The 111,047-nt window shown below is 70.9% G+C and carries 110 protein-coding genes, 3 tRNA genes and 1 pseudogene (1 of these 114 running past the window's edge); 59 read left to right on the top strand and 55 right to left on the bottom strand.

Translation table 11 applies throughout. The features are described 5' to 3' along the window. The 9 genes from ABZS37_RS20485 to rdgB all read left to right on the top strand — a co-directional run. Positions 1–990, top strand: the 3' portion of a protein-coding gene (locus tag ABZS37_RS20485; RefSeq protein ID WP_355171108.1) for a hypothetical protein. It extends 561 nt beyond the left edge of the window; 990 of the gene's 1,551 nt are visible here — the last part of the coding sequence; the start codon falls outside the window, past its left edge; the stop codon is at positions 988–990. Between the two features lie 148 nt (positions 991–1,138). Beyond that, positions 1,139–1,429, top strand: coding sequence for an ATP-dependent Clp protease adapter ClpS (gene clpS, locus ABZS37_RS20480; protein WP_179782374.1), 291 nt, complete (start codon positions 1,139–1,141; stop codon positions 1,427–1,429). Next, a complete protein-coding gene (locus ABZS37_RS20475; RefSeq protein WP_355171106.1) occupies positions 1,426–1,926 on the top strand; it encodes a DUF2017 domain-containing protein in 501 nt (166 codons plus the stop codon). The genes clpS and ABZS37_RS20475 overlap by 4 nt, the downstream gene beginning before the upstream one ends. Before the next feature lie 52 nt (positions 1,927–1,978). Then, a complete protein-coding gene (locus ABZS37_RS20470; RefSeq protein ID WP_355171104.1) occupies positions 1,979–2,467 on the top strand; it encodes a M67 family metallopeptidase in 489 nt (162 codons plus the stop codon). A 66-nt stretch (positions 2,468–2,533) separates the two neighbouring features. Further along, positions 2,534–2,920, top strand: a complete 387-nt coding sequence (locus tag ABZS37_RS20465) for a MoaD family protein (protein ID WP_354996343.1) — start codon at positions 2,534–2,536, stop codon at positions 2,918–2,920. An 11-nt stretch (positions 2,921–2,931) separates the two neighbouring features. Next, positions 2,932–3,897: a pyridoxal-phosphate dependent enzyme gene (locus tag ABZS37_RS20460; RefSeq protein WP_355171102.1), complete on the top strand. Its 966-nt coding sequence runs from the start codon at positions 2,932–2,934 to the stop codon at positions 3,895–3,897. 224 nt (positions 3,898–4,121) lie between these two features. Further along, entirely contained in the window at positions 4,122–4,865 is a 744-nt protein-coding gene (locus ABZS37_RS20455) for an MBL fold metallo-hydrolase (protein ID WP_355171100.1), read from the top strand. Positions 4,866–4,945: 80 nt separating this feature from the next. After that, positions 4,946–5,671, top strand: coding sequence for a ribonuclease PH (gene rph, locus ABZS37_RS20450; RefSeq protein WP_355171098.1), 726 nt, complete (start codon positions 4,946–4,948; stop codon positions 5,669–5,671). Positions 5,672–5,723: 52 nt separating this feature from the next. Continuing rightward, the gene (gene rdgB / locus ABZS37_RS20445) at positions 5,724–6,341 is read left to right on the top strand and encodes an RdgB/HAM1 family non-canonical purine NTP pyrophosphatase (RefSeq protein ID WP_355171096.1); all 618 of its coding nucleotides are present in this window, start codon (positions 5,724–5,726) and stop codon (positions 6,339–6,341) included. 31 nt (positions 6,342–6,372) lie between these two features. On the opposite strand, the gene hutH is transcribed toward rdgB, so the two are convergent. From hutH to ABZS37_RS20415, 6 genes are all read right to left on the bottom strand, one after another. Beyond that, on the bottom strand, positions 6,373–7,911 hold the full coding sequence (gene hutH, locus ABZS37_RS20440; protein ID WP_355171094.1) for a histidine ammonia-lyase: 1,539 nt from the start codon (positions 7,909–7,911) through the stop codon (positions 6,373–6,375). Further along, positions 7,908–9,092: an imidazolonepropionase gene (gene hutI, locus ABZS37_RS20435; RefSeq protein ID WP_355171092.1), complete on the bottom strand. Its 1,185-nt coding sequence runs from the start codon at positions 9,090–9,092 to the stop codon at positions 7,908–7,910. Before hutI ends, hutH begins: the two co-directional genes overlap by 4 nt. Then, positions 9,089–10,450, bottom strand: a complete 1,362-nt coding sequence (locus ABZS37_RS20430) for a formimidoylglutamate deiminase (protein WP_355171090.1) — start codon at positions 10,448–10,450, stop codon at positions 9,089–9,091. Before ABZS37_RS20430 ends, hutI begins: the two co-directional genes overlap by 4 nt. A 199-nt stretch (positions 10,451–10,649) precedes the next feature. Further along, complete coding sequence (locus tag ABZS37_RS20425) at positions 10,650–11,852, bottom strand: allantoate amidohydrolase (protein ID WP_355171088.1); 1,203 nt, start codon at positions 11,850–11,852, stop codon at positions 10,650–10,652. Next, positions 11,849–13,507 carry a urocanate hydratase gene (gene hutU / locus ABZS37_RS20420; protein WP_355171086.1) on the bottom strand — a complete coding sequence of 553 codons (1,659 nt, stop codon included), beginning with the start codon at positions 13,505–13,507 and terminating at the stop codon, positions 11,849–11,851. The genes ABZS37_RS20425 and hutU overlap by 4 nt, the downstream gene beginning before the upstream one ends. A 15-nt stretch (positions 13,508–13,522) precedes the next feature. Beyond that, a complete protein-coding gene (locus ABZS37_RS20415; protein ID WP_355171084.1) occupies positions 13,523–14,374 on the bottom strand; it encodes a MurR/RpiR family transcriptional regulator in 852 nt (283 codons plus the stop codon). Between the two features lie 132 nt (positions 14,375–14,506). Here ABZS37_RS20415 and ABZS37_RS20410 point away from each other — a divergent pair, with 132 nt between their 5' ends. After that, positions 14,507–16,120 carry a hypothetical protein gene (locus ABZS37_RS20410; RefSeq protein WP_355171082.1) on the top strand — a complete coding sequence of 538 codons (1,614 nt, stop codon included), beginning with the start codon at positions 14,507–14,509 and terminating at the stop codon, positions 16,118–16,120. 141 nt (positions 16,121–16,261) lie between these two features. After that, a complete protein-coding gene (locus ABZS37_RS20405; RefSeq protein ID WP_355171080.1) occupies positions 16,262–18,163 on the top strand; it encodes a trypsin-like peptidase domain-containing protein in 1,902 nt (633 codons plus the stop codon). Here the strand turns inward: ABZS37_RS20405 and ABZS37_RS20400 are convergent. After that, positions 18,160–19,188, bottom strand: coding sequence for an acyltransferase family protein (locus tag ABZS37_RS20400; protein ID WP_355171078.1), 1,029 nt, complete (start codon positions 19,186–19,188; stop codon positions 18,160–18,162). The two genes, ABZS37_RS20405 and ABZS37_RS20400, sit on opposite strands and share 4 nt — an antisense overlap. A 144-nt stretch (positions 19,189–19,332) precedes the next feature. Between ABZS37_RS20400 and ABZS37_RS20395 the strand changes: the two genes are divergently transcribed. Then, on the top strand, positions 19,333–21,510 hold the full coding sequence (locus ABZS37_RS20395; RefSeq protein ID WP_355171076.1) for a sialate O-acetylesterase: 2,178 nt from the start codon (positions 19,333–19,335) through the stop codon (positions 21,508–21,510). Here ABZS37_RS20395 and ABZS37_RS20390 read toward each other — a convergent pair. The 7 genes from ABZS37_RS20390 to ABZS37_RS20360 all read right to left on the bottom strand — a co-directional run bounded on the left by ABZS37_RS20390 (position 21,507) and on the right by ABZS37_RS20360 (position 29,284). Continuing rightward, positions 21,507–21,647 carry a hypothetical protein gene (locus tag ABZS37_RS20390; RefSeq protein WP_355171074.1) on the bottom strand — a complete coding sequence of 47 codons (141 nt, stop codon included), beginning with the start codon at positions 21,645–21,647 and terminating at the stop codon, positions 21,507–21,509. The two genes, ABZS37_RS20395 and ABZS37_RS20390, sit on opposite strands and share 4 nt — an antisense overlap. A 57-nt stretch (positions 21,648–21,704) precedes the next feature. Next, positions 21,705–23,093 carry an O-antigen ligase family protein gene (locus ABZS37_RS20385; protein WP_355171072.1) on the bottom strand — a complete coding sequence of 463 codons (1,389 nt, stop codon included), beginning with the start codon at positions 23,091–23,093 and terminating at the stop codon, positions 21,705–21,707. A gap of 1 nt (position 23,094) precedes the next feature. Beyond that, on the bottom strand, positions 23,095–24,456 hold the full coding sequence (locus tag ABZS37_RS20380; protein ID WP_355171070.1) for an oligosaccharide flippase family protein: 1,362 nt from the start codon (positions 24,454–24,456) through the stop codon (positions 23,095–23,097). Continuing rightward, positions 24,453–25,520 carry a glycosyltransferase gene (locus ABZS37_RS20375; RefSeq protein ID WP_355171068.1) on the bottom strand — a complete coding sequence of 356 codons (1,068 nt, stop codon included), beginning with the start codon at positions 25,518–25,520 and terminating at the stop codon, positions 24,453–24,455. The genes ABZS37_RS20380 and ABZS37_RS20375 overlap by 4 nt, the downstream gene beginning before the upstream one ends. Then, positions 25,520–26,485: a glycosyltransferase gene (locus ABZS37_RS20370; RefSeq protein WP_355171066.1), complete on the bottom strand. Its 966-nt coding sequence runs from the start codon at positions 26,483–26,485 to the stop codon at positions 25,520–25,522. The genes ABZS37_RS20375 and ABZS37_RS20370 overlap by 1 nt, the downstream gene beginning before the upstream one ends. A gap of 88 nt (positions 26,486–26,573) precedes the next feature. Next, positions 26,574–28,136: a sugar transferase gene (locus ABZS37_RS20365; RefSeq protein ID WP_355171064.1), complete on the bottom strand. Its 1,563-nt coding sequence runs from the start codon at positions 28,134–28,136 to the stop codon at positions 26,574–26,576. 89 nt (positions 28,137–28,225) lie between these two features. Further along, a complete protein-coding gene (locus ABZS37_RS20360; protein ID WP_355171062.1) occupies positions 28,226–29,284 on the bottom strand; it encodes an LCP family protein in 1,059 nt (352 codons plus the stop codon). Positions 29,285–29,522: 238 nt separating this feature from the next. Here ABZS37_RS20360 and ABZS37_RS20355 point away from each other — a divergent pair, with 238 nt between their 5' ends. From ABZS37_RS20355 to ABZS37_RS20345, 3 genes are all read left to right on the top strand, one after another. Next, positions 29,523–30,356: a class I SAM-dependent methyltransferase gene (locus ABZS37_RS20355; RefSeq protein WP_355171060.1), complete on the top strand. Its 834-nt coding sequence runs from the start codon at positions 29,523–29,525 to the stop codon at positions 30,354–30,356. Between the two features lie 4 nt (positions 30,357–30,360). Then, positions 30,361–31,179 (top strand): MOSC N-terminal beta barrel domain-containing protein, encoded by an 819-nt coding sequence (locus ABZS37_RS20350; protein ID WP_355171058.1) that lies wholly within the window; start codon positions 30,361–30,363, stop codon positions 31,177–31,179. 118 nt (positions 31,180–31,297) lie between these two features. Next, positions 31,298–32,287, top strand: a complete 990-nt coding sequence (locus ABZS37_RS20345; RefSeq protein ID WP_355171056.1) for an expansin EXLX1 family cellulose-binding protein — start codon at positions 31,298–31,300, stop codon at positions 32,285–32,287. Between the two features lie 4 nt (positions 32,288–32,291). Here the strand turns inward: ABZS37_RS20345 and ABZS37_RS20340 are convergent, their stop codons facing one another. From ABZS37_RS20340 to bcp, 4 genes are all read right to left on the bottom strand, one after another. Then, on the bottom strand, positions 32,292–32,819 hold the full coding sequence (locus tag ABZS37_RS20340; RefSeq protein WP_355171054.1) for a GNAT family N-acetyltransferase: 528 nt from the start codon (positions 32,817–32,819) through the stop codon (positions 32,292–32,294). A 91-nt stretch (positions 32,820–32,910) separates the two neighbouring features. After that, a tRNA-Leu gene (locus tag ABZS37_RS20335) sits at positions 32,911–32,993 on the bottom strand. Continuing rightward, entirely contained in the window at positions 32,979–33,905 is a 927-nt protein-coding gene (locus ABZS37_RS20330; RefSeq protein WP_355171052.1) for a hypothetical protein, read from the bottom strand. Before ABZS37_RS20330 ends, ABZS37_RS20335 begins: the two co-directional genes overlap by 15 nt. Positions 33,906–33,935: 30 nt before the next feature. Continuing rightward, on the bottom strand, positions 33,936–34,412 hold the full coding sequence (gene bcp / locus ABZS37_RS20325) for a thioredoxin-dependent thiol peroxidase (protein ID WP_354996370.1): 477 nt from the start codon (positions 34,410–34,412) through the stop codon (positions 33,936–33,938). A 182-nt stretch (positions 34,413–34,594) separates the two neighbouring features. Here bcp and ABZS37_RS20320 point away from each other — a divergent pair, with 182 nt between their 5' ends. The 4 genes from ABZS37_RS20320 to ABZS37_RS20305 are packed head-to-tail and all read left to right on the top strand — an operon-like array spanning position 34,595 to position 37,281. Next, positions 34,595–35,311, top strand: coding sequence for an energy-coupling factor ABC transporter permease (locus tag ABZS37_RS20320; RefSeq protein WP_355171050.1), 717 nt, complete (start codon positions 34,595–34,597; stop codon positions 35,309–35,311). Further along, complete coding sequence (locus ABZS37_RS20315) at positions 35,308–35,733, top strand: PDGLE domain-containing protein (RefSeq protein WP_355171048.1); 426 nt, start codon at positions 35,308–35,310, stop codon at positions 35,731–35,733. Before ABZS37_RS20320 ends, ABZS37_RS20315 begins: the two co-directional genes overlap by 4 nt. Positions 35,734–35,749: 16 nt before the next feature. Then, positions 35,750–36,520 carry a cobalt ECF transporter T component CbiQ gene (cbiQ, locus tag ABZS37_RS20310; RefSeq protein ID WP_355171046.1) on the top strand — a complete coding sequence of 257 codons (771 nt, stop codon included), beginning with the start codon at positions 35,750–35,752 and terminating at the stop codon, positions 36,518–36,520. Continuing rightward, positions 36,517–37,281, top strand: coding sequence for an ABC transporter ATP-binding protein (locus ABZS37_RS20305; RefSeq protein ID WP_355171044.1), 765 nt, complete (start codon positions 36,517–36,519; stop codon positions 37,279–37,281). The genes cbiQ and ABZS37_RS20305 overlap by 4 nt, the downstream gene beginning before the upstream one ends. Positions 37,282–37,404: 123 nt before the next feature. Here ABZS37_RS20305 and ABZS37_RS20300 read toward each other — a convergent pair whose 3' ends face one another. The 4 genes from ABZS37_RS20300 to ABZS37_RS20285 are packed head-to-tail and all read right to left on the bottom strand — an operon-like array spanning position 37,405 to position 40,334. Further along, positions 37,405–38,481, bottom strand: coding sequence for a hypothetical protein (locus tag ABZS37_RS20300; RefSeq protein ID WP_355171042.1), 1,077 nt, complete (start codon positions 38,479–38,481; stop codon positions 37,405–37,407). Beyond that, positions 38,478–39,194: a thioredoxin domain-containing protein gene (locus ABZS37_RS20295; RefSeq protein ID WP_355171040.1), complete on the bottom strand. Its 717-nt coding sequence runs from the start codon at positions 39,192–39,194 to the stop codon at positions 38,478–38,480. The genes ABZS37_RS20300 and ABZS37_RS20295 overlap by 4 nt, the downstream gene beginning before the upstream one ends. Continuing rightward, positions 39,187–39,711 (bottom strand): MauE/DoxX family redox-associated membrane protein, encoded by a 525-nt coding sequence (locus ABZS37_RS20290; RefSeq protein WP_355171038.1) that lies wholly within the window; start codon positions 39,709–39,711, stop codon positions 39,187–39,189. Before ABZS37_RS20290 ends, ABZS37_RS20295 begins: the two co-directional genes overlap by 8 nt. A 32-nt stretch (positions 39,712–39,743) precedes the next feature. Further along, on the bottom strand, positions 39,744–40,334 hold the full coding sequence (locus ABZS37_RS20285) for a sigma-70 family RNA polymerase sigma factor (protein WP_355171036.1): 591 nt from the start codon (positions 40,332–40,334) through the stop codon (positions 39,744–39,746). Positions 40,335–40,506: 172 nt separating this feature from the next. Between ABZS37_RS20285 and ABZS37_RS20280 the strand changes: the two genes are divergently transcribed. The 3 genes and pseudogenes from ABZS37_RS20280 to ABZS37_RS20270 form a co-directional block, all read left to right on the top strand. After that, on the top strand, positions 40,507–42,174 hold the full coding sequence (locus tag ABZS37_RS20280; RefSeq protein ID WP_355171034.1) for a copper resistance protein CopC: 1,668 nt from the start codon (positions 40,507–40,509) through the stop codon (positions 42,172–42,174). Between the two features lie 17 nt (positions 42,175–42,191). Beyond that, positions 42,192–42,932 (top strand): YcnI family protein, encoded by a 741-nt coding sequence (locus tag ABZS37_RS20275; RefSeq protein ID WP_355171032.1) that lies wholly within the window; start codon positions 42,192–42,194, stop codon positions 42,930–42,932. Positions 42,933–43,631: 699 nt separating this feature from the next. Next, a pseudogene (locus tag ABZS37_RS20270) lies at positions 43,632–43,934 on the top strand (hypothetical protein); the annotation flags it as partial. A 260-nt stretch (positions 43,935–44,194) separates the two neighbouring features. On the opposite strand, the gene ABZS37_RS20265 reads toward ABZS37_RS20270, so the two are convergent. Further along, complete coding sequence (locus tag ABZS37_RS20265) at positions 44,195–45,484, bottom strand: glycosyltransferase 87 family protein (protein ID WP_355171030.1); 1,290 nt, start codon at positions 45,482–45,484, stop codon at positions 44,195–44,197. Positions 45,485–45,556: 72 nt separating this feature from the next. Here ABZS37_RS20265 and orn point away from each other — a divergent pair, with 72 nt between their 5' ends. Both orn and ABZS37_RS20255 read left to right on the top strand, forming a co-directional pair. Next, positions 45,557–46,147 carry an oligoribonuclease gene (gene orn / locus ABZS37_RS20260; protein ID WP_355171028.1) on the top strand — a complete coding sequence of 197 codons (591 nt, stop codon included), beginning with the start codon at positions 45,557–45,559 and terminating at the stop codon, positions 46,145–46,147. Between the two features lie 111 nt (positions 46,148–46,258). Then, positions 46,259–46,331: transfer RNA gene (locus tag ABZS37_RS20255), tRNA-His, on the top strand. Between the two features lie 104 nt (positions 46,332–46,435). Here the strand turns inward: ABZS37_RS20255 and ABZS37_RS20250 are convergent. Both ABZS37_RS20250 and ABZS37_RS20245 read right to left on the bottom strand, forming a co-directional pair. Then, the gene (locus tag ABZS37_RS20250; RefSeq protein WP_355171026.1) at positions 46,436–47,725 is read right to left on the bottom strand and encodes an Ig-like domain-containing protein; all 1,290 of its coding nucleotides are present in this window, start codon (positions 47,723–47,725) and stop codon (positions 46,436–46,438) included. Positions 47,726–47,973: 248 nt separating this feature from the next. Continuing rightward, positions 47,974–49,236 (bottom strand): Ig-like domain-containing protein, encoded by a 1,263-nt coding sequence (locus ABZS37_RS20245; protein WP_355171024.1) that lies wholly within the window; start codon positions 49,234–49,236, stop codon positions 47,974–47,976. Positions 49,237–49,424: 188 nt separating this feature from the next. Here ABZS37_RS20245 and ABZS37_RS20240 point away from each other — a divergent pair. Next, positions 49,425–49,500: transfer RNA gene (locus ABZS37_RS20240), tRNA-Lys, on the top strand. Positions 49,501–49,672: 172 nt separating this feature from the next. Here ABZS37_RS20240 and ABZS37_RS20235 read toward each other — a convergent pair. Beyond that, a complete protein-coding gene (locus ABZS37_RS20235; RefSeq protein ID WP_355171022.1) occupies positions 49,673–50,170 on the bottom strand; it encodes a topology modulation protein in 498 nt (165 codons plus the stop codon). Positions 50,171–50,401: 231 nt separating this feature from the next. Between ABZS37_RS20235 and ABZS37_RS20230 the strand changes: the two genes are divergently transcribed. The 8 genes from ABZS37_RS20230 to ABZS37_RS20195 all read left to right on the top strand — a co-directional run bounded on the left by ABZS37_RS20230 (position 50,402) and on the right by ABZS37_RS20195 (position 56,462). Next, positions 50,402–51,757, top strand: a complete 1,356-nt coding sequence (locus ABZS37_RS20230; RefSeq protein ID WP_355171021.1) for a hypothetical protein — start codon at positions 50,402–50,404, stop codon at positions 51,755–51,757. Between the two features lie 7 nt (positions 51,758–51,764). Beyond that, positions 51,765–52,649 (top strand): phosphotransferase, encoded by an 885-nt coding sequence (locus tag ABZS37_RS20225; RefSeq protein ID WP_355171019.1) that lies wholly within the window; start codon positions 51,765–51,767, stop codon positions 52,647–52,649. 446 nt (positions 52,650–53,095) lie between these two features. Continuing rightward, on the top strand, positions 53,096–53,260 hold the full coding sequence (gene amcA / locus ABZS37_RS20220) for a multiple cyclophane-containing RiPP AmcA (protein ID WP_167517353.1): 165 nt from the start codon (positions 53,096–53,098) through the stop codon (positions 53,258–53,260). Then, complete coding sequence (locus ABZS37_RS20215; protein ID WP_355171017.1) at positions 53,257–53,589, top strand: hypothetical protein; 333 nt, start codon at positions 53,257–53,259, stop codon at positions 53,587–53,589. Before amcA (ABZS37_RS20220) ends, ABZS37_RS20215 begins: the two co-directional genes overlap by 4 nt. Further along, a complete protein-coding gene (gene amcB / locus ABZS37_RS20210; protein ID WP_355171015.1) occupies positions 53,586–54,728 on the top strand; it encodes a cyclophane-forming radical SAM peptide maturase AmcB in 1,143 nt (380 codons plus the stop codon). Before ABZS37_RS20215 ends, amcB begins: the two co-directional genes overlap by 4 nt. Beyond that, a complete protein-coding gene (amcA, locus tag ABZS37_RS20205) occupies positions 54,725–54,907 on the top strand; it encodes a multiple cyclophane-containing RiPP AmcA (protein WP_355171013.1) in 183 nt (60 codons plus the stop codon). The genes amcB and amcA (ABZS37_RS20205) overlap by 4 nt, the downstream gene beginning before the upstream one ends. A 72-nt stretch (positions 54,908–54,979) precedes the next feature. Continuing rightward, positions 54,980–55,666, top strand: a complete 687-nt coding sequence (locus ABZS37_RS20200) for a pentapeptide repeat-containing protein (RefSeq protein WP_355171011.1) — start codon at positions 54,980–54,982, stop codon at positions 55,664–55,666. 385 nt (positions 55,667–56,051) lie between these two features. After that, entirely contained in the window at positions 56,052–56,462 is a 411-nt protein-coding gene (locus tag ABZS37_RS20195; protein WP_355171009.1) for a DeoR family transcriptional regulator, read from the top strand. Between the two features lie 689 nt (positions 56,463–57,151). Here ABZS37_RS20195 and ABZS37_RS20190 read toward each other — a convergent pair. Continuing rightward, on the bottom strand, positions 57,152–57,664 hold the full coding sequence (locus tag ABZS37_RS20190; RefSeq protein ID WP_355171007.1) for an HAD domain-containing protein: 513 nt from the start codon (positions 57,662–57,664) through the stop codon (positions 57,152–57,154). Positions 57,665–58,607: 943 nt separating this feature from the next. On the opposite strand from ABZS37_RS20190, the gene ABZS37_RS20185 reads away from it, so the two are divergent. The 3 genes from ABZS37_RS20185 (at position 58,608) to ABZS37_RS20175 (ending at position 62,125) form a co-directional block, all read left to right on the top strand. Beyond that, positions 58,608–60,794: an APC family permease gene (locus ABZS37_RS20185; RefSeq protein WP_355171005.1), complete on the top strand. Its 2,187-nt coding sequence runs from the start codon at positions 58,608–58,610 to the stop codon at positions 60,792–60,794. A gap of 124 nt (positions 60,795–60,918) precedes the next feature. Then, positions 60,919–61,116 carry a hypothetical protein gene (locus ABZS37_RS20180; RefSeq protein WP_355171003.1) on the top strand — a complete coding sequence of 66 codons (198 nt, stop codon included), beginning with the start codon at positions 60,919–60,921 and terminating at the stop codon, positions 61,114–61,116. 271 nt (positions 61,117–61,387) lie between these two features. Continuing rightward, a complete protein-coding gene (locus ABZS37_RS20175) occupies positions 61,388–62,125 on the top strand; it encodes an alpha/beta hydrolase (protein ID WP_355171001.1) in 738 nt (245 codons plus the stop codon). A gap of 28 nt (positions 62,126–62,153) precedes the next feature. Here the strand turns inward: ABZS37_RS20175 and ABZS37_RS20170 are convergent, their stop codons facing one another. From ABZS37_RS20170 to ABZS37_RS20155, 4 genes are all read right to left on the bottom strand, one after another. Next, a complete protein-coding gene (locus ABZS37_RS20170) occupies positions 62,154–62,297 on the bottom strand; it encodes a hypothetical protein (RefSeq protein ID WP_355170999.1) in 144 nt (47 codons plus the stop codon). A 213-nt stretch (positions 62,298–62,510) separates the two neighbouring features. Next, positions 62,511–62,639 carry a hypothetical protein gene (locus tag ABZS37_RS20165; RefSeq protein ID WP_355170997.1) on the bottom strand — a complete coding sequence of 43 codons (129 nt, stop codon included), beginning with the start codon at positions 62,637–62,639 and terminating at the stop codon, positions 62,511–62,513. Next, positions 62,640–64,043 (bottom strand): sigma-70 family RNA polymerase sigma factor, encoded by a 1,404-nt coding sequence (locus ABZS37_RS20160; RefSeq protein WP_355170995.1) that lies wholly within the window; start codon positions 64,041–64,043, stop codon positions 62,640–62,642. 229 nt (positions 64,044–64,272) lie between these two features. Continuing rightward, the gene (locus ABZS37_RS20155; RefSeq protein WP_355170993.1) at positions 64,273–64,743 is read right to left on the bottom strand and encodes a TspO/MBR family protein; all 471 of its coding nucleotides are present in this window, start codon (positions 64,741–64,743) and stop codon (positions 64,273–64,275) included. 109 nt (positions 64,744–64,852) lie between these two features. Between ABZS37_RS20155 and ABZS37_RS20150 the strand changes: the two genes are divergently transcribed. The 3 genes from ABZS37_RS20150 to ABZS37_RS20140 all read left to right on the top strand — a co-directional run bounded on the left by ABZS37_RS20150 (position 64,853) and on the right by ABZS37_RS20140 (position 70,678). Beyond that, entirely contained in the window at positions 64,853–65,161 is a 309-nt protein-coding gene (locus ABZS37_RS20150) for a hypothetical protein (RefSeq protein WP_355170991.1), read from the top strand. Next, positions 65,161–67,818, top strand: coding sequence for a DUF4132 domain-containing protein (locus tag ABZS37_RS20145; RefSeq protein ID WP_355170989.1), 2,658 nt, complete (start codon positions 65,161–65,163; stop codon positions 67,816–67,818). The genes ABZS37_RS20150 and ABZS37_RS20145 overlap by 1 nt, the downstream gene beginning before the upstream one ends. Before the next feature lie 379 nt (positions 67,819–68,197). Further along, positions 68,198–70,678, top strand: a complete 2,481-nt coding sequence (locus ABZS37_RS20140) for a M14 family metallopeptidase (protein WP_355170987.1) — start codon at positions 68,198–68,200, stop codon at positions 70,676–70,678. A 106-nt stretch (positions 70,679–70,784) separates the two neighbouring features. On the opposite strand, the gene ABZS37_RS20135 is transcribed toward ABZS37_RS20140, so the two are convergent. After that, positions 70,785–72,449 (bottom strand): Na+/H+ antiporter, encoded by a 1,665-nt coding sequence (locus tag ABZS37_RS20135; RefSeq protein ID WP_355171118.1) that lies wholly within the window; start codon positions 72,447–72,449, stop codon positions 70,785–70,787. Positions 72,450–72,940: 491 nt separating this feature from the next. Here ABZS37_RS20135 and ABZS37_RS20130 point away from each other — a divergent pair, with 491 nt between their 5' ends. Next, the gene (locus ABZS37_RS20130; RefSeq protein ID WP_355170985.1) at positions 72,941–75,925 is read left to right on the top strand and encodes a glycoside hydrolase family 3 C-terminal domain-containing protein; all 2,985 of its coding nucleotides are present in this window, start codon (positions 72,941–72,943) and stop codon (positions 75,923–75,925) included. A gap of 82 nt (positions 75,926–76,007) precedes the next feature. On the opposite strand, the gene ABZS37_RS20125 is transcribed toward ABZS37_RS20130, so the two are convergent. Further along, complete coding sequence (locus ABZS37_RS20125) at positions 76,008–76,757, bottom strand: hypothetical protein (protein ID WP_355170983.1); 750 nt, start codon at positions 76,755–76,757, stop codon at positions 76,008–76,010. 219 nt (positions 76,758–76,976) lie between these two features. Between ABZS37_RS20125 and ABZS37_RS20120 the strand changes: the two genes are divergently transcribed. Continuing rightward, positions 76,977–77,345: a hypothetical protein gene (locus tag ABZS37_RS20120; RefSeq protein WP_355170981.1), complete on the top strand. Its 369-nt coding sequence runs from the start codon at positions 76,977–76,979 to the stop codon at positions 77,343–77,345. A 174-nt stretch (positions 77,346–77,519) separates the two neighbouring features. Here ABZS37_RS20120 and ABZS37_RS20115 read toward each other — a convergent pair whose 3' ends face one another. After that, the gene (locus ABZS37_RS20115; protein WP_355170979.1) at positions 77,520–77,810 is read right to left on the bottom strand and encodes an amphi-Trp domain-containing protein; all 291 of its coding nucleotides are present in this window, start codon (positions 77,808–77,810) and stop codon (positions 77,520–77,522) included. 166 nt (positions 77,811–77,976) lie between these two features. Between ABZS37_RS20115 and ABZS37_RS20110 the strand changes: the two genes are divergently transcribed. Beyond that, positions 77,977–79,191: an FUSC family protein gene (locus ABZS37_RS20110; protein ID WP_355170977.1), complete on the top strand. Its 1,215-nt coding sequence runs from the start codon at positions 77,977–77,979 to the stop codon at positions 79,189–79,191. Here ABZS37_RS20110 and ABZS37_RS20105 read toward each other — a convergent pair. Further along, a complete protein-coding gene (locus ABZS37_RS20105; protein WP_355170975.1) occupies positions 79,182–79,457 on the bottom strand; it encodes a hypothetical protein in 276 nt (91 codons plus the stop codon). The genes ABZS37_RS20110 and ABZS37_RS20105 overlap by 10 nt on opposite strands. A gap of 201 nt (positions 79,458–79,658) precedes the next feature. Continuing rightward, positions 79,659–80,525 carry a sigma-70 family RNA polymerase sigma factor gene (locus tag ABZS37_RS20100; protein ID WP_355170973.1) on the bottom strand — a complete coding sequence of 289 codons (867 nt, stop codon included), beginning with the start codon at positions 80,523–80,525 and terminating at the stop codon, positions 79,659–79,661. 151 nt (positions 80,526–80,676) lie between these two features. Between ABZS37_RS20100 and ABZS37_RS20095 the strand changes: the two genes are divergently transcribed. Then, positions 80,677–81,141, top strand: a complete 465-nt coding sequence (locus ABZS37_RS20095; protein ID WP_355170971.1) for a carboxymuconolactone decarboxylase family protein — start codon at positions 80,677–80,679, stop codon at positions 81,139–81,141. Between the two features lie 174 nt (positions 81,142–81,315). Here the strand turns inward: ABZS37_RS20095 and ABZS37_RS20090 are convergent, their stop codons facing one another. Next, entirely contained in the window at positions 81,316–81,741 is a 426-nt protein-coding gene (locus ABZS37_RS20090; protein ID WP_355170969.1) for a VOC family protein, read from the bottom strand. A 175-nt stretch (positions 81,742–81,916) separates the two neighbouring features. Next, positions 81,917–82,744 (bottom strand): DUF72 domain-containing protein, encoded by an 828-nt coding sequence (locus ABZS37_RS20085; protein ID WP_355170967.1) that lies wholly within the window; start codon positions 82,742–82,744, stop codon positions 81,917–81,919. Positions 82,745–82,896: 152 nt separating this feature from the next. Here ABZS37_RS20085 and ABZS37_RS20080 point away from each other — a divergent pair, with 152 nt between their 5' ends. After that, positions 82,897–83,622, top strand: a complete 726-nt coding sequence (locus ABZS37_RS20080) for a Clp protease N-terminal domain-containing protein (RefSeq protein WP_355170965.1) — start codon at positions 82,897–82,899, stop codon at positions 83,620–83,622. A 10-nt stretch (positions 83,623–83,632) separates the two neighbouring features. Here ABZS37_RS20080 and ABZS37_RS20075 read toward each other — a convergent pair whose 3' ends face one another. After that, positions 83,633–84,148, bottom strand: a complete 516-nt coding sequence (locus ABZS37_RS20075; RefSeq protein WP_355170963.1) for a hypothetical protein — start codon at positions 84,146–84,148, stop codon at positions 83,633–83,635. Between the two features lie 216 nt (positions 84,149–84,364). After that, positions 84,365–84,559: a DNA repair protein gene (locus tag ABZS37_RS20070; RefSeq protein ID WP_355170961.1), complete on the bottom strand. Its 195-nt coding sequence runs from the start codon at positions 84,557–84,559 to the stop codon at positions 84,365–84,367. A 171-nt stretch (positions 84,560–84,730) separates the two neighbouring features. Here ABZS37_RS20070 and ABZS37_RS20065 point away from each other — a divergent pair, with 171 nt between their 5' ends. After that, a complete protein-coding gene (locus ABZS37_RS20065) occupies positions 84,731–85,393 on the top strand; it encodes a GNAT family N-acetyltransferase (protein WP_355170959.1) in 663 nt (220 codons plus the stop codon). A 232-nt stretch (positions 85,394–85,625) separates the two neighbouring features. On the opposite strand, the gene ABZS37_RS20060 is transcribed toward ABZS37_RS20065, so the two are convergent. From ABZS37_RS20060 to ABZS37_RS20045, 4 genes are all read right to left on the bottom strand, one after another. After that, positions 85,626–86,324 (bottom strand): TetR family transcriptional regulator, encoded by a 699-nt coding sequence (locus tag ABZS37_RS20060; RefSeq protein ID WP_355170957.1) that lies wholly within the window; start codon positions 86,322–86,324, stop codon positions 85,626–85,628. Then, positions 86,287–86,781: a DCC1-like thiol-disulfide oxidoreductase family protein gene (locus ABZS37_RS20055; protein ID WP_355170955.1), complete on the bottom strand. Its 495-nt coding sequence runs from the start codon at positions 86,779–86,781 to the stop codon at positions 86,287–86,289. The genes ABZS37_RS20060 and ABZS37_RS20055 overlap by 38 nt, the downstream gene beginning before the upstream one ends. Then, entirely contained in the window at positions 86,778–87,347 is a 570-nt protein-coding gene (locus ABZS37_RS20050; protein WP_355170953.1) for a hypothetical protein, read from the bottom strand. The genes ABZS37_RS20055 and ABZS37_RS20050 overlap by 4 nt, the downstream gene beginning before the upstream one ends. 73 nt (positions 87,348–87,420) lie before the next feature. Further along, positions 87,421–88,875, bottom strand: a complete 1,455-nt coding sequence (locus tag ABZS37_RS20045) for a glycoside hydrolase family 3 N-terminal domain-containing protein (protein ID WP_355170951.1) — start codon at positions 88,873–88,875, stop codon at positions 87,421–87,423. 169 nt (positions 88,876–89,044) lie between these two features. Here ABZS37_RS20045 and ABZS37_RS20040 point away from each other — a divergent pair, with 169 nt between their 5' ends. Further along, complete coding sequence (locus ABZS37_RS20040) at positions 89,045–90,220, top strand: ROK family transcriptional regulator (protein WP_355170949.1); 1,176 nt, start codon at positions 89,045–89,047, stop codon at positions 90,218–90,220. Between the two features lie 125 nt (positions 90,221–90,345). Here the strand turns inward: ABZS37_RS20040 and ABZS37_RS20035 are convergent, their stop codons facing one another. Continuing rightward, complete coding sequence (locus ABZS37_RS20035; protein ID WP_355170947.1) at positions 90,346–91,362, bottom strand: ABC transporter permease subunit; 1,017 nt, start codon at positions 91,360–91,362, stop codon at positions 90,346–90,348. After that, positions 91,359–92,366, bottom strand: a complete 1,008-nt coding sequence (locus ABZS37_RS20030; RefSeq protein ID WP_355170945.1) for an ATP-binding cassette domain-containing protein — start codon at positions 92,364–92,366, stop codon at positions 91,359–91,361. The genes ABZS37_RS20035 and ABZS37_RS20030 overlap by 4 nt, the downstream gene beginning before the upstream one ends. A 131-nt stretch (positions 92,367–92,497) precedes the next feature. On the opposite strand from ABZS37_RS20030, the gene ABZS37_RS20025 reads away from it, so the two are divergent. Together ABZS37_RS20025 and ABZS37_RS20020 are read left to right on the top strand one after the other, a co-directional pair. Further along, positions 92,498–93,340, top strand: coding sequence for an ABC transporter ATP-binding protein (locus ABZS37_RS20025; protein ID WP_355170943.1), 843 nt, complete (start codon positions 92,498–92,500; stop codon positions 93,338–93,340). 24 nt (positions 93,341–93,364) lie between these two features. Continuing rightward, entirely contained in the window at positions 93,365–94,261 is an 897-nt protein-coding gene (locus tag ABZS37_RS20020; RefSeq protein ID WP_355170941.1) for a ribokinase, read from the top strand. A gap of 7 nt (positions 94,262–94,268) precedes the next feature. On the opposite strand, the gene ftrA is transcribed toward ABZS37_RS20020, so the two are convergent. After that, a complete protein-coding gene (ftrA, locus tag ABZS37_RS20015) occupies positions 94,269–95,303 on the bottom strand; it encodes a transcriptional regulator FtrA (protein WP_355170939.1) in 1,035 nt (344 codons plus the stop codon). Between the two features lie 70 nt (positions 95,304–95,373). On the opposite strand from ftrA, the gene ABZS37_RS20010 reads away from it, so the two are divergent. Next, positions 95,374–95,832 (top strand): rhodanese-like domain-containing protein, encoded by a 459-nt coding sequence (locus ABZS37_RS20010; RefSeq protein WP_355170937.1) that lies wholly within the window; start codon positions 95,374–95,376, stop codon positions 95,830–95,832. A 37-nt stretch (positions 95,833–95,869) separates the two neighbouring features. Here ABZS37_RS20010 and ABZS37_RS20005 read toward each other — a convergent pair whose 3' ends face one another. After that, positions 95,870–96,451: a hypothetical protein gene (locus tag ABZS37_RS20005; protein ID WP_355170935.1), complete on the bottom strand. Its 582-nt coding sequence runs from the start codon at positions 96,449–96,451 to the stop codon at positions 95,870–95,872. 102 nt (positions 96,452–96,553) lie between these two features. On the opposite strand from ABZS37_RS20005, the gene ABZS37_RS20000 reads away from it, so the two are divergent. Further along, positions 96,554–98,152 carry an alpha/beta fold hydrolase gene (locus ABZS37_RS20000; RefSeq protein ID WP_355170933.1) on the top strand — a complete coding sequence of 533 codons (1,599 nt, stop codon included), beginning with the start codon at positions 96,554–96,556 and terminating at the stop codon, positions 98,150–98,152. 76 nt (positions 98,153–98,228) lie between these two features. On the opposite strand, the gene ABZS37_RS19995 is transcribed toward ABZS37_RS20000, so the two are convergent. Both ABZS37_RS19995 and ABZS37_RS19990 read right to left on the bottom strand, forming a co-directional pair. Continuing rightward, a complete protein-coding gene (locus ABZS37_RS19995; RefSeq protein ID WP_355170931.1) occupies positions 98,229–98,711 on the bottom strand; it encodes a DUF6232 family protein in 483 nt (160 codons plus the stop codon). Between the two features lie 309 nt (positions 98,712–99,020). Further along, on the bottom strand, positions 99,021–99,500 hold the full coding sequence (locus ABZS37_RS19990; RefSeq protein WP_355170929.1) for a DUF6232 family protein: 480 nt from the start codon (positions 99,498–99,500) through the stop codon (positions 99,021–99,023). Between the two features lie 98 nt (positions 99,501–99,598). Between ABZS37_RS19990 and ABZS37_RS19985 the strand changes: the two genes are divergently transcribed. Next, entirely contained in the window at positions 99,599–100,372 is a 774-nt protein-coding gene (locus ABZS37_RS19985; protein WP_355170927.1) for an enoyl-CoA hydratase-related protein, read from the top strand. Positions 100,373–100,439: 67 nt separating this feature from the next. Next, positions 100,440–102,062, top strand: coding sequence for an acetolactate synthase (locus tag ABZS37_RS19980; RefSeq protein ID WP_354997045.1), 1,623 nt, complete (start codon positions 100,440–100,442; stop codon positions 102,060–102,062). A gap of 49 nt (positions 102,063–102,111) precedes the next feature. Here ABZS37_RS19980 and ABZS37_RS19975 read toward each other — a convergent pair whose 3' ends face one another. The 3 genes from ABZS37_RS19975 to ABZS37_RS19965 are packed head-to-tail and all read right to left on the bottom strand — an operon-like array spanning position 102,112 to position 103,250. Continuing rightward, the gene (locus tag ABZS37_RS19975; RefSeq protein WP_355170925.1) at positions 102,112–102,528 is read right to left on the bottom strand and encodes a PLD nuclease N-terminal domain-containing protein; all 417 of its coding nucleotides are present in this window, start codon (positions 102,526–102,528) and stop codon (positions 102,112–102,114) included. 27 nt (positions 102,529–102,555) lie between these two features. Then, on the bottom strand, positions 102,556–102,861 hold the full coding sequence (locus ABZS37_RS19970; RefSeq protein ID WP_355170923.1) for a DUF202 domain-containing protein: 306 nt from the start codon (positions 102,859–102,861) through the stop codon (positions 102,556–102,558). Beyond that, positions 102,858–103,250 carry a DUF202 domain-containing protein gene (locus ABZS37_RS19965; RefSeq protein ID WP_355170921.1) on the bottom strand — a complete coding sequence of 131 codons (393 nt, stop codon included), beginning with the start codon at positions 103,248–103,250 and terminating at the stop codon, positions 102,858–102,860. The genes ABZS37_RS19970 and ABZS37_RS19965 overlap by 4 nt, the downstream gene beginning before the upstream one ends. Positions 103,251–103,292: 42 nt before the next feature. On the opposite strand from ABZS37_RS19965, the gene ABZS37_RS19960 reads away from it, so the two are divergent. The 4 genes from ABZS37_RS19960 (at position 103,293) to ABZS37_RS19945 (ending at position 106,440) form a co-directional block, all read left to right on the top strand. Continuing rightward, complete coding sequence (locus ABZS37_RS19960) at positions 103,293–104,090, top strand: GNAT family N-acetyltransferase (protein ID WP_355170919.1); 798 nt, start codon at positions 103,293–103,295, stop codon at positions 104,088–104,090. A 2-nt stretch (positions 104,091–104,092) separates the two neighbouring features. Further along, positions 104,093–104,500 (top strand): hypothetical protein, encoded by a 408-nt coding sequence (locus tag ABZS37_RS19955; protein WP_355170917.1) that lies wholly within the window; start codon positions 104,093–104,095, stop codon positions 104,498–104,500. A 186-nt stretch (positions 104,501–104,686) separates the two neighbouring features. Beyond that, positions 104,687–105,466 (top strand): electron transfer flavoprotein subunit beta/FixA family protein, encoded by a 780-nt coding sequence (locus ABZS37_RS19950; protein WP_355170915.1) that lies wholly within the window; start codon positions 104,687–104,689, stop codon positions 105,464–105,466. A gap of 14 nt (positions 105,467–105,480) precedes the next feature. After that, on the top strand, positions 105,481–106,440 hold the full coding sequence (locus ABZS37_RS19945) for an electron transfer flavoprotein subunit alpha/FixB family protein (RefSeq protein ID WP_355170913.1): 960 nt from the start codon (positions 105,481–105,483) through the stop codon (positions 106,438–106,440). A gap of 112 nt (positions 106,441–106,552) precedes the next feature. On the opposite strand, the gene ABZS37_RS19940 is transcribed toward ABZS37_RS19945, so the two are convergent. Continuing rightward, entirely contained in the window at positions 106,553–107,338 is a 786-nt protein-coding gene (locus ABZS37_RS19940) for an anti-sigma factor (protein WP_355170911.1), read from the bottom strand. Continuing rightward, positions 107,292–107,894 carry a sigma-70 family RNA polymerase sigma factor gene (locus tag ABZS37_RS19935; RefSeq protein ID WP_355170909.1) on the bottom strand — a complete coding sequence of 201 codons (603 nt, stop codon included), beginning with the start codon at positions 107,892–107,894 and terminating at the stop codon, positions 107,292–107,294. Before ABZS37_RS19935 ends, ABZS37_RS19940 begins: the two co-directional genes overlap by 47 nt. Positions 107,895–108,124: 230 nt before the next feature. Here ABZS37_RS19935 and ABZS37_RS19930 point away from each other — a divergent pair, with 230 nt between their 5' ends. From ABZS37_RS19930 to ABZS37_RS19920, 3 genes are all read left to right on the top strand, one after another. Further along, on the top strand, positions 108,125–108,955 hold the full coding sequence (locus ABZS37_RS19930; RefSeq protein WP_355170907.1) for a DUF4397 domain-containing protein: 831 nt from the start codon (positions 108,125–108,127) through the stop codon (positions 108,953–108,955). After that, the gene (locus tag ABZS37_RS19925) at positions 108,952–109,614 is read left to right on the top strand and encodes a class F sortase (protein ID WP_355170905.1); all 663 of its coding nucleotides are present in this window, start codon (positions 108,952–108,954) and stop codon (positions 109,612–109,614) included. Before ABZS37_RS19930 ends, ABZS37_RS19925 begins: the two co-directional genes overlap by 4 nt. Positions 109,615–109,748: 134 nt before the next feature. Further along, entirely contained in the window at positions 109,749–110,924 is a 1,176-nt protein-coding gene (locus ABZS37_RS19920) for a cysteine desulfurase family protein (RefSeq protein ID WP_355170903.1), read from the top strand. Positions 110,925–111,047: the final 123 nt, after the last annotated feature.

The raw sequence follows: 111,047 nt of genomic DNA, 5'->3' as shown, positions 1-111,047 counted from the left end.
GTCTTCGCGGTCACCCCCGGCGCGGCGGGGTGGGCCCCGCTGTCCGAAGGCGCGGCGACTACGGAGGCCGCGGGGGCGTCCGTCCCGTCGGTCCGGGGTGGGGCGACAGATGTGGACGCGGTCGCGGTGACCGTGGCGGCACACCGGGCGGCGCTGCTGGCCGCGGTGCCGGCGCTGGCCGGCGCGCTGTGGTTCCCGGTCGACGACGCCGACTCCGCCGCCGACCTACGCAGAGCGCTGGTGGGTTGGTCGTCGCGTGAGGGGTTGCAGCGGGCCAGCGTCGACCCGCCGGTCCTGCCGGGCCAACACGGCCGGGTCGCGGTGGCCGCCGATCCGGGGGACTGGTCCGAGCAGCTCGACCGGCTCACCCGCTCGTGTGCCCAGCGGATCCGCCAGCATCTCGCACTGGAACTGGCGAACATCCACCTGCGGGCGGTTCAGGAGATCGTTTTCGGAGTCGGCTGCGCTGGCCTGCCGGACCTACTGGACCGGGAGATGGCGGCGCTGTCGCTGTTGGCCACCGCGCAGTGCGACCAGGCGGTGCGGGGCATCGTGACCGATGTCGCGGCCCGGGTCCTCGGCGCGCCGCCGGTCGAAGGCGTGCGGCGGCGGATCGCCACCGCCGTGCAGTATGGCCTGGCCGATCACCGGCCCGGCCATGAGCTGGACAAGGTCCTGCTGATCACCAGCACAGCCGGAGTGGCCGGGTTGACCGGCCCGGAGGCGATCGACGCCCTCACCAGCTATCCGACGACGTTCCGCGACGAGGTGCTTCCGCCGATCGCGGTGGCGCTCTCCGGCGGGTGCTGGCAGCAGTGGCGTACGCCCGGCAACGACGACCACAACGCGGCGCGGGCCTGGTCCCAGCGGGCGCTGCGGGAGGTCGAGCTGGGGTTGTCCCGGGAGATCTCCCGACGTTTCGAGGTGATCCGCCTCTCGCTGGGCGTGGTGCTCTCCGATGCAGTCGATCACGGCATCCTGCTCGCCTGACGGCGTGGTCGCCCCTCGGTTCGGGTCCGCACCGCACCGCGCGTCCGATGGCGTTCGGGACGGTTCAGGGGCACCCGGGGTGGGCGATCCACGCCGGGCCGGCGTTCCGGTTCCTCGGTTCCGGGAAACCGGTGGCACGATGGGGGGCATGGCGGCTCCGCAGGTTGCACCGGTCGAGACGCCGGCCACCGACGAGGTGCCGGCGTCCGACCGGCAGTGGGTGACGATCGTGTGGGACGACCCGGTCAATCTGATGACGTACGTGACCTGGGTCTTCCAGAAGCTTTTCGGCTACAGCCGGGAGAGGGCCGAGCAGCTGATGCTGGACGTGCACCACAAGGGCCGTGCCGTGGTCTCCACCGGTGCCCGGGAGCGGATGGAGCACGACGCGTCGCAGTTGCACGCGTACGGGCTGTGGGCGACGGTGGACCGCTCATGAGCATGTTCCGTCGCCAGGCCGGCCGCTACGTCGCCACCTTCGCCGTCGACGAGGTGCGGGTGTTGCGCAAGGTCGCCTCCGAGGTGGTCGGCCTGCTCACGGACGGCTTCGATCACACCGATCCGGTCGTCGGTCGGCTCTTTCCGGCGGTCTATCCGCAGGACGCTCCCGGCACCGCGGAGTTCCGCCGTTACACCGAGGGTGATCTGAAGACCGCGAAGATCGATCAGGCAGGGGCGATCCTGGCCGCGCTGCCCGACGACGCCGGCGGTGAGGTGCGCCTGGATGCCGAGGCGGCCGAGGCGTGGTTGCGGGCGCTCAACGACGCCCGGCTGGCGATGGGCGTCCGACTGGAGATCAAGGACGGCACGGACCTCGGTGAGGAGCTGGACGACGCGGTCGCTGAGGACCCGGCCTCCAGCCGGGTGTTCCAGCTTTCGGTCTACGCGTACCTCGGGTATCTACAGGAGTCGCTGCTCAACGCCTTGATCGACTAGGCGTGACCGGCACCACTTCGACCCGTGCTCTCTACGCGTTAGGCTGGTACTCGTGCTGAGCATCGACCGGTCGATCATCGACGCGATCGTCGCCCACGCGCGCCGGGACCACCCCGACGAGGCGTGCGGCGTGGTCGCCGGTCCCGTCGGCAGCGACACCCCGACCCGGCACATCCCGATGGACAATGCCGCGCGGTCGATGACCTTCTACGAGTTCGACTCGATGGAGCACCTGCGGGTGTGGCGAGAGATGGACGACCGGGACGAGGAGCCCGTGGTCATCTACCACTCGCACACCGCCACCGAGGCGTACCCGTCGCGGACGGATGTCTCCTTCGCCGGCGAGCCGGGCGCGCATTACCTGCTCATCTCGACCCGCGAGCCCGACTCGGAGGAGATCCGGTCGTTCCGGATCGTCGACGGCGTGGTCACCGAGGAGCCGGTCCGGGTCGTGGAGGCAGGCGTCGACCCGCACGCCGTCCAGTCCTACATGTTCGGGCAGAGCCCGGCGACGGTCGACTACGAGTGTTCCGGCCGCTGATCCGTCAGCGTTCGCACCCGTCTCGTCCCGTCACCGTAGGCACACCCGATCGAGGAGCTCGACATCATGGCCATTGAGGTTCGCATCCCCACCATCCTGCGCAGCTACACCGGCGGCGCGAAGGTCGTCGACGGCACCGGCGACACCCTCGCCGACCTGCTCACCGACCTGGACTCCCGGCACGGTGGCCTGCGCGGCCGGCTGATCACCGAGGCTGGCTCGCTGCACCGCTTCGTCAACGTCTACGTCAACGACGAAGACGTCCGTTTCCTCGGTGCGCTGGACGCCAAGCTCTCCGACGGCGACAGCGTCACCATCCTGCCGGCCGTGGCCGGCGGCGCGTTCGGCTTCGCGGCCGCTGCGGCGATCAGCTCACACAGCGCCGCCGCCGCGGCGATCAGCTCGCACAGCGCCGCGACCGCGGTGGCGCGCGGCGCCGTCGCGGCTCGCTGAGGTCGGCCGCCATGGCGCGGTACGACAGCCTGCTCGACTCCAGCGGGGGCACGCCGCTGGTCGGCCTGCCCCGGCTCTCCCCGACGGTGTCCGACGGGGCCCCGCAGGTGCGGCTCTGGGCCAAGCTGGAGGACCGGAATCCCACCGGCAGCATCAAGGACCGCGCGGCGCTGTTCATGGTCCGCGCGGCGGAGGAGGCCGGCCGGCTCCGGACGGGTGACACCATCCTCGAGCCGACCAGTGGCAACACCGGCATCTCGTTGGCGATGGTGGCCAAGATGCGCGGCTACCGGCTGGTCTGCGTCATGCCCGAGAACGTCTCCACCGAGCGGGTCCAACTGCTCCGGATGTACGGGGCCGAGATCATCTTCTCGGCGGCGGCGGGTGGCTCCAACCAGGCGGTCGCCACCGCCAAGCAGATCTCCGCCGAGCACCCCGACTGGGTGATGCTCTACCAGTACGGCAACGAGGCCAACGCGCGGGCGCACTACGAGACGACCGGGCCCGAGCTGTTGCACGACCTGCCCACCATCACGCACTTCGTGGCCGGGCTGGGCACCACCGGCACCCTGATGGGCACCGGGCGCTACCTGCGGGAGAAGGTCGACGGCATTCAGGTCGTGGCCGCCGAGCCGCGCTACGGCGAGCTGGTCTACGGCCTGCGCAACATCGACGAGGGGTACGTGCCGGAGCTCTACGACGCCTCGGTGCTCTCCCGGCGTTTCTCGGTCGGCACCCGGGACGCGGTGCTGCGCACCCGCCAACTCGTGGAGGTGGAGGGCATCTTCGCCGGCTTCTCCACCGGCGCCATCCTGCATGCCGCGCTCGCGGTGGCGCACGAGGCGGTCCGCGACGGTCGTCGAGCCGACGTGGCCTTCGTGGTCTGCGACGGCGGCTGGAAGTACCTGTCCACCGGCGCGTACGGCGGCACGCTGGCCGATGCCGAGGACGCCCTGGAGGGGCAGCTCTGGGCCTGACCGAATCGGTGTTTGGGTGTACGGGCCGTCGATGTGCGTCGACGGCCCGTACGCTGTCCGCCGCACCGTGAGCGGGTGTCACGTTCGTGACAACTTCCCTTGGATGATTCTTGCCGCCGGGTAGCCCGGCGTAGGCTGCGCAGCGTGACGCACGCGTCGGTGGAGATCATGACTGGGGCGATGGCCGGCATGGATGCTACTGACAGTGACAGCGAGACAACTCGATGCGACTGACCGTCCTTGGATGTGCCGGCAGTTTTCCCGGCCCCGAGTCGCCCTGCTCGGCCTACCTGGTCGAGGCCGACGGTTTTCGGCTCCTGGTCGACTTCGGCTCAGGGTCGCTGTCCAGCCTCCAGCGGTACGCGGGGCTGCACGCCCCCGACGCGATCCTGCTGACCCACCTGCATTGCGATCACATCCTCGACGCCGTGTCGTACGTGGTGGTCCGCCGGTACGCCCCGGACGGCCCCTACCCGGCGCTGCCGGTGTACGCGCCCTCCGGTGCACCGGACCGGCTCAGCGCCGCGTACGGCGACGACGGTACGGTGGAGGACGTCTACCAGTTCTACGCGCTGGAGCCGGGCACCTTCCCGATCGGGCCGTTCACGGTCACCGTCGACCGGGTCAACCACCCCGTCGAGACGTACGGTGTGCGGCTGGAGCACAGCGGTCGGTCGCTGTGCTATTCGTCGGACACGGCGCTGTGCGACGCGCTGCTGCGGCTGGCCCAGAACGCCGACGTCTTCCTCTGCGAGGCCAGTTACCTCGACGGTGTGGACAATCCACCGGATCTGCACCTGACCGGCCGGGAGGCCGGCGAGACGGCGACCAAGGCCGTGGTGGGTCGGCTGCTGCTCACCCATCTGGTGGCCGCCTGGGGCAGCGAGGCGCACACGCTGGAGTCGGCCGCCGCCGCGTACACCGGGCCGATCGACGTGGTCCGCCCCGGCGCGAGTTACGACGTCTGACCCAGCACCGCGTGCCCGGCGCGGAGTCTGGTCGGGACACCCCGAGCGAGGTGGACCACCGCACCGCATAGGGTGCAGGCATGGCGCGACCTGACGGGCGAGGGCCCTCTCAACTTCGACCGGTGACCCTGACCCGAGGCTGGAGCACCCATCCGGAGGGCTCGGTGCTCGTCGAGTTCGGCGGCACCCGGGTGCTCTGCACGGCGAGCGTCACCGAGGGGGTGCCCCGCTGGCGTAAGGGCTCCGGGCTCGGCTGGGTGACCGCCGAGTACGCGATGCTGCCCCGGGCCACCAACACCCGCTCCGACCGGGAGAGCGTCAAGGGCCGGGTCGGTGGCCGCACTCACGAGATCTCCCGGCTGATCGGCCGCAGCCTGCGGGCCAGCATCGACCTCAAGGCGCTCGGCGAGAACTCGGTGGTGCTCGACTGCGACGTGCTCCAGGCCGACGGCGGCACGCGGACCGCCGCGATCACCGGCGCGTACGTCGCGTTGCACGACGCGGTGGGCTGGCTGGCCGCCCGCAAGGCGTTGGCCGGCAAGCCGGAGAAGGTGATGCACCGGTCGGTGGCCGCGGTGAGTGTGGGGATCATCGCCGGCGAGGCGCGGCTTGACCTCTGCTACGAGGAGGACGTCGTCGCCGAGGTGGACATGAACGTGGTGTGCACCGGTGCGGGTGACTTCGTCGAGGTGCAGGGCACCGGTGAGGCGGGCGTGTTCGCCCGGGAGCAGCTCGACAGTCTGCTCGACCTGGCCGTCGCCGGGTGCGCGGATCTGGCCGAAGCCCAGCGGAAGGTTCTCTCGTGAGCGCGAGGAGTGAGCTTGCGAGCCCCGCAGTCGCGAACAAAGGTGGTTCAGCATGAACAAGGTCCTGCTCGCCACCCGTAACCGGAAGAAGCTGGTGGAACTCCAGCGGATCCTGGACGGCGCGCTCGGCGCGCAGCGGATCGCCCTGCTCGGCCTGGACGACGTCGAGCAGTACGCGGAGCTGCCGGAGACCGGCCTGACCTTCGGCGAGAACGCGCTGATCAAGGCACGGGAGGGGTGCCGTCAGAGCGGGCTTCTGACCATCGCTGACGACTCCGGGCTCGCGGTCGACGCACTCAACGGGATGCCGGGGGTGTTCAGCGCCCGGTGGTCCGGCCAGCACGGCGATGACCGGGCCAACCTTCAGTTGGTGCTGGACCAGATCGCCGACGTGCCCGACGAGCACCGGGCGGCCTCGTTCGTCTGCACGGTGGCCCTGGTGCTGCCCGGCGGCAAGGAGCACCTCGTCGACGGCCGGCAGTCCGGGCGGGTGCTGCGTGCTCCGCGCGGTGATGGTGGGTTCGGCTACGACCCGATCTTCCTGGGCGACGGGCAGGACCGGACCAATGCGGAGCTGACCCCGACGGAGAAGGACGCGATCAGCCACCGCGGCAAGGCGCTGCGCGAGCTGGCCAAGTTGGTTGCCAAGGTGCTGCCGCCCGCCGCCTGACCCGCGGCGGACGACAGCGACCCCGCGGAGATCAGCCGAGCGGGCCGACCTCCCGCTCGATGGCGGCGCGCAGCTCCGGGCCGGCCAGCACCGCGCGGGCCGCCTCCATCACCGGGGCGAGGAACACGTCCGGGCCTGGCTGTCCGGCCGCCCCGCCCAGTGCGGCGACCGCCGCCCGGCCGGCCGGCGACGGCTCCAGCGGGGCGCGCAGCTGAAGGCCGCGTACGCCGGCCAGCAGCTCCACCGCGAGCAGGCTGGTCAGATTGTCCAGCACCGTGCGCAGCTTCTTGGCGGCGGCCCAGCCCATCGAGACGTGGTCCTCCTGCATGCCGCTGGTGGGCAGCGAGTCCACCGAGGCCGGGGCGGCCAGTCGCCGGTTCTCGGCGACGATCCCCGCCGCCGTGTACTGGGCGATCATCAGCCCGGAGTTCACCCCGGCGTCGGGGGAGAGGAACGCCGGTAGCTCCCGGGAGCGGGTGACGTCGAGCAGCCGGTCCACCCGGCGCTCGGCGATCGCGCCCACCTCGGCGGCGGCGATGGCGAGGAAGTCCGCGGCGAAGCCCAGCGGCGCGCCGTGGAAGTTACCGGTCGACTCGACCCGGCCGTCCGGCAGCACCACCGGGTTGTCCACCACGGACACCAGCTCCCGACCCGCGACCGTGCGGACGAAGTCCAGGGTGTCCCGGGCCGCGCCGGCAACCTGCGGCGCACAGCGCATTGAGTATGCGTCCTGCACGGCGTGCGCCAGGTCGTCGCGGTGTGAGTCCATCACCCGGGAGTCCTGCAGCAGCCGGTGGATGTTCGCCGCCGATGCCGCCTGGCCGGGGTGCGGCCGGATGGCGTGCAGCTCGGGCAGGAACGGCCGCTCCGAGCCGAGCATCGCCTCGATGGCCAGCGCGGCGGTCACGTCGGCCATGGCGAACAGGTGCGCCGCGTCGTGGATGGCCAGCAGCAGCATGCCGAGCATGCCGTCGGTGCCGTTGATCAGCGCCAGCCCCTCCTTGGCGGCCAGCTCGATCGGCTTGATCCCGGCGGCGGTCAGCGCGTCGGCCGCGTCCTGCCGCTCGCCGGCCGGGCCGAGGACCCAGCCCTCACCGAGCAGCACCAGCGCGCAGTGCGCCAGCGGTGCCAGGTCGCCGGAGGCACCCAGTGAACCGTGCTCCGGCACCCAGGGGGTGATGTCGTGGTTGAGCAGGTCGATCAGGGCCTCGGCGACCAGCGGGCGGACCCCGGAGCGGCCCAGGGCGAGAGACCGTACGCGCAGCACCATCATCGCCCGGACCACCTCACGCGGCATGGGGGCACCCACCCCGGCGGCATGCGAGCGGATCAGCGCGTGTTGCAGCTCGGCCCGTCGCTCCGGGGCGATGAAGGTGTTGGCCAGCGCCCCGAAGCCCGTGGAGACCCCGTAGACGGGGCGGCCGGACGACTCGATGCTGTCGACGATGGCCCGGCTGGTCGCCATGGCGTCGATGGTGGCCGGGTCGAGGACGACCTTGGCGGTGCCGCGGGCGACCGCGAGCACGTCGTCGGCGGAGATTCCGGTGGGCTGGATGGTCACGGTCGTCATTGCGGCACTCCGTTGAGCAGGACCTGGCGGATCAGTGGGACACCGGGCCGGTAGGCCAGGTGCAGGTACGACGGCGCGTCCAGCACGATCAGGTCGGCCCGAGCGCCGGGGGTGAGCACGCCGATGTCGTCGCGGCGTAGCGCCCGCGCGCCGCCCAGCGTCGCGGCCCGGACCGCCTCCGCCGGTGTCATCCGCATCTCGCGGACCGCCAGGGCCACACAGAACGGCATGGACGAGGTGTACGACGAGCCGGGGTTGCAGTCGGTGGCCAGCGCCACGGTGACACCGGCGTCGAGCAGCCGGCGGGCGTCCGGGTAGGGCGAGCGGGTGGAGAACTCGGCACCGGGCAGCAGGGTCGCCACCGTGCGGGTCCCCGACCCGTCGCTGTGGGCCGTGCCGACCAGCGCGGCCACGTCGGCGTCGCTGAGGTGGGTGCAGTGGTCGACGCTGGCCGCGTCCAGCTCCACGCCGAGCTGCACCCCCGGGCCGGGGCCGAGCTGGTTGGCGTGGATGCGTACGCCCAGCCCGGCGGCCTGACCGGCGGCCAGGATGGCCCGGGTGTGGTCGACGTCGAAGGCGCCCTGCTCGCAGAACACGTCGACCCACTTCGCGTGCGGCGCGGCGGCGGCCAGCATCGGCCCGCAGACCAGCTCGACGTAGTCGTCGGGGCGGTCGGCGTACTCGGCGGGCACCACGTGCGCGCCGAGGAAGGTTGTCTCGGTGCTGGCCTCGGCGGCGATCCGCAGCGAGCGGGCCTCGTCGGCGACGGTCAGCCCGTACCCACTCTTGATCTCCATGGTCGTGGTGCCCTGGCGCAGTGCCTCCCCGCGCAGCCGGCGCACGGTGGCCCGTAGCTCGTCGTCGGTGGCGGCCCGGGTCGCGCCGACCGTGGTCCGGATGCCACCGCCGGTGTACGGCTGGCCGGCCATCCGGGCGGCGAACTCGGCGGCGCGGTCACCGGCGAAGACCAGGTGCGCGTGGCTGTCCACGAAGCCGGGCAGCACGGCGGCCCCATCGGCATCGACCCGTCGGTCGGCGGACGGCGCGGACGCGGACGGCCCGACCCAGGCCACCTTGCCCTCCTCGACCAGCACGGCCGCGTCGCGGCGGATGCCCAGCGGGCCCTCGCCGGCACCGTTGGTGACGAGCTCCCCGATGTTGTCGACCAGCAGACTGCTCATGCGGGCAGCACCGCCTCGATGGCCGCCGACAACTCGGCCGGCACATCCACGGTCAGGTGCCGGCCCTCGGCCACCACCACCCGGCCGTCCACCACGACCTGCTCGACGTCCGCCGCCGACGCCGCGAAGAACACGCCCAGCGGCGGCACTCCGGCGGTGCGGGCGCTGTCCAGCCGTACCGTCACCAGGTCGGCGCGGGCACCGACCGCGATCCTTCCGGCGTCGGCCCAGCCCAACGCGGCGTGCCCGGCGGCGCTGGCCGCCGTCAACAGGTCGACCGGCGCGAAGTGGCCGCGGCGGCGGGTGCGCAGCCGCTCGTCCAGCTCCACCGCCCTGGCCTCCTCGAACAGGTCGATCACCGCGTGGCTGTCGCTGCCCAGGCTCAACCGGATCCCCGCGTCGGCCATCCGCCGGGCCGGGCCGATCCCGTCGGCGAGGTCCCGCTCGGTGGTCGGGCAGAGGCACACCCCGGTCCGGCTCTCGCCGAGCAGCGTCAGGTCGGCGCTGGTCGGGTGGGTGGCGTGCACGGCGGTGGTGCCCGGCCCGAGCACGCCGTGCTCGGCGAGCAGCGCGGTGGGCGTACGCCCGTGCACGGCCCGGCACTCGTCGTTCTCGGCGGGCTGCTCGGAGAGGTGCACGTGCAGCGGTGCCTGCCGCTCCCGGGCCCAGTCGGCAACCGTGCGGAGCTGATCGGCCGGGACCGCCCGCACCGAGTGCACGGCCGCGCCGACCCGTGCGTGGGAGTCCGTCGGCTGGAACGCCGCCGCCCGCTCGGCCCAGCGGGCCGCGTCGCCGTCGCCGAAGCGGCGCTGCGGTCCGGCGAGGGCCTGTCCGTCCACGCTGGACGTCAGGTAGCAGGCGTCCAGCAGGGTGAGTCGGATCCCGGCATGCGCGGCGGCCTCCACCAGCGCCGCGCCCATCGCGTTCGGGTCGTCGTAGGCGCCGCCGTCGGGCCGGTGGTGCAGGTAGTGGAACTCGCCCACGCAGGTGATGCCGGCCAGCGCCATCTCGGCGTACACGGCCCGGGCCAGGGCGAGGTAGGTGTCCGGGTCCAGCCGGTCCGCGATGGCGTACATCTGGTCGCGCCAGGTCCAGAAGTCGCCCCGACCGCCGTGGGTACGCCCGCGCAGCGCCCGGTGGAAGGCGTGCGAGTGCACGTTGGACAGCCCGGGCAGGGTCAGCCCGGGCAGTGGCACGGCGTCGGCGTACACCTCGACCCCGGCCGGTGGCCGACTCCCGGCGGTCAGCGGCGTCACGCCGGTGATCCGCCCTCCGTCGGTCTCGATCAGCACGTCGGGAGTGGGTTCGGCGTGCTCGGGCAGCCAGGCGTACTCGGCGAGCCAGCGGGAGGTGGTCATGCTCCTCGCCTCCTTTGGAGCTGAATCGTCTGCGTTATCAGCGGCTGCGGCGTTCCGGCTGATTCGTTTGCGACATCAGCTCCAAAGGACGACAGGAGGTACCGACCACCGCCGCTCCGGGGACCCCGCACACCCGGACGCCGTAGATCCGTGCCACCCGGCGACCGGCTCGCCACCACGCAGAGCCGCAGGTCAGCGTTCACCTGCATGTCAGCTCCTCGATCACCCGGGCCAGTGCCCGTACCCCGGCGGCGCAGTCGTCGTCGGTGGCCGCCTCGGCGGGGGAGTGTGACACCCCGGTCGGGTTGCGGACGAAGAGCATCGCGGTGGGCAGGTGCGCGGCGAGCACCCCGGCGTCGTGCCCCGCGCCGGTGGGCAGCACCGGCGCGTCGAGCAGCGTGGCCAGCCGTTTGGCCAGCCCGCCGTCGAAGGAGACCAGCGGGGTGGCCGACTCCTCGGTGACGGTCACCTCCGTACCGTCGCGCCGGGCCCGTTCGGCGAGCTTGCCCCGCACCGCGTCGACCAGCCCGGCCAGGGTCTGCGGGTCGGCGGCCCGGGCGTCCAGCCAGCCGGTCACCTTCGACGGGATCGCGTTGGTGGCGTTGGGTTCGACGGCGACCCGGCCCACGGTGGCGTGCGCGCCGCGCAGCCGGGCCTCCTTGTTGGCCGCCAGCACCGTGAACGCGTACGTGAGCATCGGGTCGCGGCGGTCGGCCATCCGGGTGGTACCCGCGTGGTTGCCCTCGCCGACGACCTCGAAGCGCCATCGACCGTGCGGCCAGATCGCGCTGGCCACCGCGACCGGCGTGTCCATCTCGGCGAGCGCGCGGCCCTGCTCGACGTGCAACTCCACGAAGGCGCCGAACCGGGCCAGCAACTCCGGGCGGGCGCCCGCCGGCCCGTCGCCGAGCGCCTCGGCGAAGCTCACCCCGGCCACGTCGCGCAGGCCGGCCGCGCGCTCGGCGGGCAGCGCCCCGGTGAGCAGCCGCGACCCCAGGCACGGTACGCCGAAGCGCGCACCCTCCTCCTCGACGAACGCGGCCAGCACCAGCGGCCGGATCGGGGTGACGCCAGCGGCGCGAAGCTCATCCACGGCGAGGAACGCGCTGACGATGCCGAGCGGCCCGTCGTACGCCCCGCCGTGCGGCACCGAGTCGAAGTGGCTGCCGGTGAGCACCGCGTCGGAGGCCTCCGGGTCACCCCAGTGGGCGAAGAGGTTGCCGTTGCCATCCTCGGTGACCGGCATGGCGCGCTGCTCGGCCTGCGCGCGGAACCAGGCCCGCAGCTCCAGCTCCGGCTCGGTCAACGCGTACCGCAGGTAGCCACCACTGTCGGCGTCCCGTCCGACCGGCGCGATCTCGTCCCACAACCCCCGGAACCGGCTGGCAAGGTCGTCGCTCACGCGGCACCGCCCTCCGCCATCGGCACCCGGACCCCGGTGCGGTCGGCGACCTCGCGGGCGATCTCGTAGCCGGCGTCGACGTGCCGGATGACGCCCATCGCCGGGTCGTTGGTGAGCACCCGCTCGATCTTCTGCCCGGCCAGCGCGGTGCCGTCGGCCACACAGACCTGTCCAGCGTGGATCGATCGGCCCATGCCCACGCCGCCGCCCTGGTGGATGGACACCCAGGACGCGCCGCTGGCTGTGTTGACCAGGGCGTTGAGCAGCGGCCAGTCCGCGATCGCGTCGGAGCCGTCGGCCATCCCCTCGGTCTCCCGGTACGGGCTGGCGACACTGCCGGTGTCCAGGTGGTCCCGGCCGATCACGACCGGGGCGGAGAGTTCGCCGGAGGCGACCATCTCGTTGAACCGCACACCCGCCTTGTCCCGCTCGCCGTAGCCCAGCCAGCAGATCCGGGCCGGCAGGCCCTGGAAGGCGACCCGCTCGCCGGCCAGCCGCATCCAGCGGGCCAGGGACTCGTTCTCCGGGAACAGCTCCAGGATGGCCCGGTCGGTGGCCGCGATGTCGGCCGGGTCGCCGGAGAGCGCCGCCCACCGGAACGGGCCCTTACCCTCACAGAACAACGGCCGGATGTACGCGGGCACGAAGCCGGGGAAGTCGAAGGCGCGCTCGTAGCCGCCGAGCTGCGCCTCGCCCCGGATCGAGTTGCCGTAGTCGAACACCTCGGCGCCGGCGTCGAGGAAGCCGACCATCGCCTCGACGTGCGTCGCCATCGACGCCCGGGCCCGGTCGGTGAACTCGGCCGGCTTCGCAGCCGCGTAGTCACGGGCGTCGGCCAGCTCCACCCCCACCGGCAGGTACGCCAGTGGGTCGTGCGCGCTGGTCTGATCGGTCACGATGTCGATCTCGACGCCACGGCTCAGCAGCTCCGGGAAGACCTCGGCGGCGTTGCCGACGACGCCGACGCTCAGTGCCCGGCGATCCCGCTTCGCCGCGCTGACCCGCTCGATCGCGTCCTCCAGGGAGTCGGCCACCTCGTCCAGGTAGCGATCGTGCACCCGCCGGTCGAGGCGGGTCCGGTCCACGTCGACGATCAGGCAGACGCCGCCGTTCATGGTGACCGCGAGCGGCTGCGCGCCGCCCATCCCACCGCAGCCGGCCGTCAGCGTCAGCGTGCCCCCGAGGGTGCCCGCGAACCGTTTGGCCGCGACGGCCGCGAACGTCTCGTAGGTGCCCTGGAGGATGCCCTGGGTGCCGATGTAGATCCACGAACCGGCGGTCATCTGCCCGTACATGGTCAGGCCGAGCTGCTCCAACCGTCGGAACTCCGGCCAGGTCGCCCAGTCGCCGACCAGGTTGGAGTTGGCCAGCAGCACCCGGGGCGCCCACTCGTGGGTACGCATGACACCGACCGGACGGCCCGACTGCACCAGCATCGTCTCGTCCTCGCGCAGGTCGGTCAGCGTGCGGACCAACGCGTGGTACGACGGCCAGTCCCGCGCCGCCTTGCCGGTGCCGCCGTAGACCACCAGGTCGTCGGGGCGTTCGGCCACCTCGGGGTCGAGGTTGTTCATCAACATCCGCAGGGCGGCCTCCTGCGGCCACCCGCGGGTGGTGAGCTGGCTGCCCCGAGCGGCACGGACGGGCTGGGTCATCTTGGTCTCCTCCGGTCAACCGAGGAACAACTGTCGGCGGGCCGCGGAGGCTTCGAACGCCTCCAGTCGGCGCTGGGTGTCGGCCGGCGCGGCGTCGCAGATCGCCTGCAACAGCACCATGGCCAGGGTCATCGGGGCGGTGTGCAGGTCGAAGACGAGCTGCGCGCCGACCGCCGCGGGAAGCACCACGTCGGCGTGCTCGGTGGCCGGGCTCACCGGTGAGTCGGTGATCGCCACCACGGTCAGCCCGGCGGCGCGGGCGTCGCGCAGCGCGTCCAGGGTCTCCCGGGGGTAGCGGGGCAGCACGAAGGCGAGCACGGCGGACGCACCGGCCTCGGCAGCCTGCTCCAGGCGGTCGGTGAGCAGGCTGCCGCCGTCGTCGAGCACCCGCACGTCCGGGTGCACCTTGGCCGCGAAATAGGCGAAGTACGCGGCCAGTGGCGCGGCGGCGCGCAGGCCGAGCACCGGCAGTGGGCGGCTCTCCGCGAGCAGGCGCCCAATCTCGGCGATCCGGTCCCGGTCGGCGAGCTGACCGGCCAGCCGGTCCAGGTTGCTCATCTCCGCGCGTACCGCCTGCTGGAGTTCGTTGCCGCCGTCCGCCGACCCGCCGGGAGCGGCGGTGGTCAGGTCACGCAACCGGCGGCGCAGGGCCGGGTAGCCGTCGTGGCCGAGCGCGACGGCGAACCGGGTGACCGACGGCTGGCTGACCCCGGCCAGGTCGGCGACCTCGGCGGCGGACAGGTACGCCACGGCGGGGGCGTGCTGCACGAGGCAGTGCGCGATCCGGCGCTGGGTGGGGGTGAGCCGCACCCCTTGGAACAGGTCGAGCACCCGGTCAGCGGGTGCCGCGTCAGTTCCCTCATTCATGAGCTGACTCTATGCATAGAAACTTTCATAGACAACCGCTCCAGGGTCACCCCCGTGCCTCGTTCAGCCGGCGCAACTCGTAGCATGCGGGCGGCCCAGCGCGAGCAGGAATGCGTAGCGAGAAGGAGCGTCGTGGTCGCAGTCGAGAACCCGCCCGTTCACGCCGCCGACCACTCGGCACCGGGCCGCCGCCGCCTCCGGACGGCGGTAGGTGATGCGGTACCGGTCATCGCCCTGATCGGGGCCTTCTTCGCCGTCAACGACATCCGATCGTGGCTGACCGCCCAGTACTGGGGTGACGAGGCCTGGGTCGCGCTCTCGGTACGCTTCCCCGTCGCCGACCTGCCGGTGACGACCTCCTCGAGCCCGATCGGCTGGACCTTCCTGCTAAGGCTGGTCCCAGACATCGACTACCTCCGGGTCGTACCCCTGGGCTTTCAACTGCTGACCGTTGTCGCGGCCTACTTCTTTGGCCGGTGGCTAGGCCGCGATCGTGCCCAGGGCATCCTCATCGGTGTCGTCACCGGCCTCACCGTCCTGCTCCTGCCGGTCCAGCAGACCCGCCACGACCTGAAGCAGTACACGGCGGACGCCGCCGTGGCGGTGTGCCTGCTGGCCCTGGCCGCGTGGACGGAACGCTCCTGGTCCCGTGCACGGCTCGCGGTGACGGCGGCCGCGGTGGGCCTCGGCATGCTGCTCAGTCACACGACCGTCATCGTCGCGGTCTGCGTACTCGGTGGGCTGCTGCTCTCCGTCGCCCTGCGCCGGCAGTGGGGGAGGGCGGTGGAGGCGACCGTCGCCGGTCTGGTCGCCGGTGGGCTCGCGGCCGCCGTCTACTTTGGTGTGTCCGCCCGGGGCAACAACGACGCGATGCGTGACTACTGGAACGCCTTCCTCCCGAGCATCGCCGAACTACCCGGACACCTCGCGAGGCAGCTCGACATCGTGCGGCCGTTGCTCGGCGTACCGTTGCCAGTCCTCGCCGTGCTGCTCGTGCTCGGCGTGCTCACCCTGTTCGGGCGCGGACACGCCGCCCCGGCCCTCGCCGTTCTCCTGCTGCCGGTGGCGGCCATCGGGCTGGGCGTCGCGGGGATCTACCCACTGCTCGACCCGCGTACGTCCCACTTCCTGATCGTGTCGATGGGAATGGTGGCCGGGATCGGCGTCGTCGGTCTGGCCGACCTGGCCGTCGTACTGGCGCGCCGAGGACTGCCCAGGCTCCCGCCGAGCGTGGTGGTCGCCGCGACCTGCGCCGTCCTGATCGTCAGCTTCGCCGCCGTCAACCACCGCTGGTTCCGCTTCGACGGCGATGAACCCGGCGTCTGGCGCGCGCACCAGGCGGTGACCGACATCGGATCGGCGACCAGGTACGTCGCAGCGCACAAGGGCCCCAACGACCTCGTCGTGGTCAGCGGGCCCGCCTGGTTCGGGTTCACGCTCTACTCCGACCACGATCCCCTCCAGCTGGTCGCACCGGTCTCCGGCACCGTCGGCTGGACCGTCACCATGCCCACCCGCACCGACGTGATTCTCCCGGGCCCCTCTCGCGGTGACGTGCGGTCCGTCCGGGACGCCCTCGACGAGGTCCTGGCGCGGGCCGCGACGCAGCCTCCCGGCACCCGGGTCTGGCTGGTCCGTACCTACACCCACCCGAGTGAACCGACGTGGCAGACCGCGCTCGCCGAGTATCGAGTGCAACAGGTCACAACCGGACCGGAGCCAGTGGTCGTGATCAGCAAGAGGTAACGGCGTCGACGAGCGGAGGGGTCACCGCCGGGCGACTGACTGTGGCATCGGTCGGTACCATGCGCCTGGCGGTCGAGCGGAGGAGTTGGTATGCAGCCGGAAGGCCCCTACAGGTTCACCCACTTGCTGGGCGGTTCACCGGTGGGGAAGGCATGGGCCGCCATCGACGAGCAAGGTCGGTTCGTGAGTGTGGCGGTGCTGGATGCGACCGTTGCGGCCGCTCCCGGTTGGCGGGAGGCCTTCGCCGAGGTCGCGAACGCGCTCGCTCAGTCGCCCGATGGGCCCCCGATCACCTACGCCGACTTCTCGGCCGCCGCACCCTGGGTGGCGTACTCCGCCGAAGCCGGGCCGGGCGCGGAGAAGCTGTTCCGGGCGCTCGGCGTGGAGTACCAACCGGTGCCCGCCGCGCCCCGGCCCGTCTCCGCCCCTCCCCAGCCTGTGTCGGGCATACCGCAGCCGGTGTCGGGCGTGCCGCAGCCGGTGTCAGGTGTCCCGCAGCCCGTCGTCGACATGCCGCACGCCCCATGGGCGGTGCAGGCAGCCGCGATACCGACCCAGCCGCCCGCCTTGGCTCCGCATCCTGTCTCGGCCGTGCCAGCGTCGAGCGCACCTGCCTCGCCCGCCGCCGGCACCGGCGCCTTCCCGATGCCGGCCACCGTGTCCGGCCCGCCGGGCGAGGCACCCACGCACGACCCGTACGCCGCCCCCGTGCGACGGATCAAGCCCTCACCGCCGCCCAAGCGGCGTACCGGCCTCTGGGCCGGCGTCGCCGCGCTGGCCCTGGTGGCCGTCGTGGGTGGCGGTGCCGGCATCTGGGCCCTAACCTCGGACGAACCCGGCAGGCCGGAGTCCTCTCCGACAGCCACGTCCACCGGGTTTCCGGCCTCGACCCCGCTCGCCCCCGGCCTCAAGCCCTGGGCGCAGGCCGCGCTGCGCAGCCCAGAGGAACGCGCACTGGCCGTGGCGGGACCGTCCATGGTCTTCGTGGAGGTCGTGTTCACCGGGTACGTCCGCAACAAGGCGGACGGCGCCCTGCTGGACAAGGCGCCGGTCACCTTCAGCCGCCGCTGCAGCGGCGTGGTCGTCCAACACGAGGGGTACGTCCTCAGCAACACCCAGTGCGTGCAGCCCACCCCGGACGTCCTGGTCGGTGGCGCTCTGAACGCCGTGGCCAACCGACTCGTGACCGCGGGCAGCCTGCAATCCAAGGACATCAGCTCCTACACCCGTGCCCGGGTGAACACGGCGGTCCTCACCGGGCTGAAGGCCGACGATCAGCCGGAGGCCCGGCTGTACGGGCAACTCAACGTAGCCAAGGGTGAGGTGACGGACAGCCCCGCGATTCCCGGCGCCGTCGTCCGGGCCCTCCCGATCGAGGCGGGAAACGTCGCCCTGGTCAAGCTCGAGCAGACGAACCTGCCCGCATCCGAGTTGAACGCCACGGCCACCACCAGCCCGGAGACGTCACTGCTCGTCCTGGGCTACGGCACCACCGACACCAGCTTCCGAGCCGCCACCTACACCGTGTTCTCCAAGACGGTGACCGTGACCGGGGTCGACACCACGACCCCACTCAACCCGTACCGGATCAGCGAGGATCTCGGGCTCTACTCCCGGGGCGGGATCGCCATCGACGCGAGCGGTCGGGTCGTTGGAATGCTCGACAACGACGTTCTGCGGCCCGACAAGGCGAACCGCCTCGTCGTGCCGGTCTCTGCCATGACCGGACTGCTCGAAGCTGCCGGCGTCACCAACTCGCTCGGTGAGGCCGACAACCAGTACCGCGGCGGTCTCGACGCGTACTTCGCCGGAGACGAGTCGACCGCCATCGCCCGATTCGACGAGGTCGCCCGGAGTTCGCCGGCCAACCTGCTGGCCCAGTCGTACCGGCAGGCGGCCATCGACAGCAGAGGGTCCGGCGGCGATTCGAGTGGATCCGGCTGGGCGGTGCCGCTGATCGCCGCGGCCGGTGGCGCGCTCGCCGTCGCTGTCGTCGTGGCGGTGGCGATGCTCCTGGCCCGGCGTCGCGACAGCCGCTTCTAGTACGTCTGCGCGGCGCCCGGCCGAGGCGCCACGGCGCTGGCGGCCCGCGCGGGACCGCCGACACGCGTGCCGGTCAACCACGGCCCCAGCGGCGTGCCGATGACGATCCACGCGAACACCCACGGGACCACGAGAGCCGCGACCAGATCGATCACTCCGCCCGCCCTCGGCGTCTGCAGGACCCACAGGATGCCCGCGTGACTGAGCACGACGGCGATGCCGCAGGCGGACAGCCGACTGATCACCCGCGACGCCCGTACGCCGATGCGCAGGTCGAGTTCCTCCGCGAGCCGGATGAGACCGGCGCTGATCATGATCGCCGTCAGCACCCCCAGCACCGGGGACCCGAAGTTGCCGGATTTGATGTCCAGGTCCCGGTTCAGGCCGAGGAGCACGAAACCCACGCCGATCGAGAGTGACGCCGCACCGGCGCTGGCGGGAAGGCGCGGACGGAGCCGTCGCAGCAGCCGCCCGGCCAGCACGAAGACCAGGCACGCCGGGACCAGGAAAATCCCGAGCGGGCCGGCCGTGACAACGCCGGGGGCGAGGTACGCGGCGACCAGGCCGACCAACGCCACCGTCCAGGCGACCGCAGCCGGCCACCGCTCCAGCCACCGGAACGCGACCGCAGCGATGAAGAGCACCGAGACGAACCAGAAGGCCGAGAACGGTCGGACTGCGGCGGTGCCGCCGTAGAGCGCGTCGCCGAAGGTTCCGGGCGCGACCTGGCCCGTCGCGACGTCCGCAGCGAGCAGTGCCGCGACGAGGATCAGGAACCACGTCACGTATGGCACACCCAGGCTGGTCCACCGCTTGCGCAACTCCCCGCCCAGCGGTCGCCCCGGCGACCAGAAGTAGCCGGTCAGGACGAAGAACACGGGGACGTGCCAGGTATAGATGGACGCGCGGGTCAGGCTGTCGCTCCAGACGTGGCCCACGACCACCGCGGCGATTCCGACGATCCGGAGGAGGTCGACACCGGCGGAGCGGTTACCCGCCGCCGTTGTCGTGCTCGTTGCGGCCATGGCGGGCATCATCGCAGACAGCACTACCGACCTACGCCCCGGATCGGCACCGCCCCGGCGTGAGCCTCGTGCCGGCGTTGCCACGTGTGGCGCATCGCCTAACCTTGGCCATGACACGCTGCCCACACAGTGGAGGTTCTCCGGGTGTCTCGTCCCCACCCTCCGTGGGCGCGCCTCCGGTCGGTGCCCCGGCCGGCCTGGATCGGTCTCGGTGTGGTCGCCCTGCTCCTGGCGGCCATCCCCGTGCTCGGCTGGTCGCCGTCGAAGACCGGGGCGCCGCGGGCCGCCTGGTCGGCACCCGACGAAAACACGCCGCCGCCCGCCGCGCCGGTGGATGGCACCACCTGTGCCGCCAACGCGCACGGTATGGCCGGCTTCACCCCCGTCAGCGCGCTCGACCTGCCCGAGCGGATCGACCCCAAACGGCCCCTGGCCCTCTCGTTCGACCGGACCGCCGCCGTGGCCAGCGGGTTCGACCGGATCGGCTACTGCCTGGAGCTGACCGGTCCCACCGGTACGCAGTGGGTGTGGACCGCCATGTCGCCGTTCACGACCGACGCCCGGCGCCTCGGCCTGCCGACCCGGGCCGGCCAGATCGTCCGGCAACGGATCGCCGATGTGGAAGTCGCCACCAACGCGGCGGGCCTGGCCACCGGCACCGGTCTCACGGGTTATCTGGAGATGTGGCCCAACACCTACGGGCCGGCCAATTCCGGCCAGATTCCCGGCGCCACACCCGACCGCTACGACGCCGACGACGACGTGTACCCGGCGATCGGGTACGGCTCCTTCCAGGTGCACCTGGTCGCCGCCACCCGCCCGGCCACGAACGCTCCGCAGACGGTGCTCGCGGTCAACGGCTTCACCTCGAAGGCCGCGCCGCTGTCAGTTGGCATCGGGAATGCCACCACCGGCCACCCGGACTGGACTACTGCCGACAACGCTGGCTCCTATACCCAACGCAGGCTGACGGTCTACGCCCGCTCGTCGGTGCTCACAGTCAGCCAGCACCCTCGGGACCGGCAGTTGTACCCCCGGGACGCGGCCGGCGGCGCCGTCGTGACGGTGGCGGGGAAGGCGACCGACCCACGGGTGAAGGCCGTACGCCTGAAGGTCGTCAGCGGAGCTGACGGCTGGGACGAGACCGTGCCCGTCGCGGCCGGCGGGGAGTTCGCGTTCCGGCAGCGGATCAGCGCCGCGCTTCGGGAGTACCGGTTCGAGTTGCACGTGCTCGGCGACGGCGTCGCCCGGCGGGCCGCCCTGTGGGAGGGCGTGGTGTCCGGCGACGTGTACGTCATCCAGGGCCAGTCCAACGCGGTAGCGTCCAGTCACCGGGGATCGTCGACCGGCGAGGAGTCCCCGTACGTCCGCAGCTTCGGCTCGACCACCGGGGACCCGGTCATCTCCGGCGCGGACCGTACCTGGAACTACGCCGTCTCGGATGCGATCCGGCAGCCCGGCTCGGTTGGTCAGTGGGGGATCCGCGCGGCCCACCGGCTCATGGACACCTACCAGGTGCCGGTGGCCCTGATCAACGGCGCGGAGAACGGCAGGGTGGTGTCGTTCTTCCAGCGCAACGACGCCAACCCCGGTGATCTGCGCACCAACTACGGCCGGTTGCGGCAACGGCTTACCGCTGCCAACGTGGCCGGCGAGGTACGCGGGGTGTTCTGGTACCAGGGTGAGGCCGACGACAACGACGCCGTCGGGCATGTCACCGGGTTCACCGCACTGCTGCGTGACTGGCGTCGGGAGGTCGGCTTCCGGGTCGACGGGGGCACCCGGTACTACGTCGTCCAGGTGAGCGGCTCACCGTGCGGCGACACCTCCGGCGGCCCTCTGCGCGAGGCGCAGCGACGGATGGCCGACACCCTGGGAGTGACGGTGCTGTCGACCACGGCCCTGACTGGCCGGGAGGGGTGCCACTTCGCCTGGGAACGGGGCTACCGCGAGTTGGGCGATCAGGCGTTCGCCGTGGCGGCCCGCGATATCCACCGTGGCCCCAGCCAGGGCGTGGCTGCCCCGAACCCCCGGTCGGCCGCCTTCACGGATGCGCGGCGCACCGAGGTGATCGTCCAGCTCCGCACCGCTGACCCACTGACCGTCCAGGTCGGCGCCGGCACCGACTTCACGATCGACGGCAGCTCCGCCACCGTTACCAGTGTCGAGTTCCGCGAGGGAGGCCGGCTCGTGCTGAGCCTGTCCGGCCCGGCCGACGGCGCTACCGGGCTGAGTTACCGGGGCGACGCCGGCCCCTGGTGCGTCAACGCCACCGGGGTCGGTCTGCTGGCCTTCCAGGGGCTCCCCATCGCTGGGGTCTAGCCGCCAGGCACGGCGGCGGGGGCAGCCAGCGCCTTGACGAGCGAGGGCTGCAGAGCCGCGGTCAACAGGGGTGCGAGGCTGCTGGCGTACTCGCTGGTGATGTGTGACGCGTCCCGCCGCACGACCACGCCGTTCACGAACGCGGGACAGCGGTCGTCAGGGGCGCAGAACCACTGACGCGAGGGCCAGCACCGTCATGATGCCGCCGATAACCCAGCGTGCCCTCGGCGCGGTCCACCCGAGGCGCTGGGCGCGGCGGCAGCGTCGTGCCGTCCCTTCAACCACCTGAGGCTGGCGAACGGACCAGGCCGGTCCACCAGGTCCACCGGTCCCGGTGCCGGAGCGCGGGTCGGGGACGCGGACACCGACGCGGTGAGGGCCAACAGCAGGACGATCCAGGTCAGCCCGTCCACCGACAGCGGGTTCCAGACGACCTCGGTGAACGAGTAGACGATGAGGAGCACGACCGGCGCCTTGGCGGTGAACGCCTGCCCGTCCTCGACGCTCCGGTGCAGGAGGGTGGCCATCCAGAGACCGAACAGGGTCAGCGCGACCAACCCGCCCGAGAAGATGACCAGGACGTACCCGGAGTGGAAGAAGTGGGTCGGGGCCACCCCGATGTCCTGGAGGTAGTACCACTTCGAGACGCCCACGCCGACGGCCTCTCGACCGCTGATGTACTCGCGGGCCGCGATCCAGATGTTGCCCCGGTTGCTCAGCGTGGTCTTCGACGCGCTCCACATCAGGTACGTGACGGCTGTCAGCGCGCCGACGACGAGCGCCACGCAGAGCGCAAAAGGGATCCGCGGATGCGGACGCAGGCGCTGCACGAGCAGTGCGCCCAGCATCCAGACGCCCACCGCCCCGATAGCCAGGTAGCTGGTGCGGGAGCCGGTGGCGACGATCACCAGCAGGCAGAACGACGCCGTCGCCACCAGCTCGGCGCGGCGCATCGCGCAGAACGCGGCGACCAGAGTGAACGACGCGAGCATCGCCGCGTAGTTCTCAGAGTTGTAAAAGCTCTTGAACAGTGCCCCGGCCACGGAGCACTTCTCCAGGTTCCCGCCCGTGCAAGCCCGCCACGACTGCCCGTACACGGCGGTCGGGATGGTCAGCAGCGCCAGGACCGCCAGCCCGGTGTAGGCCATCGCCCGGACGCTCACGGCGGTGCGTGCGGCCATCAACCAGACGGCGAGCAGCAGGAGCCCGGCCGCTCCGTACGCCGGCAACCGCGACCCGTAGATCCCGGCGCCCGTGACGACGTCGATGCTGGCGCACCAGGCGAGCAACCCGCCAGCCATCGCCAAGGAGATCCGGAGCCACACGTCGGACGGGCCGCGCAGGACGCCACGGCCAGAGAGCACCAGCCAGGCCAGCAAGCCGACCACCAGAACGCCGACCAGTACCGAGCTGCGGTCACCGGCGAGCGCCGGAGCGGCGTTGGTGAGTACCGCGAATCCGACCAGAGCGACCGCTGACGCAGGGTCGCCGAAGGCGGCGGCGACCGTCCGCCGGATCCGGACTAACCACAGAGTCACCGCTATGCCACCGACGGTCAGTAGGACACCGAAGATGGTGGTCACGTCAGACCCTTTCTCGGTCAGGTACCGGTGCCGGCTCGGCGACGGGATCGCGGCGCGCGTCGCGCCGCAGGGCGGTGATGAGGCCCCCCCACAGCAGGATGCCGAGCAGAGCGTCGCACACCAGGCTGGACACGACCGCGCCCTGCCAGCCGTAGGCCGGGATGAGCCAAACGTTGAGCCCCGCGTTGAAGATGCCCACCGCGATCTGGCACACCGTACGACGGCCCTGCAGTCGACTTCCAGAGAGGGCGTCCGCAGCCAGGTAGTGGATCGACTTCAGCACCAGGATCGCGCTGAGGCCCTGTAGTGCCAGGGTTGCCGCCTCGTACTCCGGTCCGAAGATCAGCGGCATGGTCCAGGCCATTGCGACCAGCAGCAGGCTGCTCGGCACGCTGAACATCAGGAAGCGGGGCAGGAGGCGACGGGCGAGCCCGAACGCCGCCCTGGGGCCCTCGCGCCCGACCTCGAAGAAGCGGGGATAGGCCACCGCGGACATCGACCGGGCCGGCGTGTACGCGAAGTCCACCACCCGGTAGGCGGCCGCGTAGATCGCCGCCGCCTCTGTGGTGCCGATCCGGGACAGCATGACCTTGTCGATGTCGTTGTAGACGGTCTGGGCGGAAAGGCCGACGGCGAACAACAGTCCGCTCCGGGCCTGACCGAGCGCTGGCCCCACGGACCAGGACCCCCCGCCGCCACCGCGCAGCCCGTACCAGATCGCCACCAGGCAGACCACGGCGGAGACCGCCAGCGCGGTGAGGGCCCACTGGCGCAGCGAGATCGGCTCGTCCGCCCTGACCAGGGCCACCGCACCGGCCAGCCGGAACACGTGCAGCAGGGCGGGGATGACCGAGGCGACGAAGACCTTGCCCCGGGCCTGCACCGACGCGGCCACCGCCTCGATGAGCCGCCAGGCCACGAGATCGGCGGCAGCGAGGCAGAGCATGTCGACCGCGCTGACCTCGCTGCCCCAGATCGCCACCCCGGCCGCGCTCACCAGCACGGTGGCGCCCACACCGAAGACGACGGTCAGGACCAGGCCTCGTGTGAGGTGGCGGGCCCACTCGCTCGGGGCCTCGGCGTAGCTCTGAAAGATCAGGCTCGGTGCGCCGGCGGACGCGAACGGGGAGACCACGGCGACGAGGGCGGTGACGCCGACGAAAAGTCCGTAGGTGTCGATCGACATCTCGCGGGCCAGCAGGACGAAGAGCACGCCCTGCGCGAGGGTCCGCAGCAACGTACCGGTGAAGAACTTCGCGGACCGCTTCAGGAAGATGTCGCGCCCGCTCGGGGGACGCCGGTGCGACCGTGGCCGGGGCGCGGTCGGCTCGACGGAGCCGACCGCGCCGAGAGGCGCTCTCACCGGTGCAACGCCTCCACCCACTGGCGGCTGACCTCGGCGGGATCAAGTGCGGCACAGCGGGCATGCCAGGACTTCTCGAAGTCGGTCAGGGTGGGGCGCTGGGCATTGGTCAGCCGGGTCACCGCGTCGGCGAGGGCAGCCGGTGAGGTGTCCGCTGCCAACGCACCAGGCACGAAGGTCGGGATCATCTCGTCCAGCGCGGGCACGGGGAGGGCCGCCACCGGCAGTCCCGCCTCGGCGGCCTCCACCAGGCTGAACCCGAAGGTCTCGGCACGGGACGGGTGGACCAGGAGGTCTGCCTCGGCGAGCAACTGGGCGACGCCCGGCACCCGGCCCAGGAACGTCGTCCGGTGCTGCACACCCAACTCCTGGGCCTTCGCGTGCAGCAGTTCCCGCTCCTCGCCGTCGCCGGCGAGCGTGAGGTGGTACGTCTCCGGCAGCAGGGCCAGCGCGGAGATGGCGCAGGAGTGGTTCTTGTACGGGCGGAAGGCGGCAGTGGTGAGGAGGTTGATTCGCCGGTGGTCCACCACCTCGCGGGGGGCGACGAATGGACGGGGCGGCATCGGGTTGGTGATGGTGACCACCGGCTGCCCCGGCGCGAGCTGCTGGACCGTGCGGGCGACACCGTTGGACACGGCGACCACGAGCCGTGGACGCAGCCCCTTGAGCCGCGAGAACCGGGCGAGCGTCCGGACCCGCCGGTCGATCCGTAGCCGTTCCGGCAGCAGGGAGTGTTCCCAGGCGACATAGCTGCGACCGGACCCGGCGAGGGCGGCACCAACGGGCACGCTGCCCCAGAGGCCGCTGGCCACGATCTGCACGTCCGGTGCCAGGTTCTGCAGGCGCCGCCTCAGCGGCGGAACGGCCTCCATCAACCGGGTGATCCGGGAACCGAGGCCGAGAGTGTCGACGGACAGGTCGGCCAGTTCGGCGGGGACCCCGCGGGACACGACGGTGGCCGAGACCTCTACGCCCTGGGCCTGAAGGCCACGTATCAGCAGCGCTGCCGCCAGCTCCATGCCGTAGAGCGGTTCGAGCTGCGGCAGAACGAAGTGCAGACGCATCAGTGTGGCCGTTCGGTCTCAAGCGGTCGAGTAGGGCTGCTGGTGGCCTTCGATTTGCGCATGGCGACCCGTTCGAGGGTCGACCGGGGCACGAGCCCGAGCGCCGCCAGCACCGCGTTGCGGGCGGACGGGGGGGAGTTGCGGCGGATCGCCCGCACCATCTCCCGTACGCCTTCCCGGTCTCGGGCCTGCAGAGCGTAGCGGAGGGTCTGGGCGGCGATGAAGTCCGAGAAGGTTCCCGGCGCCCACACTCCCTCCCAGCGCTGGGCCCAGTGCCACGAGGTGCGCCAGTCCGCGCCCGCGGAGATCGACCCGGGGCTGCCCACCGTGTAGACGGCCGTCGCCTCCTCGACCTGGACGATCTTCACCCCGGGCAGGCGGGCGACCCGGACCAGCCAGTCCCAGTCCTGGTGCCGGGGGAGCGTCTCGTCCCAGCGGCACTCGGTCGCCAACTCGTACGTCGTCAGTAGCGTCGACGTGGGCAGCGACTGCCGGCCGATGCCGAGGTGACGCCGGCGGAACAGGTAGTCCTCCGGCAGCATGCCGTCGGGGATCACCTCGGCGGGGGCAGGTGTCGGCAGCGGCTCCGCGCCGTCCTTGCGCTGCAGGATCCGGGACGACACGACGGGGCGGAACCCGGCCGCTGCCACGCGCTCCAGCGCCGGCAGTTGTGCCGCCAGCTTTGTTGGCAGCCAGGTGTCGTCGTCGTCCAGGAACGCGACGTGGCTGCCCGGGACGGCGTGCGTGACCCCGAGGTTGCGGGCGTACGACCCGCGCCGGCCGCCACCGGTGCAGACCACCTGATCGATGTGCTGCCCCAGGTCCCGTACCGTCTGCGGCACGTCCGGGGTGTCACAGACGACCACGATGTGTACGGATGCGCCCTGCTGGGAGCGTGCGGAGAGCACCGCGTCGGCGACGCTGGGGCGGCCCGTGGTGGGAATCACGACGGATACGTTCGGCATTGCGTTCTCCATGCGTTGGGGGTGTGACCGGCACACCGCCGGACCCGGCCGTTGGCCGGACCCGGCGGTGTGTAGGTGCGTGGGCGGATCAGCGGCCGCCGGCGCGGAACACCTCGGTCACCGTACGGAGCACCACCTTGACGTCGAGCCAGAGGGACCAGTTCTCGATGTAGTAGTTGTCGAAGCGCGCCCGGTCGGAGATCGGGGTGTCGCCGCGCAACCCGCTGACCTGCGCCAGGCCGGTGAGCCCGACCGGGACGCGGTGCCGCATCGCGTACTGGGGGTATTCGGCCGAGAACTTCTCGACGAAGTAGGGGCGCTCGGGCCGGGGGCCGACCACGCTCATGTCGCCGCGGAGGATGTTCCACAGTTGCGGAAGCTCGTCGAGAGACGTCCTGCGCATGATCCGACCGATCGGCCCCACCCGCTGGTCGTGGGCGATGGACCAGTTGGTTTGCGACTCGTGCTCGTCAACGGGGCGCATGGACCGGAACTTGATGATGTTGAAGGGTCGGCCGTGCCGGCCGATCCGCTCCTGGTAGAAGAAGATGCCGGGGCCGCCGTCGATGAGTGTGGCGACCGCGCAGACGATGAGCACCGGGCTCAGCAGGAGCAGCGCCACCGCGGCGAACGTGATGTCCGACGCGCGCTTGAGCGCCGACTGCGGGCCGGAGAGGGTGATGTCGCCGATGCTGACGACCGGGACCGCGCCGATGTGATCACCGTGCGAACGGGACCCCCAGAGGGGGGTCGCCGCCCACAGGTCGCACTCTGCCGTCCGGGGCCGGGAGAGGAGCTCCATGAGCGAGGTCTCGGAGCAGCTCGCGTCCGCGACGATCACCACGTCGCACTCGCGTAGCCGCACGAGGCTGTCGAGATCGTCGAGTGATCCGATCAGCGGCAGCGCGGTCGGATCGGGCGAGGCGGGGGTGTCGACGCAGCCCACGAAGCGTAGGCCGTACTGGGGGTAGCGGCGCAGGAGCCGGGCGAGTTCCACGGCGGTGGGCCCACTGCCGACGATGATCGCGTTGTGCTCGACCCACCGGCGCTTGCGGGCGACGATGGCGAACTCGCGGGTGAGAGCCCGACCGATGATCACCAGACCCGCCGATGCGGCGACACCCCGGGTGAAGCTGAAGACGTACTCGGCGGATTCGTGACGCATGGCCGCGACGATGGCGACCGCAGATCCTGCCGCCAACAGGCGACCGCAGAGGCTCGGCACCTCGTCGAGGAAGCTCACGTGCCGTCGTGCCCGGTAGAGGCCGCCGGCGGCGAAGACGGTCACGGTCAGGGCCGTCATGGCCAGGGTTCCGCGCCAGTACTGCTGGGTGACCAGCAGAGGCGCCAGCAACGCCAGGACGTCGACCGGCGCGGTCATCATCCAGGCCCGCAACCACCGGGTCCGGGTCGAAGCACGCGAGCCGGCGTACGGGAGGACGGCGGTCGTGTCCAGCCCGGGGCGGGCGTAGTGCTCCTCGGGCGGAGGCTGGGTCGAGCGTCGGTCCGCGGGAGACGGGAGAGCGGGAGGGCGACTCCCGCCCTGACTCCCCTCGTCGTCCCCCTCACCGTCACCCTGCGCGCCAGTGGCCGTGCCGTCGCGGTCACCGGCCGGTACCGGACGATGCCACATCGCGGGCTGGCTGGACATGATGGACCTCCCCGTGGAAACCGGCGGACCTGGCCGGTCTGAAGCGCGAGACGAAGGTGCCGGCCGACGAACTCTTACCGGCCGAGGTGTTACTTGGAGATGGCGAGGATCTCGTCGACGGAGTCCCGTCGGACCGCGTCATAGAAGGTCTTCGCCTTCTCGGTGTTCGCGAAGACGACGCTTTCGCTGCCCACCCGCCCGGTGCCCTTGGTTGGACTGGTCACGAAAGTCAGGTTACGGCCGCGAAGGTTCCGCAGGTCCGTCGCCATGCTGACAAGCGACATGTTCTCGTCCACCGACACCGCGCTCGAGGTCGCCTTGACGAAGGAGTTGAGCCGCCCGGGGCTGGTGACGATGCCGCCGGACACGGCCCCGTCGAGGATGGCCTTGATGACCTGCTGCTGGTGGCGGATGCGGGCGAAGTCGCCGTCGGCGAACTGCTTGCGCTGACGGGAGTAGTCCAGGGCGGTCTCGCCGTCCATCCGCTGCATTCCCTGCTCGAACTTTCGGAACGGCGGGTGGATCGACGTGAACGACTTCTCCGCGTTGATGTCGACGCCGCCCAGGGCATCGATGATCTCCTTGAAGCCGGCGAAGTCGATGATCATGACGTGGTCGATTCGGACCGTGGTGAACGACTCGACCGTCTGCACCATCAGCGGGATGCCACCCCAGGCGTACGCTGCGTTGATCTTCGCGTCCCGGCCGCCGTTCCGGCCGTCCTTCGACTTCGGCACGTTCACCCAGGTGTCACGAGGGATCGAGACGAGTTGTGCGCTGGACCGGTTCTTCGGGATGTGCGCGACGATGATCGTGTCCGTGCGCGAGCCGCCCGTGCTCTCCGGGTCGCGGGAATCGCTGCCCAGGATCAGGATGTTCATCGCACCGCCCGCCACCGCCTGCGGGCGCCCCTCCTCGGGAACGTCGGCGAAGGCATCAACCCGGTCGATGTCCTTTTCGACACCACGCAGGTACAGCGCGCCACCAATCATGGTGCCGCCGCCGAGGATCGCCGCGACTACCAGACAGATGACGAGGACGCGACGCCACCGGGGGCCACGACGTCGCCTCTTGCCCCCGGCAGGGGCGATTTCGTGTGGTTCGACGAACTCGGTGTCGGCATCGGTGTACCGCTGAGCACCAGACATGCTGGCGATGCTACTGAGTGACGGTCTCTGTTGTGCACCCTCGTCCTTTCGGGTATCACACGCCTGCCGACCGGCGCGGCGAACCCGACCTTGCGTTCGGACGGACGACCGTTAACGCCGGCTCGGGAGAGCGTCCGAGGCTCTATTGTGTCGCCCCCGACGGTGACGTGGACGGTGCATTCACCGGCTGTCGCGGTGACTCTCCCGCTGGCCCCCGGAGCCTGGTACAACGGCACCCGTGGATCGAATCAAGCTCCGGCGGGCCATCGCGCGTACCCCGCTCGCCCCGGTCGCCGCCTTCCCCAAGAGGCTCCGCACGATCGCGCGGTACGACGCCAAGGTGCTGCGCAGTTCGGCGCGCTGGCTTGTGACGTCCCGTGAGCACCACAACTACACGTACGACCTCACCCCGTTGAGCCGCAACCACCTTGCCTGGTTCGTCAGTGTGGTCTGCGACATCCCGGTCAAACAGGTACGGGCATACCTCGGCGAGATCGAGTCGGACGACACCCTGCGCCAGCACCTCCTGGCAGCGATCGCCGACTCCGACCGGCGCCGCCTCGCCGACAAGGAGATCCGCTACGCCCGGCGGATCGGCTGGTACGCGATCGTCCGCGCCACCCGCCCGAAGCACATCGTCGAGACCGGTGTCGACAAGGGACTCGGCAGTGTCGTCCTCGCGGCCGCACTGCTGCGCAATGCCCAGGAGGGGCACCCGGGTCGGGTCACCTCGCTGGACATCAACCCGGAGGCCGGCTACCTCGCCCGGGTCGCACCCTGGTCGGAGGTCGTCGACCTGGTGATCGGCGACTCGATCGCCTCGATCGGCGCACTGGAGCGCCCGGTCGACCTGTTCCTGCACGACAGCGACCACAGCCGTGCCCACGAGAAGCGCGAGTTCGACGCCGTCGAGCCGAAGCTCGCCCCCGGCGCGGTTCTGCTCACCGACAACGTCACCAGCACCAACGTGCTCGCCGAGCACGCCGAGCGCACCGGCCGACGGTTCCTCGCCTACCGGGAAAGCCCCGCCAACCACTGGTACCCGGGCGACGGCATCGGCGTGGCATGGTAGCCGGGTGCTGCTGACGTCGATCCACACGTACCCCGTCAAGGGTTGTCACCGGCTCGACCACGACGGCGCGTTCGTGCAGCCGTGGGGCCTGGCCGGCGACCGACGCTGGATGGTCGTGGACGCCGACGGTGTCGGCATCACCCAGCGGGAGACCACCCGGATGGTCGGCCTGCGCGCCAGCGTGTGGCCGGGGGGCCTGTCGCTGCGCGCCGACGGGCAGCCTGACCTCGACGTGCCCGAGCCGGCCGGCAGCGACCCGGTCGCGGTGCGGACCTTCCGCAACCGCAAGCTCCCGGTCACCGCTCTACCTGCAGGTCCGGCGGCCGACGACTGGCTCGGCGCGCTGCTCGGCCGACCGGTCCGACTGGTCTGGCTCGCTCGGCCGACCCGTCACCTGGCCGCCGAGGACCGCGAACACGACACCGGCGACCAGGTCAGCTTCGCCGACGCCTACCCGCTGCTGCTGGCGAACGTCGCCTCCCTCGACGCCCTCAACGACTGGCTGGCCGAGGCGGGGGAGGAGCCGGTGCCGATGGCCCGGTTCCGGCCCAACCTGGTCGTCGGCGGGGCCGCGGCCTGGGCCGAGGACGACTGGGCCGGCCGGCAGTTGCGCATCGGCGACCGGCGGTTCCGGGCCGCCGGGCCGTGCGACCGCTGCGTGGTGACCACGACCGACCAGGAGACCGGGGTACGCACGAAGGAGCCACTGCGCACACTCGGGCGGCACCGGAACGTCAAGCAGAAGCTCCTCTTCGGACTGCACCTGGTGCCGCTCGACAGGGGGCCGTTGACCGTTGGGGCAACGGTCGTCATCGAACCCTGACCCGGGGGCCGCCGCTGCTCCTGCTGTGGGCACGCTCCGGTTACCGTCCGTCGATGCTCTCTTAGCTTTGGCTTAGCCGGCTTGTCCGCCCGCGCCCGGGTCCGGCAGCATCGCCGTCGTGACGGACGGAAGCGCTGTCGACATCGACATCGACCTGGACCATGCTCGCGAGGACCGGCCGGCGTCGTCGTCCGGTCCGAGGCCCTGGCTGGTCGCCACCGGCGTCACCGTCCTCGCGGCGGCTCTCGGGCTCACCCTGACCCTGCGGTCCGGCTCCGCCCCGGTCTGCGCCGCCGGCCGGACGCTCGCCGCCGCACCGCCCACCGGCAACACCACGCACAGCGGCAAGGCGACCTTCTACGACTCGAAGGGCGCCGGCGGCAACTGCTCGAACCCGGCGGCCCCGGCCAACCGGCTCTACGTCGCGCTCGGCCCGACGGAATACTCGGCCGGTGCCGCCTGCGGTGGATTCCTCGACGTGACCGGCCCGAAGGGCACCGTCCGAGTGCTGATCATGGACCAGTGCCCGGAGTGTGCGCCGGGGCATCTCGATCTGTCCCGCGAGGCGTTCGCCCGGATCGCCGACCCGGTCCAGGGCCTCGTCGCCGTCACCTACCGCGCGGTGGTCAACCCGCCACTGCCCGGACCACTCACCTTCCGTATCAAGGAGGGCGCGTCGCAGTGGTGGTTCGCCGTCCGCGTCGGCAACCACGGCAATCCACTGCGTTCCGTCGAGGTCCGGCAGGGTGACAGCGGTCCGTGGCGGTCGGCCGCCCGGCAGGACTACAACTACTGGCTGATCGCCTCCGGCGCCGGGCCCGGCCCGTTCAGCGTCCGCATCAGCGACGTGTACGGAAACCGGGCCACCGTCGGCGGCATCCGGATGGCACCTGGCCAGGTGCAGAACAGTGCTGTCCGGATGTACGCGCGCGGGGCCGTGGCGAGCACCCCGCGCCCGTCCGCGTCGGCCCGGCCGCCCGGCAACCGACCCACCGGTACGCCGACGCCGGCCCGCCGTCCGGTCGAGGTGGCGAAAGCGAGCGCGCCAGCCACCGACACGCCGACCACCCGCCCCGCCGGGGCGAACGCCCGTTCCTGCGCGGGCTGACCGCTCAGTCAACCGGCGTCAGGTCGAGCCACATCAGGATCTCGTCCCGGTCGTCACCGGGCGCCACCCGCAACGCGCCCGGCAGTCGGCCGATCTCCCGATACCCGAGGTGGCCGTAGAACTTGTCCAACCCCAGCCCGTCCCGCACCGTGATGTGCAGCGCCTCGTGGCCGAACTCCCTGCCCAACCGGGCGGCCTCACCCATCAGCGCCGAGCCGTAGCCGCTGCCCTGGGTGTCCGGGTGGACCATCACCCGCTTCAACACACACCAGTGCGCCGTGAGCGGGAAACGGTTGTCACTGAAGATCAGCAAAGCCACCAGCCGGTCGCCGGAGTACCCGACCAGCAGCCGGTCCGGTCCGTCGGCGATACCGGCGAAGGTCGGTTGGGCGATGACGTGGACGTCGGCCGCAGTGACCGGCGGTACGAAGCCGACCGCGCCACCCGCGTTGCTGACCTCCACCCAGAGGGCGACGATCTCGGCGCGTAGCTGCGGGGTCAGGTCGGGGTCGAGGACGAAGCGCAGACTCACGCTCGCCATCCTGACCCGACGACCAGGCAAACGACCCGCGACCGTGACGCGCCCGACAACCGCCGTCCGGCAAGTGCTGCTCGTTGACTTGTGCGGGAGAGGGGATTCGAACCCCCACATCCTTCCGGATACAGGTTCCTAAGACCTGCGCGGCTGCCATTACGCCACTCCCGCCAACGTGCTGAGTCTAGAGCGTCTGGCTTTGACGGTGTTGAGCCCGGCCTCCTTGAGGATGGTCGAGATCGTGCCATGACTCACCTTGCATTCCCTGCCAGGCAGGGTGCGGAGGATCCCCGACAGCCGCTTCGGTCCGACATCCGGATTCGCCAGTGCCTGTTCTATTACCACGTCGCGATGAGCCCTCGAACGCCAGCTGCGGTCCGGACGCGGTGTCAACACGCCCTCCTGCTCGAGTCCTCGCCGAACCTTGTACAGGTATGCCGGGTGACAGCCCAGGTGCCGTGCCGCCTCCAAGGCCGTCATCTGCTGCGCGTCGACCCGACCGAGCAGCTCGATGAGTTCCTCCCGTGTTACTGGTCGGCGGTCGGAACCGGCTGGCTCGTGCATACGTTCCTCGCCATTGGCCGCTGTTCCTAAGGGAATGGTGAGATCACGAGGCTGGTTCCGCCGGCCGGCGTATGTCGCGGTCTGGCTGTGACAATTCGGGCAGAGGAGCCGCAGGTTCGGGGGTCGGTTGTCGAGGAAGTCCCCGTTGATGTGGTCAACGTGCAGGATCAGTGGAGCGCCTCGCCAGACGGGCCCTGTCCCGCACCCTTCGCACTCGTCCGGCACGCCGAGTGTGGACAGGGCCCACTTCAGTCGCACGCCTGGCGTTCGCCGGGACCCTTCGGGCAGCTCGACCAGAAGCTGGGATGAGGTGGTGCGTCGTACGCCCCGGCGCCCCTTGTTGTGGGCCTGCCTCGCGAAATGCGACGTGTCAATGCCGAATTTCTTGAGCTGACGACTGATGTGCGCGTGCGAGCCGCCGCTGACGCGTACGCCGAGCAGCCGCATCACCTCGGTGATGTTGCGCGCGGCGGCGGCCGCGGTGGCCAGCGCTTCGGGCGTGTACTTGTATCGAACCACTGACGGACCGTAGCGGCCCGGTGCGACAGGTCAGTCCAGGCCGAGGTCGCGGCGGAGCTTGGCGACGTGCCCGGTGGCCTTGACGTTGTAGAGCGCTCGCTCGATCTTGCCGTCGGCGTCGATCACGAACGTCGAGCGGATCACACCGGTGACGGTCTTGCCGTACAGCTGCTTCTCGCCGTACGCGCCGTAGGCGGTCAACACCGCCTTGTCCAGGTCAGACACCAGCGGGAAGGTGATCGCGTCGCGCTCGCGGAACTTCGCCAGCTTTTCCGGCTTGTCCGGGGAGATGCCAACGACCTCGTAGCCGGCGGCCTGGAGCGAAGCGAGCGAGTCGCGGAAGTCGCAGGCCTGCTTGGTGCAGCCGGGGGTCATCGCGGACGGGTACGCGTACAGGACCACCTTGCGGCCTCGCAGGTCGGCGAGGGAGAGCTGGTCACCGGTGTCGGTGGCGAGGGTGAACTCGGGCGCGGGGTCACCGGGGGAGAGGCGGTCGGGCGCAGTCATGGCCCGACGATACCGCCGGACCCGCCGTTGTCGACGTCGGCGGCGCGCCGCCGACTGAAGCCGTCCGACCTGAGCGGGTGATCAAGAACATGCGTTGTTGCCAGAGTCTGGCAACAACGAGACTTGGGAAATAGGCTGACCCACGCCGGCCCGGTCGGGCCCGCTGACGCGTGGGAGGTCGCGTGGAAACACTGGCGATGCACATCTCGAACGGGATCATCGATGGTCCCGTGGCAGCGATCTTCGCGGCGATCGCTCTCGCCGCGCTGACTTTCTGCGTTCTGCGCGGCCGGCGCGACCTGGATGACCGGCTGGCCCCGATGGCGGGCCTGGTGGCGGCGTTCATCTTCGCCGTCCAGATGCTCAACTTTCCGATCTTCACGGCCGGCGTGAGTGGCCACCTGCTCGGCGGCGCACTCGCCGCCATGCTGGTCGGCCCGTGGGTCGGCGCGCTCTGCGTGTCCGTGGTGCTTGTCGTGCAGGCGCTGATCTTCGGTGACGGCGGCGTGGCGATGCTCGGCCTCAACATCACGAACATGGCGCTGCTCGGCACCGCCGCGGCGTACCTGCTCATCGCAGTGTTGCTGCGGGTGCTGCCCCGCACCCGGGCCGGTCTGGCCGTGACCGCGTTCGTCGCCGCGATGCTCAGCGTGGTGGTCGCGTCGCAGGGCTTCGTCCTGCAGTACTGGCTGGGTGGCACCACCGACCTGGGCGGCAACCTGGCCGGCCTGGCCGGCACGATGGCCGGCGTCCACCTGCTGATCGGCATCGGCGAGGGTCTGATCACCGCGACCACCGTGCTCACCGTCGCGAAGGTGCGACCCGACCTGGTCTACGCGCTGCGCTCCCTGCGTACCCCCGCCACCCCTGCTGTCCCGGTCGCCGGAGGTGTCCGATGAAGAACCGTTCCTGGGCCTTCCTGGCTGGCGGCCTGCTGGTCGCCCTGCTGCTCGCCGGTGTGGTGAGCAACTACGCCTCGTCCCACCCGGACGGGCTGGACTCCTCCCTGCTCAAGGGCTGCACCGTCGACGCCGACGACAACATCGTCGGCGGCAGTTGCCCGGCACAGCAGTCCCGGGACCACGAGCTGGCCGACAGCCCGCTGGCCGACTACGGCGTGCGCGGGGTGCAGAACAGCTTCGTCTCCACCGGCCTCTCGGGCGTTCTCGGGGTGCTGGTCACCTTCGCGATCGGCGCCGGCGGTTTCTGGCTGCTGCGTCGCCGGGGCACCTCGCCGACCGACGGTGACGCGACGACGCCCGCCGAGGGCGACGCCGGGACGTCCACCGACGGCCGGCGCCACGCCGACGCCAACGGCTGAGCAGGGGGTACGCGGAATGGGTGCCGGTCACGGGCATGTGCTGTACCGCGAGTCGGACTCGCCGGTGCACCGGCTCCCGCCCGAGGTCAAGATCGTGGCGATGGTGGTCTTCACCATCGCCGTGGTGGCCACCCCACGTACGGCGTTCTGGGCCTTCGGCGCGTTCGCCCTGCTGGTGGTGGCGGTGGCGGCGCTGGCCCGGGTGGGGCCGCGGTGGTTGCTCAGTCGGGCGCTGATCGAGCTGCCATTCGTGCTGTTCGCCGTCGCGCTGCCGTTCCTGGGCAGCGGCGACCGGGTCGAGGTGCTGGGCCTACGGCTGTCCGAGGACGGGTTGCACGGGGCGTGGAACATCCTGGCCAAGGGCACCCTGGGCGTGCTCGCCTCGTTGCTGCTCGCCGCGACCACCACCACCCGGGACCTGATCGTGGGGCTGGACCGGCTGCACTGCCCACAGGTGCTCACCCAGATCGCCACGTTCATGCTGCGCTACCTCGACGTGCTGATCGGCGAGGCGCGGCGGATGCGGGTGGCCCGGATCTCCCGGGGTGACGACCCGCGTTTCCTGTGGCAGTTGCGCGGCTTCGCCGCCGGGATCGGCGCGCTGTTCCTGCGCGCCTTCGAGCGTGGTGAGCGGGTCTACCTGGCGATGCTGTCGAGGGGTTACACCGGACGGATGCCCGCCGTGTGGCAGGGCGAGGGCGCGGCGACCGCCGGTCAGTGGCTGGTCGCGGCGACCGTGCCGGTGTTGGCGGCCTCCGTCGCCGTCACCGCCGTCGTGCTGTCATGATCGGTGTCGTGCAGACCGCTGTCTCGCTGGACGTTCGTGGTGTTCGGTACGCGTACCCGGATGGGCACGTCGCCCTGCACGGGGTGGACCTGAACGTGCCGCGCGGCGCTCGGGTGGCGCTGCTCGGGCCCAACGGCGCGGGCAAGACCACGCTGGTGCTGCACCTCAACGGCATCCTCACCCCGACCGAGGGCAGCGTGAGCGTCGGCGGGCTGACGGTCACGCCGGATCGGGCCACCCTGGCCGAGGTGCGTCGCCGGGTCGGCATCGTCTTTCAGGACCCGGACGACCAGCTGTTCCTGCCCACGGTCGCGGAGGACGTGGCGTTCGGGCCGGCGAACCTGGGGCTGCGCGGGGCGGAGTTGTCCGCCCGGGTGGACGAGGCGCTCGCCGCGGTGGGAATGGGCGAGCACCGGGACCGGACGCCGCAGCACCTTTCGTTCGGGCAGCGTCGCCGGGTGGCGGTGGCCACCGTGCTCGCCATGCACCCGGAGATCCTGGTGCTGGACGAGCCGTCGTCGAACCTGGACCCGGCGGCCCGCCGTGAGCTGGCCGAGATCCTGCGCGACCTGCCGGTGACCCTGCTGATGGTCACGCACGACCTGCCGTACGCGGCGGAGCTGTGCGAACGCTCGGTGATCCTGGACGCCGGCCGGATAGTCGCCGACGCCCCCACCCGGGACCTGCTGGCGGATTCCACCCTGCTGGCCCGCCACCGCCTGGAACTCCCCCACGGCTTCACCCCCACCCCACACCCCTGACCGCGCACCCCACACCGCGCACCCCACACCCCTGACCGCGGCGATCTTGCACTTACTGTCCCGGCATTAGCCGCTAAAGCCGCGTATCGGCGACACAAAGTGCAAGATCGCGGGGGCGCGGGGTCAGGTTTGGGCGGGCGTGGGGGTTCGGGAGGCTGCGTGTAGGCGGAGGACGCCGACGGTGGTTGCGCCGGCGCCGGTGATCAGCACCAGCGCGATCATGATCCGGGCGTACTCGGCGGGCCAGGGCACCGGGACGATGGACCGGGCGAACACCGCGGCGTTCGTCGCACCGGCGAAGAGCGCCAGGCAGGCTCCGGCCAGCGCCACGGCGAAGTCGGCGGCCGGGCGGCGGGCCAGCGCGTACCAACCGGCGGCGATCGCACCGACGCCGGTGAGCAGAGACCAGATCTGCCCGGACAGCAGCCCGACCACCACCTCGCCCACGCCCTGGGCGCCGGCGTCCAGCTCCCGCCCCACCGGGTACACCACGGCGACCGCGCCGCCGGCGACCAGCAGCGCACCCAGCGCTGACAGCGCGCGGCCGCCGGCCGGTGAGCCTGCGGCGACCAGGCCGAGCGCGCCCACCGCGAGCAGCCCCACGATGGTCACCGCCCACCAGGTGTACGCGTCCGGCGGCGGCACCCAGTCCAGGGTGCCGCCGATCACCACCGGGTCGGCGCCGTCGCGCAGCGGGACCGTCCAGTCCCGGACCCGGTGCTCGCGGTCGGGTGCGGCGCGTACCGCCGCGGGTGGTGCCGACTCCTGCCACAGCGCGCGCTGGTCGTGCCAGCGCACGGTGGTCCCGTCGGCGATCTTCCGCCAGGACGGCGGGGCGGCCGGGTCGGCTTCGGCCGGGAGCGCGGTGTCCCCGGCGATGGTGCGGTTCAGGTACGTGGCGGGGGAGTGGCTGTTCTCGAACACCCCGTCCGGGCCGACGCGCAGGTACGGCTCGCCCGAGTAGCCGATCACCTCGATGGCGCGGCCCGTGCGGTTGGTCAACTCCAGTCGGGCGCCCGCCTCGACGACGCGTACCTCCAGCCCTGGCCGCGCCGGTGCCACCCCGGTGGTCCGGGTGCGGTAGTCGGTGCCGTCGGGTGCGTCCGCGCCGTGCGCGGCGGCGGGTGCCGCCGTGAGCAGGGTGGCCGCGCAGGCCGCGGTGGCGACCAAGCCGGCACGGGCCAGCAGGGTACGGATCACTTGCCGGCCGCCGCCACGGCTGCGGTGAGACCGTCCGGGGTGGGGTTGGCGACCGGCTGACCGTTGACCAGGATCGTCGGCGTGCCGGTGATGTTGCTCCGGCTGGCCTCTTCGGTGACGTGCCCGGTCCACGTCTTGTACGTGTTGTCCTTGACGCAGCCGCCGAACGAGCCCTGATCGAGGCCCACGCCGACGCCGATGTCGATCAGCTCGTCGTCGGTGAGCCCGGCGCTGCCCTCCGGCGGCTGCTTGTCGAAGAGCGCCTTGGCGTACTCGCGGAACTTGCCCCCGGCCGCGGCGCAGCCGGACGCGGCGGAGGAGCGGGTGGAGTATTCGGTGGTGGAGAAGCGGTTGAGGTACGCCACCGGGTGGTAGACCACCTTCGCCTTGTTCTCGGCCACCAACTGCTCCAGAGTCGCCCCGCTGGTCTGCTCGAACTGCTTGCAGGCCGGGCAGAGGAAGTCCTCGTAGACGTCGACGGTGACCGGCCCGCCGCCGGTGACGATGCCGGTGCCGTCCGCGTTGGCGCCGGGCGGGGTGGTGAAGTCGTCCGAGCGCTGGTTGGACCAGACGCCCCAGCCGATCAGGCCGGCGATGACCAGCACGGCGACCGCGGCGGTGGAGACCCAGAGCGTGCGCCGACGCCGCCGCTCGCGGGCGAGCTGCTCGCGGACCACCCGGGCGGCGTCCCGCTGCCCCTTGCGACTACTCATCCTCGTCCTCCACAGCGGGTTCACCGGACAGCCACCCGTCCACCGACACGGGCGTACGCGGCCAGATCAGTAGAAATCCGGCCAGTACCAAGAATCCCAGGTCACGAAGGATCTCCGGGAGGTAACTGGGGGCCTGCCCCTCGGCGAGCTGCCCGCCGCTGCCGAAGCAGCCACAGTCGATGGCCAGCCCGCGTGCCCAGGCCGAGGCGATCCCCGCGATGAAGACCACCAGCAGTGCTGCGGAGACCACCGCGCTGAGACGGGTGGCCAGCCCGAGCAGCAGCAGTACGCCCAGCGCCAGCTCGACGAAGGGCAGGGCTGCGCCGATCACGGTCGCGACGTCGTACGGCATCACCTGGTACGCGTTGACGGCCCGCCCGGAGGCGGCGAGGTCGCCGACCTTCGACGCGCCGGCGACGAGCCAGACGGCGGCGAGGCCGAGTCGGGCCGCGATGCCGAGCCAGGGCCGGACGACAGACCAGCGGCCAGCCCGGCTGGGAGGTGCAGTCACGCTCATTTGTCGTCCCGTCTCCGCCGGAAGTTCCACGCTCAGCCGGTCAGGGCGTCGCCGACCGCCTCGACCAGCTCGTCGCGGGCCCGGGCGACCCGGGAACGGATGGTGCCCACCGGCACCCCTTCGACGGCGGCGGCCTCGGCGTACGACAGGCCGAGCAGTTGGGTGAGCACGAACGCGGCGCGTCGCTCGGCGCTGAGCCGGCGGACCAGATCAGTGGCGCCGAGCTGGCCGGCCGGGTCCGGGTGCGGGTGGTCGGTGTACGCGTTCGCCGCCAGGCGCTCGTCGAGTCGGCGGCGGCGGATCACCGTGCGCAGGTGGTCGGCGCAGGCCCGCCGGGCGATGCCGAGCAGCCAGGTGCGGGCGCTGGAGCGACCCTCGAACGCGGGCAGGGCCCGAAACGCCCGCAGGTACGTCTCCTGGGTCAGGTCGTCGGCGCTGTCCGGGTCGACCAGGGCGGCGGCGAACCGCCAGACCTCGACCTGGGTCAGCCGGACGAACGCCGCCTGGGCGGCCGGGTCACCGTCGCGCGCGGTCAGCGCCCACTCGGTGGCCGGGTCCCGGGCGACATCGCCGGGCGGCTCTGCCGGACCGGCGGCACCGGTGTCACGCGGGACGGGGATCACGACAACCGAGGTTACGCGGCACCAGGCGGAGCGTCAGGGTCCTTCGGCCCTTGGATGGTCTGCGCCACGTCGGGAACTTTTCCCCACCCCGAGCCGACTACCCGGTCATGACGTGCGACCACGGCAGCGATCACCCGCCTCGGGTCGCCGAAAGTGACACTCGTCGGCGACCATGGCCGGCATGACTGTCGCCCTTCGCCGCTGGATCGCCCGGCTGGCTGCCGCCGCCGGCCTTCTGGTCACCGTCGTCGCCCTGTTGATCGCGCCAGCCACCCCGGCCAGCGCCCACGCGGTGCTTCAGAGCAGCAGCCCGGCCGCTTCCGCGGTGGTGCCGAGCGGGCCGTCCGAGGTGGTCCTCACGTTCAGCGAGTCGGTCCGCAAGGTTCCGGGCAAGATCAGGGTCATCGCCCCGGACGGCTCCCGGGCCGACCGGGGCGAGCCGTCGTTCGACGGCGGTGTCGTGACCATCCCGGTGGATCCGGGCGGTGAGCGTGGCACCTACCTGGTCAGCTTCCGAGTGATCTCCGCCGACAGCCACCCGGTCTCCGGGGCGTTCACCTACTCGGTCGGCGCGCCGTCGACGCCACCCGTCGACACCGGCGTGGACAGCCGCGCCAACCCGGTGGTGGGTACGGCGGTGAAGGTGGCCCGTTTCCTCGGCTACGCGGGCCTGGTGCTGCTGGTCGGGCCGGCGCTGGTGCTCGCCGCGCTCTGGCCACGACGGCTCTCCCGGCGGGGGCCGACCCGGCTGGCCTGGACGGGCCTCGGCCTGGTGGCCGTCGCCACCCTCGCCGACCTGTGGTTGCAGGTGCCCTACACCGCCGGCGGTGGTCTCTTCGACGTGACCGGCGAGGGGTTCGGCAGCGTGTTCGGCAGCGCCTTCGGTGCCGCCCACCTGGTCCGGCTCGGCCTGCTGGCGGCCTCCGTCTTCCTGCTCCGGCCGCTGCTGGCCCGGCCGGCCAGCCGCACCGACGCGATCATTCTGGCCGTGCTCGGCGGTGCTGCCCTGCTGACCTGGCCGCTGGCCGGGCACCCGGCGGCCTCCCCGGCACCGGCAGTCTCCGTGGTGGTCGACGCTGTCCACCTGGGCAGCATGGCGGTCTGGCTGGGCGGTCTGCTCATGCTCGCCGGCTTCCTGCTGCGCCAGGCCGACGAGCGGGAGTTGGGCGCGATCCTGCCGATCTGGTCGCGCTGGGCGGCGCTCGCCGTCTCGGCCCTGCTGTTGGCCGGCACCGTCCAGGCGCTGATCGAGGTGGCCACCCCGCAGGCACTGTTCAACACCACGTACGGCCGGTTGCTGCTCGCCAAGATCGGGCTGTTCGCGATCGTGATCGCCGTGGCCGCGTACTCCCGGCAGTTGGTGCGTCGTCGCATCGCGGCGCAGCGCCCGGCGCCGGTACGCCGGGCGGTCTGGGTGGAGCTGGCCGTGACCGTGGTGGTGCTGGGCCTGTCCGCCACGCTCGTGCAGACCACGCCCGCCCGAACCGCGGTGGCCGGGCCGGCCGGCACCGAGGCCGGGCTCTTCTCGACCACCCTGTCCAGCCCGCTCTACTCCCTGCGGGTCGAGCTGAGCCCGGCCGAGCGGGGCAACAACTCGGTGCACCTGTACGCGTACGGCAAGGACAACAACCTGCCGCTGCCGGTGGTGGAGTGGCGGGCGACCGCCGCGCTGCCCTCGGCCGGGATCGAGCCGATCGAGGTCCCGTTGCTGCCACTGACCGACAACCACGCCTACGGCGACATCAGCCTGCCGGCCGCTGGCGACTGGCAGCTGAAGATCACCGCCCGAACGACCGACATCGACCAGGCCACGGTGACCGCCACCGTGCCCATCCGTTAGAGAGGTTCGCGAAACCCATGACCCGACTCCGGCGTACCGCAACCGCCGCTGCCGCCCTGGCGTTCACCGCCGCCGCCACCGCTGTGTTCGGCTTCGCCGGACCGGCGTCCGCCCACGTGACGGTGAACCCGAAGGAGGCGACCCAGGGCGGCTACGCCCGGGTGGCGTTCCGGGTGCCCAACGAGAGCGACAGCGCGTCGACCACCAAGGTGGAGGTGGTGCTGCCGGAGAACGCGCCGGTCGGCTCGGTGTCGACCATGCCGGTGGCCGGCTGGACGGTGGCCGTGGAGAAGCGCAAGGTGGACCCGCCGATCGAGGTGCACGGCAGCCCGATCACCGAGGCGGTGGCCAAGCTGACCTGGACGGCCGCCGGCGATGCGGGGATCAAGCCGGGCGAGTTCCAGGAGTTTCCCGTCTCGATGGGGCCACTACCGCAGGTCGACTCGATGGTCTTCAAGACCCTGCAGACCTACTCGGACGGCAACATCTCGCGCTGGATCGACCCGCCGGCGCCGGGTGCCGAGGAGCCGGAGAACCCGGCTCCGGTGCTCACCCTCGCCGCGGCGGCGGCACCGTCTGCCTCCGCCGGGCCCACCGCCGGGGCCGTGGCGACGAACGACGATGACGACGATGCCGACGAGGGCAATGGGCTCGCGGTCGGCCTCGGCGTGGCCGGTCTCGTCGCCGGTCTGGCCGGCCTGGTGCTGGGCGGGCTGGCGTTCGCGCGGACCCGCCGGGAGCCGGTCGCCAAGTCCTGACCCCGGCCACACACGCTGGCCCGCCGGAGAATCCGGCGGGCCAGCGCGCTTTCCGGAGTCGAAATCGGCCGTGCCGTGGATATCCCCTGATCAGACGGTGTCCGTCGGTAAGGTCGGCCGGGTATCTGGCTACAGAGGGGGACGGTGCGAATGCGTTTCGTGCGGGCGATCGCCGGAGTGCTGCTGTTGGTCGTAGGGATTCCGGCGTTGTTCGCCGGTGGCGCGCTGTGGTTGGTGACCCGACACGCCGACCCCGATGGGGGCTTCGCCGCCCGCTTCGAGACGGTCCGCACGCCCGGTCACGCGGTCGTGGTCTCCGATCTCGACCGGTTGCTGCGGCGGGAGGCGCCCTTCGCGCGTACCGCGCAGACCCAGCTGCGATTGGACGCCCGCACCTCGGACGGCCCGGCCTTCGTCGGGCTGGCGCCCAGCGCAGAGGTACGCCGCTGGCTGGAGCCGGTGCCGCACGCCGCGGTCCGCCGGGTGGCGCTGGCCCAGGGTCCGCTGCCGGTCCGGCTGGACCCGGCCGGTCCTGCTGCCGGCGCCTCGGCTGATCCGGCCGTCGGTAGCCCGGCCGCTGTGCCGGTCAGCCCGCTGGGTCAGCCGTTCTGGGTACGCGAGGGGATCGGCTCGCTGGAGTGGAGTGCGGACGACCTGGCCGGCGAGCCCATGAGCCTGGTGGTGATGCGCCCGGACGGCGGTGCCGACCTGGCCCTGGACCTGCGCGCCGTGCTGCGGGCAGGGTGGGTCGGCCCAGCCACCTGGGGTCTGCTGGCCGTCGGCGTCCTGCTGGTGGTGTGCGCGGTGCTGTTCCTGTTGCGGCCGCTGCGCCCGCGCGAGGTGATCTTCGTGGTCGAGCCGGATCAGGTGCCGGTGCTCGCCGGACGGCTCGGGGTCACCTCGCTGAGTGGCCTGGGTGCCCGGGATCCCGGTCCGACCCCGCCGTTACCGGCTGTACGGCAGCTCACCGCGGTCGGCTCGGCTGCGGGGGAGCGGCCCCGGTCGGCGATCGGCGCCGAACCGGCCCGGCCGGCCACCCTCGCCGACCTCGACGAGCCGGTCCGGTTGCCCCGCCCACCGGAGGTGACGCTGAGTCTCGCGTGGCCGCCCGCCGGTGCGGAGGCTACGGCCCGGCCGGTGGCGGTGGACGAAACGGCGAGCGGCCCTCCGCGCTGCCGACGCGGAGGGCCACCTTCACCGGGGGATCGGTGCTACCCGAGCGACGCTTGAGGTAGATGAGACCAGATTAGCGGCGATAGCGGCTACTGGGGAGGTCTGTCCATTTGGTGCGACTTTTCCTCAGGGTGGCCCGAGTTTTCCTCAGGGCGGCGCGAGCGCACCGGCAGGGCCACCAGCAGCAGCAGGCTGAGCAGCACGTAGCCGTTTTGCTGGACGAAGTCCACCGGGTCGCGGGTGCGGACCGGTTCCGTACCCCAGTCCGGGAACGTCACCATCCCGTAGATGATCACAGCGGCGGTGCCCAGCGCGAGTACGACCAACCACCGACGTCGGCGTACCTCGTCCGGGCTGTCGGCACTCAACGCCGCGTCCGCGAGCAGCACCACCGCCGGCACGAACCAGTAGATGTGGTGGGTCCAGGTGATCGGGCTGGCCAGGGCCCCCACCAACCCGGTCAACGTCAGCCCCGTCAACGCGTCACCGGCCCGAGCCGCGCGGGCGGCTCGCCACAGCCCGTAGACGGCGACCACGGCGACCACCAGCAGCCAGAGCAGTCGGTCCGGCTTTTCCGGCGCGGTGAACCGGCTGAGCAGGCCGAACAGCGACTGGTTGCCGACCAGGTCGGTGCGCCCCACCCGGTCGGTGTCCCACAGTTCCCGGGTCCAGAACCGCCACGAGTCACGTGGGGCGATGGCCGCCGCCAGCAGGGTCGCCGCCGCCGCGGTCGCGCTCGCCACCGCCGCCGCCCGCCACCGCCGGGTGGCCAGCAGGTACACGATGAAGATGCCGGGGAAGATCTTGAGCGCCGTCGCCAGCCCCACGCCCACTCCGGCCCAGCGTCGCGCCTGCGGCACGGCGAACAGCAGATCGGCCAGGATCAGGACGACCAGCAGCATGTTGATCTGGCCGAAGGTGATCGTCTCGCGGGTGCTCTCCACCGCCAGCACCAGCAGCACGGCCGCGGTCAGGGTGAACGTTCGCGGCAGGTGGTGCCGTGCGATCACCGGCGACACCAGCCACCGAGTCGTCAGCACCACGGCCAGCACGGTGAGCGCCGTGAAGATCGTCACGGTGGCGCCCAGCTTCAGCAGACCGAACGGCCACAGCAGCAGCGCGCTGAACGGCGGGTAGGTGAAGTACAACTCGCCCTGCACCCGGTCAGGTTGGACGTAGTCGTAGAGCGGGTGGCCGACGCGCCACCAGTCCACCGCGGACATGTAGATCTTGAGGTCGAGGAAATTGTGGTTCAGGCCGGGCAGGTAGAGCGCTGGCAGCACGGCGATGAGGGCCACCACCGCGACCAGGCGACGGACCGTACGGCCGCCGGGATCGTCGTCCGTGACGGCGGGCGGTGCTACGGGTTCGGCTGGCACCCCGAAACCCTAGCGGTCTGGTCCGCCGAGAGCGCGCAGCCGCGAGGCGTGGGCTGCGCGTAGGCTGTCCCGGTGGCTGATCTCCTTGTCTGGATCGACTGTGAGATGACCGGGTTGGACCTTGGCAGGGACAAACTGATCGAGGTTGCGGCACTGGTCACCGATCCCGACCTCAACGTGCTGGGTGACGGGGTCGACGTGGTGATCCACGCCGACGAGGCGGCACTGGAGGGGATGCCGGAGATCGTCCAGACGATGCACGCCAAGTCCGGCCTCACCGAGGAGGCCCGCCGCTCGGCCGTGACCCTCGCCGAGGCCGAAGACCTGGTCCTGGAGTACATCCGGACCTTCGTCAAGGATCCGCGTACGGCACCCCTGTGCGGCAACTCGATCGCCACCGACCGGGGCTTCATCGCCCGGGACATGCCCCGCCTCGACGCGCACCTGCACTATCGGATGATCGACGTCTCGTCGATCAAGGAACTGTGCCGTCGCTGGTACCCCCGCGTGTACTTCGGTCAGCCGCCGAAGGGGCTCGCACACCGGGCGCTGGCCGACATCCGGGAGAGCATCCGGGAACTGGAGTACTACCGGCGCACCGTCTTCGTCCCGCTGCCCGGCCCGGACGTCGAGACCGCCAAGGCAATCGCCGCCGAACTCTGACCCGGTAGGTGCCACCGGAGAGCAGGCAACCCGCTGGACGCGGTACGCCGCGGTGTGGCTATTATTGGTCCGCACCCCGCCCGGGGCGATCGACCGGGCGACGGCGGCATGGTGGCTGTAGCTCAGTTGGCAGAGCACCGGGTTGTGGTCCCGGTTGTCGTGGGTTCAATTCCCATCAGTCACCCAGTTGGCTTCACGACTCAGGCCCCCTCTCACGAGGGGGCCTGAGTCGTTTTTGGGTGCGGCACGCGAAAGCCCCCTCCGTGGAGGGGGCTTTCGTCGAGTGGCTCAGGCGGTGGGCGTGGGTGACGGTGTGACGGCGCCGTCGGGGGTTGGCGAGGTGTCCGGGTCGGCGGGGGGCTCGAACGGGAGGGCACTGCCCTTGACGTACTCGTCCCAGCTCATGTTCCAGTCGGTCCAGCCGTTGCCGTTCTGCAGCTTGCGCTCGGTGCCCTTGACCGTGATCGGGTCGCCGACCTGAGTGTTCTTGAACAGCCAGTCACCGTTGGCCATCGACACGTTCACGCAGCCGTGCGAGACGTTCACGCTGCCCTGCTGTCCCTCGGACCAGGGCGCCGCGTGGATGAACTCCCCGCCCCAGGTGAGCCGCTGGGCAAAGTCGATCTTGGTGCGGTAGCCCTCCTCCGGGCCCAACTCCTCCATCGTGTCGAAGACCGTCTTGCGGAGCTTCTCGATCACGACCATGGTGCCGCTGGACGACGGGGTGGTCTTCTTGCCCAGGCTCACCGGGATGGTCTTGATCACAGCACCGTTGCGGGTCACGGTCATCCGCTTGGTCTTGTTGTCCACCGTCATGATCACCGATGGACCGATCTTGATGTCCACGCTGAGGTCGGCGCGGCCGTACCAGCCGTTGCCCATCGGCAGGCCACCGGCCTGCACCCGGTAGGAGACCTTGCTGTCGGCCTTCCAGAACTCCTTCGGCCGGTACCGGATCTCGGTGGGGCTGACCCAGTGCCAGATGCCCGCCTGGGCCGGTGTCGAGGTCACCGTCATCCGGCGCTGCACGTCGTCGCGGTAGTCCTCCGGGATGGCCCGGCTGAACTTCACGATCAGCGGCATCCCGACCCCGACGACCTGGTTGTCCCCGAGGAAGCTGGTCACCCGTACCTGATTGCCTGGCTTGGCCATGGTGGTGAAGGTGCTGGTCGCGGTGGCCGGACGGTCGTCGTCGCCGGTGGCGGTCACGGTCGCCGTGTAGCTCGTGCCGTACGCCAGCGCGCCGGCCGGCAGCCACGTCTTGCCATCCGCGGCGAGGGTGCCCTCGACCGCCTTGCCGGCCGCGTCCTTGAGCTCGACGGCGGTCTCCACAGCGTCCTTCGTGGTGAAGGTGATGCCGGTGGACGCCGGCACGTCCTTGGCGTCGGTCGCCGGCTCGCTGATCGTCGCCGCAGCCTTCGGCGCTGGGCTCTCGCCGCCGCCATGCCACGAGGACGGCTTGCCGCCGTCGCCGTCGGTGCAGGCGGAGGTGAAGGCCAGCGCGACGGCGAGGAGCCCCGCCGCGAACACGCGGCGTCGCCCACCGGGCCGGATCAGCTGGTCCTGGCTAGCTCGCATGATTCCCTCACAGTCGTGGTCGCTGCCCCATCGTCTCCTACTGACGCGCCAGAGCCGGCCCCGGTTGCCGAGGGTGAACCGAAACATGCCGACCAGCATGCCGGAATCTTGCTACTATCCGGCGTTTCGTGAGCCTGGCTCGTCTCCGTACCGGGACTGAGGGGTCGCCGCGGCGTCGTCGCATCGCGGGGAGTGCAAGGATACGCGCCGGCCCGGCCATCGGCAGGGCCGGCGCGAGGACGAAAGGCTCAGAGCGTCGGGCCGGCCCCACCACTGGGCACCGGCAGAGCGCTGCCCTTGATGAACGCCGACCAGCTCAGGCTCCACGCCGTCCAACCGTTGCCGGCGGCGAGCTTGCGCTCGGTGCCTTTCACCGTGATCGGGTCACCGATCCGCGTCTTGTCGAACAGCCACCGGGCGTTCGCCGTGGACACGTTCACGCAGCCGTGCGAGACGTTCCGCCGCCCCTGCACGTGCTCCGACCAGGGTGCGGCGTGGATGTACTCACCACCCCAGGTGAGCCGCTGGGCGAATTCGATGTCGGTGACGTAGCGGTTGGCCGGGTTCGGGTCGTCGCGAGTGTCGAAGACCGTGGCCTCCTTCTTCTCCATCACGACCATCGTGCCGCTGGACGACGGCGTGCTCTTCGCGCCGAGGCTCACCGGGATGGTGCGCACCAGCGCGCCGTTCTCGTACACCGCCATCTTCTTGTTGGCGTTGTCGACCTTCATCACGAACGACCGGCCGATCTTTGCGGTGGCCTTGCGGTCGACGTCGCCGTAACGGCCGTTACTCAGCGGCATCCCCGCCAGGGCGATCCGCACGGTGATGGTCGTGCCCGGCTGCCAGTACTCCGGCGCCCGGTAGTAGGCCTGCGTGCCGTTGTCGACCCAGTGCCACGCCCCCGGCTGCGGCGGGTCGGTGCGGACGAACATCCGCTTCTGCACCGCCGCCCGGTCCTTCTTCGGGATGCCCGGGTGGAACTCGGTGACCACCGGCATGGCCACCCCGTAGCTCTTGTCGTCGAAGAGGTACAGGCCCGACCCGATCGTCGACTTCGGCTTGGCCATCGTGGTGAAGCTGCTGGTGCCCTGGTTGCTGGTGCCGTCGGCTGCGTTCGCCGTCACCGTGGCGGTGTAGCGGGTGCCGTACTTCAGCGGGGCGGACGGCACCCAGGCCGAACCGTCGGTGCGCAGCTTGCCCTCCACCGCGCCCCCGCCGTCAGCGGTCAGGGTCACCGCGGACACCTTCCCGCCGGCCGGGAGCTTCGCGCTGATCTCCGTGCTCACCGGCCTGCTCTTCGTGCCGTCGGCCGGGCTCAGAGTGAGCGCCGGCCCACTCGGCGGGCTTGGTGTCGAGGGTGCGGGCGAGTCGGGTCCGGCGCTCACGTCCGACGACGCCCCGCCAACGAATTCCGGCTTCTTCTTCTCATCGCCGCACCCGGTCAGTGCCAGCGACGCCGCCAGGGTCAGAGCGCCCACCACCGCCCCGGCTCGCGTGAACCGTGCCATCCCCACCTCTGTTCTCGCGTACCTGGCGGACATCGTGCCGCATCGCCGCCGCAACCCATGCCCCCTTCTTGAGCACGCTGGTCGGTTTGTAGCTTTTTGCCCGCAAAGCTCGACCGAAGGGGGGAGTCGGGTAACCGGATTGGAGCCCGGCTTCCAGGGGTGCTAATCTTCTCCCCGTTGCCGAACGAGCGCCGCTAGCTCAACTGGCAGAGCAGCGGACTCTTAATCCGCGGGTTCGGGGTTCGAGTCCCTGGCGGCGCACCAACGATCAAGGCTCTGACCTGGTGGTTCACACTGGGTCGGGGCCTTTTTCGTGTCTGCGGGCGGTCGGTGGTCGCTCGACGGGTGCTCGGGAGCTGTTGGACCCGGCCGTCGTTCTCTTGAATGCCTGGCTGTCGTCATGGACCCATGGGTCAGATGCCCGACTGCCTTCCCGTCATACGCGGTCGAGGAACCTGTTGGCGTGGCGTCGGCTGGTGAGAGTGATCAGCTGGACGTGTGGCCCGTGATCACGGAGCAGGCTGCGGACGCGAGGTCGCATGGTGTGCCGGTAGCCGAGGATGTAGCGGACGAAGTTCCAGGTGATCCGGTCGTAGACGCCGTTGGCCTGGTGCTGGCCGCCGCGGTAGCGCCACCGTCGTTGGACGATGCCCCACAGGCATGCGGCGGCGGGTAGGTCGAGGAAGATCACGGTGTCGGCGGAGGCGAGCCGGATGGGCAGGCTGCTGGCGTAGTTGCCCTCGATGATCCACCGCTCGCCGCTGACGAGCTTCTCCTGTTGGGCGGCGAACTCGTCCCTGGGGAGCGGCGTCCAGTGCTCGTCGTAGTAGATCGCGTCGAGGTGGACCAGCGGTACGTCGAGGATCCGAGCGAGTTTTCTGGCAACGGTGGATTTGCCGCTGCCGCCGCAGCCGATGATGGCGATCCGATCCACGTCTTCCACGGTAGGGCCGAGGAGGCGCACTCCGGCGGAAGGAGGGTTAGCGGCGCTCGGATCCTGTGCTTCATCCCATGGGGACATGGTGAGGGCCCATCGTGGTGTTCCGGATGCTGCCGCATGGGTCAACTCTGAGGTGAGCGCCAGCGACTCGACGTGTCGCTGACTTGATGTGACGGCACGCATGCGCTGTGCTTGCAACTGGTCGTCGTTCGATCGGGGTGATTCGTGGCTGCACAGGTGGATCCTGAGTGGTGGAGTTCGGGGCTTTGGAACGGTCGACCGATCAGTGAGTTTCTGCGGCGGCGCGACATCACTGCGGTCTTCCACTTCCTCCACGCCAGGGGCGTGTCATACGGCCGGATTGCGACTCTTGTTGGCGTCTCGCCCCACCGCGCTGCTGAAATTGCCAAAGGCGTCCGCCAGGTCACGGCCTACGAGGTTTTGGAACGGATCGCAGCCGGTCTGAACATTCCGCGTCCGGCTATGGGACTCGGGCGCGACGAGGACATCGTTGTGCCTCGCGACCCCAACCGCCTGGCCGTGGAGGGTGGAGCGGACCGATCGCCGGCCGGTGCCGGCGCCCGCGTCGAGGTCAGCAATCTGGTCAGACTCCGCCTGGGACTGGACGAGGCTCTGGCGGCGGCGAGTGTCGCTCCTCGGCAGCTTGAGCTGATTGAACAAGCTGCGGGCGAGCATATGAGGGTCTACCCTTCGGCTTCGCCGCAAATCATGCTGTCGCTGCTGGCCGCCGACTGCCGAGAGGTCCAGGCGCTTTCGCTTCGGCGGCAGCCGGCGGCAGTCCAGTCCCGGCTGTCCGGGGTGGCGGCGTTGCTGGCGACGATGTGCGCTGATGCGTTGATGAGGCTCGGAGACGTGTCCGAGGCTCGACGGTGGTACGGCACGGCGATCCACGCGGCGGACGACAGCGGGGATACTCGTTTCAGGGTGCTCGCGCGGGCCCAAGCGGCGATGCTGCCGTACTACTTCGGGGATCCAACCCAAACCGTCGCCCTGGCAGATGCGGCTCTGGCGGTGACGTCGAACGCATCGTCGTCGGGTGCCCTGGCAGCGGCGGGCCGGGCGCGTGCTCTGGCCCGGATCGGCGCCATCGAGCAGGCGCGGTCGGCCATCGATCAGGCACGGCGGCTGTTCGATCAGGCTGGCGACGAAGACACCGACGTGGCGTTCAGGTTTCCGGCGAAACGGCTGCTGTTCTACCTCTCCGGGGCATACACCTGGCTCGGTGACACGGTGGAGGCGTACCGGCTCCAGGACGAGGCATTGCGGCTCTACGGCGCGGCTCCGGCCGTACCGATCGACGTGGCGCTCATCGCCCTGGACCGGTCGATGTGCCTCGCGCAGGACCGGCGGGCGACCGAAGCGGCGCTGACCGCGCATGATGCCGTCGCGGACCTGCACGAGACGCAGCCTACGGAGATCATCCTGACCAGGGCCACCGACGTGGCCACGGCGATCCCCGAGAAAAACGGGCGCGGCGAGGTCGCCAGCTTGACGGATTACCTACGGGCGTGCCGCGAGCGCGCCCGTAGTCTTGGGACCACAGCCGCACTCGGTCCCTAGGAGCCCCATGTTCATCGAGGCGCGCACCCGACCGGTGCTCGCCGAGGTGTGTCGTCTCCTCGGCTACCCCGACTCGAACGCGATCCTGTTGCGGCACCACACCAACGCCGTCTACGCGGTCGGTGACGTGGTCGTCAAGATCGCCCCGGGCGATCATGACCTAGAACGGGTGCGCGGGATGGTGGCCGTGGTCGACTGGCTGGTGGCCCGAGGTTTCCCCACGGTGGGCCTTTATCCGGGCGTGTCCCAGCCGATGCGGGTGGGCGGGTACGCCGTCACGGTCTGGCAGCGTCTGGACCCGGCACACGACGACCCCATCACCGTCTCCGAGCTCGGAAGCCTTCTCCGGGACCTGCACGCCTTGCCCGCTCCGCCGGTGCCGCTGCCTTCACTGCGACCGATCCACGGCATCGAGCGGGCCGTCACCCGTTCGGAGATCCTGAACGGCAAGGAACAGGATCTGCTGATGGGACGGCTCGAGGCGCTGGCCGTCGGCTGGGAGGCGGTGCGGTTTCCCCACGGCGCGAGCATGATCCAGTCCGATCCGCAGATCCGCAACGCGCTCCGGCGTTTCGACGGCACGCCCGTACTGGCCGACTGGGACGGCGCCGCCCTCGGGCCCCGGGAGTGGGACATCGCCACGGTCGCTGTCCACTGCCGCCGGTTCGACCCGCCCGGTCCCGGTGCCTTCGCCGGCTTCACCGCCGCCTACGGCTGGGATGCCACCTCGTGGCCGAGGTTCGAGGAGCTGTGCCAGCTCCGTGAGCTGCAGATGATCGCCACCAACGCTCGCAAGTCCCGGCCCGGAACCGAGGCCGCCGACGAGGTGCGCCACCGGATCGCTGGCCTCATCGACGACGCGGCGGAACTCCGCCGCTGGCACATTCTCTGAGCCGAGTCTCCTAAGGCGGCCACTGCCTGTCCTCTCCGCATTGGCCCAGGCGGGACACGGTGACGCCCACCGTGTCCCACCACGCTGGGTCTGTCTCTTGCCAGTGCCGCCAACGATTGTGGACGTCAGGAACACGTCGGCGGAACGGTCCAGGACCATCCTGACCCCCATGGCGCGCCGACGGGCCAGCGGCAATGTCACGCCAGGGAGACCCAGATGGATGTGCCGATCGGCGACAGGTCGGAATGCGACCCGACGCACCGGCAAGTGCTCGCGCCGGGCACTCCGTCGACCGCACGGGTGACTCCCCGTTCGCGTACCGCCAGCAGGGCTGCGTGGGCGGGTGACCGGCGGTCTGCTCCCAGCCGCTGGCCGGCGGCGGTGGGCTTGCCGGTATGCCGGCAAGCCCACCGCACACACGCGCCAGCGCCGACCGGGAGTCGGCTATGACGGTGTACGTGTCGCGTTACGCGGCGACCGGCGAGCTGACGACAGATCGCGCAGCCGCGGCTGCGGCGTCGGCGCGGCGGGGCTCGACCGATCCGCCACTGCTGACACACGTCTGGCGGATCGTGTTCGAGCGGCAGGCGCGGGAAAGCGACCGCCGATGAGCGGCGACGGAGTGTCTGGCGCTGAGGTCGACCCGAAACTGCCGTCGGAGCATGTGCCGCTGCGTCCGCTCTGGCTGTGCCGGGCCTGCGGGCAGCCCTGGCCCTGTGGACGGGCCAAGCTCGCCCTGTTGACCAGCTACCAGGGCAACCGGCTCAACCTGCTGCTCTACCTGTCCGGCTGCCTGCACGAGGCCATCGACGACCTGCACCGACTCAACCCGAGCACCACCGGCGACGTCAGGAACCTGTTCGACCGCTTCCTCGGCTGGCCGGCCCGGCATCGCCGCCGCCCGTCCACCGCCGAACCGCAGAGACCGGAGGAGACATGACCGTCCGGAAGATCGGGATCATCGCCACGACAGGGCAGCCGGCCATCGCCGGGACCTTCCACACCCTGGTCCTGCAGCCCACCAGCTTCTGCAACCTGGACTGCAGCTACTGCTACCTGCCCGAACGGCGCTCGCGCCAGCTCATGTCCGTCTCCGTTGCGACCGCCTGCGCCCGTTCAATCGAGCAGCAGGACAGCGCACATCCGGTGAGCGTCGTGTGGCACGGCGGCGAGCCCACCGCCACCCCGATCGACGTCTTCCATGAGCTGCTCGCTCCCTTCGAGCCTCTGAGGCGGGCTGGGAGGGTGCGCCACGAGATCCAGACCAACGCGACGCTGATGAACGAGCGGTGGTGCGATCTGTTCGCCGCCTACGACTTTGCGATCGGCGTCAGCATCGACGGGCCCGGCATGCTCAACCGGAACCGGCTCGACCGGGCCGGACATGCGACGACGGCCCGGACGATCCGCGGCACGCGTGCACTGGCCGAGGCCGGCTTGCCGTACTCGGTGATCTGCGTCGTCACACCCGAAACCATCGACCACGCCAACGACCTCGTCGAGTTTTTCACCGCACTGCCGGGATGCGAGTCGGTGGGCTTCAACATTGAGGAACAGGAAGGCGCCGCCCGCACGCCGGTGCCGGAGGAAGCCGCGTACCGGTTCTGGAGTCGACTCGTCCGGCACCGACTCGCCGGTAGTCCGCTGCGGATCCGCGACCTGGATCGCTTGGCCGACTACCTCGGCGCCACCCGCGCCGGCCTCACAGACCACGGCCCGTACGAACCGATCCCCACAGTCGCCCACGACGGCCAAGTGGTTCTGCTGTCACCGGAACTGCTGGGTATCAAGAGCCCGCGGTACGGCGACTTCATCGCGGGCAACGTGCTCGGTGGAGCGATCGGCGACATGGTGGCCCGCGCCGGTGAGTTGCGATACGTCGCTGAGTTCGTGACGGCGCTCAACGACTGTGCGGACCGCTGCGCGTTCTATGACTTCTGCCGGGGCGCTCAGGCCGGCAACCGCTACTTCGAACACGGCAACTTTACCGTCCGGGAGACCGGTTACTGCCGCACGACTCGGCAAGCCCTGATCCGCGCCGCCGCGGATGACCTCACCCCTCAAGGAGGACCGTCATGACCAACGCCCTCGCTGCGCTTCTTGACGCACCGCCGGACCGCCTCGCCCTCCTCGGCGTCGACCCGCAGCGCGCGGTAGCGTCGATCGACGCGGCGAAGTTCGACAACCGACCCGCCTGGGACAACAAGGGGAAGTTCGACAGCCGCCCCGGCTGGGACAACTGGAACAAGAAGAGGTAGCCCGCCGACCGGCGGCTCGAGTCGACGCGCGGGGTGGCGTGCCCACCCCGCGTCCGAACAGTTTGGAAAGACATGCGTACGACCACCGTGGGCGACGTGACGATCCTCCTGCCCGACCTCGACCCGGAAGACCTCGACCAAGTCAGCGACCTACCCGACGACGACCTTCACGACGGCCTCGTGCAGGACGCTTCCTGGCGAGGTCGACAGATCGCCGACTGGAGTATCCGAGGCTGCCGGATCACCGGAGCGGATCTCGGTGAAATCACCTTTGAGGGCGGTGCCCTCTATGGCTGCGAGATCGTCCAGTCGGACCTGTCCGGAGCGGCCCTCACCGGCGTCAGCATCGAGCGGTGCTCGGTCACCGGCTCCCGCCTCACTGGAACCCGACTCATCGACGTTCGCCTGAAAGACGTTTTGTTCGACAACTGCCGGTTCGACTACGCCACCCTGAACCGCGTCAGCGCCGCCGGTTCGGTGGCCTTCATCGACTGCACCCTCGTCCACGGCACCTGGTCATCCTGCCGGCTCTCCGGTGTTGTGTTGCGGTCGTGCGACCTCAGCGATCTGGAACTGGACTCCTGCCGTCTCGACGGCGCTGACCTGCGCGGCAGTCGACTGCACGCCTTCACGGCATCACTGGACAATTTGCAGGGTGTCGCCCTCACCGAGGAGCAGCTTCCCGAGCTGACCCGGATGGCCATCGACGCCCTGAGCATCGACGTCCGCGCCGACGCGGCGCGGGGGAACGACCGCTGAGCCGCTACCGGCTTTGGCTTTGGTTGAGGCAACAGCCCCGAGATCGAGCGAGTGGCCAGTTCGTCGCAGGCACCGTCCACGGCTCGTCCGGTCGTCTACCTGGATGAGCCCTTGGCGCATCGCTCGTTACCGAGGGAAGACGCAGGAATGACCCGCTGGCGTTGTTACGTTCGGTAACAGCCGCTTCGGTGCGTGGCGCGTCATCGCCGAGTCGGGACGAGGCTTGTCGCGTGCTTCTGGAAGATCGGCGCCGCGGTATGCCGCCAATCGTGGAGATCAACTATTGGCGGCCCGATTTGACCGTACTGTGTTTTCTGTCCTCCGCTCTTCGGCTGATTCACTGAACAGTGATCTCCAAAATCGACCCCAAAACCACGGTTTGGATATGTGGGTGCTCGCGCGGCCCGCTGATGCGTCGCCCAGTGGCCCGCGGCGAGCGTTGTTTCCGGTCACGGTGGTCCTGAATTTCGGTATCCCGGTTGGCGCATTGAATACTCTCTGTTGCGGTTGTCGGGAACGGGGTGTCGGACTGTCGGCACCCGGAGGGATCATCGGGGGATGGGGTGAGCAGGGTGCCACGCGGCGGTCGTCTCCGCGGCGGTGGCGGATCCTGTCGTACCTGGCGCAGCATGGTTCCGCGTCGACGCTGGACGTGGCGCTTGTCTGTGCGGTGTCGCGGCTGACGGCTCACCGGGACCTGGTGTGGCTGCACGAGGCGGGACTGGTGCGCCGCGAGCGCTCCGGGGAGGACCGGACACATTCCTGGTGGTACGGAGTCACGGCCGAGGGGGACTGAGGTGCTCCGCTCCGCCCTGAGGGCGTCGGGGCGGCCGGTTCCGTTGCTGCTGGGCGAGCGGCCCTACAGTGCGGCGGATGCCCTGCTGTTTCTGCCGTTGGTCGAGGTGTCGCGGCGCAACCCGGGGCGGTGCGAGCTGTTCCAGTGGCTGGCGACGATGGAGACCTTGTCGTGGTTGCGCCAGTACGACCTGGCGCAGTTGCGGGCCGACGGGTACGGCGTATGGCTGCAGGACGGGCGGTGCCTGCGGTTCCTGGTACACGTCGACCGTGGGCCGATCGGCGACGTTGTCGCCGAGCACGAGCGGCCGGTGTCAGGGCTGGGTGGGACTGCTGGCCGGCTACCGGCGTGCGGACCGGCTGGTGCCGGTCGGGGCGATTCTGGTGATCGCTCAGGATGCCGAGCGGGAGGAACGGTTGCGGGCAGACTCGCTCCGTGGGCCGCTGCGGAATCGTTGTCGCCACGACCACGCGGCAGTTGTTGTTTCGCTACTGGCCGGACGAGCAGGTATGGCAGGTGCCGGGGAACATCGGCAGGTGTCGCCTCATCGAGGTCGGATCGTGACCGCACGACGTCACGATTCCCGGGCCGCCGCCAACGCCAGCGGCATGGTGCGGGATCTCACCAGCGGCAGTCCCGAGTGGCAGACAGCCGTCAAGCGCGGCGACCGCGACGGCTTGGAGCTCGCTCTACCGCGCCTGCGTGAGCCAGTTCTCGATGACTGTGAAGTCGTGCTCGGTCAGCCCGCGACGTGGGTCGACCCAATGCAGCAGGGCCGGGGCGTGGTGATGAAGCGATACCCACTGCTGGTCGGCGTGAGAGATCTCGTCGTCGACCCAGACGAAGGGCCGTCCCTGCGCCCACTCGAACAGCCCACGGGTCTTCCAGTGCAGGAGCCCCACCTCGTCGGAGTCGGGCCAGTCCACGACGGGCAGAGGCGGCAGCCCGAGCAGCGGCGCGAGCACGTCGTTCGCGTCGTTCATCCAGGTCGTCGCCCACACGAGATCACATGGCAGGGCCTTGAGCCGGCGGCCGTGTTCTGGATTGACCTTGTGCAGCAGGGGATGGGCGTCGGCCGGTAGGGCCAGTGCCTCGGTGTGGCCATGCAGCATACCCGGCTGAGCCGCCGTGGGTGTTCCGAACGGGATGAGGGTGCCGTCCACGTCAAGGAACAGCAACGGACGCGGCGCAGGGGCGGACATGACCCAAGAGGCTAGCCCCACCCCGCCGCCAACTACCTCCGCGCGCTTGCCCCAAGTTCAATCGTCTCGCCGGTGCTCCCGTTGGCCGGCAGGCGTGCGCCGCTGACGGTGACCACGGCAGGAACGGTGCCGGGATGCCCCTCGGAGCAGCCGCAGGAGCCCCGCGCCGACCAGATAGGCCACAAGCGCGCCAGGTGGCAGCCCGAGCGGCTCGGGCGCGGACTCCGCGCGCTGCTGGTGATCAACAAGCCGGCCACCACAGCGCCGTAGCCGACCGCTGTCAAAACTGTGCGCAGCGTCGGCGTGAGCCGCCCGAGCAGCCGAGCGGGTCGGCGGCCGACGGCGGATCTAGCGGTGCGGGCCTCGACTGGGCCGAAGATCGCGACGAGACCCGCCAGGATGACCGCCAACGCCGCCAGCCAGGGCACCCGCCACGCCCACCACGTTCCGGTGCCCACCGACGACGGAGGCAGCCAGTGCACGAGATTCAAAACCCGCCGACGAGCACCACCACCGCGCTGAGATGCCACAGGAAACGGTGAGAACGACAGCGTTCACCCCGACCGCCGCCCGCCACGGGCGGGAACGGCGAAGCATCCGTTCGGCGGGACGAGGCAACAGCAGGATGAGCCCGAGTTGCACCGCGACCAGAGCGAGTAACGCCAGGCTGGGCGGCGATGAATTGTCCAACCACTCGCCCGGCACCGTGATCATGCTGACCGGGTAGGGGCCGACGACGGTGAGGCAGAAACCTCAGCTTCCCGCCACGGCGCGGTCGCCCTGAACCCGCCACGATCCGATGCCCTCGGCATTGACCAGGCCTCCGCCGCGCGCACCCCGCGACGCCGATGGGGTTGCACCAATGCGTCGGATCACCGCCGCTGGGCCTGCTGTTCCTGAAATCGTCGGTACGGCTGGCGAGTGTTGAGCAGTAGGAGCGGGAGTGGGAGTGGGCAAGGAGCGGGACGGTGCGGGTCGGGAACGGCCGACGACTTTTCTGAGCCCATCAGCGGAGTTTCCGCCCCTGTCGGCGCAGGACATTGAGGCGCTGCGCCGGCTCGGTGACCAGTGGCGGGCCGAGGAACCGGTGCGGGCGCTGCCGGTAGATCCCGAGCTTCGCCCCTCCAGGCCGGGCGCTGCCCACGCCCGAGGGGCGAACGAAGAGTTCCGGCCGGACCAACCCGGTGAGCTCACCGCGACGCCAGCGGCGGAGCAATCCGACACGTTCTTGGGCCGGCTCGCCGTCCGGGCACGTCGGGTGCTGCTCGGGCCGCCCCTGTCCAGCGCGTCCATGCTGCGGGAACGCATGCGCAAACTGATCGCGCTGCCGATCCTCTCGTCCGACCTGTTGTCGTCGGTGGCGTACGGGCCGGAGGCGATGCTGACCATTCTGGTCCTCGCCGGAAGTGCGGCCCTGGGGCTGTCCTTGCCGATCGCCGGCGCTCTGGTGGTGTTGATGATCTCGGTCGGCATTTCGTACCGGCAGACCGTGCGCGCTTACCCGCACGGCGCGGGCTCCTACCTGGTGGCCAGCGACAGCATCGGCCCCCGGGCCGGTCTGACCGCGGCGGCCGGTCTCATCCTCGACTACGTGCTGACCGTGTCCGTGTCGGTGGCGGCCGGAATCGCCGCGATCACCTCGGCTCTGCCGGCGCTGGCCCCACTGTCCGTACCTCTGTCGTTGGCGGCCATCGCCGCCCTGCTGAGCGGAAACCTGCGCGGGATCCGCGCCGCGGGAAACATCTTCGCCGCCCCCACCTACCTGTTCCTGATCGCGATCGGGGGGCTGATACTTGTCGGGCTCGCGCAGGCCGGGGCACGCGGCTTTACCGTGACCCCGACGCCACCGGTGCCCGCGACGGAGGCACTCGGCGTGCTGCTCATCGCGCGCGCATTCGCCTCCGGCGCCACCTCGATGACCGGTATCGAGGCAGTGTCCAACGCCGTACCGGCCCTCCGCCCCACCGAGTGGCGCAACGCCCGCACCGTGCTCACCTGGATGGTCACCCTCCTGGTCCTCCTCTTCGCGGGCCTGATGTTCCTGATCCACCTCAACGGCCTGGTCCCGCGAGCGGACGAGACCCTGCTGTCCCAACTCGCTCACCGCACCTTCCCCCACGGACCGTGGTACGCGATCGTCCAGGCAGCCACCGCGATGGTCCTGCTGCTGGCCGCGAACACCGCGTACAACGATCTGCCCCGGTTGCTGTACTTCATGGCCCGCGACGACTACGTCCCGCGCCGATTCCTGCACGTGGGTGAACGGCTGGCCCTCAGCAACGGCCTGGTTGCCCTCTCGGTCGCCGCCGCGGTGATCCTCACCGCGTTCGGGGGCCGCACGCAGGCCCTGATCCCGCTCTTCGCGGTCGGGGTCTTCCTGGCGTTCACGCTCTCGCAGGTCGGCATGGTGAACCACTGGCGGCGTCACCGTGAACCGGGCTGGCGGCGCAGGGCCGCGATAAACGCGCTCGGGGCGGTGCTCTCGGCGATCGTGCTGGTGACCGCAGCAATCACCAAATTCACCGCGGGCGCCTGGGTGATCGTCATCGCCGTGCCGGTGCTGGTGCTGGTGTGCCTACGGATACGACGGCACTACGACCAGGTACGGCAGGCGGTGTCCCTGCGCCCCGCCCCCGCGCCAACACAGTTGCCCCCCGAAAACAGGAGTGAGCCGGACATGACACAAGAATTCCTACCCCAACACATACGCCACCTACTCGTCGTCCCGGTCGCCCGGTTCGACAAGACAACCCTGCGTGCTCTCGCCTACGTGGTGTCGCTCGGACAACCGTCACTCGCCGTGCACGTCAGCCCCGAAGATCAGGAAGCCGACCGGCTCCGCGACGAGTGGACAGCCTGGGGCGACCATATCCGGCTGGAGACCGTGGCGTCACCGCACCGTGAGATCCTCGAACCCTTGGCCCAGTACATCGCCCAACTGCACGACAGAAGTCCCGACATCACTCTCACGGTGGTCATACCCGAGGTGGTGGTGGACCATCCCTGGCAGAAGATCCTGCACACACAAATCGAGCACCGCCTCCGCAAGGCCCTGCGCCGCCTACCCCGCGTCGTCATCACCAGCATGCCCATACACCTGTCCGAGGCCCCTCCCCAGACCGCTCGCTGACGCGCGCTCGGGCCGACCGCGGGCCCTGACTCGTCCGCAGCGCGCTGCTCAGCACGTACGCCCGGCAGTTGCGCACCGCGCCGGCGACAGAGGGGTGGCTGTTGCGTGCCGTTGCCGGCCCCGGATGTCGGCGCAAGCCGCCGCGCTGTCGGCCGGTGCCGCCGCAACGCGGATGCTGGCCGCGATCGACCCGGCCGCGGCCGTGATCGTCTCGACCTATCCGCTGGCCAGTCAGGTCCTCGGACGACTCCGCCCCTGCGGCCGGATCACCGCGGGTTCGGGGTTCGAGTCCCTGGCGGCGCACCAACGATCAAGGGCCTGACCTGGTGGTTCACACCGGGGCGGAGCTTTCGTGTCGTTGGCCCACGTCGCACCGTAACCGCGATGCGGTCTGTCCGTGGCATCCGGCCACGGAGTCCGCGAAAACCCGTTGGCGGATCACGGCGACCACTGCTACTTTCCCGGAGGCCGTGCAAGAGAACGAGGAGGTGGTACCCGTGAACGTATCGACATGGGTGCTTCCCTCCGGGGTCACGGTCGGGCGATAGGTCGTCCGGGAGCGCCGTCCACGAGCACTCCCGAAAGGCACGACCATGCGATTCACTTCCGAACAGCGCCTCGACGACGGCGTCCTCGAGCGCGAATTCACCCTCGGTGAGATCCCCGGCATCCTGTGGACGCCGGCATCCGCATCCGCATCCGCACCGGCGCCGCTGATCCTGGTCGGCCACCCCGGCGGACTGCACAGGATGTACCCCCGATTGGTGGCCCGGGCCCGGCACTCCGCAGCGGAGGGCTTCGCCGCGGCCACCATCGAGCTCCCCGGAGGCGGTGACCGGCCCCGTTTCGCCGCCGTCGAGCAGGCCCGCGCCGACCTGCGCCGGGCGTTGGAGGCCGGCGAGCCGGTCAACGACGAAATCGTCGATCGGCTCGTCCTCCCGCTGGTCGAAAAAGCGGTCCCGGAATGGCGGGCCGCCCTGGACGCCCTCCTTTCACTGCCCGAGATCGGCGGCCCGGTCGGGTACTCCGGAGGGGTGATCGCCATCGGCATCCGGCTGGCGGTGGTCGAGCCGCGCATCTCGGCCGCCCTTCTGTTCGCCGGGAGCTTCGTGCCCCGCACCATGTTCGAGGAGGCCCGGCAGGTCACCATTCCGCTGCAGGTCCTGCTGCAGTGGGACGACGAAGGAAACGACCGGCAGTTGGCCCTGGACCTGTTCGACGCCTTCGGCTCCAAGGAGAAGACGCTGCACGCCAACATGGGCGGGCACACCGGCGTCCCGCAGTTCGAGGGGGACGAAGGGAACCGGTTCTTCGTCCGGCACCTGAAGTGAGGTCGGGCCGTCAGGCCGGCAGCAGACGCTAGGAGCTGTCGGCCAGGATGCCGTTCATCGAGGACAGGTCCCGGCCCTCCTCGATGACGGTGGCCAGCAGATGCACAACCGCCCCGACCGCGGCGGTACCGGCCATCGGCGGTGCCGGCCGGTCGGGGCGGCGCTCGACCACGGCTCCCGATCTCTTCTGATGGGGAGGGTTCGGCCTGCGGTGTCTGCCGAGCAGGCGTGGCGGCTGTCTGCCTTGATCGCCCTTATCGGCACCCACGGGCGCCCTCCAGGTACACCGTCGCAGCTGGTGGGATAGCGGGCGACCGGCACGGCGCCGATTGGCGTCGGGCCGGTCGCGCCGTCGGCGCTGCGCCACTCTCACGTGCGGAAAGCGTCAGTAGTCGATGTTGATGGCAGCGATCTGGCGGGTGCCGTTGAAGACGATGGCGGGGCCGGCAAAGCGGGAGCTGGAGTAGGTCAGTGCCACCTTGTGCGGGGGACTGTTGAACCAGGTCTCGATCATCTACTCGGGTGAGGAGTTGCCCGAGGATGCGAACAGGACTTCATGGCCGCAGTGCGTCATGGTGCCCGCATCCAGGTTCTGCTTCACGCAGACTTCCGCAGCGCGTTGCTCCGTCGTGCGCATCTTGACCTCGGGCAGCCCGAGCGCGCGACGCCGCTCGTTGAGCAGCACCAGCAGACGTTGTTCCGCGACGGACACTCCGGTCGACGCGCTGGCAGGCTTGGTCGGTGATTTGGTCGGCGTCGGCGACTTGGTCGGCATCGCTGACCTGGTGGGGGCGGAGCTCGCGCGCGAGGTGGTCGGGGACGCGTCGAGTGCCGTCGGGGAAGGCGAAGCGAGCGCGGGTGCGGTGGTCTCGGCGGCGGATTCGGTGATCGCGGTTGAGGGCTCGGCGCCTGTCGCGCTCGCCGGCTGCTGCCTCGGCCCGTCCGTGTAACCGGCGAGGACCATCCCTCCCCCTCCGACCAGGGCGACGGCCGCGAAGGCGCCGACCAGGGTCTTGGGCAGGGACAAGGCCGCGACGCGGGTCTGCTGCAACACCCCGGCGGTCTTGGCGCGCGTGCCTGCCGACGCAGCGCCCTGCGACGCGCTGGAGACGGTGTACGCCTTGTGCGTGACGTCCGAGGCGAGGCCGGCCGGGAGCGGCGTGAGCGCCAGGCCGGCCAGCAGCCGCTCGGCTGGAACCAGATCCCCCGTGGCGTCTGGGCAGTGCGCGCAGGTCCGAATGTGCCGCGCCAACCGCTTGCGCCACACCGGCGCCGGTTGACCGTCCCAGTCGGAGGCCGTGTCGATCAGGCCGGCGCAGCCGGGCCGGGCGGCGAGGGCTCGCACCACCAGCCGGGCGGTGTCCAACTGCGCCTTCATCCGGGCCACGCGGACGGTCACGTGGTGTGGGTCCAGCCGCAGGGCATCGACCAGGTCGGCGCGGGAGAGGTGACCCGCCTCGACCAGCCACCACAGGGACAGCAGGTGGCGGTGGTCGTCGTCCAGCCAGCGCGTGGCCAGGACGACCTCCCGGCGCTGATCGGACAGGCGAAGCTGGGTCAGGGTCAGGTCCTCGAAGTCGGAACCCGGGACGATCAGGTTGTCGATGTCCTCTGGCGGCGCCGGCGTGGTGTGTCGGTGCTGTTTGTGGGCCCGGACCTCGTTCATGGTGACGGCCACCAGCCACGACCGGAAAAGCTGCGGATCGCGTACGCCCGCCAGCCCTCGCACGACGCTCAACATCGTGTCCTGCACCACGTCGTCGACATCCGCCGATCGATTCAGTGCCCGGCCCACGATGTTGTACACCAGTGGCAGATAGTGCGAGACCAACTCGTCCGTCGCCGCCTGGTCGCCGCGGCGTGCCGCGTCCACCACCGTCGACATGTCGGTCCTGTTCGGGTACGCGTGATAGGTCACGCTCACAACCTCGCCTTCACGGGACATCCTCGTACAACGTGGAGAGTGGTTGACACCCGTTCAGGTCACACAAACTGACGTCGTCACCGTCGAAACGCCCCGACAGCACCAGCAGCGGTGGTGGCGAGGTGTGGCGGTAAGCAGGATCGTCCCGGACCTCAAGAGCATGTCGCTGGAGGCTGCCAAGGCCTTCTACACGCAGGTCCTCGGGCTGCAGGTGGTGACGGGCTCACCTGTTGCTGTTGAGGCGGACGATGGCGCCGTTGAGTGCGGTGGCGAAGAGCGTCCATGCGGCGTACGGGGCCAGCGCGACGCCCGCGACGCGATCGGCACGCGAGGCGCGGCGGAGCAGCACGAAGTTCGAGGCGTTGAGCGCGGCGATCTCGACCAGCGCCGCGGTGGGCCTGCGGGCCTTGAAGAACAGCGCGCTCCACCCGAAGTTGAGGGCCAGGTTGAGCGCGTAGGCGCGGGTGAACGCGGCGCGGTCGGCTTCGCTGGTGCGGTCCAGCACGCGGGCGCCGGCCACCGCGATCAGCGCGTACAGCGGCGTCCACGCCAGCGGGAACGCCACTGGCGGGGGCTGCCAGGACGGCTTGCGCAGGCGCTGGTACCAGCGATTGGAGGTGTCGTTCACCGCCGTCCCGGCGGCGGCCGTCACGGTGACAGCCGCTGCGGTCTTGACCAGGGTTGGTAGTCGCATGGGTATTCAGCTACCCGGCCTGCGACGGATCAACCGCGCCCGGTCACCGGCCGCCGGGCGGCAGACCGAGAGGGACAGGCTGTCGGAGTGTTCGGTTAGCCTCTGCGCCATGCCGTTGATCACAGTCGTCGATGAAGCGACCGGAGCGCCGAGCGGGCCCGAGCGGACCATGGAGATCTTCGAGGAGACGGTACGCCTCGACGAGCTGATCCGGCGGCGGACATTCCTGGAGGTCGCCGAGTCTGGCGCCCAGGTCGATCCGGAGGAGCGGACCCGGGTGACGCTCGAGTCCTTCGGCCGCAACGGTTTCGTGGTGCTGGTCGACGATCGTCAGGTGACGGCCCTGGACGAGAAGGTCCGCCTGCACGTGGGGTCCCGGGTCACTTTCCTCAAGCTCGTGCCGCTGGTGGGTGGCTGATGGGCACGTACGACCCGGAGCCGGCACTGCGCGAGGTGGTCGCCACCGTCAAGGAGTGGTGCGATCGACCCGGCAACACCCTGTCCCCGGTTAGTCAGCGGGATTTCATCGACCGGGTGGCCCTGGTGTGTGGCTGGTCGCTGGACGGCAGGGGTCGGGTGCTGCTCGCCGCGCTCAACGACCCGGACGGACCGTATGATCTTGCTCCCACGCAGATCAAACTGCTTCCGGAGGCCACGCGACGGGCCGAGTCGCTTGGCGCCGCCGTGGCGGCACTCGACGGTGCCGAGGCAGACCACGACCGCCGTGTCGCCGCGGCCATGACGGTGATCGAATATCTGCCGCGCCGCCACCGGATCACGGAGGAAACCCCGTGGGGGTCCGCGAGCGGTGAGTCGTGGGCGCGGACGGAGCAACTCCTGGCAGCGCAGCCGGTGGATGTGCGGCAGGCCGTGTTCGACGCGTTGACGGTGCCGGGGCAGGACAGCGACGGGCGGACCGTGCTGATCCGCTCTCTGCGCTCGGCCGGTGGGTTGGGTGGTGCCGCCTGGCTCGATCGGCTGGGCGGTCAAGCGTGGTTGGGATTCGGTGGGTGGAGCTGGTCGTTGCAGCGCTTCACCTGGGAGTCGCTACAAGCCGAGCACCACGCCGGGCGTTCGCACCCGGCGGCGCTGGCAGCCTGGCGCCGGACGCGGATCGAGCGCGTCCTGGCCGACATGGGCGGCGAGACCGACACGATGTGGCCCATCCCCAACGTCGGTGAACAGTGGTCTGATCGCGCCATCGCGGACATTGAGGCGATGCCCGAGGAGCGCCGGTCCGCGTGGCACGCGCTGCTCGCCCACTGCCCACTCGGTGCGGACAAGGCGAAGCCGACGGCAGCTTGGCAGAAGAGCGCTCGGCTCCTGCTCGATGGGGTCGGCGGCGACGAGTTCACCGACCGGCTCGACAACTGGCTCCCGCTGGTGGGCCTGGCGCGCAGCCTGCCGCTGCGCATGACCACGTGTTGTAGCGGCCACTACGCGGATGTCTCGCCTCGGATGCCGGACCGCTACAACGTCGGGCTGTTGTGGGGCCTGATCTGGATGCGAGCGATGTGTCCGCCCTCGGAAGGCAACCTGCGCAGCCTCGGCCAGATCGCGGAACGGGCCGCCCGCAAGATTCCCGGGCACGGACCGGCGAGCCCGAAACTGGCGAACGTCGCGGTCGCGGCACTCATCGACAGCGACCATCCCGCTGCCCTCGCGCAACTGGCTCGGCTGGCGTCGCGGCTGACCTACAAGAGCACGCTGCGCATCGTGGAGAAGGGGCTGACCACGCACGCCGAGGCGCTCGGCATCAGCCGCGAGGACGTCGAGGAGATGTCCCTGCCCGGCTTCGGGCTGCCGCTCGCGGACAAACTGGGTGACTGCTCGTACGAGCTTGAGGTGCGCGGCATCGACCCGGTCGTGGTGTGGCGCAACGCGGACGGCAAGGTGGTCAAGGCTCCTCCCGCGCAGGTGCGCAAGGACTTCGGCGAGGAGCTGAAGGACCTGAAGGCGACCGTCACGGACGTCGGCGCCACGCTGATCGCCACCCGCGATCGTCTGGAAGGGTTGCTGCGACGCAACCGTGTGTGGACGGCCGAGCAGTGGCGCGAGCGATTCCTGGATCACCCGCTGGCCCGGACCCTGGCTCGGCGGCTCATCTGGACCGTCGACGGCGTCGCCTGCTGCTGGGGTGGTGATGCCCTGCGGGCCGTGGACGACACGGTGTTCGAGCCCGCCGACGGCGCCACGGTCCGGCTGTGGCACCCGGTCGAGGACCCGGCTGCGGTTCTTCCCTGGCGGGCCTTCCTGACCCGGCACGCGATCACGCAGCCGTTCAAGCAGGCACACCGGGAGCAGTACCTGCTGACCGACGCGGAGCGGGCCACCGGCACGTACTCCAATCGGTTCGCGGCGCACATCGTGTTCCAGCATCGCCTCAACGCGCTCCTGTCCCGGCGCGGCTGGTCGTACGTGCAACACCGCAACGACGGTGCCAGCTACGACCTGCCCCGGCTGGCCCTGCCGGATTGGGGCCTGCGCGCCGAGCTGACCATCTCCGGGATCGAGGACCGGGGCGACGACCTGGTGTTCGACACGATGGGGACCGATCAGCTGCGGTTCGTCCGGGGAGAGCGCACGCCGGTGCCGCTGGAGCAGGTTCCGCCGGTCGTGCTGAGCGAGGTGATGCGCGACGTCGACCTGTTCGTGGCCGCGGCCGGGGTGGGCAACGACCCGAACTGGTTCGACGGTGGTCCCGCGGGCCGGTACCGCGACTACTGGTCACAGAACAGCTTTGGCGACCTCACCCCGCACGGTCAGACGCGCCGGGAGGTGCTGGCCGAGCTGATCCCCCGGCTGACGATCGCCGACCGCTGCACCTTCACCGACAGGTTCCTCGAGGTGCGCGGCGATCTGCACACGTATCGCATCCACTGCGGCTCGGGCAACATCCTGATCGCCCCGGAGGACCGCTACCTGTGCATCATCCCGGACTCGGCGAAGGCGAAGGAGCCGGAGATGTTCCTGCCCTTCGAAGGCGACAGCCGGCTCGCCGAGATCATCAGCAAGGCGCTGCTGCTGGCGGCCGACAAGAAGATCAAGGACCCGGTGATCCTGCGCCAACTGTGAGGCGCTCGGCCTCGCCCTGCGACGAAGCGGTTCCGCCGTCCTTCACCTGTCCCTCCAGGCGGCGCCGGTAGCGATGGCCTGCCGCCACAAGCGCATGGCCTTGGGTGGCATCGCCGATCATCCGACACGTCCGTGGCGTCGCTCGGTGCCTCAAGGAATGCTCAAATTCGGATCACGCGACCCAGTGCGGCCGCACAACGCACATACGCTCACCGCACTCAGCTCGCTGACGACCCCCGATCCCTTCCGCAACGGCAACCATCGTCGTACCCCCAGGCAGAGCGCACACGAGCTTAGTACGGCTGTCCTCAATGGAGGCACGACCGTGCGGGGTCCGGTCAGCACATCCATCGAACGTCGCAAGTAGAAAGAGGGGAATATGCGACGCAGACAACGGCGCATCGCACTTCTCGCGCTGCCCGCCCTGGTGGCGGGTGTCCTCGTGACGACGGGGCCCGCTGGCGCGGATCCCACGGGGTCGACAGCCGCAGCCGGTTCCGGGCGGTCCCAGCTCGACAATCGGGAGCAGGCACGCCTCGTACCCATCAAGCTGGCCGGCGCCGACTTGCTGGACAAGGTGGTCGCCGCCGGCTTCGACATCGAGCACGGCCTCAAGCGCGTGCCGACCGGTATCGAAGGCGAGGCGGTCGTCACCGCCGAGCAGGTCGCCGAACTGAAGGCGATGGGCGTCGAGGTCCTCGGCGACGACGTGGGCTTCGAGTGGAGCGACGAGGCCGACGGCGGCATCCAGGGCGCTGCCGCGCGGGCGGTCCAGCCCGCGAGCCACGAGGCGACGGTACGGATCGCCCGCGCCGACTGGTTCACCACCAAGGGTCAGGGCTTCCTCTACGTCGAGGCCCGCACCACCGAGGGCCAGCAGGCAGACCCGATCGTCGAGATGCAGCTCGAGAACGACTCGGGCAAGCGCACGTCGTTCGGCTTCGCGCGGACGATGAGCCGGTTCGTGGACTCCGGGCAGTACATGTTCCACCGGAACCTGTTCAAGCTCGACGCGCGTCCGAACCAGATCCGGGTCACGAGCTCGACCGGTGGTGTCACCACCGGCGTCGTCTCCGACTGGCTTGAGGATGCTCCGCCGCCGTTGACGGAGAACCGGGGCTACAAGGCGGACTTCGTGGACGGCTACCGGCACCCGCAGCAGCTCTACAGCCGCGCCAAGGAGATCGCCCGCCAGTACCCGGACATCGCTGAGATCGTCTACCTGCCCAACCAGACGAACGGCTACCAGCGCAAGGCGCAGGCCACGATCGGCGGTACGGGGCAGGCGGCGGTCGTCGTCAGCTCGGCGGCGTGGGGTCACGAGGGTGGCAACGACGTCACGGTCGAGTTCGTGGACCGGCCGGGTGCGGACCTCCCGCTCGCGGCTGAGGTCACGGGCAAGGCGGTCCGCGTCCTCCTCGCGAAGGACGCCTCCGGTGGGCTGGCGAGTACGGCCACCGAGGTGGCGGACGCACTGCGGACCCAGTCCCAGGGCCTCATCGACCGGTCGCACCCGTACCGCACCAACGCGGGCACCGGCATCGTCGCGCCGACGGGCGGCCCGGTCGCGCTGACCGACTCCCTCGACCAGAAGCGCGTCGGCGCACCCGAGGGTGAGGTGCCGCGAGGCCCCGTCACGATCCCCGTCCTGCGGATCGGCAAGCACCGTGACGGCAAGAAGCCCGGTGTGCTGATCCAGGCACAGGACCACGCCCGCGAGTGGGTGCCGGCGACGACCAGTCTGGAGTCGGCCGAGCGGCTGGTGCACAACTACAAGAGCGACAAGGAGACGAAGAAGATCGTCGACAACACCGACGTCTTCTTCATCCTTTCCAACAACCCCGACGGGGCGAACTACAGCTTCTACAACTTCGCCTCGCAGCGTAAGAACATGACGAACCACTGCCCGGACGCGACCGCCGATCCGGCGCAGCGGAACTCCTGGGGCGTCGACCTGAACCGGAACTACCGGGTCGGGTCGGGCCACGACGGCTACGCGGGCGGGTCGAGCAACTGCGTCAGCGGCACCTACCAGGGGCCGGAGGAGCTGTCCGAGCCTGAGTCGAAGAACATCATCTGGCTGGTCGAGAAGTACTCGAACATCAAGTTCATGATGTCGGTGCACTCCAACGGCGGCCAGTTGTTCTGGCAGCCCGGCGCCTACATCGCGGACGGGCGGATCACCACGCCGCGTCCGCCGCTGGGTGACGAGGCGTTCTACTGGCAGTCGGCCGCCAGGATCCTGTCGCAGGTCAAGGCGCACCGGGAAACCGTGGTCACGCCGGAGAACGTCGGCGGCTCGTCCGACGTCCTCTACTCCTCCGCGGGCAACGTGCGGGAGGACCTGTACTACACCTACGGGATCTACGCCTTCGGCTGGGAGGTTGGCGGCTCCGTCTACAACCCGGCCACCGGCAACTGGCAGGGCGGCTCGTTCCAGCCTGCGTGGGAGGGCGACCCCAACCTCGTCAGCGGCCATGCCGAGACGATGGAGTACGCCAACGGGATCATGGAGATGTTCCGGGTCGCGGCGGACTGGGGCAAGGACAAGAAGGACCCGACGTCCAAGCTCGTCCCCGGTAACGGGAAGTACCGCGAGCCCGTCGACGTGCGCTTCGAGACGAACGAACCGGCCACCATCTACTACACGACGGACGGCAGCCGGCCCACGCTCCAGTCGCCGCGCTATGCGGCCACCGAGTTCCGTGAGCCGGGGCAGGTGTTCCACGTGACCGAGACGACGACGTTCAACTGGTTCTCGGTGGACAGCGCCGGCAACATCGAGAAGAACTACGACCCGACGAAGAACGACAAGCGCAACAACTACCGGACCGCGACGATCAAGATCGACAAGAAGTAGCGCTCATCCCATGATCATTGCCTCGTCAGTGGGTCCACCACACTGGCGAGGCAATGATCATGCGGACCCCGCCCTACGGTGAGGTCACGATCCGCGCCGCGACAGGTCAGCTGGTTGCCCGCCTTGGAAGCAGCAGCTCCTCGTGATCGAGTTCGCGTTCCAGGACGCGGAGTTCTTCGTCGGGCAGCCGGCCGGAGTCGCGCCAGCGCACGAGTTCCTCGCGCTGCGCGTCGATGGCAGTCCGCCGGACACGAAGCGCCGTCTCGTACTGCGGTGAGGTGGGCATCTCGGACGACCCGCTCTGCTCCAGCAGGTCGAGCCGGCCGCGGTAGCGCGCCAATCGGGCCAGCAACTGCGTACGGGTGGTGTTGACGGCCACGGTGCTGTCCGGTTCGTCGGCGGCAACTTCGTCGAGGCGGGCCAGGGCGGCCTCGACCGCCGCCGAGCGGGCCTCGTTGCGTACGCGGGCCTGGTCGGTCTCGTCGGCGCGCAGGCCCAGCATCCGCACGAGCGGCGCGAACGTCAGGCCCTGTCCGACGAGCGTCACCAGGACGACCACGAAGGTGCAGAACAGAAGGAGATCACGGTCGGGGAAGGGCGCGCCGCTGTTGGTGGTCAGCGGCAGGGTGAAGATCGCGGCCAGGCTGATGACACCACGCGTACCGGACCAGCTCAACGCCACCACTTCGCGAGGGCTGAGCCGACGGGCGTTGCGGTCCGCGCGTGCGACCTGCCGGGCGCTGCTGGGCTCGTCGGGGTCGTCCTGCTCGGATATGCCACCCAACCGGGTGTGCAGCGACCGGGGGAGGGACTGGGTCAACACCAGCCACGCGGGGCGCAGGAGCAGCACCACGCCGACGGATATCGCGACGGCGATGACGATGGTCGACGTGTCGTACTGGCGCAGGCCCTTGACGACCTCGGGAAGCTGCTGGCCGATCAGCAGGAAGACGAAGCCTTCGAGGAGGAAGTCGACCAGCCGCCACACCGCGCTGGTCTGCAACCGCGCGGCCCCAGAGCCGAGCTGAGGCGTCTGGTGGCCGACGATCAGCCCGGCGATCACCACGGCGAGCACCCCGGAGACGTGCAGCTCCTCGCCCAGCAGATAGGCCACGAACGGTGTCGCGAGCGAGATGGCGTTGGACAACAGCGGGTCTGTGGTGAGCGGTCGGGCCAGACGAACCACCCAGGCGACGGCCGCTCCCACGGCGATCCCGCCGACCGCCGCCAGCAGGAACTTCCCAACCGCCCCGGGGAACGAGAACTCACCACCCACGGCGGCGGCCACCGCGACGCTGAGCATCGTCAGCGCGGTGGCGTCGTTCAGCAGCCCTTCGCCTTGGATGATCGTGACCATCTTCGGCGGCAGGTTGACCCGGCGGCCCACCGCCAGGGCGGCCACCGGGTCGGGCGGCGCGACGGCGGCGCCGACCGCGATTCCGGCAGCCAGTGTCGCCCCGGCAACGAACAGGTGGAACCCGATTCCGACGAGCACCCCGGTGAGAAGCACCAGCACCACGGACAGGCTGACCACGATGCGCAGGTTCCGGCGGATGTCCAGCAGTGAGGAGTCCAGTGCCGCGCTGTAGAGCAACGGCGGCAGCACGATCATGAGCACGAGGTCGGGATCAAGCCCGACGTTGGGGCCGGGGAGCAGCGCGTACGCGATGCCGATGAGCGGCAGAAGCGCCGCCGCCGGCAGGCCGGTGCGGGCCGCCACCCACCGCACGGCGACGATGACCGCAACGGCGGCGAGCACGAACAACAGCATTGAGTGTGTGCTCACCTGGTGGCTTCCCCCTGGAGCGGCGCGAGGCGCGAAATTCTTCGGTCGACTGCCGGCTCGCGGCCGAGGTGCCGGTCGCATTCAATCGGTGGCACCCGTCGACGCCTGGCAGCGCAGTCCGCAGCAGTACGAGCGTACCTTTTGATCAACGCGGTCGCTCGTCGGCGGCCAGCGGGAGCCCTGGCGGCTGCCGGACGGGTGCCGCCGGCGTTCCGGGGCCTGAAGGGCCCGCCGTGATCGCAGCGGCACGAGCCGCCTCTGAGCCCCGCGCGGTCCCGCCGGACGACCACTATTGCCCTCAATAGGCGCGCGTCTATAGTTGCGCGCATCACAACAATCATGGTCGTGGTTACGCGGCCGGGTCGTCGAAGCGCTTCGACGATCCGTCGTCCAGGCCCGTCAGCCGGGTGTCGAGCCTGGCCACGCCGGTCTCGGCGCCCGCTGGGCGTCGGGTCGTACGACATGAGGAGAACCACATGCGCAACAGGCGCTTTCGGCGCGGAATCACCGTGCTCGCGCTCGCCCTGCTGGCCCTACCGGCCGTTCCCGGCACGGCGCTCGCCGAACCCACCTACCCGTTCCGAGATCCGCACCTGCCCGTGAATGCCCGGGTCGACGATCTGCTCGGGCGGCTCACGCAGGACGAGAAGATCTCGTGGCTGCACCAGTACCAGCCGGCCATCCCCCGGCTGGACATCGGCCTGTTCAAGACCGGCACCGAGGCGCTGCACGGGGTGGCCTGGTCGACCGACATCGACAACAACGGCGCGGTGGTGAAGGCCAGCGGTACGTCCTTCCCGCAGCCGGTGGGCATGGCGAGCACCTGGAACACCGACCTGATCCGGCAGGTCGGTTCAGCCGTCGGCGACGAGGCACGCGGCTACCACGCGCAGAACCCCCGAGTCTGGGGTCTCAACCTCTGGGCGCCGGTGGTCAACCTGCTGCGCGACCCCCGCTGGGGCCGCAACGAGGAGGGCTACTCCGAGGACCCGCTGCTGACCGCCGCGATCTCCACCGCGTACGGCTCGGGGATGACCGGCGGGGACCCCGATCACCTGAAGAGCGCCCCGACCCTCAAGCACTACCTGGCCTACAACAATGAGGTCCGCCGCGACGTGACCTCGTCGAACGTGCCCCCTCGGGTGCTCAACGAGTACGACCGGGCCGCGTTCAGGCCGGCCATCGCCGCTGACGCGGCGACCGGCGTGATGGCCTCGTACAACCTGGTCAACGGCCGCCCCGCCACGGTCGACCCGGACCTGGCGACGGTGGTGCGCGGCTGGACCGACCAGCCGCTGATGAACGTCACGGACGCCTGGGCGCCGAACAACCTTGTCGCCTCCCAGGGGTACTACGCCACGCAGGCCGAGGCGAACGCCGCGATCGTCAAGGCCGGCCTCAACAGCTTCATCACCGATGACACCAACGCGCAGCCGACCGTCACCGCCATCAAGCAGGCGCTGGCCGCCGGTCTGCTCACTGAGCGGGACATCGACGCCCGGATCCGGGAGATCCTGAACGTCCGGTTCCGACTGGGTGAGTTCGACCCGGGCGGCGGTCGGCACGGCGGCATCACGCCGGACGTCATCAACAGCCCCGAACACCAGCGGCTGGCCCGGCAGGCCGCCGGCGAGGCGATGGTGCTGCTGAAGAACACCCGGCAGGCCCTGCCGCTGGACCCGGCCCGGACCCGCAAGGTGGCCGTGCTCGGCCCGCTGGCCGACACCCTCTACTCCGACTGGTACGGCGGTGACCTGCCGTATCAGGTGACCGCGCTCGACGGCATCCGCGAGCGGCTGGGCGGCTCCGCCAGCGTCAGTGGGCTCGACGGTGCGGACCGGATCGCCCTGAAGGACCCGGCGACCGGCCGGTACGTCACGGCCACCGGCACCACCGACGCCGACCCGGTCGCCACCACCGGCACCACCGCCTCGCTCGCCGCACAGTTCGATGTCGTGGACTGGGGCCAGGATGTGGTGACGTTGCGCAACGCCGCCAACGGCCGCTACCTCGGCTACAACTGGGGACCGTTCGTCACCCGCGACGACCAGCCGAACGGCTGGTACGTGCAGCAGCAGTTCAAGGTGGAGCCGCAGGCCGACGGAACCGTGGTGCTGCGCTACGTCGGCTACGAGACCAAGGAGAGCTGGTTCGGCGCCGACACGTACGTCACGGTCGGCGACGACGGTGCCCTCAAGCTCGGCGCATCCACCCCGGCTGCCGCGACCCACTTCGAGCGTGAGGTCGTCAGCAGCGGGATCGACCGGGCCGTCGCCGCCGCCAAGGCGGCTGACACCGCCGTGCTGGTCGTCGGCAGCAACCCGTTCATCAACGGACGCGAGGCGCATGACCGGACCTCCACGGCGCTGAGCGCCGGCCAGGAGGCGCTGGTCAAGGCCGTGGTCAAGGCCAACCCGCGCACCGTGCTGGTGCTCCAGAGCAGCTACCCGGTCACCATCGGATGGGAACAGGAGCACGTCCCGGCCATCGTCTGGACCACCCACGCGGGCGCCGAGACCGGGCACGCCGTCGCCGACGTCCTGTTCGGCGACCGCAACCCATCCGGCCGGCTCACCCAGACCTGGTACCGCTCGGACGGGCAACTGCCGCCGGACCTGCTGGAGTACGACATCATCTCGTCCGGGCAGACCTACCTGTACAGCACCGCGAAGCCGCTCTACCCGTTCGGCTACGGGCTGTCGTACACCCGCTTCCGGTATGGCCAGCCCCGCATCGCCGCCCAGTCGGTCGCGGCCGACGACACCATAACGGTCAGCGTCGACGTGACCAACGTCGGCAGCCGGGCCGGGTCCGAGGTGGCCCAGCTCTACACCCACCAGCGCACCTCGCGGGACAAGACGCCGATCCGCCAGCTCAAGGCGTTCCAACGGGTGGAACTGGCACCCGGGCAGACCCGGACCGTGACGCTGCGACTGCCCGCCGCCGACCTGGCGCACTGGGACGTCACCCGTAGCCGGTGGGTGGTCGAGTCGTCCGTCTACGACCTGATGATCGGCGCGTCCGCCGAGGACGTCCGGGCCCGGACCGCGGTCCGGGTGCGCGGTGAGAAGATCCCGGCCCGTGACCTGTCCCGCCCCACCCGGGCGGAGAACTTCGACCGGTACGCGGGGGTCCGGCTGGTCGACGAGACGAAGGCGCGCGGTACGGCCGTCGGTGCCACCGCGACGGGCCAGTGGATCTCCTTTGCCGGTTCCGCGCTGCGCCCCGGCGCCCACACCTTCACCGCGAAGGTCGCCAAGGCCGGCGCGAGCGCCGGCACGATCCAGATCCGGCTGGGCTCGCCCACCGGCCGGCTGCTGGGCACGGCCACCGTGCCCGGCACCGGCGACGACTACCGGTACGTCAGCATCAGTTCCGAGTTGGCCCGGACCGCCGGCACCCACGACGTGTACCTGGTGTTCGATTCCGCGCTGCGGCTGGCCGACTTCTCCATCAGTTGACCGGAGCCCGGGCCGGGTCGATCGTCGACCCGGCCCGGTGGGAACGCGGGCCGGACGGAGGGCTTCTGGCGTTGCCGGCCTCCTACCGCGGTGGCGAGACGTACAGCCCGGTCCTGCACCCCATCTCACCCGGCTCCAGCCAGATGGCGTCGTACCCGGGTGACTCGATGGCTCCGCCGGGGGTCCGGACCAGGAGGAGGCAGTCCCGCTCGGCGGGCACGCCCACCGCGGCGACGAGGGCACCCTCGTGGGTGACCGTGTCGACGATGATGTGCTTCTCGGGAAACGCTGCGCGCACCGCGCCCGCGAGGGTGTCGGGTGTGGCGGTTCGCAGCGCCGTGCTGAGCCGGTCGCGCGCGTCGTCGGGCAGGGCGGGAATCGGCGCGGCGCTGGGCGCCGGAGGACTGGCCACCGACGGGCAGTCGATCTCCTCGTAGGACGTGTAGCGATAGAGTTCCAGCAGGTAGCGGTAGCATCGTGTGGCCTGGCCGGCAGAGTTGCCGAGGTCGCCGAAGGACGTCCCGGAGTCCTCTGCCACCGTCACCGCGAACCGGACGTCGATGGTGGCCCGCTCGCTTCCGGCGGTGCGACCCGACCAGGCCAGCGGCTCACGTCGGACGTTTGAGCTGCTGCCCTCCGCCGCCTCGGAGATCTCGGTCGCGGCGATGTGCTCGGCGTCCCGGACCCGGTTGCGATGACCGAGGTCGTCATCGAGGCGCTCCGCCTCGCTCGCCGCGATGTCCCTCGCCATCGAGTCGCCGTCGCGGTACTCGGCGCACCCGCTCAGCATCAGGCAGGCCACCACCGCCGCACAGGCCACGGGCGTACCCAAGCGTCGCGCCCTGGCCGGCGAATCACGCCGCCAATGTACGGGAGAAACCGCCACCGTCAGCGCGCTGATCCGGCGAAGAAGGTCCATGACGTCGAGCATGCCGGCCGGCGTGAGCAGCAGGATGAGTGCTCGTACTCATCTGCTGCCACCTGTGGCAGCATCGACGGTGCTGGGCGGGCCCGGCCGGGTGCTGGGGCAGATCGTTCTACAGGAGTACGCATGGCACTGGGACCCGTGCTGGTGGTTGGTCTCGATCCCGTGAGGATCCCAGGCTGGGATCCTGAGCCAGTCGTGGCGGCGATAGCACGGGGTCAGGCCCGCTTCGAGGATCATGGCGTTGAGGCCGACCTGTGCCTGGTGGCGCCCGACGACAACGCCGAGGCGGCGATCGTCGAGGCGCTGACCCGGAAGAACTACGCCTGCGTGGTGGTCGGCGGCGGTATCCGCAAGCACGAGCCGTTACTCCAGCTCTTCGAGCGGGTGGTCAACCTTGTCCGGCAGCATGCTCCGGGCGCGGCGATCGCCTTCAACAGCAGCCCGGAGGACACTGCCGACGCCGCACTGCGGTGGCTGCCGCGCAGTGGATAGGAGCACCGAGGTCGCTGATCCGCGCAGGTCCTGGCGGGCCGGATCGCGCAGCAGGTCAGATCACCCAGGCTTCGGGTAGCCGACGCCCCGACCACAGGACTGAGTGCCGGGCCTGGCGCAGGCGGTGGGCGGCCACCGACGACGATGGCCGCCGCGCTAGTCATCGCGGTGGCGTCACGCCTCCGACGGCGCCTCGGCCTGCTCGTCCCCGCTCGTGGGCTTCTCCACCTCGTCCGCCGCCTTCGGGGGCGCCGCGACCGTCCAGGAGAACTCGATCTCGACGGACAGCTCCGTTTCGCTCTCGCGCTCGATCTCCAGCTCACACCGGACGGTGTCGGCGACGGTCACCGCGCCCGCGGCGCCGTAGAAGATCCGCCCATCAGATTCCAACTGGTTCGCCAGTTGGCGCAGCCAGGCTGCCAGGTCGGCGCGTGACACGGTACGGGCGTCCTCGTAGATATCCATGCCGGCCATGCTGTCACTCCACAGAGGATGGTGAGGAAGGCGGGTAGAACGGCGTGTCAGCCGAGCACGTGATATGGATCTTGCGAGCCGAGGCGAGGTGCGGCCTGTCGCCACAAGCCGGTGCTGCCCGCCGGATAGGTTCGTCTCCGGTGGGTAAGCGGCGCGGGTGCCCGCGAAGCAGGAGCCGGCAGCCGACGAGGACCCGGCACCGCACGGGGAGTCTCGGGCTGGCCGAACGTCAGTCGACCTGCACCCGCGGGTGCAGCACGCGATACGCGCCCGCGTCTGGCGGTTACGTCTCTACGGGCTGCTCGCCGTGCAGGCCGGCATCGCGGCGGCGCTCGCCTGGTTCGTGGTCTACCACTTCCTGGGCAATTCGTCCCCGGTTGTCGCACCCACCACCGCGGTCGGCATCGTGGCTGCCTCGATGGGCTCACGACTGCGGCGCACCGTGGAGCTGCTGGCCGGGGTCACCCTCGGGCTCGCCGTGGGTGACACGCTCATGCCGTTCTTCGGCATCGGTGCCTGGCAGACCGGCGTGGTCGTCGTGCTGGCGATCATCGTCGCCGTGCTGCTCAAGGGTGGTGGTTCCCTGCTCACCCAGGCTGGCGGTACCGCGGTGCTCATCGCCACCCTGGAGCCGCCTGTGCGTGACCTGTCCATCCCCCGCTTCGTCGACGCCGCGGTCGGCGGGCTGATCGGGCTGGCGGTCGGTCTGCTGTTGGTGCCCATCCACCCGCGGCGGACGGTGCGGCGGCTGGTCGAACCCGTCCTTGATCCGGCTGTTGCGGCCCTGCACGGCCTGGCCGCGGCTCTGCGCCGTCGAGATCTTGGCGGGGCCGAGCAGAGTCTGGGCCGGTTGCGAGCCCTCGGCCCCCGGGTGACCGCGCTGAACGAAGGGCTCGACGCTTCCCAGGAAGTGGTGCGACTGGCGCCGCTGCGCTGGCGTGAACGCACGTCCCTGGCCTCCTACACCGGGGCGGTCCGACATATGGAGCGCAGCCTGTACAGCTCGCGGGCCCTCGCGAGGCGACTCACGAGAGCGCTCAAGGACGATGAGCCGATACCGGAGGAGTTTCCCGCGGCCGTCGACCTGCTGGCCGCCAGCATGCGGACGCTGAGATGCGCGATCCGCGCCGATGCTGAGCCGCGCGAGGCGCGCCAGCAGATCCTGACGGCCGTCGAGCTGGTCGGAAGGGCGCAGGGGGAGGCCGCGTCGAATCCCACCCGCCCGCACACCCACCGGTTGGGCTACTCGGGCATGATCGCCGCGGGTGAGTTCCGCACGGCCGCCCACGACCTGCTCATCGCCACCGGGTTGGATACGGACAGAGCGGCAGCACTGGTGCGGCAGTCGGTGGATCCGGACCGTCAGGGCTGAGCGGCGAGGTCTGCCCTGAACAGGCCGGTCGGCGGTGCGTGGTGGCCTTCCTTGACGGCCGAGTAGTCCCGGGCCTCGGCCACGAGGCCAGCCTCGTCGGAGCGCAGCAGGGTGCAGCCGGAGATGGTCAGGGGCTGCCCCTTCACATGGATCACCGCCCAGTACTCCACTGCTGCCGCGTCCCCGTTGACCTGCGGCTCGGCGAACCACACCTGAGCGGGGGTCCAGGTCCTGGCCCATCGTCGGGCCGCCTCTCGGGTGTCCACGCACGCCTCCTCTGCCAACCGGCACCTCAGGCCATCTGACCCCTGACATCCCAAGGCAGGGACGCTGTCTACTCCTGAGCCGCCAGCCTCGGCGGTGCGCTGCGACTCGTACGCCGCCTCCCAGCGGCCGTCGGCCTTGGCGGCCGCGACCTGTCGGGCCTGGCCGCGTGGTCGCCCACGGTCCACCTACCGCCGCTCCGCCTACTCGACGGCGAGGTCGAGCATCACGAGGTGCACCGGGTCAGCCACCACCTCGATGCCGATGATCCGATCGGTGACGATGAAGCTGAGCGCGAGGCGACCGCCGTCGCCCAGTTCCACGACCGCGCCCGGCAACCCGTCGACGTACGCCGGCACGGCGCCCTCGGCGCGGCCGTTGAAGAAGCCGGCGATGGCGGCCGAGCCGCGCGTCTCGGCGGCGGAGCCCAGGCCGGCGGCCACCGGGTCGGCGCGCATGACGACGTGCGGGTCGAGCAGGCTGACCAGATCGTCGAACCTGCCCTCGCGGGAGGCAGCGAGGAACGCCTCGACCACCCGTCGCTGACGCGTTGGGTCAACCTCCCGGAAGGTCCCGCCCTGGTGCACCCTCCGTCGGGCCCGGCTGGCGATCTGGCGGACGGCGACGGGGGTACGGTCCACCACGGCGGCGATCTCCTCGAACGAGACCGCGAACATGTCGTGTAACACGTACACGAACCGCTCGGTCGGCGCGAGGGTGTCGAGGACGACCAGGAGCGCTCGACCGATCGACTCGGCCAGCAGGGCCTCCCGTTCCGGGTCCACCGGGGCGGGGTCCGTCGGGTCGGGTTCCGGGCCGGCGTCGTCCCACGGCTGCTCGGGTCGGGCGGTCCGGGTGCGGAGCCGGTCCAGGCAGACCCGGCCAACGGTGGTCGTGAGCCAGCCGGGCAGGTTGTCGATGCCGGCGACGTCCGCCCGGCTGAGCCGCAACCAGGTGTCCTGAACGGCGTCCTCGGCCTCGGCGCCGGAGCCCAGCATCCGCTGGGCCACCGCCCACAGCCGTGGCCGGTTCTCCTCGAAGCGTCGCGCCAGCCGGTCCGCCTCGCTCATGACCTTTCCACCCCCGGACGCACGTGAGCGTTCCTGTGACCGTCGCCACATCTGTCACGCCGTCGGCTCGCCGGCCGACATTCCAGTGACACCAACCGGGGCGTCGCGCCGCGACAGACGCCGGGCAGCCTAACAGGACGGAACGACGAACATGATCATCGAACCGCGCATCCAGAACCCCGCCAACCTGCTGCCGGACGCCGTGAAGGCGATCAACCTGCTCTACAAGGCCGCGCATTCGGCCGGTGTGCCGGGCAGCACGCTGGAGTTGGTGCACCTGCGGGCCAGCCAGATCAACGGGTGCAGCGCCTGCGTCGACTCGGGCGCCCGGAGTGCCCGCAAGGCCGGCGAGACAGAGGAGCGGTTGTTCGCGGTGGCCGTCTGGAGGGAGACCCCGTACTTCACCGAGGCGGAACGTGCCGCGCTCGCGCTCGCGGAGGCCGCCACCAGGCTCGCCGACCGGGCCGACGCCGTGCCCGACGACGTCTGGGCGGAGGCGGCTCGGCACTTCGGCGAGAAGGAACTCGCCGCGATCGTGCTCTGGGTGGCCACCACAAACTTCTTCAATCGGATCAACGCCACCACCCGGCAGCCGGCGCCCCAGACGTGGGGCTGATCCAGTGACCCCCTCTGCCGTCAACTCTGAGTTAACGGCAGAGGGTGTCAGCGGGCGTGCTCACCAATCTCGGCCTGGAGAAGGCGGCGGTCGAGGCCGACCTGTCCGTCGCCCTCGCCGCCGCCGTGCCGATCGTGGATATCGACCACCGCCACGAAGTCGAGCACGTCCAGGTCAGGATCCCGTGCGCGACGCGAGGACATCGAGGTAGTGCGGGTTCGTCATGATGCCCAGCACGTTGCCGAACGGGTCGACCACGGCGGCGGTGACGAACCCCTCGTCTCCGTGTGGGGTGATCGGCTGGTACTCGGTGGCGCCCATCTCCAGCAGCCGTGCCACGGTGGCGTCGAGGTCGTCGACGTGCCAGTGCATGACGGCGCCACCGGGGCCGGTCGCCGCGCCGGGTGGCGCGTACCTGCGGTCGATGATGCCCAGTTCGGCCTGGTAGTCGCCGACGCGGAACTCGGTGTACGCCGGGCGTCCGTCGGGGCCGGACCGCAGGAAGTACGCCTCCTGGCCCAGGAACTGTGCGTACCACTCGGTGGCCGCTGCCACGTCGCTCGCCCAGATGTTGAACGTGGCGAATCCTCGCAGGCTCATTCCTCAATGACACCTCCACCCCGAGGGCCCTCCGTGTACCGCGCCGTTTCCCGGGTAGTCGCCGCCGTCGGCCTGACGAGGGCGGGAGCCGGCATGGAGACGACCTACCCGGCGGTGGATCAGCACGGCGGCCCACCTCGACGATCTGCTCGACGAGCAGCACTGACCGTTTGCGTCAGAACAGCGTCAGAGGCTCGACCGGTATCGGCTCCGGCAGCGCGTCCAGCTCGGGTACGCGTGCCCGTACCTCGTCGTGGAAGCGGCGGGCGAGCACGGGCGCCTCGCCGTTGTCCGGCGTGTGGATGAACATCGTCGGCGAGCGCCCCTCGCGCAGCCAGGTGACGGTGATGTCGATCCAGCGCTGCCACCCCTCGACAGTGCGCGCCGAGTCGTCGCGGCCGAGGTAGCGAACGATCGGCCGGTCGGTCAGCGCGAGCGACCGGAGCGGCACACGCGGTTTCTTGGTCCACGCGTCCCGCTCCGCGTCGCTGGTCGGTGGGCTCGCGAAGAACGCGGTCGTGTCGAAGGGGATCCACTCGGCTGACGCGGCGGCGAGGGTCGCCCCGAGCAGCCGGGTCGCGCGGGCGTCGGTGAAGAACGCGGGATGGCGGACCTCCACCGCGTACCGGTGAGCCTGCGGGAGTTGATCCAGGAAGCGGCTCAGGGCCGGGACGTCGGCGGGCGCGAACGAGCCGGGCAGCTGGATCCAGAGGGCGTGGGCGCGCGGGCCGAGCGGTTCGATCGCATCCAGGAAGGCATGCAGCGGTTCGCCGACGTCGGTGAGTCGGCGTTCATGTGTGATGACCTTGGGAAGCTTGAGGACGAACCGGAAATCGGGATCAGTCTGCGCGGCCCACGATGCCACGGTGTCCCGGGCCGGGGTCGCGTAGAACGTCGTGTTTCCCTCCACGGCGTCGCACCAGCTGGCGTAGTGCCGCAGGCGCTCCGCAGGCGGCAGCGGACGCGCCAACAGGCGACCCTGCCACAACCTGTGGGTCCACATCGCGCATCCCACGTGAAGACGCATGACCGCCCTTCCCGCGCTTGACCGGAGCCCACCGTATACGCGCGAACGGACGCGACCGGACCGACGGTACGACCGACGATCGTCAACTTTGGGTTGACGGAAAGGGTGCGTCAACTTATGGTTGACGCATGACAGAGCCTATCCAGATGAGCAACACCGTGAAGCTCGACGACCTGATCCAGGCGATCAAGAAGGTGCACACCGATGCGCTCGACCAGCTCACCGACGCGGTCATCGCCGCCGATCACCTCGGCGAGGTCGCCGATCACCTGATCGGGCACTTCGTCGACCAGGCCCGGCGCTCGGGCGCCTCCTGGACCGACATCGGTCGCAGCATGGGGGTCACCAAGCAGGCCGCCCAGAAGCGCTTCGTGCCGAAGCCGACCGACGCGGCGCTCGACCCGAACGACGGCTTCGGCCGATTCACCCCCCGGGCCCGCAACGTGGTCATGGCCTCGCAGGAGGAGGCCCGTGCCAGCGGAAACGCCGAGATCGGCCCCGAGCACCTGGTGCTGGGCCTGCTGGCCGAGCCGGAAGGGTTGGCCGCCAAGGTGATGGCTGGTCGGGGCGCCACTCCCGAGGCGGTGCGGGAGACGGTCGGCGCCGCCCTCCCGCCGTCGGCCGACCAGGTCCCGGACCTCATTCCGTACGACGCGCGCGGCAAGAAGGCGTTGGAGCTGACCTTCCGGGAGGCGCTGCGCCTCGGGCACAACTACATCGGCACCGAGCACATCCTGCTCGCCCTGCTGGAGCAGGAGGACGGTGCGGGCGTGCTCACTAACCTCGGCCTGGAGAAGGCGGCGGTCGAGGCCGACCTGTCTGCCGCCCTCGCCGCCGCGGTCGCGCCGAAGTGACCTTTCACGGTCAAAGGGTCGGGAAGCCGTAACGCAGGGCGTGCTCCGGATCGGCCGGGTCGATCTGGCGCACGCCCGCGTCGGCGAGGTGCTTGTTGACCTCGTCGAGCTGCTCGCGCACCAGTCGGGCCTCCTCCTCGGTGACCCGACCCCGGTGCGGCTTGCCGGCGTGCTCCAGCGTGCCGTAGTCAATTTTCTCGGTGCTCTTGCGGGCCTTGGGCGGGCGGACCCGCTCGGCCGTCCTCAACAGCCGTGCCATCGGCACGTCGGTGGCCATCGCGTCGAACTCACTGGCGGTCAGCACCACCCGGCGGGGCTCGCCGCCGCCGTGCCGATCGTGGATCTCCACCACCGCCACGTCCAGGGCGGCGTCGTCGATGTTCTCCACCTCGCCCGGGGTCGCGTCCAACTGCACGGGCCCGGCAACCAGGTCCGGGTGCTCCAGCACGACGATGCGGACCACCTCGTCGTCCTGCTGCAGAACCGTGCCGGTGAAGTCGGAGACGTGGATCGTCTTCTTGCCCATGCGCGGAGCTTCTCCTGTCGTAGGCCGGGATGCCGGACCACAAGAAATTACCCGACAGGTGTGCGAAAGCCGCCGCTGGACCTCCTCCGGTGTGTCGCTGCCCGGATGAACTCAGAGACTGCCCTTCGGGGCCACCCACTCGGTGGGTTGGCCGGTGACGGCGGTGATCCGGTCCTCCGTCAGCAGCGTCTCGAAATTTGACGACGGAATGGTGCGTCAGTGGGTGTTCATCTGGTGTCGACCGGAGCTGGCGGGAGGCAGCTTGTTCAGCCCGGCCCACGGCAGGACGTCGGGGCCGGCCCCGCGCGGGATCCGGTAGCGGGGTTGGGGAGGGATGCCCTCGGCGGTCTCCCCAGCCCGCCAGAGTCGCGCGGGGTCCTGGTGGTAGCGGTCGTTCGGCTGAATCGGCATGGCCCTACCGTCCCAAACAAAGGTGTCCAGGTATGGAAATAGATATGACGGTCGATCAGTGCACCTGGTTCCTGGAGCCCTGGCCCGCTCCGGGCCCTGCGGGATCGTCCGCCCGGTCGGGCCACCCGGCGTACGGTGATCAACGACGGCGGGGTGACGGGGGAGGTGCGCATGCTCGACCGGCGACTCCAACTGCACCTGGCCACCTGGCTCGGCCAGTGGCCGGCGGGGCCGGGGTTGCACGTGGTCGCCTCGCACCGGCGGGTCAAACCGGCCTGGGACGGCAGGCTACGCCCCGCGCTCGCCGTGGACACCGGGCAGAGCACCGTGCTCTCCGTGGCGCCGGACCGGGTGGCGGCCATCCGCGCGCTGGCCCGGCGCTCGCCGGATCGGCTGCTCGCCGCGCTTCCGGAGGCCGTCGGCCAGCCCGACTGGTGCGTCCACGACGGCCCCTTCCGGTGGAGCGTGGCACCCGCGCCGCTGCCCGAGGTGGGGGAGTGGACCGAACCGACGGCTCCCGGGCTGCCGCCCTGGCTACGGCTCTTCGACCGGCCCGTGTTGGTGGTCCGTGACCCGGGCGGCACCTACCTGGCCGGTGTGGGGATCAAACGGCATGACGCGTACGGGCAGGAGTTGGCCGTTGGCACCGCGCCGACCGCCGAGGGGCGCGGCCTCGCCCGCCGACTGGTGGCGCAGGCGGCGCGGCGGGTGCTCGACGAGGGTGCGGTGCCCACCTACCTGCACGAGCGGGACAACCACGCCTCGGCCCGGGTCGCCGACGCGGCCGGTTTCCCGGACCGGGGCTGGCGTGCCTACGGGGTCTACCCGCGCTGAGTCGGTCACCGAACCGGTAATGGGCGCGGACCGTGGATCCCGGGCCGGATCCACGGTCCGCAACCTCCCCCCAGGCCCCGGTTTCGGGTGTACCGGCCGCGCTCTGTGCGGGCCGGTACGTGTCGATCACGCTACGTATCGAAGAGGTTCGGGGCAAGGTTCCAGCTGTCGGTTCGGAGTGTCGAAAAGTGGACTTGACCTGCTGCTTCGCTGGTTGAGCGTGCCGGCCCGGTCAGTGACGTAGCGTGCGAATCAGGTCGAGCACCTGTTGGGTCACGGGGCGGAGGACCCGGAGCCGGGACAGCGCCACGAGCCGGTCGATCAGTGGCACGACCCCGTCGATCAACTGGCGGGTCTTGGTCTGGCCCGGCGATCGGTCGTGCACCCAGTAGAGGACCACGCCCATGTAGGCGAGCCAGAGCAGCTCGGGTAGCTGTGGGCGCAGCTCGGCGTCGACCTTCGCGGTCGAGCCCGTCAGCACCTCGGCGAAGAGCTCGATGGCCGCCTGTCGGGGGCCGGAGGACTCCGCGGAGAAGGGGCTCAGCGGGGAGGTGGGCTCGGCCGCCGTCTTGAAGAAGGTCGCCGCGAATCCGTGCGACGGCGTCAACACGTCGATCCCCGCGTGCAGCACTCCGGCCAACCGGGGACCGAACGCCTCCTCCCGATCGAGCACGGGCTGCGCGGCGGCCCGGTGCTCGACCTGGGACTGGGCGTAGAACTCCTGGATCAGGTGGTCCTTGGAACCGAAGTAGTAGTAGGCGTTGCCGACCGCCACGCCGGCCTCCTGCGCGATAGCCCGCATGGTGGTCTGGGCGTAACCGCGCTCACGGAACAGCCGCATCGCGGTGTCCCGGATCAGCTGCCGGGTCTGCTCACCTCGGGCGGTGGCAGGGTCACCCGCAGCGGTCGTCGGCGCAGGCTGCTCGGTCATCGGGGCCACCGTATCCCGCCAGTTCGTCTGTCGGCTCGGCGCGCGGGTCGCGGACCCGCTCCCGTATCGCCGCAGCGGCGGCCACCGTCTGCCGGGCGAGCGGCAGCAGGTGCGGTCGGGCCAGCCGCTCGGCCATGGACCGATGGTCGGCCAGCGCCCAGAGGCAGGCGAACCAGGCGCCGTCGCCCGCGTACACCTCGCCGGTGTCGGCGATCACGGTGAGGTCGCGCAGCGTCGCGTCGTGGTCCAGGGCGGGGAAGCGCCGCCGGGCCTCGGCGGACCCGGCCGGCACGAACTCCAGGGGTACGAGCTGGGCGCGGGACGCCAACCATCGGCGGGCGGCGCGGCAGAGCGGGCAGGCCGCGTCGAACAGGACGGTGAACTCCCGGATCCCACCGCCGGACTGAGCGGTGGGATCCGGGAGTCGGCCGATGCCATCGGACGGTGGCACGGTCATCGGGTCGGTGGGTTGATCGGCGGGCCGGCGCTCGGCTGCGGGCCGGCCGGGTTCGGGCCGGTCGGCTGTGGTCCGACCGGGTAGGCGCCGACCGGCTGTGCTCCGGCCGGGTACGCGCCGACCAGCTGCGATCCGTGTGGGGTGGACGGCATGGGGAGCCGGCCGATCGGGGCGATGGGCGGGTGGGTGGCGAGCTGGCGGAGTCGGTTTCGGCGGTAGCGGCCCAGTGCGAAGACGTTGAAGAAGTGCAGTGCACCGAGCACCAGGAGCACAAAGCCGATCTTGAGGGACAGCTCCTCCATTGCCTGGCTGGTGGAACGCACCGGGTCGGGGTGCTTCATCGCCACCGTGACGTAGCCGAAATTGAGCAGGTAGAAGCCGACCACCAGGAGGCTGTTGACCGCTCGGGCGAGCCGTTCCTCGGCGAACACCTCCTCGAGAAAGACCTGCCCGTTGCGCGACAGTGCCCGAGCCACCCAGATGGTCAGGCCGATGCTGACCGCGAGGTAGATCACGTACATCCAGACCTTGAGGTCCATGCGGATGCCCTTCTTGAACGTGTTCAACTACCGACGGCGTCAGCGTAGAACAGGTTTTGAACATGTTCAAGAGTTGGCCACGGGTGACCGTGGACGCGGCTCAGCCGGCCAGACCGAGCGCCTCGGCAGCCGCCCGACCGTTGGCGTGGCTCGCGCCGTACGTGGTGACGAAGGCGCGTACGCCCGCCGGGCGCCACTGTGCCGGCCAGCCCATCTCCACCACGGTCACCGGATGCTGGGCTGCCAGGCCGGCGATCAGCTCCGGGCCGCCCGGCAGCCGGTGCAGGTGCCGCCCGACCAGCACGATGGGACGGTCACCGGCCAACCCGCGCAGCGTCGCCGGGTCGGTCTCGGCGGCGATCACGCGGACCTCCTGCACCCCGTCCAGGTGTGGACCGAGGCCCCACGGCACCCGACCCTCGGCGATCGTCGACTCGGTGTGCAGCTGCACCACCAGTGGTCGGTCCAGGCCGGTGAGCACCCCGTCCACTCGGACCGCTCGGCGCGCTGCCGCGTACCCCAGCTCGGTGTCTCCGGTGGCTGGCGACCCGCCACCGGCCCGGGTCCAGGCGGCGAGCTCGGCGGCGCGGCCGGCTGCCTCCTCGACCCGCGCGGTCGTCAACCGGCCGTCGGTGAGGGCGTCGACGATCTCGGCGGCCACCCGCTCGACCAGCTCGGCGTCGACCTTCGCGCCGATGCAGAGCAGGTCGGCGCCGGCGGCCAGGGCGCGGACCGCGGCTGGCCCGACCCCTCCGGCAGCCACGGCGGCGCCCTTCATCTCCAGCGCGTCGGTGATGACGGCGCCGGTGAAGCCGTACTCGGTGCGGAGCAGGTCGACCAGGACGGCCCGGCTGAAGGTGGCCGGGTCGGCGCCGGTCAGCGCCGGCACCCGGATGTGTGCGGTCATCACGGCGCGTGCCCCGGCGGCGACGACCGCCGCGAACGGCGGTAGGTCCCGCTGGCGCAGCAGGCCCAGTGGAGCGTCCACGGTGGGCAGCTCGTGGTGGGAGTCGGTGACAGTGGCGCCGTGCCCGGGGAAGTGCTTGGCGCAGGCGGCCACACCGGCGGCCTGCAACCCGGAAACGGCGGCGGCCGCGTGGGCGGCCACCCGCACCGGGTCCGCGCCGAACGACCTCGTGCCGATCACCGGGTTGTCGTCGGCGGTGTTCACGTCCACGGTCGGGGCGAGGTTGACGGTGATGCCGAGCGCGGCCAGCTCGGCGCCGATCGACTGATAGACCCGCCGGGTGAGTGCCACGTCGCCGATCGCGCCGAGGGCGGCATTGCCGGGGTACGGGCTGCCGGTGGCGTGCGCCAGCCGGGTCACGTCGCCACCCTCCTCGTCGATGGCAATCAGCACATCGGGCCGGCCGGCGCGCAGTGCGGCGGTGCTCGCCGCCACCTGGGCGGGGTCATGCACGTTGGTGCCGAACAGGGTGTGCCCGGCCAGCCCGTCGGCCAGCAGGTCGACCGCCCAGCCCGGCGGGACCGGTCCCGGGTATGCGGCGAGCAGCGTGCCCAGCGCCAGCCGGCGCAGTTCTGGATCCAGCCCCACGTGATCTTCCCCCTTCGGTGCCCCGCGGGTACGAAACGTCGTACCGGTGGTGGTCTTCGCCCTGCCGAGTCGGCCGAGCGCCCCACCTCAGGGTGGCCGTTACGCTACGGCTACCCGTTCGCAGGTCGGTTTACAGTTAGCAAAGTTTACTAAAACTAGAGGACGTGTCATGAGTGCGACCCGGCTGCCCGGCACCCCCCGCCTGTTGCGGGCGCTCAACGACCGTGCCGCGCTGGAGCTGCTCCTCGAACGCGGCCCCCTGACCCGGGCCCGGCTCGGCGAGCTGACCGGGCTGTCCAAGGTCACCGCCTCGCAACTGGTCGAGCGGTTGGAGGAGCGCGGCCTGGTCACTCGGGTCGGCGAGCAGGCCGGCGGGCGGGGGCCGAACGCCCAGCTCTACGCCGTCCGCCCGAGCAGCGCACACGTGGTCGGCGTGAACGTCGGGCCGGACCGGGTGGTGGCCGTGTGTGCCGACATCACCGGCGCGATCATCGGCCGCGTGGAGCAGTCGACCCGGGACACCGACGACCCGGTGGGCGTGGTGCACAACGCCGTGGTGCAGGCCGCGAGCAGCGCCCAGGCGCAGCTGAGCAGCGTACGACGGATCGTGCTCGGCACGCCGGGCCTGGTCGATCCCCAGACCGGCGACATCACGTTCGCCTTCAACCTGCCGCGCTGGCACAGCGGCCTGCTCGCCGCGTTGCGGGACGACCTGCACACCCCGGTGGTCTTCGAGAACGACGTCAACCTGGCCGCGGTGGCCGAGGCGCAGTCCGGCGCCGCACAGGGGCTGGCCGATTTCGTGCTGGTCTGGGTGGGTGCCGGCCTCGGCCTGGCGATCATGCTGGGTGGGCGACTGCATCGCGGCAGCAGCGGTGCGGCCGGTGAGATCGGCTACCTGCCGGTGCCCGGGGCAGCCATCCCGCGTGACGTCTCCCGCCGCGCCAAACCGCCCTTCCAGCAGCTGATCGGCCTGGACTCGGTGCGCGCGGTGGCCCGCGAGCACGGCTACCCGGACGCCGACGCCGCCGAGGCGGTCCGCGCGGCGGTCGCGGCCGGCGCCGACGGTGGCCCGATGCTCGACGAGCTGGCCCGTCGGCTCGCGCTGGGCGTGGCCAGCACCTGCGTGGTGCTCGACCCGCCGTTGGTGGTGCTTGCCGGCGAGGTGGGCCAGGCCGGTGGTGCCGCGCTCGCCGACCGGGTGCAGCAGGAGGTCGCAGCGATCACCCTGGTCCGACCTCGGGTGGTGCCGACCGGGCTGACCGAGGAGCCGATTCTGCACGGCGCGCTGCGCACCGCGCTGGACGCCGTACGCGACGAGGTGTTCGGCTCCACCGTCGGCTGAGCCCGCTGCGGCGGCCATGTGAAGGAATATTTCATCGCATGTCGGCGAGTTGCAAGCTCTTGCCGTGCTCCGCTCCGGTCCACCGGGCAGCCCGCGGCTGGGCGGGCGGCCCGGTGGACCGCGACTCAGATCAGGTCGCGGCGGCGGAACACGGCGAACGCCGCCGCGGTCAGCCCGCCCGTGAGCACGAGCAGCACCAGCAGCGCCGGCCCCCAGGTCAGGCTGTAGAAGCCCCCGCAGTAACCGTTGCCGGAGTTGCCGGCACAGACCTGCGGGTCGAAGAACCGCGCCTCACCGGTGAGCCACGCGCCGATGTGGCTGGAGAGCATCAGTTGGTCCGGCCGGCGGGCATCGACGATCTCCAGGACCAGGCGGCCGCCCAACTCCCACACCACCGCGTACGCGGCTGCCGCCCCCAGCGCCGCTGACGTGTGCCGCCCCAGCGTGGCGATCGCGAAACCCAGCGCGGAAGCCAGCAACACCAACACCAGGCCACGGCCGTGCACCGCGCCGAGTGACCGCCAGAAGTCACCATCCAACCGGCCAGGCAACCCGGCGGTCTGCCCGATCACCCAGAACGTGGCGAGGTAGGCCGCCGACGCCAGCAGGGCCAGGACCAGCACCGTGCCGAGCAGGGTGCCCAACTTGGCCGCCAGCACCGTCAACCGGCGCGGTCGCCACAGCAGCAGGTTCACCACGCCGCCGGAGTTCAGGTCAGCGCCGATGTAGGAGGCACCCACCAGGAACCCGAACAGCACCAGGAACGCGATGAGGAAATAGAGCAGCGGGAGCGCCTGCTGGGCGAAGCTGAACACCCCCGGCAGGAAGTCGGCGGCGATCGGCAGCCGGTCCTGCCGGATCGGGTCGATCTCCGAGCAGTCGGCGGGGAGGTACCCCTCCGTGTCGCTCGGCGGGAGCGTCCCATCCTTGCGGGCCAGGCACTGCTGGAAGGCGGTCTCCATGCTCCGCCGCGCCTCGGAGGCCTGCGCCCGCGCCGAGCTCAGCTCGTCCGCGTTCGGCTTGTGAGAGCCAGCCAGCGTGGTCGCCGCGGTGACGGCGAACGCCAAGGCCAGCAGGACGACCATGAGCTGCACGAAGCGGCGCGCGGACAGCCGCTCCAACTCGGCACGAACCAGGTTCACGCGCCCACTCCCCGATCGAGATTGATCACAGCATCGCCCTGATCGGCGTACGGCAGCGCCGAGTCGTCGACCTGCCGGGGCACCGACAGATGCTCGTACGCACCCGTCAGCTCCAGGAAGACGCTCTCCAGATCCGGCCGAAGCGGCGTCAGCTCGCCCACCCACAGCCCCTGCTCGCCGAGCACCCGGCTGACCACCGTCGGGTCGCTCACCCCGCTCACCACCAGTGCCTCGCCGTCGACGACCGCCGTCAGCTCGGCCGCGTGCAGCAGCTCGACGGCGCGCTCCGGCTCGGCCACCCGCACCAGGAACTCGTGCCGGTCGTAGCCCGCCAGCACCTCGTCCACCCGGCCGGCCGCCACCCGCCGCCCCTGCGAGATGATCGTGACGTGGTCACAGATCAGCTGGATCTCGCCCAGGATGTGGCTGGACACCAGCACGGTCACCCCGGTCGCCGCCAGCGACCGCATCAGGTCCCGCATCTCGCGGATGCCCGCCGGGTCCAGCCCGTTCGCCGGCTCGTCCAGAATGAGCAACTGCGGGTCCTTCAGCAGCGCGGACGCCACCGCGAGGCGCTGCTTCATGCCCAGCGAGTAACCCTTCACCCGCTCATCGCCCCGGTCGCGCAGACCCACCAGATCCAGCGCCTCGTCCACCCGCGAGACCGGAACCCCACCGGCACGGGCCAACAACCGCAGGGTGCGGTACCCGGTGAAGTTGCCGAAGAACTGCGGGCTCTCCACGATGGCGCCGACCTTGCCCGCCACCCGGGGCAGCAGCTCCGGCGACGGTTCGCCCAGCACGGTCATCCGACCGCTGTCGGCGCGTACCAGCCCCAGCAGGGCGCGCAGGGTCGTGGTCTTGCCGGAGCCGTTGGGGCCCAGGAAACCGTGGATCTGGCCCGCCTCGACCAGCAGGTCGAACCCGTCCACCGCCACGCGTCGGCCGCTGCGCACGCTGTGGAAGGTCTTGCGCAGACCCTCGATCTCGATGACCGCGCTCATCCGCGCGACTCCGTACCTCGACGGGGCATGGGCCGTCCTCCGGGTGTGGTGATCAACGACACGGCGCTTCACCCTATGGCCGAGGCGCCGCCCATGGGGGGCGCCCCGTCGCTGCGTGGTTGGATGGTCCGGTGACTGGTGACCTGATCCCCGGCGCTGCCGGCGCCGCCTCCGCCGCCGCCCCCGTGGACCCGGATCTGGTGGTCAGCCTCGACAGCGTCGGCGTGCGCCGGTCCGGTAACGCCCTCGTGCAGGACCTGACCTGGCGGGTCGAGCTGGACGAGCGCTGGGTGGTGCTCGGGCCCAACGGGGCCGGCAAGACCACCCTGCTCAACCTCGCCGCAGGCCGTCTGCACCCCACCACCGGTGTCGCGCACGTGCTCGGTGAACGGATCGGCCGCACCGACGTCAACGAGCTGCGTACCCGCATCGGGCTCTCCACCGCCGCACTCGCCGAGCGGCTGCCCGCCGAGGAGCGGGTCAGCGACGTGGTGGTGACCGCCGCCTGGTCGGTGGTCGGCCGCTGGCGGGAGAGCTACGAGCGCGGCGACGAGGCGCGGGCGCGGGCGCTGCTGAGCCAACTCGGCATCGGTGGCCTCGCCGAGCGCCGCTACGGCACCCTCTCCGAGGGCGAGCGCAAGCGGGTGCAGATCGCCCGTGCCCTGATGACCGACCCGGAGCTGCTGCTGCTCGACGAGCCCGCCGCCGGCCTCGATCTGGGTGGTCGGGAGGACCTGGTCGCCCGACTGGCCGAGCTGGCGTACGACCCGGACGCCCCGGCGATGGTGCTGGTCACCCACCACGTGGAGGAGATCCCGCCGGGGTTCACCCACGCGCTGCTGCTGCGGGAGGGCGGGGAGGTCGCCCAGGGTCTGCTCGCCGAGACACTGACCGGTGACAACCTCTCCAAGACCTTCGGGCTGCCGCTGGTGGTCGAGCGGTCGGGTGATCGCTACACCGCTCGGGCTGCCTGAGCGCCGGACAGGGCGGAGACGACCGTGCCGCAGACCCGGGTTGCCGTGATCGGCAGCGCCAACATGGACCTGGTCGCGATGGCACCCGCGCTGCCGCGACCGGGCGAGACCATGCTCGGCACCGATTTCGTGATGGTGCCCGGCGGTAAGGGCGCCAACCAGGCCATCGCCGCGGTCAGGGCCGGCGCCTCCTGTACCTTCCTCGGCGCGATCGGCTCAGATGCCTTCGGCGTCACCCTCAAGGCCCGCATCACCGGGGCCGGGGTGGACACCAGTCAGCTGCGCGTGGTCTACGGCACCTCCGGTGTGGCGCTGGTGATGGTCAACGCCCAGGGGGAGAACGCCATCATGGTGACCCCCGGCGCCAACGACGCACTGGTCAGCCTCACCGAGGAGGAGTTGGCCACCGTGCGCGCGGCGGACGTCCTGGTCGCCCAACTGGAGATTCCGGTGCAGACGGTGACAGCCGCCGCGGTTTCCGCCCGTGCCGCCGGCACCCGGGTCATCCTGAACGCCGCCCCGGCCCGGGATCTCCCACCCGAGCTGCTGGCCGCCGTGGACGTGCTGGTCGTCAACGAGGGCGAGGCGCAGGCGCTTGCCGGCCGTGGCCGGGAGGAGCCCGGGGCGCTGCTCGACCTGGCCCCCCGGGCCGTGCTCACCCTCGGCGGTGAGGGCGCCTGGTACGTCGACCGGGAGGGCGCCGACGTGCACGTTCCCGCCGTCCGGGTCGACGTGATCGACTCCACCGCCGCAGGCGACGCGTTCACCGCCGCGCTGGCAGTCGGCTGGGGCGAGGGGCGCGACCTGGTCGACGCGGTGCGCTGGGCGTCGGCCGCCGGCGCCGCCTGCGTACGCAAGCTCGGCGCCTCGGTGGCGTTACCCCAACGCGCCGAGATCGACGAGTTGTACGCCCGGGGCTGACCCCGCGCTACGCCGACCGGCCCGTCGCCGCGCCGGTCCGGAAGGCCCGGCGGTACGCCGACGGCGAGGTCAACATGACCCGACCGAAATGGTGGCGGTAGGTGACCGGGGTGTCGAAGCCCACCGCGCCGGCGATCTGCTCGACCCCCGCATCGGTCTCCTCCAGCAGCGCCAGACTGGCCCGGACCCGCTGGTCGATCAGCCACCGGATCGGGCTGCTCCCGGTGGCCCGGGCGAAGTGCCGCAGGTAGGTGCGGGGCGACATGTGCGCCTGCCCGGCGAGCTGGGCCACGGTCAGCGGATCGGCCAGGTGCGCGAGCGCCCAGTCGATGCTGCCGGCGATCCGATCGTCGTCCGGGTCGGTGCTCACCGGCGCCTCGACGAACTGGGCCTGCCCACCGTCGCGGTGCGGGGGGATCACCAGCCGGCGGGCGACGGCGTTGGCGATCGCCGCGCCGTGGTCCCGCCGTACCACGTGCACGCAGAGGTCGAGCCCGGCGGCGCTACCGGCGCTGGTGAGCAGGTCGCCGTCGTCGAGGTAGAGCACGTCCGGGTCGACCTCGACCCGCGGGTACCGCCGCGCCAGCAGCTCCGCGTACTGCCAGTGGGTGGTGGCTCGCCGACCGTCCAGCAGCCCGGCGCCCGCCAGCGCGAACGCGCCAGAGCAGATCGACATGATCCGGGCACCATTCCGGTGCGCTCGGAGCAGGGCGCTCACCAACTCGGATGACGGGTCGGCGGTCACGTCGGGCACGCCGGGAACGATGACCGTCTGCGCCGCCGCCAGCGCCGCGAGGCCGTACGGGGTGTGCAGGCTGGCCCCTCCGACGACCGGCACCGGCCCGGGCCGCTCAGCGCAGACCACCAGGTCGTACCAGTCGACGTCGAACTCGGGCCGGGGCAGTCCGAACACCTCGGTGACGATGCCGGTCTCGAACACCGACATCCCCGGGTACGCGAGCACGGCGACGCGGTGCCCGGCGGCGGGCCGACGGGCCGTTGGTATCGGGAGTGGGTCGGCGGCCACGGCGTGGGTCGGCATGGCGGGATGTTAGCGCAGGACGTCGTTTCCGCCACTCGTCTGGCGCGGGGACGACGGCCAGGATCGGTGCATGACCTTCACCTTCGCCGTCCCAGCAGCCGATCCGGCCACCGCCACCGCCCACCTCCTCGCCCGGCTCAGCGTCGAGACCGACGTCAGCGACGTGCACGCCGACCTGTCCGCCCGTACTCCCGGGTTGGTGGTCGTCGACTCCCGGGGGGAGGTCGCCTGGGCGCAGGGACACCTGCCAGGAGCGGTGCACCTGCCCACCGCCGAGATCGCGACCCGGGCTGCCGAGCTGATCCCGGCCGGCTCCGCGGTGGTCACCTACTGCTGGGGGCCGGGCTGCAACGGTGCGACCCGGGCCGCGTTGGAGTTCGCCCGGCTCGGCCACCCGGTCAAGGAGATGCTCGGCGGGTTCGAGTACTGGGTGCGGGAAGGGCTGCCGGTAGTGACCGGGAACGGGCTGACCCGGCGCCCGGTCGACGACCTGACCGCGCCCCGGTCCACGATCACCTGCGACTGCTGACCTGGCGACGGACACGTCGTCGCTGGCCGGCGAGGGCTCAGACGGCGGGATCGTCGATGAGCTTCTCGCCGCGCCGGCGCAGCATGCCCAGCCCCGGGATGCCGGCCACGGCCAGCTTGAGGTCGCGGGTGACGTCGAGCAGATCGTGCAGGTCGGGCCCGACCCGGTCGAGGGTGGCCAGGATCGGCATGATGTCCGCCGTCAGGTGCTCCTTGAGCTTGGGCAGCTCGTCGATCAGGTGGATCGCCGCGGTGATCTCCTCCTGACTGAGCTGCTCGACGAACCGCTCGGTCATCGGTGCGGCACGCCGCAGCGCCGGCTCGTACGCCGCCAGCAGCTCGGCCGCCGTGGCTGCCGCCTCCGCCGCGGTGCCCACGGTGACGGCGGCCCGGCTGGCCACCGCGTCGGCGTCGGTGAGCACCTGGTCGGTCCGGTCCAGGGTCGTCTCGATCCGGTCCACCACCCCGTTGATTCGGGCCAGCAGCGCCTCAACCCCGTCCAGCACCGCGAACGCGCGGGCGGGCACGGCGGCGAAAGAGGCGGCTGAGCCGAGCGTCTGGTCGAGCGCGGATCGGGTCAGGCCGACCAGGGCGGCCGGTGTGGGGAGGGGAATCGCCATGGGATCAAGTGTGCGCCCGCCGCGCCGCAACCGCCCGACGCCGGGGGCCGGCGTGGCCCCCGGAGGGAGCCGCGGGTGGCGTTCCAGCGGTAGGGTGCCGGCATGTCGGCCCCCTCGCCGCACCGACCGCCGAGCACCCGCACCGCCGTTCTGGTCGCCATGCTGGCGGTGGCCGCCGCCGCGCTCGGCACGCTGGTGCTGGTCCGGGCGGACACCGGCCTCACCGCCCGGAAGGTCACCGTCGGCGGGGTGCCGATGACCGAGGTACGTGCCGGCCCTGCGACGCCCGGGGTGCGGCGGCCGGGCGTGGTGATCGCGCACGGCTTCGCCGGCTCGGCTCAGCTGATGCGCCCGATCGCCGACACCGTCGCCCGGCGGGGAGCGGTGGCGCTGCTGTTCGACTTCGCCGGACACGGTGCCAATCCGGCCCGGCTGCCCGGCGTGGGCGCGGGCACGTCCGCCGCCACGCTCGCCGCCGACCTGGACACCGCCGTCGGCTACCTACGCTCCCGGCCGGACGTCGATGAGGACGGGATCGTCCTGGTCGGACACTCGATGGGCGCTGGCGCGGTCACCCGGTACGCCGCCGGGCACCCGGAGATAGCCCGTACCGTGGCGATCTCGCTGCCCGAGGCCGGCGAGCTGCCGCCGGGACGGCCCGCGGAGCTGCTGCTGATCGTGGGCGGTGCGGAGTTCCCCGCCTTCCGCCGGGCGGCCGACGACGCCGTCCGGCGCGGCGCGGGAACGAACCGAAAGCCAGCGGTGGTGGTGCCCGGTGCTGAGCACATCTCGGTGCTCTTCGCGACGCGTACCCATGAGGAGATAGCCGCCTGGCTGCCCGGCGGCGACGGCACCGCCCGGCCGCGACCGACCGCCCGGCTCGCCGGGGCGGCGCTGCTGGTGTTCGCCTTCGTCATCGGCGTGGTTCCGCTGGCGGCCCTGCTCCTGCCGCGCAGGGCAACCGGCCGCCGACCGGCCGAATCGCCCTCTGGCCTGGACGTCGACGCCCCGGCGCCGTCCGGCGGCCGGGTGCCGTTCGGTGGGCTGCTCCTGTTCGCGCTGGCGGTGCTCGCGGCCGGCGTCGGCGCGGCCGTCGCGGTGGTGTTGCCGACCACCCGGCTCCCACTCGCGGTCGGCGGCTACGTCACCGGCTTCCTGCTGGTCACCGGATTGCTGTTGGTCGCTGGTCAGCGCTGGCTGCCGAGCGTGTTCGGCACGCCGCAACCGCCGTCCGGCACGGCCGTGGTGGCGGCGGGTTGGACAGCGGCGGGCCGGCGCGCGCCGGGTCGGACCGCCGTAGCGGCGTTGGCGTTGACCGGGTACGCCGTCCTCGCCGTCGCGCTGCCGATCCACCTCGGACTGACCTCGGCGCTCCCGGTCGGTGCCCGCTGGTGGCTGCTTCCGCTGGTGGCGGGCGCCTGCCTGCTGTTCCTGCTCGGCGTCGAGCTGGTTGCCGCCGTGCGGACGGGGCGACATCTGCTGGTCGTCGCGGTCACCGTGCTCGTGCTGACCGGGTCGGCGCTGGTCGGTCTGGCACCCGGGTTCGTGCTGCTGGTGGTGCCGCTGTTCGCGCTGCTGCTCGGCTGGCAGGCCGTCTGGGCGGCCGTGCTGCGTCGGTACGCCGGCCCGCGCTGGCTGCCGGCCCTGCTGGGTGCCGCCCTGGTGGGCTGGCCGATCGCCACCACCCTGCCGTTGAGCTGATCGGCCCGGTCCTACCGGCCGGTGTGCGGGCGACGCGCTGCGCCCACCAGATCAGCGGCCTCGCCGCGCCGGGTGGTCATCGATGGTCCCCCTGCTGTTCGACGGCACGCTGCACGGCCCGGTAGATCTGCCCGAACCGTAGCGCGTCCGGGGTGCGCACCAGCAGATCCTCCCGGCCGTGGTGCTGCACCCACAGCTCGTGCACGTGACTGCCGCGCTCGTAGGAGCGATCCAGCCAACTCAGGGGAATCTCCAGGAACGGGGTCAACGCCAGCGCCCCCACCGCGCAGGCCGCGAGGATGATCAGCGCCAGCTGCCAGTTGCCCCGGTCCTGCGCCGACCAGGCCAGCGACAGCACGCAGACCACCGCGACCAGCGGCGGCAGCGACAGCAGCAGGACCAGGACACCGCGACCCAGCACCCGGCCACGCACCGCGAGGGTCTTCTGCCCCCGCGCGTGCCAGACGAACGTCACGTCGGACAGGGCGATCACGTGACCGCCCGCCCGGATCGACTCGGAGGTCACCTGCACCGCGTCGTCCCGGTAATAGAGGGTCATCACTAAGCCTAACCACCGGCGGGCAACCCCCGCCTCGCCCGGCTCTCGTCACACGGGGCTCGACGAAGGCCAGGTTGGGGGGGCGGGGGTGGTGCGAAGCGCCTCTGGAGCTGAATCGTTTGCGACATCACGCTCGCGCGTTGTCGCGCCCCGGTTCGTCTGCGACAGTGCGAGCCCGGCTGATTCGTTTACGACATCAGCTCCAAAGGCACCGTCGGACAGATGGCCCCGCCCGCGCTGACGCACCCGGTTGCTGTCGCTTCAGCGAACCCACCGGCGGCGACCAGGCACTCTCGCCTTGACGGGGGCCTAGCGGCGGGTGGCGGGGCGGGCTGGTTGGCTGTGCTCGACCGCGCGCTGCACCGCCCGGTAGATCTGCCCGAAGCGCAACGCGTCACCGGTGTGCAGCAACCGCACCGGCTGGCCGCGCCAGCGCGCCCACATCTCCAGTTGCCGGCTGCCCCGGGCGTACGAGCGGTCGAGGTGCTCGAAGAGGAAGTCGGCGACCGGCCCGACGGCCAACCCGACCAGCACCGACGCCCCGACGATCGCGATCGTCACGGTGGGCGAGCGGTGCAGCCAGACAGCCACGCCGATGCCCAGGACCGCCGCGACCAGCGGACCGGCCAGTGCGGCGCCGATCGCGCCCCGCCCCACGAGCACCCGCCAGGAGCGGGTGCCACGGCGGTGCCAGATCATGGTGATGTCGGACAGCGCGTAGCTGCGGCCATCGACTCGGACGGTGGTGGAGGTGACCTGCACCGACCTGTCGTCGTAATAAGTGGTCATGGCTGGACTCCCGCCCGCGGGGCTGACACCACACTACTTACCCAAACGAGTCGGGTCGTAAGGTTGGCACGCGACTTCGACGAGGAAGTGAGGGCAGCGTGGGCGAGTTCGTTCGGCTGGAGACCAAGGACGGCATCGGCACCATTCGGCTGGAGCGGCCGCCGATGAACGCGCTCAACACCCAGGTGCAGGAGGAGTTGCGCGCCGCCGCCACGGCGGCCACCGCCGACCCCGAGGTCCGCGCCGTCATCGTGTACGGCGGGGAGAAGGTCTTCGCCGCCGGTGCGGACATCAAGCAGATGGCCGAGATGTCCTACGTGGACATGGCTGACCGGGCCGCGAACCTGTCCAGCGCGCTCGGCGCGATCGCCCGGATCCCCAAGCCGGTGGTCGCCGCGATCACCGGGTACGCCCTGGGTGGCGGTTGCGAGCTGGCGTTGGCCTGCGACTGGCGGGTGGTCGCCGAGGACGCCAAGCTCGGCCAGCCGGAGATCAAGCTGGGCATCATCCCCGGCGCGGGCGGCACGCAGCGGCTGGCCCGTCTGGTCGGCCCGGCCCGTGCCAAGGACCTGATCATGTCCGGGCGGATGGTGGACGCTCAGGAGGCGCTGCGGATCGGCCTGGCCGACCGGGTCGTCCCGGCCGCCGAGGTGTACGACGCGGCCGTCGCGCTGATCACGCCGTACCTGACCGGGCCTGTGCAGGCGCTGCGCGCGGCGAAGCTGGCGGTCGACGGCGGCCTGGACATGGATCTGAACTCCGGTCTGGCCTGGGAGAGTCAGCTCTTCGCGGCGCTGTTCGCCACCGACGACCGGCGTGAGGGCATGGCGGCCTTCGTCGAGAAGCGCAAGCCGGGCTTCACCGGCCGCTGACCAAGGGTCGGGGCGGCAGGTGACTCACCGGTAACCTGTGATCCCGGCCACGGACGATGGGAGCGACATGACGGAGCGGATCGAGGGTCACGGCGGCGAGTTGGCGCTCGCGGCACTACGCGCGCACGGCGTACGGGAGATGTTCACACTCTCCGGCGGGCACGTCTTCCCGCTCTACGACGCCGCGCACAAAACCGACTTCCCGATCTACGACGTCAGGCACGAGCAGTCAGCGGTCTTCGCCGCCGAGGCGGTGGCCAAGCTGCAGCGCCGCCCCGGCCTCGCCGTGCTCACCGCTGGGCCCGGTGTCACCAACGGCATCTCCGCCATGACCAGCGCGTTCTTCAACGCCTCCCCGGTGCTGGTGCTCGGGGGCCGCGCCCCCGCGTTCCGCTGGGGATCCGGCAGCCTGCAGGAGATGGACCACCTGCCACTGGTCGCCCCGGTCACCAAGCACGCCGAGACGGTGTTCAGCACCGACGACATCCCGCGTGCGGTGGGTGCGGCGCTCACCGCCGCGCTCACCCCGCACCGCGGCCCGGCCTTCCTCGACTTCCCGCTCGAGACGGTCTTCTCGGTCTCCGAGGTCGACCTGCCCGCCGTGACGGGCGTCGACCCGGTCGTGCCGGACCCGGAGGAGGTCGGCCGCGCCGCGATGCTCATCGCCGGGGCGCAGCGACCGGTCATCATCGCCGGCTCCGACGTGTACGCGGGTGACGCGGTCCCCGCACTGCGCGAGGCGGCCGAGGCGTTGCAGGTGCCGGTCTTCACCAACGGTATGGGCCGCGGTTCGCTTCCACCGGAGCACCCGCTCGCGTTCGCCAAGGCCCGCCGGGCCGCGCTCTCCGGCGCCGACGTGGTCGTGGTGGTCGGCACCCCACTGGACTTCCGGCTCAGCTTCGGTGACTTCGGCGACGCCAAGGTGGTGCACATCGTCGACGCGCCCACCCAGCGGGCGACGCACGTGCAGCCGGCCGCCGCCCCCGCCGGTGACCTACGCCTGATCCTCTCCGCGCTGGCCGACCACTCCGGCGACCGGGCCGACCACACCGACTGGATCGCCGACCTGCGCGTCGCCGAGGACGCGGCGAAGGCTCGGGACGCCGCTGAGATGGCCGCCGAGACCGACCCGATCCGGCCGGCCCGGATCTACGGCGAGCTGCGTCGGGTGCTGGCTCGCGACGCGATCACCATCGGCGACGGCGGCGACTTCGTGTCGTACGCCGGGCGGTACCTGGAGCCGGCCCAGCCCGGCACCTGGCTGGACCCGGGCCCGTACGGCTGCCTGGGCACCGGCATGGGCTACGCGATGGGCGCCCGGGTCAGCCACCCGGACCGGCAGATCTGCGTGCTGATGGGCGACGGGGCTGCCGGCTTCTCGCTGATGGACGTCGAGTCACTGGTCCGCCAGAAGCTGCCGGTGGTGATCGTCGTCGGCAACAACGGCATCTGGGGGTTGGAGAAGCACCCGATGCGGGCCATGTACGGCTACGACGTGGCCGCCGACCTGCAGCCCGAGCTGCGCTACGACACGGTGGTCAGCGCGCTCGGCGGGGCGGGGGAGACGGTCGCCAAGGCGGCCGATCTGGGCCCCGCTCTGCAGCGGGCGTTCGACGCCGGAGTGCCGTACCTGGTCAATGTGATCACCGACCCGACCGACGCGTACCCCCGGTCGTCGAACCTGGCCTGAGTCGCACCCGCCGCCGCCGTCGTCCCTCAGCGGGGCGGCGGCGGCGCGCTCACACCTCCGGCCGGTCACCCTCGCGCGGCGGCTCACCGTCGCGGCGGCGCAGGTCGTCCTCGCGGCGGCGTAGGTCTTCCTCCCAGCGGCGAAAGAGCTCCTGGTCCTGCTGCTTGGCGCGGTCCTGCACGGAGCGCAGGAACTCCGGGTCGTCGTCGGGAGCGACCGGTCGGGGGCGCTGCCGTTCGGCGGAGCCGGTGCCGCCCGGCCAGCCCTTGCGGGCGCCGGAGCTGGGCTCCCGACCGATGATGAACCAGGCGATCGAGCCGACCAGCGGGAAGAACAAGATGATCAGCACCCAGGCTATCCGGGGGAGGGCACGGATCTGGCCCTCCTCGGCGGAGAGACAGCTGATCAGCGCGCAGACCGCGAGAACGATCTGCACCAGGAAGAGGAGTACGCCAAGCCGGGCCATGCACCCATCATGGCGCACCGAATCCCGTCACCACAGTCTGAGAAGCACGAGCAGCACTCCCAGTAGCGCGAGCCCCGCGGTGCCCAACGCGACCAGGGGCAGTGTCCGGCCGCCGGTGCGGGCCGGACCGGTGCCGGTGCCCCGGGGCCAGCAGAGCACCAGCAGGGCACCCCACACCAGCACGGTGACGCCGGCGATCAGCACCGCGGTCGGGTCGCCGGTCGATGCCAGCCGGACGGCGAGCGCGGTCACGACGGTCAACGTGAGCAGGGTGCGCCGCCACGCCAACCGGGTCCGCTCCGGTTGCAGCCCTGGGTCGCGTCCGGCGCTCATTGCCCGCCGATCGCCCGGACCAGGACGGCGACCACCAGCAGCACCGCCCCGGCACCGACGGCGAGGGCGAGGATGGCGGGAAACCGGGACGCGGGCAGCTCCTGACCGAGGCGGATGGCCCGTTCGGTACGCGCCCAGTGGTCCACCGCGCGGATCGCGACGGCGCCGCCGAGCAGCAGCAGTGCGACCGCGATCACCTCCCGCAGATGGCCCATCGGCAGGGGCGGCAGGAACTGTGCGACGGCCAACCCGCCGCCGACCAGCGCCAGCCCGGTGCGCAGCCAGGCGAGGAAGGTCCGTTCGTTGGCCAGGGAGAACCGGTAGTCCGGCCGTTCACCGACCGAGCCCAGCTCCGCCGGGTCGAACCATCGCCTGATCGCCGCCCACACGGAGGGAGATTATCCGCTTCCCCTCCCGCTTAGCCTGGGTCGGTGACTGATCTCGACGTGATGACGCTGCGTACGGCCTATGACAACCAACTCCGCCCGGAGATCCCCGACCCGGTCCCGGCCGGGGTGACGGTGGAGCGGGACGGGCCGCTGGTCCGGATCTTCGGGCTCGACGCCGGTGGGTTCCTCACCTACCGCAACCTCGCCGGATTGACCGGTGACGCGCTGGACGACCTGATCGCCCGCCAGGTGCAGTTGTTCCGCGAGCGCGGCGAGTCGGTGGAGTGGAAGCTCAACGAGCACGACGAACCAGCGGACCTGGCGGACCGCCTGCGCGCCGCCGGCTTCGTCGCGGAGGACCGGGAGACCGTCGTGATCGGGCCGGTCGCGCCGCTGGCCGCCGCGCTGCCGGTCGTCCGCGAGGGGGTACGCCTGCGTGAGGTGACCTCCCGGGCCGACCTGGAGCGGATCGCCGCCATGGAGGAGGAGGTCTGGCAGGAGGACCGGTCGCATCTCATCGGGGGTCTGGCCAAGGAGATCGACGCCGACCCGCACTCGATCACCGTGGTGGTGGCCGAGGCGGGCGAGACGGTGGTGAGCGCCGGCTGGGTGCGTTTCCCGGCGAACACCGGCTTCGCCACTCTCTGGGGCGGCTCCACCCTGCCGCAGTGGCGTCGCAAGGGCATCTACCGGGCGTTGGTCACGTACCGGGCGCGGCTGGCCGACCAGCGGGACCGGACGCTGCTGCAGGTCGACGCATCCGAGGACAGTCGGCCGATCCTCCAGCGGCTCGGCCTCGTTCCGGTCACCACCACCACCCCGTACGTCTACACTCCGTGATCATGGAGCAGCGGTTGACGGACGAGGAGCGGCTGACCCTCAAGACCGGTGTCTTCGGTGCCGTCTTCCTGGTCTCCAACGCCGACCCGGGGATGGTGGGGGTGATCCGGGAGAGCTTCGCCGCCTCCGGCGCGCTGGCCGACGCCAGCGGGGTGGTCAAGGATGCGTTGACCAGCGGTCCGCTGCCCCGACTGCCCCGGGACTCCCAGTTGGAGATCGAGTCGGTGGTGCTGCCGGCGCTCGGCCGGGCGGTGCGGATCCTGCGGGAGAAGTCACCGGCGGACGTGGACGCGTACCGCGAGGTGGTGTTGACCGCGGCGGACCGGGTGGCCCGGGCGCACGACGGGATCGCGCCCGCCGAGGCGGCGGCCATCGACCAGATCCGCGGTGCGTTGGCCGAGCCGACCTGACCGGCCGCCTGCCGGTGAGCTGTGTCACTCTGAGGGCCTCGGGAGCGCAACCTACTGGCAGGTAACATTGCGTCGTGGGCAACTGCACAGCAGCCCGCGGTTGACCTGGCGTCGACCAACGCGCGACGCTGCGCCCATACCGGGCGAGCGAATCGCACCACCACACAGGAGGGTCGTCGAAGCGCGATGAATATCGTCGTACTCGTCAAGCAGGTGCCTGATTCGGGCGCGGACCGCAACCTGCGCAATGACGACAACACCGTCGACCGCGGTTCGGCGAACAACGTGATCAATGAGATGGACGAGTACGCCATCGAGGAGGCGCTGAAGATCAAGGAGGCGCACGGTGGCGAGGTCACCATCCTGACCATGGGTCCGGACCGGGCGACCGAGTCGATCCGCAAGGCGCTCTCCATGGGCCCGGACAAGGCCGTGCACGTGGTGGACGACGCCCTGCACGGTTCCTGCGCCGTCGCCACCTCGAAGGTGATCGCCGCCGCGCTCGGTCAGCTGGGTGCCGACCTGGTGATCTGCGGCGCCGAGTCCACCGACGGTCGGGTCCAGGTCCTGCCGCACATGATCGCCGAGCGGCTGGGCGTCGCGGCGCTCACCGGCGCCCGCAAGCTCACCGTCGACGGTGCCACGCTGACCGTCGAGCGGCAGACCGAGGAGGGCTACGAGGTGGTCACCGCCTCCACCCCGGCCGTGGTCTCCGTCTGGGACACCATCAACGAGCCGCGCTACCCCTCCTTCAAGGGCATCATGGCCGCGAAGAAGAAGCCGGTGCAGACGTTCTCCCTGGCCGACCTCGGTGTCGCGCCCTCCGAGGTGGGCTTCGATGGTGCCACCAGCGCCGTCGTCGAGCACACCAAGCGCCCGCCGCGCTCCGGCGGCGCCAAGATCACCGATGAGGGCGAGGGCGGCGTCAAGCTGGTCGAGTTCCTCGCCACCGAAAAGTTCGTGTGAGAGCGGGTCTGAACATGTCTGAGGTTCTCGTCGTCGTCGAAGCCACCAAGGAATTCGGCGTCAAGAAGGTCACCCTGGAGATGCTCACCCTCGCCCGCGAGCTGGGCACCCCGAGCGCGGTGGTGCTCGGCGGTGCTGGCGCCGCGGAGGCGCTGAGCGCCAAGCTGGGCGAGTACGGCGCGGAGAAGATCTACGCCGCCGAGGGTGACGAGATCGACGGCTACCTGGTGGCTCCCAAGGCCACCGTGCTGGCCGAGCTGGTCAAGCGGGTCGAGCCGGCCGCGGTGCTGCTGGCGTCGGCTCAGGAGGGCAAGGAGATCGCCGCCCGGCTCGCCGTCAAGCTCGACAACGGCATCCTGACCGACGTGGTCGGCCTGGCCGCAGACGGCACCGCCACCCAGATCGCCTTCGCCGGCTCCACCATCGTCAAGTCCAAGGTCACCAAGGGCCTGCCGCTGGTCACCGTCCGGCCCAACTCGGTCACCCCGACCGCTGCGGCGGCCACCCCGGCGATCGAGCAGCTCACGGTGTCGGTCAACGACACCGACAAGCTGGCCAGGGTCGTCGAGCGCGTCGCCGAGCAGAAGGGCTCCCGCCCCGAGCTGACCGAGGCCGGCGTGGTCGTCTCCGGCGGTCGCGGCGTCGGCAACGCCGACAACTTCAAGCTGGTCGAGGAGCTCGCCGACCTGCTCGGCGGCGCCGTCGGAGCGTCCCGGGCGGCCGTCGACTCCGGCTTCTACCCGCACCAGTTCCAGGTGGGCCAGACCGGCAAGACGGTCTCCCCACAGCTCTACGTCGCGCTCGGCATCTCCGGTGCCATCCAGCACCGGGCCGGCATGCAGACCTCGAAGACCATCGTCGCGGTCAACAAGGACGGCGAGGCGCCGATCTTCGAACTGGCCGACTTCGGCGTGGTGGGTGACCTGTTCAAGATCGTCCCGCAGGCTGCCGAGGAGATCCGCAAGCGCAAGTGACCCTGCCGGTACGCCGGCACCGCACGACAAAGGAGTGGCCGCCCAAATGTGGGCGGCCACTCCTTTTCGTAAGAGCTGATCGGCGGGCCGGGGAGCTGAACCGGCCTGCCGATCAGCCCGTCAGGGTGCCCCTCAGCAGGCTGTCGCCTGAGTGGCGGCTGTTGTTGTCGAACTGCTCGGCGGAGACGTCGACCACCGAGTAGCTCTTGAGGTCGGCCGTCGGGGGTAGTGGCAGCAGAGCATCGGGACCGCCACCCAGGGTGCCGACCGAGAACATGTCCATCGTCGTCGGATTGATGAGCCAGACCTCGTAGTACCCCGGAACGCTCGGGAGATTCGCCACATGCAGATGCAGTTGGCCGTCCTGGAGAACCCGCGCGTCACCCTTGGCCGCTGGTGGCGTCGATCCGTACGCCGCCAGTGGCGCGCTGGCCACCACCACCTGTGTCGGGGCGGGGGCCGGGTCGTCCGGGCGCAACACGGAGACCGTGCCCAACACCCCGACCGCTGCGGCGGCGACCGCGGTCACCGCAACCGACGCCCAGCGGGACCAGCCACGGCCCCGGCGGGAATGGCGCCCCGAATCCAGCCGGGTGACCGTCGGCTCGGCCGTCGTGCCGCTGACCTGCTCAGGCACCTGCTGCCGACGGGTGTCGGTCAGCGACGGCAGGGCCTCCGCAGCGCTGATCTCCGCCGCGATGCCCTGCCAGATGTGCTCCGGCGGGTCGGGTAGGTCACCAAGGTCCTGCGTCTCCGCGCCGAGCCCAGCCACCCGCTGGAGGGTCGCCATCTCCACCCGGCAGTGCGCGCAGGTGTCGAGGTGGGTGCTCTCCCCGTTGTCCGCCTCGCTCTCACCGAGCGCCAGAAAGACCAGCCGGTCGTGGTCCAGGTGCTGCACCGTCCACCTCCCATCTGCGTTTCAAGCTCGCCATGCCGCGCCGGATGTGGCTCTTCACGGTGCCCAACGGCACCCCGGTCACCGTGGCTATCTGCTGGTGTGTCAGGTCGTCGTAGAAGGCCAGCTCCAGCATGCGCCGCTGGTCGTCCGGGAGACGGGCCAGCTCGTCGGCGATCACGAGCCGGTCCACCACCCGATCCGGGTCGGGGTCGGTCTGTGCCGGCTCGGGCAGCTGCCGGACCGTCTCCACCACCCGGGTCTCCCGGGCCGAGGCCCGCATCCGGTCGATCACCTTGCGCCGACCGATGCCGAGCAACCAGCCGATCAGCGATCCCTTGGCCGGGTCGAAGGTGTCCCTGCCCAGCCAGGCTGCGACGAATGTCGCCTGGGTCACGTCCTCGGCGTCGCTGCGGTTGGCCAGCATGGAAGTTGCCAGGTGGAGCACGGCACGGCCGTACCGGTCGTACGCCTCGCGGAGCGCCACGTCGTCGCCCGCGCGGAAGCGGAGGTCGAGGTCGTCCACCGGGGGATCCGGTTCCTGTCGTAGGGCCGTCATCGAGCGGCTCGCCTTCGATGGGGCATACCCGACTGTAGCTGGCACAGTCTCCGCCCCACTCTCCCGGTCGATGTCATCTCACCAGCTCTTCGTCTCGCGGACCCGATCTGGATGCGGGCGGGGCCGGAAAAGAAATCGCGTCGAGAGCGCATCCACCCGTCGCGCAGCCGGCGTAATCCGTTCTGCAAGCCAGGCCTGACGAACCAGCACCACCTAGCAGGAGGCAATACATGCAGCTCTCGTACTTCCGTCGGGTCGCCGCGGGCGGAGCCGTCGCCGCGCTGGCCTTCGCCGGGGTCGGCGCGATCACCGCGACCCCCGCATACGCCGCCACGTCGAAGGTCTCCGTCGTGCACGGCATCCCGGACACCCCGGTCGACGTCTACGTCAACGGCAAGAAGACGCTGGACAACTTCAAGCCCGGCGATGTCGCTGGTCCGCTGAACCTGGAGGAGGGCGACTACGACATTGCGCTCACCAAGCCCGGCGAGCCGATCGGCAGCGCGATCCTCAAGGTCGACAACGCCGCTGTTCCGGGCGGGGCGAACATCAGCATCGCGGCACACCTCGACGCCGAGGGCCAGCCGAAGATCACCCCGTTCGTGAACGACGTCTCGAAGGTCGACGCCGGTAAGGCCCGGCTGATCGTCCGGCACACCGCCGCCGCCCCGGCGGTGGACGTGCGCGCCGGCGGCACCCCGGTCTTCAAGGGTCTCACCAACCCGAACGAGGCCAAGGGCGACGTCGACGCCGGCAACGTGAAGGCGGACGTGGTTCTCGCCGGCACCGACACCGTGGCCATCGGCCCGGCGGACCTCAACCTCAAGGAGGGCACCGCGACGATCGTCTACGCGATCGGCTCCGCCGAGGGCAAGACCCTCGACGTGGTGGCCCAGACCATCACCGGCCTGCACTCCGCCCCGGGCGGCGTGCCGAGCGGTGACGGTGGTCAGGCCGGCACGGGCGTGAACACCTGGTGGTACATGCTCACCGGCGCCGGCGTGCTCCTGCTGCTCGGTGGTGGGGTGCGGATGGCGACCGCGCGGACCGGTCGCAAGTGACGGTGCGCAACCGCGGCGCGCTGGCGGCCCTGGCCGCCGGCGTTGCCGTGCTCACCGTCGCCACCCTGGTGGCGTGCGGCTCCCAGCCAGCCGAGGACGTCGGCGCGGAGGAGGCGAGCACCCTGGCGTCCGCCACCGCAACGCCTCCGGCCAGCGGCGGCGACTCGTCGGTCCCGGTGACCGCCGGTGACCTGCCGGCCGACGGGAAGATCGTCCCGCCGGTCCGGCTGGTGATCCCGGGAATCGACGTCACCGCGACTGTCAACGCGGTGGGCATCAACGAGCGGACCAACGAGTTCGAGGTGCCGCCGAGCGTCGACCAGATCGGCTGGTACCGGTACGGTCCCGGCCTGGAGGCCGATGCCGGCTCGGTGGTCATCGCCGGTCACGTGGACAGCGCCAAGCAGGGCAAGGGCGCGTTCTTCCGCCTACGGGAGCTGGACCAGGGTGACACCCTGACTGCGACCGGCAGCGACGGCAAGGCACGGCAGTTCCGGGTCATCGCCCGGGAGGAGTACACCAAGACCAAGATCCCGTTGGATCGGTACTTCGCCCGGGACGGCAAGCCGCGACTGACCCTGATCACCTGCGGTGGGCCGTTCGACGCCAAGGCCCGCAAGTACCGCGACAACATCGTCGTCACGGCGGTGCCCGCCTGATCGGGTCCACCGGCGTCGTGCCGGGGTGGGAAGAGCCTCTTCCCACCCCGGCCGCGCTGCTCCGCAGACCGGCCGATCGCCGGAGTCCCCTCCGGCATCGGATCCCCGACCTGTCGGCCGTAGGCTGACCGGTGATGGCTTACCTGGATCACGCGGCGACGACTCCGATGCTCGATGAGGCACTGGAGGCGTACGTTGCTACCGCCCGCGAGGTCGGCAACGCGTCCTCCCTCCACGCGTCGGGTCGCCGCGCCCGCCGCCGGGTCGAAGAGTCCCGCGAGCGGGTGGCCGCGGTGCTGGGCGCCCGGCCGTCTGAGGTGATCTTCACCGGTGGCGGCACTGAGAGTGACAACCTCGCGGTCAAGGGCATCTTCTGGGCCCGCCGGGGAGCCGGCCCCGACCGCCGACGAGTGGTCTCCAGCGCCGTCGAGCACCATGCGGTGCTTGACGCGGTCGACTGGCTGGCTGAGCACGAAGGCGCCGAGGTCGGCTGGCTGCCGGTGGACGCCGCCGGTCGGCTCGACCCGGAGGACCTGCGTGCCGAGCTGGCCGCGCACGCCGAGCGGGTGGCCGTGGTCACCACGATGTGGGCGAACAACGAGGTGGGCACCGTCCAGCCGGTCGCCGAGCTGGCCGCCGTCGCCGCCGAGCACGGCGTGCCGTTCCACACCGACGCCGTCCAGGCGGTCGGTCAGGTGCCCGTCGACTTCGGCGCCAGCGGGGTCGCCGCGCTGACCGTCACCGGGCACAAGTTGGGCGGCCCAACCGGGGTGGGCGCGCTGCTGCTCGCCCGGGACGTTGCGGCCACGCCGCTGCTGCACGGCGGCGGTCAGGAACGCGACGTACGCTCCGGCACCCTGGACACCGCCGGCATCGTCGCCTTCGCGGTCGCCGTCGAGACGGCGGTGAAGGGCCAGCAGGAGTACGCGGCCCGGGTGGCCGCGCTCCGCGACGACCTGATCGAGCGGGTTCGCCGGGCGGTGCCCGAGGTGATCTACAACGGTGACCCGGCGGACCGGTTGCCCGGCAACGCGCACTTCTCCTTTCCGGGCTGCGAGGGTGACGCCCTGCTGCTCCTCCTCGACGCCCAGGGCATCGCCTGCTCGACGGGTTCGGCCTGCTCGGCGGGCGTGGCCCAGCCGTCGCACGTGCTGCTGGCGATGGGTGCCGACGACGACCGCGCCCGCTCCTCACTCCGTTTCACCCTCGGCCACACGAGCACCGAGGCCGACGTCAATGCCCTGATAGCGGCCCTCCCCGCAGCGGTAGACCGAGCCCGCCGAGCCGCAGCCCTCCGAACCCCCCGCTAACCCGCGCCCCGCGCCCCGTGCCCCGTGCCCCGTGCCCCGCGCCCCGTGCCCCGTGCCCCGTGCCCCGCGCCCCGTGCCCCGTGCCCCGTGCCCCGCGCCCCGTGCCCCGCGCCCCGCGCCCGC

This window comes from Micromonospora sp. NPDC005413 (assembly GCF_040606435.1).
GTDB lineage: Bacteria > Actinomycetota > Actinomycetes > Mycobacteriales > Micromonosporaceae > Micromonospora.
Note: the sequence above shows the minus strand (reverse complement) of the source record. Positions and strands in the feature narration are given on the sequence as shown.

Excerpts from the sequence above, each read along its gene's own strand:
- clpS (WP_179782374.1), top strand. The coding sequence starts at position 1,139 with ATGGCGGCTCCGCAGGTTGCACCGGTCGAGACGCCGGCCACCGACGAG.
- ABZS37_RS20475 (WP_355171106.1), top strand. The coding sequence starts at position 1,426 with ATGAGCATGTTCCGTCGCCAGGCCGGCCGCTACGTCGCCACCTTCGCC.
- ABZS37_RS20465 (WP_354996343.1), top strand. The coding sequence starts at position 2,534 with ATGGCCATTGAGGTTCGCATCCCCACCATCCTGCGCAGCTACACCGGC.
- ABZS37_RS20460 (WP_355171102.1), top strand. The coding sequence starts at position 2,932 with ATGGCGCGGTACGACAGCCTGCTCGACTCCAGCGGGGGCACGCCGCTG.
- ABZS37_RS20455 (WP_355171100.1), top strand. The coding sequence starts at position 4,122 with ATGCGACTGACCGTCCTTGGATGTGCCGGCAGTTTTCCCGGCCCCGAG.
- rph (WP_355171098.1), top strand. The coding sequence starts at position 4,946 with ATGGCGCGACCTGACGGGCGAGGGCCCTCTCAACTTCGACCGGTGACC.
- rdgB (WP_355171096.1), top strand. The coding sequence starts at position 5,724 with ATGAACAAGGTCCTGCTCGCCACCCGTAACCGGAAGAAGCTGGTGGAA.
- hutH (WP_355171094.1), bottom strand. The coding sequence starts at position 7,911 with ATGACGACCGTGACCATCCAGCCCACCGGAATCTCCGCCGACGACGTG.
- hutI (WP_355171092.1), bottom strand. The coding sequence starts at position 9,092 with ATGAGCAGTCTGCTGGTCGACAACATCGGGGAGCTCGTCACCAACGGT.
- ABZS37_RS20430 (WP_355171090.1), bottom strand. The coding sequence starts at position 10,450 with ATGACCACCTCCCGCTGGCTCGCCGAGTACGCCTGGCTGCCCGAGCAC.
- hutU (WP_355171086.1), bottom strand. The coding sequence starts at position 13,507 with ATGACCCAGCCCGTCCGTGCCGCTCGGGGCAGCCAGCTCACCACCCGC.
- ABZS37_RS20415 (WP_355171084.1), bottom strand. The coding sequence starts at position 14,374 with ATGAATGAGGGAACTGACGCGGCACCCGCTGACCGGGTGCTCGACCTG.
- ABZS37_RS20400 (WP_355171078.1), bottom strand. The coding sequence starts at position 19,188 with ATGGCCGCAACGAGCACGACAACGGCGGCGGGTAACCGCTCCGCCGGT.
- ABZS37_RS20375 (WP_355171068.1), bottom strand. The coding sequence starts at position 25,520 with ATGCGTCTGCACTTCGTTCTGCCGCAGCTCGAACCGCTCTACGGCATG.
- ABZS37_RS20370 (WP_355171066.1), bottom strand. The coding sequence starts at position 26,485 with ATGCCGAACGTATCCGTCGTGATTCCCACCACGGGCCGCCCCAGCGTC.
- ABZS37_RS20365 (WP_355171064.1), bottom strand. The coding sequence starts at position 28,136 with ATGTCCAGCCAGCCCGCGATGTGGCATCGTCCGGTACCGGCCGGTGAC.
- ABZS37_RS20360 (WP_355171062.1), bottom strand. The coding sequence starts at position 29,284 with ATGTCTGGTGCTCAGCGGTACACCGATGCCGACACCGAGTTCGTCGAA.
- bcp (WP_354996370.1), bottom strand. The coding sequence starts at position 34,412 with ATGACTGCGCCCGACCGCCTCTCCCCCGGTGACCCCGCGCCCGAGTTC.
- ABZS37_RS20315 (WP_355171048.1), top strand. The coding sequence starts at position 35,308 with ATGAAGAACCGTTCCTGGGCCTTCCTGGCTGGCGGCCTGCTGGTCGCC.
- cbiQ (WP_355171046.1), top strand. The coding sequence starts at position 35,750 with ATGGGTGCCGGTCACGGGCATGTGCTGTACCGCGAGTCGGACTCGCCG.
- ABZS37_RS20305 (WP_355171044.1), top strand. The coding sequence starts at position 36,517 with ATGATCGGTGTCGTGCAGACCGCTGTCTCGCTGGACGTTCGTGGTGTT.
- ABZS37_RS20295 (WP_355171040.1), bottom strand. The coding sequence starts at position 39,194 with ATGAGTAGTCGCAAGGGGCAGCGGGACGCCGCCCGGGTGGTCCGCGAG.
- ABZS37_RS20290 (WP_355171038.1), bottom strand. The coding sequence starts at position 39,711 with ATGAGCGTGACTGCACCTCCCAGCCGGGCTGGCCGCTGGTCTGTCGTC.
- ABZS37_RS20280 (WP_355171034.1), top strand. The coding sequence starts at position 40,507 with ATGGCCGGCATGACTGTCGCCCTTCGCCGCTGGATCGCCCGGCTGGCT.
- ABZS37_RS20275 (WP_355171032.1), top strand. The coding sequence starts at position 42,192 with ATGACCCGACTCCGGCGTACCGCAACCGCCGCTGCCGCCCTGGCGTTC.
- ABZS37_RS20250 (WP_355171026.1), bottom strand. The coding sequence starts at position 47,725 with ATGCGAGCTAGCCAGGACCAGCTGATCCGGCCCGGTGGGCGACGCCGC.
- ABZS37_RS20245 (WP_355171024.1), bottom strand. The coding sequence starts at position 49,236 with ATGGCACGGTTCACGCGAGCCGGGGCGGTGGTGGGCGCTCTGACCCTG.
- ABZS37_RS20225 (WP_355171019.1), top strand. The coding sequence starts at position 51,765 with ATGTTCATCGAGGCGCGCACCCGACCGGTGCTCGCCGAGGTGTGTCGT.
- amcA (WP_167517353.1), top strand. The coding sequence starts at position 53,096 with ATGACGGTGTACGTGTCGCGTTACGCGGCGACCGGCGAGCTGACGACA.
- ABZS37_RS20215 (WP_355171017.1), top strand. The coding sequence starts at position 53,257 with ATGAGCGGCGACGGAGTGTCTGGCGCTGAGGTCGACCCGAAACTGCCG.
- amcB (WP_355171015.1), top strand. The coding sequence starts at position 53,586 with ATGACCGTCCGGAAGATCGGGATCATCGCCACGACAGGGCAGCCGGCC.
- amcA (WP_355171013.1), top strand. The coding sequence starts at position 54,725 with ATGACCAACGCCCTCGCTGCGCTTCTTGACGCACCGCCGGACCGCCTC.
- ABZS37_RS20200 (WP_355171011.1), top strand. The coding sequence starts at position 54,980 with ATGCGTACGACCACCGTGGGCGACGTGACGATCCTCCTGCCCGACCTC.
- ABZS37_RS20195 (WP_355171009.1), top strand. The coding sequence starts at position 56,052 with ATGTGGGTGCTCGCGCGGCCCGCTGATGCGTCGCCCAGTGGCCCGCGG.
- ABZS37_RS20190 (WP_355171007.1), bottom strand. The coding sequence starts at position 57,664 with ATGTCCGCCCCTGCGCCGCGTCCGTTGCTGTTCCTTGACGTGGACGGC.
- ABZS37_RS20180 (WP_355171003.1), top strand. The coding sequence starts at position 60,919 with ATGTCGGCGCAAGCCGCCGCGCTGTCGGCCGGTGCCGCCGCAACGCGG.
- ABZS37_RS20175 (WP_355171001.1), top strand. The coding sequence starts at position 61,388 with ATGCGATTCACTTCCGAACAGCGCCTCGACGACGGCGTCCTCGAGCGC.
- ABZS37_RS20165 (WP_355170997.1), bottom strand. The coding sequence starts at position 62,639 with ATGATCGAGACCTGGTTCAACAGTCCCCCGCACAAGGTGGCACTGACC.
- ABZS37_RS20155 (WP_355170993.1), bottom strand. The coding sequence starts at position 64,743 with ATGCGACTACCAACCCTGGTCAAGACCGCAGCGGCTGTCACCGTGACG.
- ABZS37_RS20150 (WP_355170991.1), top strand. The coding sequence starts at position 64,853 with ATGCCGTTGATCACAGTCGTCGATGAAGCGACCGGAGCGCCGAGCGGG.
- ABZS37_RS20145 (WP_355170989.1), top strand. The coding sequence starts at position 65,161 with ATGGGCACGTACGACCCGGAGCCGGCACTGCGCGAGGTGGTCGCCACC.
- ABZS37_RS20140 (WP_355170987.1), top strand. The coding sequence starts at position 68,198 with ATGCGACGCAGACAACGGCGCATCGCACTTCTCGCGCTGCCCGCCCTG.
- ABZS37_RS20135 (WP_355171118.1), bottom strand. The coding sequence starts at position 72,449 with ATGCTGTTGTTCGTGCTCGCCGCCGTTGCGGTCATCGTCGCCGTGCGG.
- ABZS37_RS20130 (WP_355170985.1), top strand. The coding sequence starts at position 72,941 with ATGCGCAACAGGCGCTTTCGGCGCGGAATCACCGTGCTCGCGCTCGCC.
- ABZS37_RS20120 (WP_355170981.1), top strand. The coding sequence starts at position 76,977 with ATGGCACTGGGACCCGTGCTGGTGGTTGGTCTCGATCCCGTGAGGATC.
- ABZS37_RS20115 (WP_355170979.1), bottom strand. The coding sequence starts at position 77,810 with ATGGATATCTACGAGGACGCCCGTACCGTGTCACGCGCCGACCTGGCA.
- ABZS37_RS20100 (WP_355170973.1), bottom strand. The coding sequence starts at position 80,525 with ATGAGCGAGGCGGACCGGCTGGCGCGACGCTTCGAGGAGAACCGGCCA.
- ABZS37_RS20095 (WP_355170971.1), top strand. The coding sequence starts at position 80,677 with ATGATCATCGAACCGCGCATCCAGAACCCCGCCAACCTGCTGCCGGAC.
- ABZS37_RS20090 (WP_355170969.1), bottom strand. The coding sequence starts at position 81,741 with ATGAGCCTGCGAGGATTCGCCACGTTCAACATCTGGGCGAGCGACGTG.
- ABZS37_RS20085 (WP_355170967.1), bottom strand. The coding sequence starts at position 82,744 with ATGTGGACCCACAGGTTGTGGCAGGGTCGCCTGTTGGCGCGTCCGCTG.
- ABZS37_RS20080 (WP_355170965.1), top strand. The coding sequence starts at position 82,897 with ATGACAGAGCCTATCCAGATGAGCAACACCGTGAAGCTCGACGACCTG.
- ABZS37_RS20075 (WP_355170963.1), bottom strand. The coding sequence starts at position 84,148 with ATGGGCAAGAAGACGATCCACGTCTCCGACTTCACCGGCACGGTTCTG.
- ABZS37_RS20070 (WP_355170961.1), bottom strand. The coding sequence starts at position 84,559 with ATGCCGATTCAGCCGAACGACCGCTACCACCAGGACCCCGCGCGACTC.
- ABZS37_RS20065 (WP_355170959.1), top strand. The coding sequence starts at position 84,731 with ATGCTCGACCGGCGACTCCAACTGCACCTGGCCACCTGGCTCGGCCAG.
- ABZS37_RS20060 (WP_355170957.1), bottom strand. The coding sequence starts at position 86,324 with ATGACCGAGCAGCCTGCGCCGACGACCGCTGCGGGTGACCCTGCCACC.
- ABZS37_RS20055 (WP_355170955.1), bottom strand. The coding sequence starts at position 86,781 with ATGACCGTGCCACCGTCCGATGGCATCGGCCGACTCCCGGATCCCACC.
- ABZS37_RS20040 (WP_355170949.1), top strand. The coding sequence starts at position 89,045 with ATGAGTGCGACCCGGCTGCCCGGCACCCCCCGCCTGTTGCGGGCGCTC.
- ABZS37_RS20030 (WP_355170945.1), bottom strand. The coding sequence starts at position 92,366 with ATGAGCGCGGTCATCGAGATCGAGGGTCTGCGCAAGACCTTCCACAGC.
- ftrA (WP_355170939.1), bottom strand. The coding sequence starts at position 95,303 with ATGCCGACCCACGCCGTGGCCGCCGACCCACTCCCGATACCAACGGCC.
- ABZS37_RS20010 (WP_355170937.1), top strand. The coding sequence starts at position 95,374 with ATGACCTTCACCTTCGCCGTCCCAGCAGCCGATCCGGCCACCGCCACC.
- ABZS37_RS20005 (WP_355170935.1), bottom strand. The coding sequence starts at position 96,451 with ATGGCGATTCCCCTCCCCACACCGGCCGCCCTGGTCGGCCTGACCCGA.
- ABZS37_RS20000 (WP_355170933.1), top strand. The coding sequence starts at position 96,554 with ATGTCGGCCCCCTCGCCGCACCGACCGCCGAGCACCCGCACCGCCGTT.
- ABZS37_RS19995 (WP_355170931.1), bottom strand. The coding sequence starts at position 98,711 with ATGACCCTCTATTACCGGGACGACGCGGTGCAGGTGACCTCCGAGTCG.
- ABZS37_RS19990 (WP_355170929.1), bottom strand. The coding sequence starts at position 99,500 with ATGACCACTTATTACGACGACAGGTCGGTGCAGGTCACCTCCACCACC.
- ABZS37_RS19980 (WP_354997045.1), top strand. The coding sequence starts at position 100,440 with ATGACGGAGCGGATCGAGGGTCACGGCGGCGAGTTGGCGCTCGCGGCA.
- ABZS37_RS19975 (WP_355170925.1), bottom strand. The coding sequence starts at position 102,528 with ATGGCCCGGCTTGGCGTACTCCTCTTCCTGGTGCAGATCGTTCTCGCG.
- ABZS37_RS19970 (WP_355170923.1), bottom strand. The coding sequence starts at position 102,861 with ATGAGCGCCGGACGCGACCCAGGGCTGCAACCGGAGCGGACCCGGTTG.
- ABZS37_RS19955 (WP_355170917.1), top strand. The coding sequence starts at position 104,093 with ATGGAGCAGCGGTTGACGGACGAGGAGCGGCTGACCCTCAAGACCGGT.
- ABZS37_RS19950 (WP_355170915.1), top strand. The coding sequence starts at position 104,687 with ATGAATATCGTCGTACTCGTCAAGCAGGTGCCTGATTCGGGCGCGGAC.
- ABZS37_RS19945 (WP_355170913.1), top strand. The coding sequence starts at position 105,481 with ATGTCTGAGGTTCTCGTCGTCGTCGAAGCCACCAAGGAATTCGGCGTC.
- ABZS37_RS19935 (WP_355170909.1), bottom strand. The coding sequence starts at position 107,894 with ATGACGGCCCTACGACAGGAACCGGATCCCCCGGTGGACGACCTCGAC.
- ABZS37_RS19930 (WP_355170907.1), top strand. The coding sequence starts at position 108,125 with ATGCAGCTCTCGTACTTCCGTCGGGTCGCCGCGGGCGGAGCCGTCGCC.
- ABZS37_RS19920 (WP_355170903.1), top strand. The coding sequence starts at position 109,749 with ATGGCTTACCTGGATCACGCGGCGACGACTCCGATGCTCGATGAGGCA.